The 115,343-nt window shown below is 65.2% G+C and carries 80 protein-coding genes and 2 pseudogenes (1 of these 82 running past the window's edge); 39 read left to right on the top strand and 43 right to left on the bottom strand.

The window, feature by feature from the left end; all coding sequences use genetic code 11:
* The 4 genes from WG901_RS20210 to WG901_RS20195 form a co-directional block, all read left to right on the top strand.
* Positions 1 to 255, top strand: the 3' portion of a protein-coding gene (locus WG901_RS20210; RefSeq protein WP_339588932.1) for a flagellin N-terminal helical domain-containing protein. 570 nt of this gene lie to the left of the window's left edge; the window shows 255 of its 825 coding nt (coding positions 571-825); the start codon falls outside the window, past its left edge; the stop codon is at positions 253 to 255.
* A 162-nt stretch (positions 256 to 417) separates the two neighbouring features.
* A complete protein-coding gene (locus WG901_RS20205; RefSeq protein WP_339588931.1) occupies positions 418 to 1,041 on the top strand; it encodes a class I SAM-dependent methyltransferase in 624 nt (207 codons plus the stop codon).
* A 121-nt stretch (positions 1,042 to 1,162) separates the two neighbouring features.
* Positions 1,163 to 2,365: a CaiB/BaiF CoA transferase family protein gene (locus WG901_RS20200; RefSeq protein WP_339588930.1), complete on the top strand. Its 1,203-nt coding sequence runs from the start codon at positions 1,163 to 1,165 to the stop codon at positions 2,363 to 2,365.
* 350 nt (positions 2,366 to 2,715) lie between these two features.
* Positions 2,716 to 2,889: a hypothetical protein gene (locus tag WG901_RS20195; protein ID WP_339588929.1), complete on the top strand. Its 174-nt coding sequence runs from the start codon at positions 2,716 to 2,718 to the stop codon at positions 2,887 to 2,889.
* 49 nt (positions 2,890 to 2,938) lie between these two features.
* Here the strand turns inward: WG901_RS20195 and WG901_RS20190 are convergent, their stop codons facing one another.
* The 6 genes from WG901_RS20190 to WG901_RS20165 all read right to left on the bottom strand — a co-directional run bounded on the left by WG901_RS20190 (position 2,939) and on the right by WG901_RS20165 (position 13,288).
* Complete coding sequence (locus WG901_RS20190) at positions 2,939 to 5,203, bottom strand: putative bifunctional diguanylate cyclase/phosphodiesterase (RefSeq protein WP_339588928.1); 2,265 nt, start codon at positions 5,201 to 5,203, stop codon at positions 2,939 to 2,941.
* A 483-nt stretch (positions 5,204 to 5,686) separates the two neighbouring features.
* Positions 5,687 to 7,606 (bottom strand): putative bifunctional diguanylate cyclase/phosphodiesterase, encoded by a 1,920-nt coding sequence (locus WG901_RS20185; RefSeq protein ID WP_339588927.1) that lies wholly within the window; start codon positions 7,604 to 7,606, stop codon positions 5,687 to 5,689.
* 113 nt (positions 7,607 to 7,719) lie between these two features.
* The gene (locus tag WG901_RS20180; protein ID WP_339588926.1) at positions 7,720 to 11,115 is read right to left on the bottom strand and encodes an acyl-[ACP]--phospholipid O-acyltransferase; all 3,396 of its coding nucleotides are present in this window, start codon (positions 11,113 to 11,115) and stop codon (positions 7,720 to 7,722) included.
* A gap of 45 nt (positions 11,116 to 11,160) precedes the next feature.
* Positions 11,161 to 12,087, bottom strand: coding sequence for a phosphatidate cytidylyltransferase (locus tag WG901_RS20175; protein WP_339588925.1), 927 nt, complete (start codon positions 12,085 to 12,087; stop codon positions 11,161 to 11,163).
* Positions 12,087 to 12,680 carry a lysophospholipid acyltransferase family protein gene (locus WG901_RS20170; protein ID WP_339588924.1) on the bottom strand — a complete coding sequence of 198 codons (594 nt, stop codon included), beginning with the start codon at positions 12,678 to 12,680 and terminating at the stop codon, positions 12,087 to 12,089. The genes WG901_RS20175 and WG901_RS20170 overlap by 1 nt, the downstream gene beginning before the upstream one ends.
* On the bottom strand, positions 12,677 to 13,288 hold the full coding sequence (locus tag WG901_RS20165) for a CDP-alcohol phosphatidyltransferase family protein (protein ID WP_339588923.1): 612 nt from the start codon (positions 13,286 to 13,288) through the stop codon (positions 12,677 to 12,679). Before WG901_RS20165 ends, WG901_RS20170 begins: the two co-directional genes overlap by 4 nt.
* Positions 13,289 to 13,402: 114 nt before the next feature.
* On the opposite strand from WG901_RS20165, the gene WG901_RS20160 reads away from it, so the two are divergent.
* Positions 13,403 to 13,996: a TetR/AcrR family transcriptional regulator gene (locus WG901_RS20160; RefSeq protein ID WP_339588922.1), complete on the top strand. Its 594-nt coding sequence runs from the start codon at positions 13,403 to 13,405 to the stop codon at positions 13,994 to 13,996.
* Here the strand turns inward: WG901_RS20160 and WG901_RS20155 are convergent, their stop codons facing one another.
* Positions 13,997 to 14,722: a helix-turn-helix domain-containing protein gene (locus tag WG901_RS20155; protein WP_339588921.1), complete on the bottom strand. Its 726-nt coding sequence runs from the start codon at positions 14,720 to 14,722 to the stop codon at positions 13,997 to 13,999. It abuts the gene before it with no gap.
* Between the two features lie 177 nt (positions 14,723 to 14,899).
* On the opposite strand from WG901_RS20155, the gene WG901_RS20150 reads away from it, so the two are divergent.
* The 5 genes from WG901_RS20150 (at position 14,900) to WG901_RS20130 (ending at position 23,462) form a co-directional block, all read left to right on the top strand.
* Complete coding sequence (locus WG901_RS20150) at positions 14,900 to 17,032, top strand: marine proteobacterial sortase target protein (protein WP_339588920.1); 2,133 nt, start codon at positions 14,900 to 14,902, stop codon at positions 17,030 to 17,032.
* On the top strand, positions 17,029 to 17,691 hold the full coding sequence (locus tag WG901_RS20145) for a class D sortase (RefSeq protein ID WP_339588919.1): 663 nt from the start codon (positions 17,029 to 17,031) through the stop codon (positions 17,689 to 17,691). The genes WG901_RS20150 and WG901_RS20145 overlap by 4 nt, the downstream gene beginning before the upstream one ends.
* Before the next feature lie 248 nt (positions 17,692 to 17,939).
* Positions 17,940 to 20,546 carry a TonB-dependent receptor gene (locus tag WG901_RS20140; protein WP_339588918.1) on the top strand — a complete coding sequence of 869 codons (2,607 nt, stop codon included), beginning with the start codon at positions 17,940 to 17,942 and terminating at the stop codon, positions 20,544 to 20,546.
* 88 nt (positions 20,547 to 20,634) lie between these two features.
* On the top strand, positions 20,635 to 20,892 hold the full coding sequence (locus tag WG901_RS20135; RefSeq protein WP_339588917.1) for a hypothetical protein: 258 nt from the start codon (positions 20,635 to 20,637) through the stop codon (positions 20,890 to 20,892).
* A gap of 95 nt (positions 20,893 to 20,987) precedes the next feature.
* Positions 20,988 to 23,462, top strand: coding sequence for a PAS domain S-box protein (locus WG901_RS20130; RefSeq protein ID WP_339588916.1), 2,475 nt, complete (start codon positions 20,988 to 20,990; stop codon positions 23,460 to 23,462).
* Between the two features lie 10 nt (positions 23,463 to 23,472).
* Here WG901_RS20130 and WG901_RS20125 read toward each other — a convergent pair whose 3' ends face one another.
* The 7 genes and pseudogenes from WG901_RS20125 to putA all read right to left on the bottom strand — a co-directional run.
* The gene (locus tag WG901_RS20125) at positions 23,473 to 23,811 is read right to left on the bottom strand and encodes a PilZ domain-containing protein (protein ID WP_339588915.1); all 339 of its coding nucleotides are present in this window, start codon (positions 23,809 to 23,811) and stop codon (positions 23,473 to 23,475) included.
* A gap of 14 nt (positions 23,812 to 23,825) precedes the next feature.
* Positions 23,826 to 24,350 carry a hypothetical protein gene (locus WG901_RS20120; protein ID WP_339588914.1) on the bottom strand — a complete coding sequence of 175 codons (525 nt, stop codon included), beginning with the start codon at positions 24,348 to 24,350 and terminating at the stop codon, positions 23,826 to 23,828.
* Positions 24,350 to 29,326 carry a hypothetical protein gene (locus tag WG901_RS20115; protein ID WP_339588913.1) on the bottom strand — a complete coding sequence of 1,659 codons (4,977 nt, stop codon included), beginning with the start codon at positions 29,324 to 29,326 and terminating at the stop codon, positions 24,350 to 24,352. The genes WG901_RS20120 and WG901_RS20115 overlap by 1 nt, the downstream gene beginning before the upstream one ends.
* 63 nt (positions 29,327 to 29,389) lie before the next feature.
* The gene (locus WG901_RS20110) at positions 29,390 to 30,505 is read right to left on the bottom strand and encodes a hypothetical protein (RefSeq protein ID WP_339588912.1); all 1,116 of its coding nucleotides are present in this window, start codon (positions 30,503 to 30,505) and stop codon (positions 29,390 to 29,392) included.
* Positions 30,506 to 30,547: 42 nt separating this feature from the next.
* Complete coding sequence (locus WG901_RS20105) at positions 30,548 to 31,015, bottom strand: hypothetical protein (RefSeq protein WP_339588911.1); 468 nt, start codon at positions 31,013 to 31,015, stop codon at positions 30,548 to 30,550.
* Positions 31,016 to 31,026: 11 nt separating this feature from the next.
* Complete coding sequence (locus WG901_RS20100) at positions 31,027 to 31,923, bottom strand: hypothetical protein (protein WP_339588910.1); 897 nt, start codon at positions 31,921 to 31,923, stop codon at positions 31,027 to 31,029.
* A 293-nt stretch (positions 31,924 to 32,216) separates the two neighbouring features.
* Positions 32,217 to 35,849: pseudogene (gene putA, locus WG901_RS20095) on the bottom strand (trifunctional transcriptional regulator/proline dehydrogenase/L-glutamate gamma-semialdehyde dehydrogenase); the annotation flags it as partial.
* Between the two features lie 242 nt (positions 35,850 to 36,091).
* Here putA and WG901_RS20090 point away from each other — a divergent pair.
* The 3 genes from WG901_RS20090 (at position 36,092) to WG901_RS20080 (ending at position 39,097) form a co-directional block, all read left to right on the top strand.
* Entirely contained in the window at positions 36,092 to 37,180 is a 1,089-nt protein-coding gene (locus WG901_RS20090; protein WP_339588909.1) for a hypothetical protein, read from the top strand.
* Positions 37,181 to 37,306: 126 nt separating this feature from the next.
* Positions 37,307 to 38,593 carry a cytochrome P450 gene (locus WG901_RS20085; protein WP_339588908.1) on the top strand — a complete coding sequence of 429 codons (1,287 nt, stop codon included), beginning with the start codon at positions 37,307 to 37,309 and terminating at the stop codon, positions 38,591 to 38,593.
* Between the two features lie 51 nt (positions 38,594 to 38,644).
* A complete protein-coding gene (locus WG901_RS20080) occupies positions 38,645 to 39,097 on the top strand; it encodes a nitroreductase family deazaflavin-dependent oxidoreductase (RefSeq protein ID WP_339588907.1) in 453 nt (150 codons plus the stop codon).
* Between the two features lie 86 nt (positions 39,098 to 39,183).
* Here the strand turns inward: WG901_RS20080 and WG901_RS20075 are convergent, their stop codons facing one another.
* Positions 39,184 to 40,092, bottom strand: a complete 909-nt coding sequence (locus tag WG901_RS20075; RefSeq protein WP_339588906.1) for a LysR family transcriptional regulator — start codon at positions 40,090 to 40,092, stop codon at positions 39,184 to 39,186.
* A gap of 99 nt (positions 40,093 to 40,191) precedes the next feature.
* Here WG901_RS20075 and WG901_RS20070 point away from each other — a divergent pair, with 99 nt between their 5' ends.
* Together WG901_RS20070 and WG901_RS20065 are read left to right on the top strand one after the other, a co-directional pair.
* The gene (locus WG901_RS20070) at positions 40,192 to 41,352 is read left to right on the top strand and encodes an acyl-CoA dehydrogenase family protein (protein ID WP_339588905.1); all 1,161 of its coding nucleotides are present in this window, start codon (positions 40,192 to 40,194) and stop codon (positions 41,350 to 41,352) included.
* Between the two features lie 13 nt (positions 41,353 to 41,365).
* Complete coding sequence (locus tag WG901_RS20065) at positions 41,366 to 42,136, top strand: thioesterase family protein (RefSeq protein ID WP_339588904.1); 771 nt, start codon at positions 41,366 to 41,368, stop codon at positions 42,134 to 42,136.
* 58 nt (positions 42,137 to 42,194) lie between these two features.
* Here the strand turns inward: WG901_RS20065 and WG901_RS20060 are convergent, their stop codons facing one another.
* From WG901_RS20060 to WG901_RS20050, 3 genes are all read right to left on the bottom strand, one after another.
* Complete coding sequence (locus WG901_RS20060) at positions 42,195 to 43,835, bottom strand: DUF4166 domain-containing protein (RefSeq protein WP_339588903.1); 1,641 nt, start codon at positions 43,833 to 43,835, stop codon at positions 42,195 to 42,197.
* Positions 43,832 to 45,061 (bottom strand): FAD-dependent oxidoreductase, encoded by a 1,230-nt coding sequence (locus WG901_RS20055; protein ID WP_339588902.1) that lies wholly within the window; start codon positions 45,059 to 45,061, stop codon positions 43,832 to 43,834. Before WG901_RS20055 ends, WG901_RS20060 begins: the two co-directional genes overlap by 4 nt.
* A gap of 147 nt (positions 45,062 to 45,208) precedes the next feature.
* Positions 45,209 to 45,373 carry a Flp family type IVb pilin gene (locus WG901_RS20050; RefSeq protein ID WP_339588901.1) on the bottom strand — a complete coding sequence of 55 codons (165 nt, stop codon included), beginning with the start codon at positions 45,371 to 45,373 and terminating at the stop codon, positions 45,209 to 45,211.
* 229 nt (positions 45,374 to 45,602) lie between these two features.
* Between WG901_RS20050 and WG901_RS20045 the strand changes: the two genes are divergently transcribed.
* Together WG901_RS20045 and WG901_RS20040 are read left to right on the top strand one after the other, a co-directional pair.
* Complete coding sequence (locus WG901_RS20045; protein WP_339588900.1) at positions 45,603 to 46,229, top strand: gluconate 2-dehydrogenase subunit 3 family protein; 627 nt, start codon at positions 45,603 to 45,605, stop codon at positions 46,227 to 46,229.
* Positions 46,230 to 46,242: 13 nt separating this feature from the next.
* A complete protein-coding gene (locus WG901_RS20040) occupies positions 46,243 to 47,892 on the top strand; it encodes a GMC family oxidoreductase (protein WP_339588899.1) in 1,650 nt (549 codons plus the stop codon).
* A 15-nt stretch (positions 47,893 to 47,907) separates the two neighbouring features.
* Here WG901_RS20040 and WG901_RS20035 read toward each other — a convergent pair whose 3' ends face one another.
* Together WG901_RS20035 and WG901_RS20030 are read right to left on the bottom strand one after the other, a co-directional pair.
* Positions 47,908 to 49,911, bottom strand: a complete 2,004-nt coding sequence (locus tag WG901_RS20035) for a transglycosylase domain-containing protein (protein ID WP_339588898.1) — start codon at positions 49,909 to 49,911, stop codon at positions 47,908 to 47,910.
* A gap of 245 nt (positions 49,912 to 50,156) precedes the next feature.
* On the bottom strand, positions 50,157 to 51,251 hold the full coding sequence (locus WG901_RS20030; RefSeq protein WP_339588897.1) for a 3-deoxy-7-phosphoheptulonate synthase: 1,095 nt from the start codon (positions 51,249 to 51,251) through the stop codon (positions 50,157 to 50,159).
* A 463-nt stretch (positions 51,252 to 51,714) separates the two neighbouring features.
* Between WG901_RS20030 and WG901_RS20025 the strand changes: the two genes are divergently transcribed.
* The 7 genes from WG901_RS20025 (at position 51,715) to WG901_RS19995 (ending at position 58,104) form a co-directional block, all read left to right on the top strand.
* Positions 51,715 to 52,374 carry a hydrolase gene (locus tag WG901_RS20025; RefSeq protein ID WP_339588896.1) on the top strand — a complete coding sequence of 220 codons (660 nt, stop codon included), beginning with the start codon at positions 51,715 to 51,717 and terminating at the stop codon, positions 52,372 to 52,374.
* An 84-nt stretch (positions 52,375 to 52,458) separates the two neighbouring features.
* On the top strand, positions 52,459 to 53,298 hold the full coding sequence (locus tag WG901_RS20020) for an alpha/beta fold hydrolase (RefSeq protein ID WP_339588895.1): 840 nt from the start codon (positions 52,459 to 52,461) through the stop codon (positions 53,296 to 53,298).
* A gap of 20 nt (positions 53,299 to 53,318) precedes the next feature.
* Complete coding sequence (locus WG901_RS20015) at positions 53,319 to 53,567, top strand: DUF1427 family protein (RefSeq protein ID WP_339588894.1); 249 nt, start codon at positions 53,319 to 53,321, stop codon at positions 53,565 to 53,567.
* The gene (locus tag WG901_RS20010) at positions 53,564 to 55,507 is read left to right on the top strand and encodes an amidohydrolase (protein WP_339588893.1); all 1,944 of its coding nucleotides are present in this window, start codon (positions 53,564 to 53,566) and stop codon (positions 55,505 to 55,507) included. The genes WG901_RS20015 and WG901_RS20010 overlap by 4 nt, the downstream gene beginning before the upstream one ends.
* Positions 55,508 to 55,532: 25 nt before the next feature.
* A complete protein-coding gene (locus tag WG901_RS20005) occupies positions 55,533 to 55,949 on the top strand; it encodes a DoxX family protein (RefSeq protein ID WP_339588892.1) in 417 nt (138 codons plus the stop codon).
* The gene (locus tag WG901_RS20000; RefSeq protein ID WP_339588891.1) at positions 55,942 to 57,300 is read left to right on the top strand and encodes an alginate export family protein; all 1,359 of its coding nucleotides are present in this window, start codon (positions 55,942 to 55,944) and stop codon (positions 57,298 to 57,300) included. The genes WG901_RS20005 and WG901_RS20000 overlap by 8 nt, the downstream gene beginning before the upstream one ends.
* 99 nt (positions 57,301 to 57,399) lie before the next feature.
* Entirely contained in the window at positions 57,400 to 58,104 is a 705-nt protein-coding gene (locus tag WG901_RS19995; RefSeq protein ID WP_339588890.1) for a YoaK family protein, read from the top strand.
* Here WG901_RS19995 and WG901_RS19990 read toward each other — a convergent pair whose 3' ends face one another.
* Positions 58,105 to 59,034: a LysR family transcriptional regulator gene (locus WG901_RS19990; protein WP_339588889.1), complete on the bottom strand. Its 930-nt coding sequence runs from the start codon at positions 59,032 to 59,034 to the stop codon at positions 58,105 to 58,107. It abuts the gene before it with no gap.
* Between the two features lie 112 nt (positions 59,035 to 59,146).
* Here WG901_RS19990 and WG901_RS19985 point away from each other — a divergent pair, with 112 nt between their 5' ends.
* Positions 59,147 to 59,845 carry a pirin family protein gene (locus WG901_RS19985; RefSeq protein WP_339588888.1) on the top strand — a complete coding sequence of 233 codons (699 nt, stop codon included), beginning with the start codon at positions 59,147 to 59,149 and terminating at the stop codon, positions 59,843 to 59,845.
* A gap of 56 nt (positions 59,846 to 59,901) precedes the next feature.
* Entirely contained in the window at positions 59,902 to 60,600 is a 699-nt protein-coding gene (locus WG901_RS19980; RefSeq protein WP_339588887.1) for a pirin family protein, read from the top strand.
* Between the two features lie 36 nt (positions 60,601 to 60,636).
* Here WG901_RS19980 and WG901_RS19975 read toward each other — a convergent pair whose 3' ends face one another.
* Entirely contained in the window at positions 60,637 to 62,082 is a 1,446-nt protein-coding gene (locus tag WG901_RS19975) for an alkaline phosphatase family protein (protein WP_339588886.1), read from the bottom strand.
* 14 nt (positions 62,083 to 62,096) lie between these two features.
* On the bottom strand, positions 62,097 to 64,742 hold the full coding sequence (locus WG901_RS19970) for a TonB-dependent receptor (RefSeq protein ID WP_339588885.1): 2,646 nt from the start codon (positions 64,740 to 64,742) through the stop codon (positions 62,097 to 62,099).
* A gap of 247 nt (positions 64,743 to 64,989) precedes the next feature.
* On the opposite strand from WG901_RS19970, the gene WG901_RS19965 reads away from it, so the two are divergent.
* Genes WG901_RS19965 through WG901_RS19955 form a run of 3 tightly spaced genes read left to right on the top strand, consistent with a single transcriptional unit; the run spans position 64,990 to position 69,566 of the window.
* A complete protein-coding gene (locus WG901_RS19965) occupies positions 64,990 to 65,523 on the top strand; it encodes an RNA polymerase sigma factor (protein ID WP_339588884.1) in 534 nt (177 codons plus the stop codon).
* Positions 65,520 to 66,464 carry a FecR family protein gene (locus WG901_RS19960; protein WP_339588883.1) on the top strand — a complete coding sequence of 315 codons (945 nt, stop codon included), beginning with the start codon at positions 65,520 to 65,522 and terminating at the stop codon, positions 66,462 to 66,464. The genes WG901_RS19965 and WG901_RS19960 overlap by 4 nt, the downstream gene beginning before the upstream one ends.
* Positions 66,465 to 66,488: 24 nt before the next feature.
* Positions 66,489 to 69,566 (top strand): TonB-dependent receptor, encoded by a 3,078-nt coding sequence (locus tag WG901_RS19955; protein WP_339588882.1) that lies wholly within the window; start codon positions 66,489 to 66,491, stop codon positions 69,564 to 69,566.
* 349 nt (positions 69,567 to 69,915) lie between these two features.
* On the opposite strand, the gene paoC is transcribed toward WG901_RS19955, so the two are convergent.
* Genes paoC through paoA form a run of 3 tightly spaced genes read right to left on the bottom strand, consistent with a single transcriptional unit; the run spans position 69,916 to position 73,715 of the window.
* Positions 69,916 to 72,126, bottom strand: a complete 2,211-nt coding sequence (paoC, locus tag WG901_RS19950) for an aldehyde oxidoreductase molybdenum-binding subunit PaoC (RefSeq protein ID WP_339588881.1) — start codon at positions 72,124 to 72,126, stop codon at positions 69,916 to 69,918.
* A 3-nt stretch (positions 72,127 to 72,129) separates the two neighbouring features.
* Entirely contained in the window at positions 72,130 to 73,080 is a 951-nt protein-coding gene (locus tag WG901_RS19945) for an FAD binding domain-containing protein (RefSeq protein WP_339588880.1), read from the bottom strand.
* Positions 73,077 to 73,715 carry an aldehyde dehydrogenase iron-sulfur subunit PaoA gene (gene paoA, locus WG901_RS19940; RefSeq protein ID WP_339588879.1) on the bottom strand — a complete coding sequence of 213 codons (639 nt, stop codon included), beginning with the start codon at positions 73,713 to 73,715 and terminating at the stop codon, positions 73,077 to 73,079. The genes WG901_RS19945 and paoA overlap by 4 nt, the downstream gene beginning before the upstream one ends.
* A 252-nt stretch (positions 73,716 to 73,967) precedes the next feature.
* On the opposite strand from paoA, the gene WG901_RS19935 reads away from it, so the two are divergent.
* Positions 73,968 to 74,861 carry a LysR family transcriptional regulator gene (locus WG901_RS19935; protein WP_339588878.1) on the top strand — a complete coding sequence of 298 codons (894 nt, stop codon included), beginning with the start codon at positions 73,968 to 73,970 and terminating at the stop codon, positions 74,859 to 74,861.
* A 59-nt stretch (positions 74,862 to 74,920) separates the two neighbouring features.
* Here WG901_RS19935 and WG901_RS19930 read toward each other — a convergent pair whose 3' ends face one another.
* From WG901_RS19930 to WG901_RS19905, 6 genes are all read right to left on the bottom strand, one after another.
* On the bottom strand, positions 74,921 to 77,161 hold the full coding sequence (locus tag WG901_RS19930; RefSeq protein WP_339588877.1) for a TonB-dependent receptor: 2,241 nt from the start codon (positions 77,159 to 77,161) through the stop codon (positions 74,921 to 74,923).
* Positions 77,162 to 77,458: 297 nt separating this feature from the next.
* Positions 77,459 to 79,759, bottom strand: a complete 2,301-nt coding sequence (locus WG901_RS19925) for a molybdopterin-dependent oxidoreductase (RefSeq protein ID WP_339588876.1) — start codon at positions 79,757 to 79,759, stop codon at positions 77,459 to 77,461.
* Positions 79,756 to 80,664: an ABC transporter substrate-binding protein gene (locus WG901_RS19920; RefSeq protein ID WP_339588875.1), complete on the bottom strand. Its 909-nt coding sequence runs from the start codon at positions 80,662 to 80,664 to the stop codon at positions 79,756 to 79,758. The genes WG901_RS19925 and WG901_RS19920 overlap by 4 nt, the downstream gene beginning before the upstream one ends.
* Before the next feature lie 232 nt (positions 80,665 to 80,896).
* Positions 80,897 to 83,248, bottom strand: a complete 2,352-nt coding sequence (locus WG901_RS19915) for an arylsulfatase (RefSeq protein ID WP_339588874.1) — start codon at positions 83,246 to 83,248, stop codon at positions 80,897 to 80,899.
* 40 nt (positions 83,249 to 83,288) lie between these two features.
* Positions 83,289 to 84,944, bottom strand: a complete 1,656-nt coding sequence (locus tag WG901_RS19910) for an arylsulfatase (protein WP_339588873.1) — start codon at positions 84,942 to 84,944, stop codon at positions 83,289 to 83,291.
* 111 nt (positions 84,945 to 85,055) lie between these two features.
* Entirely contained in the window at positions 85,056 to 87,479 is a 2,424-nt protein-coding gene (locus tag WG901_RS19905; protein WP_339588872.1) for a TonB-dependent receptor, read from the bottom strand.
* Between the two features lie 718 nt (positions 87,480 to 88,197).
* Here WG901_RS19905 and WG901_RS19900 point away from each other — a divergent pair.
* Both WG901_RS19900 and WG901_RS19895 read left to right on the top strand, forming a co-directional pair.
* Positions 88,198 to 90,321 (top strand): catalase, encoded by a 2,124-nt coding sequence (locus WG901_RS19900; protein WP_339588871.1) that lies wholly within the window; start codon positions 88,198 to 88,200, stop codon positions 90,319 to 90,321.
* 6 nt (positions 90,322 to 90,327) lie between these two features.
* Complete coding sequence (locus WG901_RS19895; protein ID WP_339588870.1) at positions 90,328 to 91,542, top strand: NAD(P)/FAD-dependent oxidoreductase; 1,215 nt, start codon at positions 90,328 to 90,330, stop codon at positions 91,540 to 91,542.
* Positions 91,543 to 91,613: 71 nt separating this feature from the next.
* On the opposite strand, the gene WG901_RS19890 is transcribed toward WG901_RS19895, so the two are convergent.
* From WG901_RS19890 to WG901_RS19875, 4 genes are read right to left on the bottom strand one after another with little or no spacing between them, the layout of a single operon-like run.
* Positions 91,614 to 91,883, bottom strand: coding sequence for a hypothetical protein (locus WG901_RS19890; protein WP_339588869.1), 270 nt, complete (start codon positions 91,881 to 91,883; stop codon positions 91,614 to 91,616).
* Positions 91,880 to 94,402, bottom strand: coding sequence for a cbb3-type cytochrome c oxidase subunit I (locus WG901_RS19885; protein WP_339588868.1), 2,523 nt, complete (start codon positions 94,400 to 94,402; stop codon positions 91,880 to 91,882). Before WG901_RS19885 ends, WG901_RS19890 begins: the two co-directional genes overlap by 4 nt.
* Positions 94,399 to 95,358 (bottom strand): cytochrome c oxidase subunit II, encoded by a 960-nt coding sequence (coxB, locus tag WG901_RS19880; protein ID WP_339588867.1) that lies wholly within the window; start codon positions 95,356 to 95,358, stop codon positions 94,399 to 94,401. Before coxB ends, WG901_RS19885 begins: the two co-directional genes overlap by 4 nt.
* Complete coding sequence (locus WG901_RS19875) at positions 95,348 to 95,713, bottom strand: c-type cytochrome (RefSeq protein WP_339588866.1); 366 nt, start codon at positions 95,711 to 95,713, stop codon at positions 95,348 to 95,350. Before WG901_RS19875 ends, coxB begins: the two co-directional genes overlap by 11 nt.
* Positions 95,714 to 95,769: 56 nt before the next feature.
* Between WG901_RS19875 and WG901_RS19870 the strand changes: the two genes are divergently transcribed.
* Positions 95,770 to 96,423, top strand: a complete 654-nt coding sequence (locus WG901_RS19870; RefSeq protein WP_339588865.1) for a c-type cytochrome — start codon at positions 95,770 to 95,772, stop codon at positions 96,421 to 96,423.
* Here the strand turns inward: WG901_RS19870 and WG901_RS19865 are convergent.
* The 4 genes from WG901_RS19865 to fdhD all read right to left on the bottom strand — a co-directional run bounded on the left by WG901_RS19865 (position 96,305) and on the right by fdhD (position 100,834).
* Positions 96,305 to 96,904 (bottom strand): cytochrome b, encoded by a 600-nt coding sequence (locus WG901_RS19865; protein ID WP_339588864.1) that lies wholly within the window; start codon positions 96,902 to 96,904, stop codon positions 96,305 to 96,307. The two genes, WG901_RS19870 and WG901_RS19865, sit on opposite strands and share 119 nt — an antisense overlap.
* An 80-nt stretch (positions 96,905 to 96,984) precedes the next feature.
* Positions 96,985 to 97,695, bottom strand: a complete 711-nt coding sequence (locus WG901_RS19860) for a cytochrome c oxidase assembly protein (RefSeq protein ID WP_339588863.1) — start codon at positions 97,693 to 97,695, stop codon at positions 96,985 to 96,987.
* Entirely contained in the window at positions 97,692 to 99,977 is a 2,286-nt protein-coding gene (locus tag WG901_RS19855; RefSeq protein ID WP_339588862.1) for an FdhF/YdeP family oxidoreductase, read from the bottom strand. Before WG901_RS19855 ends, WG901_RS19860 begins: the two co-directional genes overlap by 4 nt.
* Positions 99,974 to 100,834 carry a formate dehydrogenase accessory sulfurtransferase FdhD gene (fdhD, locus tag WG901_RS19850; RefSeq protein ID WP_339588861.1) on the bottom strand — a complete coding sequence of 287 codons (861 nt, stop codon included), beginning with the start codon at positions 100,832 to 100,834 and terminating at the stop codon, positions 99,974 to 99,976. The genes WG901_RS19855 and fdhD overlap by 4 nt, the downstream gene beginning before the upstream one ends.
* 83 nt (positions 100,835 to 100,917) lie before the next feature.
* Here fdhD and WG901_RS19845 point away from each other — a divergent pair, with 83 nt between their 5' ends.
* Complete coding sequence (locus WG901_RS19845) at positions 100,918 to 101,994, top strand: catalase family protein (RefSeq protein ID WP_339588860.1); 1,077 nt, start codon at positions 100,918 to 100,920, stop codon at positions 101,992 to 101,994.
* 140 nt (positions 101,995 to 102,134) lie between these two features.
* Here WG901_RS19845 and WG901_RS19840 read toward each other — a convergent pair whose 3' ends face one another.
* On the bottom strand, positions 102,135 to 102,302 hold the full coding sequence (locus WG901_RS19840) for a DUF1328 domain-containing protein (RefSeq protein WP_339588859.1): 168 nt from the start codon (positions 102,300 to 102,302) through the stop codon (positions 102,135 to 102,137).
* A gap of 401 nt (positions 102,303 to 102,703) precedes the next feature.
* Positions 102,704 to 105,244 (bottom strand): beta-glucosidase family protein, encoded by a 2,541-nt coding sequence (locus WG901_RS19835; RefSeq protein WP_339588858.1) that lies wholly within the window; start codon positions 105,242 to 105,244, stop codon positions 102,704 to 102,706.
* A gap of 170 nt (positions 105,245 to 105,414) precedes the next feature.
* Between WG901_RS19835 and WG901_RS19830 the strand changes: the two genes are divergently transcribed.
* The 5 genes and pseudogenes from WG901_RS19830 (at position 105,415) to WG901_RS19810 (ending at position 114,561) form a co-directional block, all read left to right on the top strand.
* Complete coding sequence (locus tag WG901_RS19830) at positions 105,415 to 105,912, top strand: hypothetical protein (RefSeq protein WP_339588857.1); 498 nt, start codon at positions 105,415 to 105,417, stop codon at positions 105,910 to 105,912.
* Between the two features lie 25 nt (positions 105,913 to 105,937).
* Complete coding sequence (locus WG901_RS19825) at positions 105,938 to 107,977, top strand: molybdopterin-containing oxidoreductase family protein (RefSeq protein WP_339588856.1); 2,040 nt, start codon at positions 105,938 to 105,940, stop codon at positions 107,975 to 107,977.
* Entirely contained in the window at positions 107,974 to 110,211 is a 2,238-nt protein-coding gene (locus tag WG901_RS19820; RefSeq protein ID WP_339588855.1) for a molybdopterin-containing oxidoreductase family protein, read from the top strand. The genes WG901_RS19825 and WG901_RS19820 overlap by 4 nt, the downstream gene beginning before the upstream one ends.
* Positions 110,212 to 110,439: 228 nt before the next feature.
* Positions 110,440 to 112,299: pseudogene (locus WG901_RS19815) on the top strand (ATP-binding protein).
* Between the two features lie 3 nt (positions 112,300 to 112,302).
* Positions 112,303 to 114,561: an nSTAND3 domain-containing NTPase gene (locus WG901_RS19810; RefSeq protein WP_339588854.1), complete on the top strand. Its 2,259-nt coding sequence runs from the start codon at positions 112,303 to 112,305 to the stop codon at positions 114,559 to 114,561.
* A 220-nt stretch (positions 114,562 to 114,781) separates the two neighbouring features.
* On the opposite strand, the gene WG901_RS19805 is transcribed toward WG901_RS19810, so the two are convergent.
* Positions 114,782 to 115,343 (bottom strand): HEPN domain-containing protein (locus WG901_RS19805; RefSeq protein WP_339588853.1); only part of this gene is annotated, 562 nt, incomplete at its 5' end.

The following is a 115,343-nucleotide window of genomic DNA, read 5'->3' as shown; positions in this document are numbered from 1 at the left end:
GTCGACTCGGCGCTGACCTCGATCAACACCACGCGCGCCGCGCTGGGTGCCGGCCAGAGCCGTCTGGAATCGGCCGTCAACAACCTGACGACCAACATGACGAACCTGTCGGAAGCCCGCTCGCGCATCGAGGACGCGGACTACTCTTCGGAGACGACCGCGCTGGCCAAGGCCCAGATCCTTGCCCAGGCCTCGACTGCGATGATCTCGCAGGCGAACCAGAGCCAGCAGAACGTCCTCTCGCTGCTCAAGTAAAACAGCCATAGGTAACGCCTGTCCCTTCCAGGCGAGCCCGACGGTCCTACTTGGACCGTCGGGCTAATACCGCATGCGTCGACGGCGCATGGCAAGGGAAACGATCCTCCTGGTGGACGCCGCAAGCGACTTGTGGTGATCTGATGCCGAAGAGGATCGAGGTTGAACGAAGCCGGCACCGACTTTCCGCCAGGCGCTTTCGACCGGATCGACGAGGGCGACGACAGCGCCTTCTACGCACCGTCTCGGCTTGTCACCCATATCGACGAGCGCGCGATCGCCGCGCTGACCGCGTGCTACCGCACCGAACTGTCTCCCGGCGACCAAGTGCTTGACCTGATGTCGAGCTGGGTCAGCCATCTCCCGCCAGAGCTCCAACTCGGCGAATGCGTCGGCCACGGCATGAACGCCGAAGAGCTGGCGGCCAATCCGCGTCTCGATGCCTGGTTCGTCCAGGATCTCAACCGGCATTTTGCGCTGCCGTTCGGTTCCGCGCGCTTCGATGCCGCGCTGTGCTGCGTCAGCGTGCAGTATCTGCAGAACCCCGTCGCGGTCTTTACCGAGGTGCGCCGCCTGCTGCGGCCAGGCGCGCCGTTCATCGTCAGCTTCTCCAACCGTTGCTTCCCGACCAAGGCTGTCGCGATCTGGCGCGCGCTCGATCTACCGCGCCATGCCGGCCTCGTCGGCGCCTACGCCGAACGCGCGGGTTTCGCCGCGGTCGAGGCCCGCCTGCTCGTCAACGGTGGCGCGGGCGATCCACTGGTGGCGGTGATCGCCCGCGCCTAGATCGCGGGCGCAACATAAGACGATTGCGAAGCAAGCGCTTGGTGATTTATCTCTGAAGCGAAGGCTGGGGGCGGATTCGCGCGAAGACGCGCGCCCCGATGGCCATAGAGGGAGAAGGGTGATGAGCGGAGTTTTTGCCGGCGTGCGCGTGATCGAACTGGCGCAGTACGTCTATGTCCCCGGTGCCGGCGTGATGCTGGCCGACCAGGGCGCCGAGGTGATCAAGATCGAGGCGATCGAAGGCGACCCCTACCGCACTTTGCGCATCGCGGGCGGCAGCCGTAATCTCGGCAAGGTCAACATCGCCATGGAACAGAACAACCGCAACAAGAAGAGCGTCGCGCTCGATCTCAAGAGCGAAGAGGGGCGCGAGGCTCTGCTCAAGCTGGTCGAGACCGCGGACGTCTTCCTCACCAGCCTGCGGCCCAAGGCCCTGCGCGGTCTGCGGCTCGAGGTCGAGGATCTGCGCGCGCGCAATCCCAGGCTCATCTATGCGCGCGGCAACGGCCTGGGCTTCCGCGGCGCCGAGGCGGACAGGCCGGGCTTCGACGCCTCGGCCTTCTGGGCGCGCGGCGGCGCCTGCTTCGCCTTCACGCGTCCCGGCCAGCAGCCGACCTCGCCGCGTCCGGCCTATGGCGATCATACGGGTTCCATGGCGATCGCATTCGGAATCGCCGGCGCCCTGTTCAAGCGCGCGCAGACCGGCGAGGCCCTGGTGGTCGAGAACTCCTTGCTGTCGACGGCGGCATGGGTGTTGTCGGGCGACATCACCGCGGCGCAGATTCCCGGCTATGTCACGCACCAGGCGACGCCGATCAAGGTGCCGCTCAAATATGCCTATGCCACGCGTGATGGTCGTATGGTCCAGTTCATGGTCCTGAATCCAGAGCCTGCCTGGCCGGGGTTCTGCGAGGCGATCGGGCTGCCGGAGATCGTCGACGATCCGCGTTTCGCGACCGAGGAAGCGCGCAATGCGAACGCCGACGTGCTGATTCCCTTGATCCAGGAGAAATTCGGCGCCCGCGACTATGCCGAATGGAAGCCGATCCTTTCGGGACTCGATGCGCCGTCGGAACTGATCAGTTCGATCGACGACGTGATCAACGATCCGCAGGTCCACGCCAATGCCATGATCCAGACGATGACTGTGGAGGATCGTGAGATCAACGTGGTCGCCGGACCGACCGCCTTCGACGGTGCCCCGGTCTCCGGACGGCTCGATCCCGCCCCCGCGCTCGGTGCTCATACCGAGGCCCTGCTGCGCGAGGTCGGCTATGGCGAGGCGGAGATCGCGGACCTGCGCGCAAGATCGGTGGCGCGCTGAGGGCTGCGGTAGTGATCGCACGCGCGAGCGTGCCGTTTCGGGACAGGCTTGCGATTGCAAGATGCTGTAATAATTCGTCAATTCCTAGATGCTAGAAAATATTGGCGGGCCCGGCTCCATTGGCTGCAGTCGGGTCCGCTACTCGATAGGCGCATCGCGCGAGCCGCCGAGACGGCTTTCCCTCCGACGCCGACCGATCCCTGCAAAGAGATTGCTGGTGTTATCCTGCGCAAGGCCGCATGATGCTCCTTCCGGCCCGCGAGTCCGGCATCTGATCTCAAGTCGCTTTTGCAGTTCTGCCCCCAGTGCCTAGCTGGGCTTTCCGGCCCATAGCGGAGGGAGATTTTTGAATGCGCACCAATTGGACCAAGGACTTTCTCGGCCGCCGGATCGACCGTTGCTATCTGATCGCCGCCTGGACTCGTATTGCCGAGAAGCGTGAAGCCTATCTCAAGCTGGCACGCTATTATCGTGGCATTCTGGCGAGCATGTCGAACAGGAATCTTGTGCCCGAAGGCGCCTGAGCGTCAGCGCGAACGACAGAATCGTCGCGAGACCTCCATCATGACAGCATCAGGCGCGGCGTCGTTCGAGCTGCGTATCGTATAGCTGGCTGATCGCTGCCGGAACCTTCGCTGCGGGAAGCGCGCGCGAATAGAGAAATCCTTGTCCGGTATCGCAACCCATGGCGCGGAGCAGGGCTTCCTGCGCCGGGGTCTCGACGCCTTCGGCGATGACCTCGAGCCCCAGGCAGCGGCCGAGATTGACCACGGTCGACGAGATCGCATCGGCATCGACGCTAGAGCCGATCTGCTGGATGAACGAACGGTCGATCTTGAGCAGGTCCACCGGGAACTGGTTCAAATGCGATAGCGACGCATAGCCCGTGCCGAAATCGTCGAGCGCAATGCGGATGCCCATGCCGCTGAGCTGCTGGAGCACGTGCTTCACCTCGTCGGCGCCCTGGCCGAGGAACACGTTCTCGGTCACTTCGATCTGGATGCAGCTCGGCAGGAGGTCTCGTTCGGCCAAGCGCGCGCAGATGGTCTCGACGAAGTCCTCGCGGCGGAAATCGGTGCTGGTGACGTTGATCGCGACGTGGCCGAAGTCGATCCCGGCGGTCGTCCAGATGCGGACGTCGTCAAGGACCCCTTCGAGCATGCGGTCGCTCAGCAGGGTGCCGAGCACTGGATCGTCGAAGGCCGCCTCCAGTGCGTCGGGGCCGCGGAGTTGCCCGTCGCGGTCGTGCCAGCGCAAGAGCGCCTCGAAACCGACGATCCGCGAAGTCCGCAGGCAGACCTTGGGCTGATAGTGCGGGACGATGGCGCTGCGCTGCAATGCGAGACGCGCCGAGGTGATCATGGTCTGGTGCCGTTCGACCTCGATCATCATGGCGCGCTCGAAGATCCGCAGCTGCGCACGGCCGCCGGCTTTGGCCGCATAGAGCGCGATATCGGCGGCCTTCATGATCTCCGAGCGATCTCGGCCGTCGCGCGGGATGAAGCTGGCCCCCATACTGGCACCGCATTCGAGCAGGCGGCCTGCATGCATGATGGGGCCGCGCAGGCCCTCGTAGATGCGCTCGGCGATCCGCTCGACATCGGCGTTCGACCGCGCTGCGACCAGGAGAGCGAATTCGTCGCCGCCGGTCCGCGCGACGAGATCGCCCTCCGGAAGGGCGGCCGCGAGGCGGCTGGCGATCTCGCAGAGCAGCGCGTCGCCGGCATCGTGTCCGAGCGAATCATTGATCGTCTTGAAGTTATCGACGTCGACGATGATCATCGCGGCGGAATCCGATTGGCCTGCCGTAGCGAGAAGGCTGTCGAGCCTGTCCTGCAGGAGCGCGCGGTTGGGCAGTCCGGTTAGCGCGTCGTGCTGGGCCATCCAGATCGCCTGTTCCTCGGACTTTTTCTGGTGGGTGATGTCGCGCGACACCACGATCAGGCGGCCCGAGGTGTCCGACGTGCGATTGATGACGTTGTCGAACCAGCGCTTTTCGTTCGACGAAGTCGAATGGCAGGTCATGAGATTCACGGGCTTGCCCGAACTGGCTTTCGCCAGCGCCGCCAAAGCGCTTTCCCGATCTTCGGGAGGCAGAAGGGTCAGCCAGTTCCGGCCGATCAATGAATCGCCGTCGTGCGCGTCTTTGCCGGGGCGCTTGCAGAAGGCGATGTTATGATCCTGATCGAGGATCAGCGTGTGGTCGGGGCTCGATTGCAGGATCGTCTCGTTCAGCGATCGGCTGCGTTCGAGTTCACCAATCGCCGTCATCCAGGAGACCATCATGCGATGGAGCCCGAACGAGGCCGAGAGGATCGTCAACATGAAGACCGGTAGCTGGACGCTGATGACCGGCATGATCGGCTCGGAGGTGAGCAGGCCAGCGGCGGCGCAGGGCAGCAGCGCGGCAACAACCATGACCGCCGCGAGACGCGGCGTGCCGAAATTGCGCAGGCACATGCCGCAGACCATTGCCGCGGCCGACAGGCAGGCGATCGTCGCGAGGACCCAATCACTGCTGGCGATGCAGATGAACGTTCCGAACCCGACCGAACCGGCCCAGACGCAGGACAGCCATGCCGCGAGCGCGCGAGGCGGAGTTCCACCGGCGGCAACTCGCTGACGTCCGTGCAGCAGCACGCCGAGGCGCACGATACCGAGCACGACTTCGAAAATCAGCCAGCCGATGAATGGCGCGGTGGCGTGGCGGAGCGCCGCGATCGCGGCCACCGCCGTCGTGTTGAGCACGCCGCCGAGGAAGATCGGAACCGATAGAAACAGGCCGTTCGCTAGGCGGGTGGCGATCGCAGCGGGCACGTCGGTGGGCGTTCCCAGCAACCAGGATGCCAGCTTTTCAGACTGTTCCCGAAACCCGACCATTACCCATTCAACCCGTGCGACTTGCGCCAAAGGCCTACAGACGATTGGTTAACAATCCGCGCGCTCCGAAGCCGGAATCGGCGAATTTCTGCGGTAATTGCATCTGATCATACGGTTGCCGAGCTGATCAAGGCGCTGGCCTTGGCGCTGCTGATATGGATGGGAGAGGGCGACGGCGCTGGCGACATTCGACGATGTCGGCCGTGTGCACGCGAATGTCTCTCTTGCTCGCATCGGCGCGCCTTGACGAGATCGGCACCCTTTTCGCCAATCATGATCGCCGCGGCCCCGCGGCCCCGCGGCGCCGCAGAGTGGGATCGACGACGGCGCACGCGTCGCTGCCGATCCGCGCCTTGCCCGCGATGTCCGATGTCTCGCGAGGGTGTCGCGTCCGCGGTCTCAGTCAAGCGCTTAGCCGGTGGGCTCGGCGGCCTTTGCGCGTCAGGCTGCGCGCTTGTGCTTCCCGAGGCTCTCGATGACGTCCTCGATCTTGCCGGGCCGGGCGAGATAATAGCCCTGCGCATAGTCGAAGCCTGCAAGCGTGGCTTCGACCAATTGCTGCTCGGTCTCGATCCCTTCCAGCACGCATTGCAGCGACAGCGTCTGCGCCAGGCCACGAATGGCGCTGACGAGGCGACGGCCGGTTTGGTCGTTGAGCCGCGCGGCGAAGCTGCGATCGATTTTGAGAATGTCGAAGGGCAGCTCGTGGAGGGTCGACAGGCTCGAGAAGCCCGTGCCGAAATCGTCCAGAGCAAGCTGCGCGCCCGTGTTCCGCAGTCTTTCGAGCGAGAGGCGCGCAGTACCGATATCGGTGATCAGCGAGTTCTCTGTGAGCTCGAACACGATCCGACGCGGTGCGACTCCCGAAGCAGCGAGCCGTTCGAGCAGGCACGTCACGGTCACTTCGTCGGCAATGTCGAGTGCCGACAGATTGAACGTCAGGCGAACGTTCTGTGGCAGCCGGGCCGCGCCTACGAGCGCCTTGTCGAACAGCGTCAGGGTGGTCCGGCGGGCCATGCCCACGCGCTCGGCGGCGGCGATCAGCTGTTCGGGCGAAACCGTGCCAATCTGTGGCGATTCCCATCGTGCCAGCGCCTCGACTGCGACGAGTTCGAGCTCGCGCGTCGCGAAGATCGGCTGGAACACGACCGAAAGTTCGCCATCGAGGTCCGCGGCCTGGAAGGCACTGTCGATCGCCTGTTCCGAACGGATCAGTTCTTCGAGCTCGCTCGAAAAGACGACGCAGGCGCCGCGCCTTTGCGCCTTGGCGTGATAGAGCGCGAAGTCGGCGCGGTCGAACAGGTCCTGCGCGGTCTGGCCGGCATCCGGATAGCTCGCCAGGCCCAACGAGCAGCCGACCACCACGGTCGCCTCGGGGAGTGGCACGGGCTCCTTGACGATGTCGCAGAACATCTGGCCTCGGGCCATGGCGTCACGCGCGTCGAGCCGCATGAGCACGCCGAATTCATCGCCGCCCAGGCGAGCGACCACCATCTCTCCGGCGCCCACATGGCGCAGGCGTTGCGAGATGATCTGGAGCAGCTGATCGCCCTGGGCGTGGCCATAGGTGTCGTTCACCGGCTTGAAGCCGTCGAGATCGAGCAAGGCGACGGTGAACGATTGCGCGCCATCGGCGAGCAGGCGATCGAGCTCGGCGAAGAAATACCGGCGGTTGGGCAGGGCGGTGAGCGGGTCGGTCTGTGCGAGCAGGGCGTTTTCCTCGCTGAGCTCCTGCGCTTCGGCGCGCTTCTGTTCGAGCGCTTGCTGCGACAATTCCAGGCTGAGGAATCCGGCGAACGAATCGCGCAGGACCTTCAGGATCACGCCGGTGACCAGCGCGATGTTGATCGCGATGGCGGAGATCACCTCGGAGCCCTTGGACAGGCAGTAGGCGAGGAAGGTGCCGATGACGATGGCGCAGACCAGGGCTGCGGCGTGCGGATGATAGCCAAGACAGAACACGCAGCCGAGCACGGTGACCGCAACGAACATTGCGACGTGCCCCTGCTCATAGGGGCCGCCATAATGGTCGAGCGCGATGGCCCAAGATACGAAGAGCACCGCCAGGATTCCGGCCATGATCAGCGTTCGCCGCAGCAGGCCGCGCGCTTCCGCCGGGGTGACCTGCCGGTCGGTTGGCATCATCATCCAGCGCACGGTGCGGACGATGCACGCGGTGATGAGCAGGGCCGGCAGAATCAGCGTCAATACGGTCGGCGCGACGTGGCGATGGGTGAAGGCGAGCGAGGCGGCGCTCAAGGAGAGAAGCGAATAGAGCGGGGCGATCTGGCGCTGCAGCTTGGAGACCTGTGCGACTTCGAAATCCGTCGCACCGGCCGCATAGCGGTACCGTTTCAGCAAGGAGAATCGTCCATCCATCCGACCCGGCGTAACGCGAAGTCGTTGACAGCTGGTCAAAATGGCTGGTTGTAACAACCGAATCGGATGTAGATCGCTCGGTAACGGGATGGAGGTCAGCTGGTGGCCCATTGGCCCAGGGTGACATAGTCCGTCTTGCCCGTACCCAGCACCGGAAGCGCCTCAATGGAGCGGATGTCGCGCGGCAGCATGAGCTCGGTCACGCCGTTCGCCCGCGCCCATTCCTGCAAGGCTTTGAGGTCGGGTGCCGCGGCCGTGGTGAACAGCACGAGCTGCTCGCCCTTCTTGGCGTCGGGCTTGGTGACGACGGCATGCTCGGCCTCGGGCCAGACTGCCATGGCATAGCCCTCGACCGCGGGCAGCGAGACCATCTCGCCGCCGATCTTGGCGAAGCGCTTGGCGCGGCCGCGGATCGTGACGAAGCCGGCCGCGTCGATCGTGACGATGTCGCCGGTGTCGTGCCAGCCCTCGGCCGGCGGCTGCAGCACGCCGGGTTCGCTCGCGAGGAAATAGCCGGCCATGACGTTGGGCCCGCGGATGTAGAGCCTTCCGCCCTCTGTAATCCCCGGCACGTCGTCGAGCCGCGCCTCGATTGCGGGCAGCAGCCGGCCGACGGTGCCAGCCTGGTAGTGCATCGGCGTGTTGACCGCGATCACCGGCGCCGCTTCGGTCGCGCCGTAGCCTTCGAGCACGCGCAGCCCGAACTTCTCGGCATAGACGCGCCGGGTCTCGTCGCGCACGCGCTCGGCGCCGGCGAAGATGTAGCGCACCGAATAGAAGTCGTAGCCGTGCGCCATCCGCGCATAGCCCGAGAGGAAGGTGTCGGTGCCGAACAGGATCGTCGCGTTGCAGTCGTAGGCCAGCGCGGGGACGATGCGGTAGTGCAGCGGGCTCGGATAGAGCACCGTGCGGATGCCGTTGAGCAGCGGCAGCAGGGTGCCCCCCGTCAGGCCGAACGAGTGGAACACGGGCAGCGCGTTGAGCACGACGTCGCTGGCGTTGAAATCGATCCGCGCGGCGAGCTGCGCCAGGTTCGACAGCAGGTTGCGGTGGGTCAGCACCACGCCCTTGGGCACGCCTTCGGAGCCCGAAGTGAACAGGATCACCGCGGGCGCATCGGGCGCGATGCCCAGCCTGCGGTGGCGGCCGGGAATCGCCAGCTTGCGGAAGGCGGTCCACAGCTTGGCGCCACTGCCGATGCTCGCGCCGACATCCTCGAGATAGACGATCCGCAAGCCGTCGCTCTCGAGCGCGGCCAGCGTCTCGTGCAGCTTGGCCTGGTCGACGAAGGCGCGCGCGGTGACCACGGTGCGGATCTCGGCCGTGGTGCAGGCCGAGCGCAGGTTGGCGAGGCCGACGGTGAAGTTGAGCATCGCCGCGACGCGGCCCTGCGCCTGGAGCCCGAAGAAGGCGACCGCGACGCCGCTGACATTGGGCAGCAGCAGGCCGACGGCTTCGCCCTGGCGGGTTTCCGCGGCCAGCTTGCCGCCGAGCAGGTGCGCGGCGATCAGCAGGCGGTCGTAGGACAGCGGCTCGCGCTTGACGTCCTCGACCACCAGCGCCTGGCCGCCGTGGACCGCGCGCGCCTCGCAGAGCGCGTCGAACAGCGTGCGGTTCGTGTCGGTCGTGTCGAAGATCATCGCGCTCATCTCGTCGTAGAGACGGCGGCCGGCGATCGCGCGGCGTTCGCGCGCGGACATCTCGCCTTCAATGGCGAAGCGGCGCGGCGGCAGGACGGTCAGCGAGACCTTGGGGAACCAGCGCTGGCGGACCTTGCCCTTGAGATAGGAAGCCGGCGTGTATTGCGGTCCGTCGAGCCGCAGCGGAATGATCGGCGCGTCGGCCTTGTCGGCGACCATGCCGGGGCCGTCGAACACCTTCATCAGCGCGCCGGTCACGGTGATGCGGCCCTCGGGGAAGATCACGAGCGTGCGACCCTCGCGCACGGCCTTGACCATCGCCTTGGCCGCCATCGGATTGGTCGGATCGACGGGGAAGGCCTCGAACAACCCGAGGAACGGCTTGACCCACCAGGCCTTGGCGATCTGCGTGTTGATCGCGAAGGTCGGCTTGCCGGGCAGGAAGGCGCCGAGCAGCACGCCGTCGAGCAGGCTCAGGTGGTTGACCACGACGACCGCGCGCTCGCCGGGCTTGGGCATATGTTCGATGCCGCTCACCTCGACGCGGTAGAGCAGGCGCAGGATCAGCTTGATCGCGGCCTTGAACAAGGTCTCGGGCAACAGCCAGATCGAGACGAAGGCCACCAGCAAGGTCGCGAGGCCCAGCGCGAGGATCAGGCCGGGCACGTCGACGCCCAGCGCCAGCAGGCCGGTGATCGCCAGCACGCAGACCACGGCGACGCCGGCGTTGATGACGTTGTTCGCGGCGATGATCCGCGAGCGTTCCTCGGGCGGGCTCTTGACCTGGAGGATCGCATAGAGCGGGACGATGAACATGCCGCCCGAGAAGGCGACCAGTCCGAGGTCGATCAGGATGCGGATCGCGCCCGGCGTGGCGAGGAACTGCTCGACCGAGGCACCGACGGTGCGGACTTCGAAATGGCTGGTCGAAAAGGCGAGGTCGATCAGGCCCAGCGCCAGCCCCAGCGCCGACACCGGCACGTAGCGCGCCGAAACCTCGCCGCCGAGCAGCTTGTTCACCGCCAGCGAACCGACCGCGATCGTCAGCGAGAAGACCACCAGGAACAGCGTGGCGACCTCCTGCCGCGCCGCAAGCGTGCCGCTGACCAGCGGCGCGAACTCGGAGACGAGCACCGCGCCCGCGGCGAAGAACCAGGAAATGCCCAGGATGCAGAGCCAGACGCCGCCACCGTGGCGCGCCGCGCCCATGATCTCGCACGTGCCGCGCCAGACGTTCCAGTCGATCGGGTGGTCGCCACGGAGGGGTGGCGCCGGCGGGATCGCCAGCGCGGCCAGATAGCCGAGCGCGGCAATGCCCATCGCCGTCAGCCCCGCTTCCCAGGCCGGAATGAACTGCGCGAGCAATTGCCCGCCGAGGATCGCCAGGAAGGTGCCTGCCTCGATCAGGCCGGTGCCGCCGGTGATCTCGTTCGCGCCCAGGTGCTGCGGCAGAATCGAATACTTGACCGGGCCGAACAGCGTCGAGTGCAGCCCCATCAGGAACAGCGCGGTCAGCAGCGCCGGGATCGACTCGAACCAGAAGCCCGCGAGCCCGATCGTCATGATCGCGACTTCGGCGAGCTTGATCCAGCGCACCAGCCGCGCCTTGTCGATGCGATCGGCCAGTTGTCCGGCGAGGGCCGAGAACAGGAAATAGGGCAGCATGAACAGCCCGGTCGCGATCACCGCGAGCATTTCGGCCCGGGCCGGCTCGGCCTTGTAGATCACGAAGTTCGCGAGGAAGAGCATCGCGAACTTGAGCAGGTTGTCGTTGAACGCACCCAGGAACTGGACGACGAACATCGGCGCAAAGCGGCGCTTGGTCAGAAGCGACAGGTCAGGTGCGGACACGATTATTCCCCCATTCGTCTTGGCGAATACCAGAAATTGTTAAAATCATGCCGCGAAGAAGTAGTTCACGAGGTGGAAGAACACCGGTGCGGCAAAGCTGACCGAATCCATCCGGTCGAGCGCGCCGCCGTGGCCCTCGATCATCGTCCCCCAGTCCTTGGCGCCGAGCGAGCGCTTGACGGCCGAGAGCACGAGCCCGCCGGCAAAGCCCGACAGCACGATCACCAGCGCCATGAGCGCGGCCTGCCACGGCGCGAAAGGCGTAATCCACCAGAGCCCGGCGCCGACCGCGGTCGCGGCAAGGCCGCCGCCGATCAGGCCTTCCCAGGTCTTCGCCGGGCTGACACGCGGCGCGACCTTGTGGCGCCCGAACAGCTTGCCGAAGACGTATTGCAGCACGTCGGAAAGCTGGACGACGGTGATCAGGAAGAACAGCAGCAGGAAGTTTTGCCCCGCAAAGCCCGGGATGCGGATGATCAGCAGGGCCGGCGCGTGGCTGATGCAGAACACACAGAGCATCAGCGCCCACTGGATGCGCGCGGTGCGCGCCATGAAGTCCTCGGTCTCGCCCTTGAGCACGGCAAGCACGGGCAGCAGCAGGAAGGCCCAGACCGGGATCAGGATCGCGAACAGGCTCTGCCAGCCAAGCCAGATCAGCCAATACTGGAGCGGGATGAACAGGTAGAAGGCGACCGCGACGGCGCGGTGGTCCTCGGGCCGGGTCGGGGTGATCGAGAGGAATTCGCGCAGGCACCAGAAGCTGGTCAGCGCGAACAGCGCGATGGTCAGCTCTTTGCCGACCACGAAGGCCACGGTGAAGACCGCGACCATTGCCCACCAGGCCTTTATGCGCGCGTTGAGGTTGGTGACGGTCTCGCTCGGCTTGCGGCGCGAGAGGACGAAGCCGACGGCCGAGGCCAGGGCGAGCAGTGCGAAGACGCCGCCGATCAGCAGGATCATCTTGTCGTTCATCACAGGTCTCCCAGCGCGCGGACCGCCTGGCGCGCGCGTTCGAGAAAGAGCGGCTTGGCCTCGTCGTCGGCGAGCGCGATCGGCGCGCCGAAGCTGACGGTGCAGACGATCGGCGCGGGCAGGATCGCGCCTTTCGGATAGGCGCGCGCGAGGTTGGTCAGGTGGACGGGGACGAGCTCGACGTGGCGGTAGTCGCGCGCGAGGTGGTGCAGGCCGCCCTTGAACGGACCCGGCTCGGGCGCCGAGCCACGCGTGCCTTCGGGGAACAGGATCAGCGAATGGCCGCGGTCGAGCGCGGCGCGCAAAGGGGCGAGCGGATCGTGGCGCGCGGTGCGGTCGACCAGCACTGCGTTGAGCACCTTGGTCGCGATATGGCGGCGCACGCGGCCTTTGCCCCAGTAGTCCTGCGCCGCGACGGGATGCGTCGTGGCGCGCAGGTCCTCGGGCAGCGCCGCCCAGAGAATTACCGTGTCGAGGTGGCTCGAGTGGTTGGCGAAGTAGATCCGCTGCGCGGGAGAGGGCGCGCAGCCCTGCCAGCGCGCGTGGCCGCCGACGAGGAAGCGCGTGGCGGCGAGAAGGACTTTGCCGATCATCGCGCGGCCTCGTTCAGCAGGCGCGCCTGGCGCGTGAGCCGGCGGAGGCAGGTCAGCGCCGCGCCGAAGCCGATCGCGCCGAGTACCCAGGGCAGGGCGGGGACGAAGAGGCTCGCCAGGGCGCCCGCGGTCAGCAGCGCCATGCGGTGCTGCTTGGCCATCGGCCCGCGGAAGTCCTGCGGCAGGCCCAGCGAACCGCCGAGCGCGCGGACATAGGCCGTGCCCATCGCGAGCAGGGCTGCGGCCCAGCCGAGCGTCGGCACGCCGGCGCCGTAACCCGCGGCGACGAGCAGGAGCGCGTCCTCGATGCGGTCGGGAAACTCGTTGAACAGCGCGCCGGTCGGCGATTGGCGCCCGCCTTCGACCGCGAGCAGGCCGTCCATCAGGTTGGCGAGCAAGCGCAGCTGGATGAACAGCGCGCCGCCGAGCCAGAGCAGCGGCTGCGTGCCCGCAAAGACGAAGCAGGCCGCGCCCGAAGCGGCGAAGCCGATGCCGGCGACCGATACGGCGTTCGGCGTCAGCGGCGTCTTCAACAGCACCTGTACGAGCCGCTTGGCCCAGCCGGTTTGGCGCGACCGGAGAGGTCTGCGGTTGGCGATCTCAACCATCGTTGTGTCTCCAAGACCGGCTCGAATCGCCGGCCAGGCATGAGATTGCATGATATTGATCACTGTTCAATTAAAATAATAGACAGTGTTCAATTGAAAAGGTAGCGTCCGGTTATGGGTCGAAGATCGGATCACTCCCGTGAGGAGCTGCGCGCGCTGATCGTCGCCGAGGGACATCGGCAGATGGTCGAAGTCGGCTTCGCCAAGTTCTCGGCGCGCGAGGTAGCAAAGGCGATCGGCTATTCGATCGGCACGATCTACAACGTGTTCGGCTCCTACGATCAGCTGATCCTGGCGATCAACGGCGAGACGCTCGATCGCTGGCTCGCCGATCTCGAAGCGCATCTCGAGGGGCGCGAGCAGGACCGGCTGCGCGCGGCGATCGACGCCTATTTCGATTTCGCCTTGGGCCAGCGCAACGCCTGGACCGCGCTCTACGATTTCCGCCTGCCGGAGAACGAGATCATGCCCGAGGACTACCGGATCAAGGTGACCGCGATCACCGAGGTCGTCGTGCGTGAGATCCGTAGCGAACTGCCGCCCAAACACGTCGCGCAGGCTCCCGCGCTAGCGCGCTCGCTGCTCGCGACGGTGCACGGACATTGCTACTTCGCGTTGAATGGGACCTTCGCGCTACTTGGCGAACAGAACCCGCTGGCCGCTGCGCTCGACAGGGTGGACGACGCGCTGGCGCGGTTCAGATCCTGATCAGCCGTACCAGCGGCAGAAGTCGCTGGTCGTGGCCTGACCGAGAAGCGCCCGATAGGCATCGTCATCGACCAGCCCGAATTCCACCACCTCGATCTGATCGAGCGGCACCAGGGCGATCGGGCAGGCGACGGGCACCAGTTGCGAGCCCGTGCCGACCTGCAGGGTCGAGAGCATTCCGAACATTCGCCGTTCGCGCGTGGCCCGGCCCAGCATGACAAGACGGTATTGGCCTTGCTCGCTGGTGACGAGATAGGTGTGCCCGGAGAGGTTGGGCATCGACACGAAACCCGCCTGGGTAAAGGCGCTGTCGGCACGCTCGCTCTCGGCGAAACGCAGGTGGCCGCTCGGCTCGTCCCAATAGATTTCCGTGCGATAGGCATAGACCGCGTCAGGCTGGCTGAAGGCTGGGCGCAAGGTCAGATAGGAGCCTTCGATCCAGCGCACCGCCGGCCGGCTGTAGGACCCCATCCCCTCGGGCGCGAATATCGCCTCAAGCCCTGGCGCCGCAGCCGCTTGCTGGCGCAGCGAGGCGCCGAGCACGTCCTCGATCCGCACCACCGTGGCGAGGGTGAAGGGCCGGGCGCCCGATAGCGCCTTTTCGAGCGTAGAAAGGCTAATCCGCGCCATGTCGGCGAGCGCCTGGCGCGAGATGCGTCGCCGCGCCAGTTCCTCGCGCAGCCGCGTGGCGATGGTCTCGTTCTCGGCGCTGCGCAGTTCGGTCATCGCCAACACCCTAGCCGAAACGCCGGACAAGTCCGCACATTTCCGCACATCGCGTCAAGCGCCTTGCACAGCGCCGTCCGAATGCGCCGCCGCCTGACGAAACTGGCGGACATTTCGCGTGGCTGTCCGGCGGTGCCAATGCCTAGTCGAGAGGCTCCACAGAACGGAGCCAAGCCCATGTTGCTGCATCCCCCCCTTCGCCCCATGTCGCACCGCGAGACCCGCAAGCGCCTGAGTGTCGGCACGATCACCCTGGTCGCGGTCGTGATCTCGTGCCTGGTCTCGACCCACGCCCGCGCGCAGGACGGGCAGGACCCCGCCGCCGGCGGCGCGCTGATGCTCCAGGGCAAGGGCCTCGCCTCGGCGCAGCCCGCGGTACGCCTCGGCACCGACATGGACGTCACCGTCTCGGGCCAAATCCTGCGCGTGCGCGTCACCCAGGCCTTCCGCAACACCAGCGACAAGTGGATGGAGGCGACCTACCTCTATCCGCTGCCCGACGACGGCGCGGTCGATACGCTCAAGATGGTCGTCGGCCAGCGTGTGATCCTCGGAAAGATCAAGCGTCGTCAGGAAGCGCGCGAGATTTACGATCAGGCCAAGGCCGAAGGCCGCAAGGCGGGCCTCGTCGAGAGCGACCGGCCCAACCTGTTCCGCAATTCGGTGGCCAACATCGGCCCGGGCGAGACCGTGCTGATTGCGATCGAGTATCAGGCGCCCGTCCGCCAGCTCGGCGGCGAGTTCGCGATGCGGCTGCCGCTCGTGGTCGGCCCGCGCTACGTGCCGCCGCACAGCCTGACCGACGGTGCCGCAACGGCCGACGCCGCGCGCGTAATCGCGCCGCTTGCCGATCCGGCGCTGGGGCGCTCGCTCAATCCGGTGTCGATCACCGTGCATCTGGCGCCGGGCTTCGTGCCTGCCAACGTCATCAGCCCCTACCACAAGATTTCGGTCGTCGAGGCCGGCCCGGCCGAGCGCACGGTCACCCTCGCCGCGGGTGAGGAGCCGGCTGACCGCGACTTCGAACTGCGCTGGCGCTCGGCCAGCGCCGATCCGACGATCGGCCTGTTCCGCCAGACGCTGGGCAACCAGCAATACGTGATGGCCACGATCACCCCGCAGGCCAAGGTCGAGCCGGGCCAGCTGGCGCCGCGTGAGATGATCTTCGTCATCGACAATTCGGGATCGATGAGCGGAGAATCGATGGCTGCGGCCAAGCAGAGCCTGCTGCACGCGCTCGGCACCCTGCGCCCCGAGGATCGCTTCAACGTGATCCGCTTCGACGACACGATGACCCAGCTGTTCGAGCATTCGACCCTCGCCAGCGCCGAGCAGATCGCCCTCGCGCGGCGCTTCACCGAAGGGCTCGAGGCTGCCGGCGGTACCGAGATGTTGCCCGCGCTCAAGGCCGCGCTGATCGACGATCACCCCGAGGATACGGGCCTGCGCCAGGTCATTTTCCTGACCGACGGCTCGATCTCCAACGAGAAGGAAATGATGGCCGAAATCGCTGCAAAGGCCGGCCGCAGCCGCGTGTTCATGGTCGGCATCGGTTCGGCCCCGAACAACTTCCTCATGCACCGCATGGCCGAGACCGGGCGTGGTACCTACACCAACATCGGCGACGGTGCCGAGGTCATGGCCAGGATGACCGCGCTGCTCAACCGCCTGACCGCCCCGGCGGTGCGCGAGTTGGCGGTGAGAGTCGAAGGTTCGGCGCTGTCGCTGACGCCGGAGCGTCTGCCCGATCTCTACGCCGGCGAGCCGCTGGTGCTGCTGGGCAGGGGTGACCGGATCGAGGGCAGGCTCGTGGTCACCGGCAAGATCGGCGACAAGCCATGGAGTCAGAGCGTCGATCTCGGCCGGTCGGTGGAAAGCCCCTCGGTCGCGCGGCTCTGGGCCAACCGCAAGATCGGCGATGTCGAGGCGCAGCGCTGGTCGGGACAGCTCGAGAGCGAGGCGGCCGATGCGGCGATCGCCGAACTGGGCCTGACCTACGAGATCGTCACTACCCAGACGAGCCTCGTCGCGGTCGACGAGACGCCGGCGCGGCCCGACGGCGCGCGGCTGAAGCAAGAAGAGTTGCCGTTGCTGCTGCCCAAGGGCTGGGATTTCGACGGGTTGCTCGGTCGCGACGCGCCCCTTCCGGCCGCCAGTGCCCCGCCGCCCGAGCAGGAGCAGATGATCAAACTGCCGCAGACCGCCACCGGTTTCCTCGGCGCCATCTATCGTGGACTGACCTTGCTCGGTTTGGGGCTCGTCGGCCTGATGACCCTGCGCCGTCGCCACGTCGTGGAGCTGCGCTCGTGAGCGCGGCAGGCTGGCACCGCGGCGCGCGGGGCGTGATTGCCGCCGCTTCGCTGGCGCTTTGCATCGCGGGTCTCGGTTCCGTGACGCAGGGTGTCGCGGTCCCGGTCCGCGCCGGGCTGGCCCAGGATGGGCTGGCGCGCGAGTTCACGCGCCGGCTCGAGTCCCATCGCACCACACTTGCGACGCAACAGGCGGCGCGCGGGCAGGCGATCCGTCGGATTCGTCCGGTCGGCGCACCCGCTGCGACAGCCCTGGCACTGCCGGCCAGCGGTCCGATCGCGCGGATCACAGTGGCCCGTCTCGGCGTCGAGGAGATCGTCTTGGCCGGCGCGGCGACGCACGAGCAACTCGCACGCGGGCCGGCCGTGCTCAAGCAGGGCGACGCGGCCAGTCCAGTCACCGTTCTCGCTGCACATCGCGACACACATTTCCTTTTTGTCCGCGATCTCCTCGAGGGCGACGAGATCACCCTGCAATATGTCACCGGGACCGAGGAGCGTTATCGCGTCGTGCGATTTGAGACCGTTCGCTGGGATACATTTTCTTACCCGCGCGACCCGGCTCGTCCCCTATTGGCTCTGGCCACCTGTTACCCTTTTGGGGGTGCGGAATACGGCGGGCCGTGGCGCAGGGTTGCATGGGCTGAACGAATCACGTGATTTTGATTGATGTTAGCGCAATCAGCGGCTTCGCAAGCCTTGCCAAGTTGATGAGTCGTGTCGGACCAATTGTGATTCAATCGAACGCTACGTTGCAGAATTGCCAGTATTTGACCCGAACTCGATGAATACATTGGATCGCGGTTGCGCTTGAAAAGAGAATGCGTCAGGTTTCGAGAACGCCGTTCCTGATTTGCCGGCAAAGGCAGGCGGGGATGCGCATTGGGAACAGGATGGGAGTGAGAGGCATGAGAGCATCGATCACGTGCGCCTTGGTGGCGACGACCGCGTTGACCTGGGTAGCACCGGCTATGGCGCAGGACGCGTCGGACAACGGCGCAGGAGCAGGCGACATCATCGTGACCGCCCGTCGTACCGAGGAACGTCTGCAGGACGTGCCGATCTCGATGACGGTGTTCAATCAAGAGCAGGTCACGGCGCGCAATATCGTTTCGGGCAACGACTTGGCCACCTATACGCCCTCGCTCTCGGCCAACTCGCGCTTCGGCGCCGAGACTGCCGCCTTCGCGATCCGCGGCTTCACCCAGGAGAACTTCACCTCGCCTTCGGTCGCGACCTATTTCGCCGACGTGATCGGCCCGCGCGCCAACGGCGGCACGGCCGGCGGCAACGGTGCCGGCGTCGGCCAGTTCTTCGACCTGCAGAACGTGCAGGTGCTCAAGGGGCCGCAGGGTACCTTGTTCGGGCGCAACACCACGGGCGGCGCGGTGCTGATCGTGCCGCAGAAGCCGACCGACGAACTCGGCGGCTATATCGAGGGCTCGATCGGCAACTTCGACATGTATCGGCTCCAGGGCGTGCTCAACGTGCCCCTGGCCGATACTTTCAAGGTCCGCCTGGGCTTCGAACGGCAGAAGCGCGACGGCTTCGTCCGCAACAGGTCGGGCATCGGACCCGCCGACTATGACGACGTCGACTACTGGGCGATCCGCGGCGCGATCGTGGCCGATTTGACGCCCGATCTCGAGAACTACCTGATCGCGCGCTATAGCGAATCGACCACCAACGGCACCTTCGGCAAGATCATCGCCGTCAACGCCGTCGGTTGCGATGCCGGTGTCGACCGCTCGCGCTATCCGCTGCCGGGCTCACCGCAGGTCAACCTGCCCGGACAGACTCTCGCGTCCACCGCCTCGTTCCTCGCGCCGCTCGCTTGTGCCGGCACCGTGGCGCGCCAGCGCGCGCGGGGCGATGGCTTCTGGGACGTGGAATCGGGCAACGCCGATCCCTTCCTCAAGATCAAGCAGTGGGGCGTGACCAACACCACGACGTGGCGCGTCAGCGACACGGTCACCCTGAAGAACATCGCCAGCTACCAGCAGTTCCGCCAGAAGCAGAGCCTGCTGATCGGCAACGACAATTACACTTTCCCGGCCAGCCCGAACCCGGCCTGGACGGGTCTGCCCTTCACCTGGGTCGGCGTCTATCCGGCGCAGGGTCTAGCCAACGTCGAGCAGGCGACCTTTACCGAGGAATTCCAGATTCAGGGCAAGTCGGGCGACGGCCGGCTCGACTACGTTCTGGGTGGCTATTACGAGCGTGCCGATCCGCTGAGCCCGTTCCAGGGTACCTATTCCAACATCAGCTACGTCAACTATTCGCCCGCGCCTGCAGGACTGGGCCTGCCGGCGGGGACATTGCTGCCGTTCCTCGCGACGCTGTCGTGCTCGAACGTCGGCCAATTGCAGTGCACGCCGATCAACACTTTCGGCTCGCCGCAGATTCCCAGCCTGCTGCAGAACTCGCTGACGCGCTACTGGTACGAGAACATCGGCTTCTTCGGCCAGGCGACCTACAAGCTGACCGATCAACTCTCCCTGACCGGTGGCCTTCGCTACACGATCGACAAGACGCGGGCGCAGGGCGGCACGCGCCAGCTCTTCTTCTTCGCGCCCAACCAGTACAATGCGGTTTGCGCCGCGAACAATGCCGTCCCGGCGCCCAGCGGCGAGTCCTGCGTCAGCGCGCTGCCGGCGTCGAGCGCAAGCCAGACGACCAAGAAGCCGACCTGGCTGATCAACCTGGACTACAAGCCGACCGACGACGTCATGCTCTATGCCAAGTATGCGCGCGGCTATCGTCAGGGCAACATCAACGCTTCGAACACGATCCCGCAGGGCTGGGGCCCCGAAAAGGTCGAAAGCTATGAAATCGGCGCGAAGCTCTCGTTCCGCGGCGACTTCAGCGGCTATTTCAACATTGCCGGCTTCTACAACGACTTCAGCGACCAGCAGCTCGCCGCCTCGCTGATTCCCTCGCCGGGGTCGACCGCCTCGCCGGCCCAGGCCATCGTCAACGCCGGCAAGTCGCGCATTCAGGGCTTCGAAATCGATGCCCTGGCCAGCTACTCGGCCTTCAGCCTCGGAGTGGGCTATACCTATCTCGATACCCAGCTGAAGAGCTTCATCCCGGTGAACTTCCCGGGCTATCTGCCGGCAACGCCGAACTCGGACCTCGGCGGGCCGCTGCCGCTCTCGCCCAAGCACAAACTCTCGCTCACACCGTCGATCCGACTGCCGCTCGACGAGAGCGTCGGCAAGGTCACGATCAGCGCGACCTACGTGCACACGTCGAGCCAGGTCACTTCGGCCTCGGCGGTAACGCCGTTCGGCACGGTTCCCGCCTTCGACCTGCTCAACCTCAACCTCGCGTGGAATGGCATTGCCGGCTCGCCGATCGATCTGGCCGCCTTTGTCACCAACGTGACCAACGAGAAATACTACACCTTCCTCGGCGGCGGCTGGCAGTCGACCGGCGTGGAATATGCGAGCCTCGGCATGCCGCGCATGTACGGGCTGCGGCTGAAGTTCCGCTTCGGCGCCATGGCCGACTGATGCTTAGGAGCCTTCGGCCTGCCTGTCGGCAGGTCGAAGGCTCCTAGCTGCAGGTGACGGACCGGTACTCTTCTGGCAGAGCGGTCCGATGTCAGACGAATACGCCCATGGCCGCCGCGACGGTCTACGCCTCGCCTTGGCTGTGCTCGCCGCCGAAGAAGCCAAATGGGCAGCCCTGCTTGGCGGGAGCCGTTCCTGGCGGACCAATGCCACGCGGGAGGTGCGGCACAAGACCCTGCAGGTCGCGCAGACGCGCGTCCAGACCGTGCTGAATCGACTGACTCCCAAGGACGAGGCGGCGATGAGCGCCGAACTCGCTGTGGCGCTCGACAAGATCGGGCTCTGATCACGCCGGACGGGTAACTACGCGCCAAGCTTGGCGATATTGCATCGAATCCGCCATCGATGCGTTGTAGAAGGTACCGGCAGCGCGGGGGTTGGATGTTTCGGTTCCTCGGTAACGACTTGGAAGACATCTTCCCCGGCAGTTCGGAGATGGCGCTGTCCATGCGCGCGCACGATTGGACCGCGACGCCGCTCGGTGATCCGCGATCCTGGCCGGACGGCCTCAAGATTCCGCTGCGCATGCTGCTCACCTCGCGCTTCGAGATGTGGCTGGGCTGGGGCGACGACCTGCATTTCTTCTACAACGACGCCTATATCCCCACGCTTGGGGTCAAGCATCCGCACGCGCTGGGTCGCCCGTTTCAAGAGGTCTGGGCGGAGGTCTACGACGACGTAGCCGATCAGGTCGGGCGTGTGCGTGCCGGAGAGTCGACCTGGAATCAGGCACTGATGCTGTTGCTCGAGCGCAGTGGCTATCAAGAAGAAACCTATCACAGCTTTTCCTACAGCCCGCTCTACGGCACCCAGGGTACGGTTCAGGGCATGCTCTGCGTGGTCAGCGAGGAGACAGAGCGGATCATCGGCGAGCGGCGGCTCGAGACTCTGCGCCAACTCGGAATGGGCTTGGTCGGAACCACCGACAGGGCCCAGGTTCGCCGCGCGGTCTGCGACGTGTTCGGGACGAACCGCCGCGACTTTCCGTTTGCCTTGATCGAACTCGCCCATGGCGAGAGCAGCGAAAGCTTCTCTTGCTGCGACGATGGCGCATCAGGCGCCGACCATGTCTGGCCCGAAGAGCCTCCGTCGTTGCGCGAAGGTGGTCTCGTCCGGCTCGATCCCGCGCATAGTTGGCCGACGGGGGCCTGGTCGATCGCTCCACGCGAGGCGCTGATCCTGCCGGTCCCCGGAACGGGCGATCAGCCGGTATTCGGCAGGCTGTTCCTCGGTCTCAACCCTTATCGTCGCGACGATCCCGATATCGCTGACTTCGGCCGACTGATCGCCGGGCAGATCAGCGGTGCCCTCGCCAATATCGCGGCTTTCGAAGCCGAGCGCCGACGCGCCGACCGCATCTGGGCGCACAGCCGTGACCTCATCGTCGTGGTCGATTCCACCGGCATTTTCCGAGCGGTAAGCCCTTCTTGGGAGACCGTCTTCGGCCACCGCGCCGACGAGGTCGTGGGCCATCCCTTTGCCGATTTCATCATGTCCGACGATCTCGAAAGCAGCACGGCGGCGCTCGCGACGGCCCTGGGTGAGGGCGATCTCACCGGTTACGAGAACCGTTTCCGCACGCGCGACGGCAGCTATCGCTGGGTATCGTGGCACACGGCGATGGAGGATGACCTCGTCTATGCCTATGGCCGGGACGTCACCGAACAGAAGGCTGGTGCGGCGGCGCTGTCGGCGGCCGAGGATGCGCTGCGTCAGGCGCAGAAGATGGAGGCCGTCGGTCAGCTTACCGGCGGGATCGCCCACGATTTCAACAATCTGCTGACCGGAATCGTCGGTTCGCTCGATCTCATGCAGCGCCGCATCGCGCAAGGCCGGTTCGATGGGCTCGAGCGCTATTCGCAGGCTGCGATCGAGTCCGCCCAGCGCGCGGCTGCGCTGACTCAGCGGCTGCTGGCCTTCTCCCGCCGCCAACCGCTCGATCCGCGTCTCGTCGAACCCGCGATGCTCATCGGCGGGATGACCGATCTGATCCATCAGTCGCTCGGCGAAGCCGTCAGCCTCGAACTGCGCTGCGACGACGAGGCGCTCGTTACCAAGTGCGATCCCAATCAGCTCGAGAACGCCGTGCTGAATCTGGTGATCAACGCGCGCGACGCGATGCCGCACGGGGGCAAGCTCGTCATCGAGACCGGGCTCCATGCGGTCGTCTCGGCGCAAGTCGCGCACGGCCAGTTCGCGCAGCCGGGAACCTATGTCGCGGTCACGGTGCGCGACGACGGCTGCGGCATGGCACCGGGCACGATCGAGAAAGTGTTCGAACCGTTCTTCACGACCAAACCCATCGGTTCGGGCACGGGCCTGGGTCTATCGATGGTCTATGGCTTCGCGCACCAGTCCGATGGGTTCGTCGAGATCGAAAGTGCGGTCGGCCGGGGCACGACGGTTCGCCTCTGCCTGCCCTGGGCCGAGGGCGATCTCGCGCCCGAATTGGTGCCGAGCCTGAAGCCGGAGGTGGTCCAGGCCGATCAGCAGCGCACGATCCTGGTGGTGGAGGACGAGCCGGCGGTGCGCATGCTGCTGGTCGACGTTCTCGAAGAGGCCGGGCACCGCGTGCTAGAGGCAGACAACGGCGCGGCAGGGCTGGAAATCCTGCGCGGCGGCGAGGCGATCGACCTGCTGATCACCGACGTCGGCCTGCCGGGGTTGAACGGAAGACAACTCGCCGATGCCGGGCGCGCGCTCGACGCCTCGCTCAAGATCATTTTCGTTACCGGCTATGCCCATGCGGCGACGGGCGACGACGACTGGCTTTCGCCGGGCATGCAGATCGTCACCAAGCCCTTCGACATTCAGGGCTTTCCCAAGCGCGTCGAGGAAATCCTCGACGAGACGTGATCCGCCGAAGCTAGGCCAAAGGTTTCGCCCGCCCTGCCAGCGCCAGGTGCACGTCCTGGCGCGCCTCGAAACGCAGTCCGCATCGGCCGTCGATGCGCCATATGGCCACAGCGGCCACGCGTGAAAGGCCCGGTATCTCGATGTGGACGCGCTGGCCAGGCTGAGGCAGGCCCGGGCCATCGGCGCGCAGGCCGTGCGGTGACAAGTTGCGAACGCGGCAGGCGTGCTCGTCGCCCGAGACGATCAGCATGCCCGATGCGGTAAGATTGGCGCGGCCCTCGCGTCTGCGCTCGCCGAAAGGAAGATCATCGCGGCCGGCGGAATGGGACGGGGCACTCGAATGGGTCATTTCTATCCTTGTTTTCAGCGAATCTTGACGCGGAAGCGCAGCTGGAACTGGGTGCCGGTGTTGAACGTGGAGGTGGTGCGGACGCGGATGCCGCGGACGTTGGCGTCGTAGCCGCTGGCATCGGGCTGCGGCGTGTAGGTCCAGGTGGTGCCGTTGTAGAAGTCGATCCCATCCGTGGTGCTGGCCAGGCTGGTGAAGGTATAGCTGAGCCCGCTGCCGCCAAGTCCGGTGCCAAGCAGGCTGCCGTCTAAGAATTCGACCGGGCCTTTGCCCGCGGTCGCGATGTCCGTCACGCGCAGGATCACGTTTGCCGGCAGCAGATCCTCGCTGACGATGTTGCGGACGGGCCAAAGCCAGTTCGCGTTCGGATTTACATAGAGAACCTTGTAATCGACGACGGCCCCCGGGAGCGAACGCGGCGTCGCGGTATAGCCGAGCGGGTCCGAGATCACCGTCGCCGTCTTGGTGATCGTTAGCGGGTCGGCCAGCGCCGGCGAGGTGCTGACGAGCGCGAGAAGAGGGAGGAGAAGGTGGCGCATCACCGGGCTTTCCCAAGCGCGCGACCGATCGAAGCCTGGTCGAACTTCAGCCGCATCGTCAGATAGGCGCCCTGGCGGGTGTAACGGTCATTCTCGAAGTCGCGGTCGCGATAGCCAGCGACGTTGTAGCCGGCGCTGACCCAGAGGTTGCCGCCCGGCGAGAAACCGGCCGAGGGGCCGAAGCTGAAAGCCTTGGCGCCGCGGTTCCAGGCGTGCTGCATCGATCCCTGTACGCCGATATCGAAGCGGCGGCCCAGATCCTTGCGCAGATCGAAGCCGATGACGTCGACATAGCCGGTGTAATCGTCGTCGGCGAAGCTGCCGCGCACCCACTTCGAGCCGTAGTATAGCGTGGCCTCGAAGCCGTGGCCGTCGCCTTCAGCGCCGCTGCGGTAGTTGACCGCGAGGTTGTTGACCACGCGCAGGGTCGACTGAAAGCCGCCGATGCCGGTCGAGATGCCGAGGACGTTGCCCGCAGTAATTCCGGCATCGGCCTTGTCGCTACGGAATTCGAGGCGTTCGAGCAGCGACCAGCGGCTGTCGAGCGGCCGCAGCGCCAGCGCCAGGTCGGCATTGAGCGACGAGCCGGTCGCGCCGTCGCGCTGGCGGAGCCGCGAATAGCGCAGGCCCGCCGCCAGGGTCTTGCCTTCGCCGAGCGAGCGCAGGACGCTGGTGGTCAGGTTCCAGCGATTGTCCTTGTCGCCGCGACGGTATTCGACGCGGCCGTTCCACGACCAGCGCGCCGCGCGATAGGTCGCGCCGAGCGTCACGGCGGTGAAATCGCCGGCATCGTTCTGGCCGGCAAACCCACTTCCGACGCCGATTGGCTGGAACGCGCCGATCGCGGCGTTCTTCGAGACCTTGCCGCTGACCGTGTTGCTGGCGTCGAGCGAGGCGTCGATCGTCCAGTGAGCGCCGAGCGGCAGCGACTGGCTGAGGCCGTACTGCGCGAAAGTGCGACGTCCGTCTTCGGCCACGGCCTGCTGATTGAGCGTCGAGGTAAGCTTGGCGCCTGTCCAGGGTGCGACATCGAAGCCAACGCGCGCGGTGTGCGCGGTATAGTCGTCGCCCTTGGCGATCTCGTAGCCGCCGAGCAGACGGATGCCGTCCTTGACGCGCCAGGCGGCGTTGATCTGGTGGCGGACGGGGAAGTCGGTGCTGGCCTTGTCGCCGCCGGGCGCGAACTGCGTCTGGCCCGAAATCTCGACCTTCCCGTCGAACAGCGCCTGGCTGCCGCCGATCGTGAGCAGTTTAGAATTGCGCTCCTTGCCATCCATGCCGCGATCGAGCGCGAGTTGGCCGCCGACAAAGATCGTGCCGCCCTGGCGACGGTATTCGAGGCGAGCGTCGGCGGCAGTGCGCGTGCCCGGTGCGTCGAGCTGCTGCTGATGCCACATCGCGCCGGTAAAGGTCAGCTTGTCGTTCAGGCGCCAGGAGCCGTCGGCGCCGACTTTGCGCGTACCGGCCTCGATCAGGTTCTGCTGGCCGAGGCCGAAGCCGCGGTCCTGCTGGCGGGCATAGACGAGCACGTCGAGCGACTGACCGTGATGCTCGGCCTCGGCCAGCCAGGCGCGGCCCGAATTGATGCCCTGACGACCGCCGGTTGCGATTTCTCCGCGCAGTTCGGTATTCTTCGTCGGTTTGGCTCTGATGTCGACGGCGGCGATCGTGCCGTTGCCTTCGCCAAGGCTTTCGTCGCGGATGGCGCTGGCGCCGAGCTCGATCTTGCCCTGGGCGAGGCTCGCCGCGGCGCGGCCGCCGGCGACGAGCTTCTTGCCCTGGCCGAAGGTCTCGTATTCGACGACGACGAAGATCGGGTTGAGCTGGGGGTCGCGGCTCAGCACGGGCTGGCGGAAGCGGATCGTGCCCGATGCCACGTCGAGGTCGTAGTCGATGTGACGCGTCAGCAGTTCGCTCGATACCACCAGTTCCGGGCGCAGGCGGTCGCGGGTTTCCACGCGCAGCTTGTCGCTGTTGGGGATGATGTCGCGGGCCGAGAGGCGATAGGGGCCGGACAGGCCGTTGCCCTGGAATTCGTCGCGGGCATAGCGCTCTTCGCTGTGCGCGGCGAAGCCGGTGAAGCTGACGGTCTTGCCCTGGTATTCGACCTTGGCGCCGTTGAGCGTGCGGCTGTAGCGACCGAGATGGGTGCGGGTCAGGCCGGTCTCGAAATCGCCGAACAGCGCGTAGAATTCGCGGCGCTCGAGGCGGACGTAGAGCTTGCGGCGCGTGGGTGCATCGTAGCCCTGGCGCGAACCGTCGCCATAGACCGTGTAGTAGCGGTTCGGGTCGATCGTGCCGAGCAGGCCGCGGTCGGGATCGAAGCTGCGGTCGCTGTCATAGGCCAGGGTCAGCAGCCAAGAGCCCTTGATCCGACCTTTGGCATAGAAGGCGAGCTGGCCGTCGGTGACGAGCTTGCCGCGTTCGCCGCGGGGCAGGGTGCTCGAGCGCGTCTTGAGCGTATCGTAGCCGATCGTGCCCGAACCGAAGCCGACGATCATCCAGTCTTTCTGTGCGGCCGCGAGCCAGGCGCGGATGTCGCCGGTCCGTGCAGCGTCGCGATCTCCGAGCGCAAGCGTGGCGTGGACTGCACCAGCCTGGGTTGTGGGTTCGAGCGCGATGAAGGCCAGGCCGTCGTCGCCGGTGACGCGGGCCGTGGCGTCGGCGCCGTCGGTACCGGCGAGCTGGCGCGCCTGCTGCAGTTCGACCTCGGCCGCCGCGACATAGGGCTGGTCGACGCGGAAGGCCACGGTCGTGCCGTCGCGAGCAGGCTTGCCCGCGCGGTCGGTCAGCCGCACCGCGATCAACGGGCGGGTCAGACCGTCGGCGACGAGCAGACTCTTCTCGGGCACGAAGGTGGCGGTCACGGCAGCGCCCGCGGCGTGGACCGTGCGGGTCAACGTCTCGACCAGCGTGCCGTCGGCGGCGAGCACGCGAGCTTCGAGCTGGTTGTCGCCTTCTTCGAGCGGCAGGCCGGTCCAGCGCGAGATCGCGACGTTGCGTGCGGCATCGGCGTCGGTCGTGTCGAAGGCGAGTGGATCGATCGGCTTGCCATTGAGGCGCAGTGCCACGCGCTGATCGGGATAGTGTTTGATCACGACGCGCAGCGTCGGAGCGCGCGGATTATGATCGACTTCCGGGAACAGCATGGCGATGCCGGGCTGCTCGAACGGCAGCCAATCGCGGCTACCGGCTGCGTGAGCGTCGGAAGCGACAACCGGAAGGCTGCTGACGATCTCGACCTGGCGACCGGTCGGACGAAGCTGGAAGTCGACGCGCTTGAGCAGGCCGCCGTCGCTCTCGACGAAGCGGGAAATGGCACTACCGGCTTGACGGGTATCGGCGTCGCAGGCGACGGGCTCGTGCGTTGCAGGCAGGCTGGCAGTGTCGAGTTGAAGGACGTGGCGCCCCGGGCGAATGCCCTCGACATGGTAGAGTCCGTCCTTGTCGGTGATGACGAAAGTGCCGTCCTCGAGCATCAGGCGGATGTTGGGGACGCCCTTGCGCTTGGCCGAGGGATCGCCGCAGCCGCCCTCGGTGACGCGCCCGATCAGAGTGAATCCGTCGGTGAACAGCAGGGCCTTGATACGGACGGGGGCTGCGGCCTCGTTGCCGGTCAGGCCCCCTTCGCCCGAGGCCAGGACGCGGTTCACCGCCTCGCCGCGCGGCGCGCCGGGGGCAACTGTGACGATATAGCTGAGATCGATCGAGGTGCCGGCGGCGATCGTCGGGATCAGGAAAGCCATTGAGCGGCCGTCGCTCGCGACTTGAGGCTCATCGGCACCGCGCGTCGAGCCGCGCTCGTAGCGCAGCCCCTGCGGCAGCAGATCGGTGACATGGACCGATCTCGCGGCGACTTCGCCGCGGTTGGCGACGGTCACGCGATACTGGACGAAGTCGCCGGGCGAAGCTTCGCGCACGGAGGCGGCCTTCGTCAGCAAGAGCTTGGTTTCGCCCTGCCGATCCATGGGGATGTCCGAATAGAAAGGATCATCGCTCTCGATGAGAAAGGTATTGCCGTAGGAGGCGTCGTTGAGGATGAAGGGCCGTCCGCGCGGATCCTTGAGCTTGGCCAACTCCTGGCGCGGTCGCGCGGAAGGCGCACTGTAGCCTGGCGGCGGCTTGACGCGGAGATGGTAGCGGCCTTTGCGCACCAGCGGGAAGCGGTAGTTGCCCTGCCCGAAACGATAGACGCGGCCGCTCGCGTCCGTCGTTGACCCCCCGCTGATGACCGTCGAGGGATAGCGGCTCTTGCCGTCGTCCCCAAAGACTTCGGCCAATTGTTCGTTCTCGTCGTAAAGTGAAATTTCGGCACCATCGATCATCGTGCCGGTCTGGGAATCGAATAGGTACCCAGCCGGATCGACAAGTTCGGAATAGGTGGAAGAATAGCTGAAGTCGTCCTCGGAGAAGTCGAGCTGGATCCAGGCGCCCCGTTCGAGGCGGGCGTCACAGGCTGCGAATTCGGGATGGGCGCCCCTTTCACGGATGCCTCCGGCGAAAACGCCGGTGTTCGGACCGGTTTCGAGCAGATCGACGACGAGCGAGACCTTGCCCGTGCTGACCTTCACCTGCGAGTGTTCGCGGATTAGCGGATCGTGGTTGCCGGCCTCGTTTTCGAGAACCATGATGACGGGCGCATCGACGTCTAGGACCTGGGCCGCTGGAGAACGTGCCAGCATCGCTTCTTCGATCGGTGCAGGCGTGAACTTCAGCGAGGGGGTGGTCTCGCAGGCTTCGCCATCGAACATGCTGCCGACGGGGGGCAGGTGGAAGTTGAGGCGCGTCGGTCGTTTGGTTCTGTTCACGCCGAGCGTGACGGTGTTCGACGAGACCGAACGCTGCGCGCCCGCTTCGCGGAAGCGCATGACCGCGGTGTTCGACACTTGCGCGACATCGCCCGCCGACGCCGGAACGGCGGCGATCAGCCAAATGGCCAGGGCGATGATACGCGCAAGATGCCGGAGAACGGACATGTCGGGGCCTGCCTGCCGCGCATGCGCGGCCGAGCGAGGGGCCTTCCTTTTGCTGCGCAGTCCTTAGTTGATCTTGACGTGGAACAGGGCGCCGACCGAGGCGCCGCCGGCCACGGTCGGAATGTTCATCGTCACCGTCTTCGAAGTGCCGTTGAACGAAGCGGTGTAGCCGTCGCTTTCGCCCGAATCGCTGTCGTCGTCGTCCTCTGTCGTGCCGGTGAGCAGGCAGGCGCCGAGAATACCGACCGGGCCAAGCGAGATCGAGCCTGGAACATATGTCGTGTTCGCCGGAATGACGTCGTTCAGCACCACCGAAGTTGCGGCCGTATTCGCAGTCGCGTTGTGCACGACGAAGCAATATTGCACTTCGGCGCCCGGCAGCGCCTTGGGAAGGAGCGCGTTGACTCCGTCCGAAATCACGGCCGCGGTCTTGGTCACGCTGAGCGAGACATTGTTCGCGGTGATCTGGATGCCGCCATAGGCGCGGCCCTGACCGTTGCGCGCGATGTCGCCCAGATAGGCGGCGTCGCTGTCGTCGTCGGCGAAGACGATGTCGATCGTGTTGTCGGCATTGGCGAGATTGAGATCGGTGGCGACCAGCGCGGAGCCCAGCGAGTTGGCCGTGCCGCCGGCGGCGATCGTCACGTGCATCGAGGTGAAGGCCAGGTTGATGCTCTGCGAGTTCGGCACGTTGCCGACCAGGAACACCGTCGCCGACGCGTCGGGCGCCAGTTCGTCGATATATTCGGCGGTGTCGACGCCGGGATCGTAGACTCCGTTGCCGTTCTTATCGACATAGGCCTTGAGCCCGGTCAGGTCGAAGTTGTCGGTGCCCGGCAGGATACCCAGCGAGATGTTCTGCTGATCGGGATCGAGGATGAAGTCCTGGGTGCCGTTCGTGGTGTTGGTCACCTTGAATTTCACGAAGACGTTCTGCTGGTTGACCGTACCCTGGGTGAAACCCGACTGGTCGAGGGTCACGGTGAAGTTCGCCTTGCGGTCGACCACGAAGCTCGACGTCGTCGAGTTCGTCGTCTGCGGCGTGCCGTTCACGGTATAGGACACCGACGCAGTGTTGCTGATAGTCGTACCTGCGGCGCTGCCGGTATCAGCATGTGCGGTGCCGGCGCTGGCGAGCAGCGCCGTGCCCGACAACAGGATTGCGCGTGTTCTGTGCATTTCTCTCTTGCCCCGTATGTTTACTGCAAAAATCTTGACGAATTACTTGAGGAGGCCCTCGAACGAGACCTGGCCTTGCGCGCCGGCGGCGATCGGCGAAGCGATCCGCCAGCGGACATGGGTGACGTCATCGGTCGTCGCGGCGCGTTGGCGGCCGTCGGCGGTCGTGACGCGCAGCGCGGCGAGGGGGCCGAAGGTTTGGCCGTCGACCGAAAGCTCGGGCGCCGCCGAACCCGCGGCTGGCGCGCGATAGGCGATACCCTTGGGCACGGGATTGCTCAGCACGACATTGCCGATCGCGGCGCTGCCAGTGTTGCGATAGGCAAGGCGCATCACGACCTTGTCGCCCGGAACGGCCTTGGCCGCGCGCACGAGGCTCACCGTGGTCGTGCCGTCCGCCGCGGCGCGCTTCTGCAGCGTGAGCATGCTGGATTCGACCGTCAGCGGGCCGTTCGCCAGGGCGGGGACAGCGATCGTGGCGGCCAGAGCCGCCGCTAAGTATCGAAGCATGAACGATTTCCTCATAGTATTCGGACCTTGAATGCGATGGTGCGGGTGCCGGGCGCGACCTCGCCCAGGCCGACGAGAATCGAGCCGTCGTCTGCCTGGCCGGGGTCGTCGTCGCCCGCGTCTGACAGCGTGGCGCCGTCGAGCGTGAGGCTGCCTGGGACGTAAGCGGTGCCCGCGGGTATCGGATCCTCGATCTCGACGCCGGTGGTCGCGCGCGGGAAGGCGGCGAGCAGGCGATAGGTGACGATCGCCCCCGCGTTCGCCGTGGCGCTGCCGTCGGACGTTTCGACGGTCTGCGATTTCGTCAGGCTGGGTTGGACCGACTTGGCGAGCAGCCGAAGGTTGGTGCCCGTGACCGTGCCGTTCGTGTCGGCGCCGGTCTTGCCGACGATCGCGTCGCCGCCGCCGTCGCCCTGGCCCGGGAAAACGGTGCCGGGCACGCCCGAGCCCGTCCGCGCCAGGGCGCGCAGCCGGATCGTGCCCGCTTTGGCGCAATCGCTGCCGATGACCGCGAAGACATGCGTCCTTGCGCCACTTCCGAGGGTAAGCTGCGAATTCGCCAAAGGCTTGTCGACCGCGGCGTCGTAGACTTGGCCGCCATCGGTATCGCCGGCGATGAACAGGACCGATGCGCCCTGTCCTTCGGCCTGGGCGGTCAGGTCGAAGGTTTCAGTGCCGCTGCCGTGGTTGACGACGACGAAGCCGACCGCACACTCTTCTCTCTCCGGTACGGGGCCGCTCGGCGCATCGGTTTCGACCGAAACGTCGAGCGTTTCGGCGAGGATCAGGCTTGCCGTGTTCGAGGACACAGTGTGACGGACGCCGGCGATGTCGAAGCTCAGCGTGGCCGTGTTGGAAATGACCGTACCTGCGGTCGACGCCAGGGCTTGGGCGCACGACAGGGCCATGGTCAGCGCGAAGGCGCACAGCCACACCGCCAGCTTTTTCGCTGCGGTCTGGAAGAGGCTCGCCCCGGAATATCGGGTTGCCAGAAGGGTTTCTGCGCCGTTCACGCAGCCCAGAAGCGGCCGACGCAGTTAACTCGGTCTTACTTCGGCTGCCAAACGGGGATTTCTGCGACCATGGTCTTAGCCCTACGACCAAAGTCGGAGGGGCAATTGACGGATGATCGGATCGGAATTGGGAAGATACTTTTGATATAACGCCTTATCGATGGGCAATCGCGGATGATCTTTAAAATCTACGAGAGCATCATCAGGCTGGCATTGCCACCCGCCGCCGTGGTGTTGATCGAGGTGGAAACCTCCTCCAGCAACCCATCGCAAGTATAGGCGAGCGCCTGGCCGGCCTCGGCCGCGTAGACCGTCACGATCGCGCCCGGCATCGCCGCGACCGTTTCGACCATAGCTGCGGCCTGCGTCGGGCTGCCTTCCACCAGCGCGGCGGCGAAGGGGGCCGAGCGACCGATGGCAAAGGCGGCCGCGACCGCAGGTGGCAGTCCCGTCGGAAGCGCCATGCTCTCGACGAAACCGCGATTGCCGGTGGCGAGCACCACGGCCATCTGTTCGATCAGGCCGTCGCGCGTCGCCGGTCGCATCAGGACCGGCCCACGCGGATGCAGCGCATAGAGATTGCGCTCGCCGACCGGCCCGGGCAGCACGAGTTCGATGCCGAGCGCCGATGCCTCGCCATAGCGCCGCGCGCGCGCTGCGCCGGGCGCGTCGCCCTCGCGCTCGAGCCAGTCGGCGAAGTCGTGCAGCGGCGTCGCCAGGTGTCCGGCGCGTTCGGCGAAAACCGGCGGGATCGTCACCAGCCGGCCGAGATATAGCGGACCGCCGGCCTTGGGGCCCGTGCCTGAAAGCCCACGTCCGCCGAAAGGCTGCACGCCGACGATCGCGCCGATGACGTTGCGGTTGACGTAAAGGTTGCCCGCCTTCACCCGCGCGGTGACGTGCGCCACAGTCTCGTCGAGCCGCGTGTGCAGGCCAAAGGTTAGCCCGTAGCCGGTGGCGTTGATCGTCTCGATCAGTTCGCCCAGCCGCTCGCGGCGATAGCGCACGACGTGCAGCACGGGGCCGAAGACTTCGTGCGTCAGCTCGGCCACGCTCGGAATCTCTATAATCGTCGGCGGCACGAAAGTGCCTTGCGCGGCCTCGGGTGGCAGGTCCTGCTGCTCGACCGCGAAGCCGCGCGCGCGCATCGTCTCGACATGCCGTTCGATGTTCGCCTGGGCCTCGGCGGTGATTACCGGGCCGATGTCGACCGCTAGTCGGTCGGTGCGGCCGAGGCGCAGTTCCTTAAGCGCGCCCTTGAGCATCGCCAGGGTGCGATCGGCGACCTCTTCCTGCAGGCACAGCACCCGCAGCGCCGAGCAGCGCTGGCCGGCGCTGTCGAAAGCCGACGCGATCACGTCGGCGACGACCTGTTCGGCGAGGGCAGAGCTGTCGACGATCATCGCGTTCTGTCCGCCCGTCTCGGCGATCAGCGGGATCGGCTTGCCGGCGGGCGAGAGCCGTGTCGCCAACTCGCGCTGGATAAGGCGCGCGACCTCGGTCGAGCCCGTGAAGATCACGCCCGCGGTCCCGGGGGCCGCCACCAGCGCCGCACCGATCGCGCCGTCGCCGGGTATGAGTTGTAGCGCGTCTTGCGGAACTCCCGCGCCATGCAGCACCCGCACGGCCTCTGCGGCGATCAGCGGCGTTTCCTCGGCCGGCTTGGCGAGCACCGAATTGCCCGCGACGAGTGCCGCGGCGATCTGGCCGGTGAAGATGGCGAGCGGGAAGTTCCACGGGCTGATGCAAACGACGGGGCCGAGCGGTGCCTGGCCAGGGCCGAAGGTCGCCCGCGCCTGAGCCGCATAGTAGCGCAAGAAGTCTATCGCCTCGCGCACTTCGGACACGGCGTTGGCGGCTGATTTCCCTGCCTCGCGAATGGCGAGGCTCATCAGTGCGGGCATGTTTGCCTGCATCGCGTCGGCCGCGCGTTCGAGGATCGCGGCACGCTCACCAACCGGGACCATGCTCCACGAGGCACCGGCCGCTCGCGCGACCGCGTCGGCGGCCTGTTCGGTCGAGACTTCGATGACCTCGCCGACGACATCGCGATGGTCGGCGGGATTGTGCACCGTGCGGACCGTACCTTCGCCGCTCTCGGCGGTGGCGGTCCAGGTGACCTCGGCGCTGGCGGCGAGGGCTCGGGCCAGGGTCGCGAGCGCCTGCTCGTCGCTGAGATCGATGCCGGCCGAATTGCGCCGGTCGGGATAGAGCTCGGCCGGCAGCGCGATCCGATCGTGCGGTGCACCCGGCTTCGGCATCGCGCGGACGAGATCGACGGGATCGGCGATCATCTCGTCCACCGACACCGCGGGATCGGCGATGCGATGGACGAAAGAGGAATTGGCACCGTTCTCCAGCAGGCGGCGCACGAGGTAGGCGAGCAACGTCTCGTGCGTGCCGACAGGGGCATAGATGCGGCAGGGGCGGTCGAGCTTCTGCTTGCCGACCACCTGCTCGTAGAGCGGCTCGCCCATGCCGTGGAGGCACTGGAACTCGTACTGCCCGATCGCGAAGTCCGGGCCGGCGAGATGATAGATCGTCGCGAGGGTCTGCGCGTTGTGCGTGGCGAACTGGGGGAATACCGCCTCGGGCGCGGCCAGCAGCTTCCTGGCACAGGCGATATAGGCGACGTCGGTGTGGAGCTTGCGCGTATAGACGGGAAAGTCGGCCAGGCCGTCGACCTGGGCACGCTTGATTTCGGCATCCCAATAGGCGCCTTTGACAAGGCGGACCATGATCCGGCGTCCGGCGCGACGCGCCAGATCGACGATCCAGTCGATCACGAAGGGGCAGCGCTTGCCGTAGCCCTGGATGACGAAGCCGAGCCCGTCCCAGCCGCCCAGTTCCTGGTCGAGCGCCAGGCTTTCGAGCAGGTCGAGCGACAGTTCGAGCCGGTCGGCCTCCTCGGCGTCGATGTTGAAGCCGATGTCATAGGCCTTGGCGAGAAGGGCCAGCGTCTTCACCCGCGGCAGCAGTTCGTGCATGACGCGATCGATCTGGGTGCGGCTGTAGCGCGGATGCAGCGCGGAGAGCTTGATCGAGATGCCAGGACCTGCGTAGACGCCGCGGCCGCGCGCGGCGAGGCCGATCGCGTGGATGGCGCGCTCGTAGTCGGCATAATAGCGCTCGGCATCGGCGGCCGTGGTCGCGGCTTCGCCCAGCATGTCGTAGCTGTAGCGGAAGCCCTTGGCCTCCTGCGCTTCGGCGCGCTCAAGCGCCTCGGCGATCGTCTCGCCGGTGACGAACTGTTCTCCCATCAGCCGCATTGCGAGATCGACGCCGCGACGGATCACCGGTTCGCCGGCGCGCGCGACGAGCCGGGCCAGCGCCGCGCCGAGCCCGCGGTCGTCGACGCTGCCGACGAGCTTGCCGGTGACGACGAGGCCCCAGGTGGCGGCGTTGACGAACAGCGACTTGCCGCCGCCGAGATGCGCGCCCCAGTCGCCATCGGCGATCTTGTCGCGGATCAGCGCGTCGCGCGTCGCGTCGTCGGGGATGCGCAGCAGCGCTTCGGCCAGGCACATCAGCGCGACGCCTTCCTCGCTCGACAGCGAGTATTCCTGAACCAGGCCCTCGACGCCGCTGCCACGCTTCTGCTTGCGCAGCGTGGTGACGAGCTGTCGCGCGGTTTCGCGTATCGCCGCGCCGATCGGCGCATCAACTTCGGCCGCCGCGATCAGCGGTGCGAGGCATTCGGCTTCGGCGCGGCGATAGGCGGAGGTGATTGCCCGGCGCAGCAGCGAGGGTGCGGCGATAGGCGGGGCGAAATGGGCGAAGGGGAGGGGAGCCATGATCCTTCTATAGACCATTTCGTGCCGGGAGTGATCCGTTGCCTTCGCGACGCATCCCGCGCTAGCGCGGGTGCATGACTGAAACCAAGATCATCGATTGGGCGCGGGGCGACATATTCGGTCTCGACTTTCCGGCCCATACAGAGGCGCTGAAGGCGGGCGGACCCGAATTCCTGACGCGTGCCTTCCGCGCGAGCGGCGCGCTCGCCGAGAGCAACAGCATCACCGCAATCACCGGTATCGACGAATGGACGCTGGGCGGCACCGGCGTGAAGGCGCTGCTCTCGGTCGCCTACGAACGCGAGGCGCCGGGGCTGTCGCGCGATCTGTTCGTGAAGTTCTCGCGGAATTTCCAGGATGCCGTGCGCGACGGTGGCCGTTATCACATGCCACCTGAAGTCCGGCTCGCAAACATGTCACGAGATCCCGGTTTTCCGATCTCGGTACCGCGCTGTTTCTATGCTGACATCGCGCACGACACCCTCACCGGCATAATTGTCACCGAACGTATTCCTTATGGCCAGGCGGCTGTAGAACCACATTATCCCAAATGTATGGATCATATTCTTCCCGATCCGATAGAGCATTATCGGGTATTGATCTCCAATCTCGCGCGATTGTCGGGCGCACACAAGGCGGGCCGCCTCGGCGACGCCGTCCAGCGGCACTTTCCGTTTGACATGGAGAGCCTGATCGCGCGTCGCGCTGGCCTGGAGGCAGAACTTCTCAGAAAGAGGATCAATCGTCTCGCAGAATTCATTCTGCAATATCCGCATTTGGTGCCCGCCCACCTCGCCGACCGCGACTTTCTCGAACGCTTCTGCGCCGAGGCGCCGCTGGCGGTCGAGCGGCAGGAGCAGGTCTGGCGGTTCCTCTATTCGCGGCCCGACATGATCGCGCTGTGCCATATGAACGCGAACATCGACAACGCCTGGTTCTGGCACGAACCGGATGGCAGGCTCGTCGCCGGCCTGATCGATTGGGGCAGTGTCGGGCAGATGTCCGTGGCGTCCTCGATATGGGGCTGCATCGGTGCGGCGGAGCCCGAAATTCACGATCGGCATCTGGACGAACTGCTCGATCTCTTCATAGCTGAATATGCGCGCGCGGGCGGGCCTCCGATCGATCGTGGCGACCTGGCGCAGCATCTCGAAATGCACGTTATGATGTCGGCGCTGCACATGACGACGGCGCCGCCGGCGATCCTGCGCGAAATACCAGATCCGCGTGTCGCCACAGACCGTTACGATCCGATCTTTACAGTGAACGAGACCGCGCGCGTGCAGTTGAAGATCACCGTTTCGCTGCTCAACATGTGGCAGCGGCGCGATCTCGGCCGATACCTGCGCGCGAATTGATCGGACGGCTAGCGGGAAGAATGTTCGCCCGGGCGTCGTCCCGACCGATTGACCACAAGGGGCAATCGCGGTTATTATGCTGAAATATTATTCGATATATGGAACGGATTGGGAGTCGGAGGGTTTATGACCGCTACAGTGGCGAGCGCGGCTCGGGACGACGATCTCTACGAAGCCCTCTACGACGTGCGCAAGGAAGCCGAGGAAATCGGCAACTACATCGACCACGATCCCTATCCGGCGATGAATGCGCTGCGCGAGCGCGGAGCCGTGCAGAAAGGCTTCATGCGCCAACTGATGGACCTGCCGCCGTTCCACCGGCACAAGGGTTCGCTCGAGCGCCAGGGCTACACCTGCTTCACCTTCGACGCGTGTGAAAAGGCGTTTCGCGACAACGTGAATCTGTCGAACAACGTCTATCACTTCGACGGAAGCCCGCCGAAGACGATGGGCATTCTCGAGATGGACAATCCCGAGCACCATGCATTTCGCCGCGCGGTGCAATCGCTGTTCATCAAGCCCAAGGCGCAGAAGTGGTGGCGCGAACATTTCATCGACAAGCTGGTCGACGACCTCGTGGTCGATCTGGAAAGTCGTGACCGCGCCGAACTGAACCTGCAGCTCTGCGCGCGCGTGCCGGTTCATACCATCACGCGTGCGGTCGGGCTCAACGGCGACGACGCGCTGCTGTTCCGCAATGCGCTGGTTGGCACTTCGGCCAGTCGTCACGGGATGGAAGTCCGCATGCAGTCGCACGCGACGGTGCAGCGGATGCTCATGGAGCAGATCGCCAAGCGCAAGGGCGATCCGGGCGAGGATATCATCTCGTGGCTGTTGGCGGCCGAGATCGACCCGCCGGGCGAAGAGCGCCGGCACCTCACTGACCAGGAGATCGTGATCTTCGCGCGGCTGATCCTCCTCGCTGGAGGCGGTACGACCTGGCGCCAGCTGGGCATCGTGCTGTTCGCGCTGCTCGACAACCGGGACTACTTCGAGGCCGCCAAGGCCGACCGCAAGCTGATAGACGCCGCGATCGAGGAATCGCTGCGCTGGAACCCGACCAATCCCACCTTCAGTCGCGTAGCACTGGTCGATACCGATCTGTGCGGCGTGACGATCCCGCAGGGCGCCGTGCTCGACATCTGCCTCGGCGCGGCCAACCGCGATCCCGAACGGTGGGAGAATCCCGACGTATTCGACCTTTACCGCCCCTTCCAGCAGCACCTGGGCACCGGCATCGGCGCGCATATGTGCCTGGGCCGCTTCGTCGCGCAGGCCGAGATGGGCGTCACGATCAACAAGCTGTTCGATCACTTCCCGAACATGCGGTTCGATCCCGACGCGGAAACGCCGCACATCACGGGCGGCCTGGAACAGCGCGGGGTTTCGGCTCTGCCGGTATTGCTGCGCTGAGCCGAGCCCGCAGCTTCAATCAACACGAAACGAGATCGAGAGGAGAACGCCATGAGCGATGGAGAAGCCACCCCGGTGCGCAGCAACCTGGGCACCGACATCACGCTGATCGGCGAGGAGCACGTGCGCCAGTATCGCGAGACCGACGGCGAGATCGGCTACATGTGGAACGGCGCCACGGCCTGCCTGTTGACCACGAAGGGCCGCAAGTCCGGCGAGGATCGCACGATTGCGATCATCTTCAAGCAGGTCGGCGATCGCTATGCGATCATTGCCTCGAAGGGGGGCGCACCGACGCATCCGGCCTGGTATCTCAACGTCGAAGCCGATCCGAGCGTCACGATGCAGATCAAGGGCGAGAAGTTCGCCGGCCGCGCGCGCACCGCCGAGGGCGCGGAACGCGACGAGCTGTGGGCCGCCTCGTTGGAGCAGTGGCCCAACTACGATGTCTATCAGTCGCGTACCGACCGCAAGATACCCGTCGTCGTGGTCGAGCCCGCCTGATCAGCCTCGACTGAGGACAAAGGGCGGTCGATCACTGCCAGCACCTGTTCGAGCCGTCACTTCCCGACGCCTGGGCGCAGCGTTTCTCAGGCCTCGATCACGATATGGTGCGTTTCGCTGACGATCCGCCCGATCCGGCTGAGCGAGGCGGACAATCGTTCGCGGATCGACGCCACTGCGCGCTTGAACGGTGCTTCCGTCTCGGCGAGCCAATCGGGCTCGGCGCGGAAACCGATGACTCGTCGCAGGTCATAGCCGGTCACGGCGATCGGCCGCGTTCCGGGGCCGCGCAGCGATAGGGGGGCCGTGGTCATGCCAAGCCCCGCGGCAACCATGCGGATGCAGCGCTCGTCGCTATCACTGCGCAAGGCGAAGCGTGGGCGAACGTCGTGACGGGTGAAGAAGCGGCTGGTTTCGTCGAGGCTTTCGCAGCCGCGCCGAAGGATCATGACTTCGGTAGCGAGATCCTCGGGTCGGACCGGGCTGGGGAGGTCGCGATCCTGCGGCACCAGCATGACGAAAGGTTCGTCGAACAGCGAGACCGCCTCGGGCGCGTCGCCGACCACGCCGAGCGCAAGGTGGATGCGTTTGCTGCCCAGCGCGGCGCGCAGTTCTGGATCGGTGCCCTCGATCAGCTCGATGGAGAATTCGCGCGACAGCTCGCCGATAATGGTTTCGAGGAGGCCCGCGGCGATCGAGCGGATCACTCCGAGCTTGAGCTGGGGCCAGTCGTCGGCTTCGCCACGGCCGAAAGAGTCGGCGAGGCGAAAACCGCGTTCGAGATCTCGCGCGATCGGCAGAAAATGGGTGCCGGCATCGGTCAACCCGATCCGCTTGCGCGTGCGCACGAACAGTTGCGCCTGGACCAGCCGCTCGAGCTCGGCGATTCCGAGCGACAGCGTCGGTTGGGTTACGCGGATGCGATGAGCAGCCTGGGTAAAGCTGCCCGTCTCGACCACCGCCAGGAAATGGCGAATGTGTGACCGCTTTATCATAGATTTTTTCTATACTGATGACGCCGTCGTTTCAATTTTCTTCGGATGCAGCAGACGCGTATGATCGCTGCGACCCGCGAGACAGCGAGAGGATGGCATATGCGCGCGACCCCCGATTTCGACTTCGGCCTGCCCGAAAGCGCCCAGATGATCCGCGAAGCCACCGCGCGCTTCGCCGACGAGAAAATCGCGCCGCTTGCCGCACGGATCGACGCCGAAGACTGGTTCCCGCGCGAGCTCTGGCCGGCGATGGGCGAACTGGGCCTTCACGGCATCACCGTCGAGGAGGGTCAGGGCGGGCTCGGGCTCGGCTATCTCGATCACGTCATCGCGGTCGAGGAGGTAAGTCGCGCCTCTGCCTCGGTCGGGCTCAGCTACGGCGCCCATTCGAACCTCTGCGTCAACCAGATCCGCCGCTGGGGCACGCCCGAGCAGAAGGCCAAGTATCTCCCCAAGCTGATCTCCGGCGAGCACGTTGGCAGCCTCGCCATGTCCGAAGCCGGCGCGGGATCGGACGTCGTTTCGATGAAACTCAAGGCCGAGGCGGTCGAGGGCGGTTTCCGGCTCAATGGTACCAAATTCTGGATCACCAACGGCACCTATGCCGATACCCTGGTGGTCTATGCCAAGACCGGTGAAGGCTCGAAGGGCATCACCGCCTTCCTCATCGAGAAGGACTTCGTCGGCTTCTCGATCGGCCAGAAGATCGACAAGCTGGGCATGCGTGGCTCGCCTACGGTCGAACTGGTGTTCGATGATTGCTTCGTGCCCGAGAGCCAGATCATGGGGCCGCTCAACGGCGGCGTTGGCGTGCTGATGAGCGGGCTCGACTACGAGCGTGTGGTGCTCGCCGGGCTCCAGCTCGGCATCATGCAGGCCTGCCTCGACACGGTCATTCCCTTCGTCCGCGAGCGGAAGCAGTTCGGCAAGGCGATCGGCACGTTTCAGTTGATGCAGGCCAAGGTCGCCGACATGTACGTCGCGCTGCAGTCGGCGCGGGCCTATACCTATGCCGTGGCGCGCTCTTGCGACGCGGGCCAGACGACGCGTTTCGATGCGGCGGGGGCTATTCTCCTGGCCAGCGAAAACGCCTTCCGCGTCGCCGGCGAGGCGGTCCAGGCGCTGGGCGGTGCGGGCTATACCAAGGACTGGCCGGTCGAGCGCTATCTGCGCGACGCCAAGCTGCTCGACATCGGTGCGGGCACCAACGAGATCCGCCGCATGCTGATCGGCCGTGTGCTGATCGGCGCGGGAGCCTAAGGACCGCAAAGCAATGTTCTATTTCGAGCGCCTGGGGCCGAGCAGCTTTCGCGCTTCCGAGCATGTCGGCGGCGCTTGGAACGCCGCCGAGCAGCACATCGCACCGGCGCTGGGGCTGATCGCCCATGTGATCGAATGCGATCATGCGGCGCGACGCGATGACCTGCTGCGGATCGCCCGGCTGTCTTACGATATCCTGGGCACGCTGCCGATCGACGTCGTCGAGGTCGAGGTGTCCGTGCTGCGGCCGGGACGGACGATCGAGCTGGTCGAGGCGCGTTTGGCTCACGATGGGCGTACCGCGGTCGTCGCGCGTGCCTGGCTGCTGAAGGCCTACGACACCACGGCAGTCGCGGGCACGGCATTTCCGGCTATCCCGCCGCTTGAGACGATGACGCCATGGCAAGTCGGCGAAACCTGGCCCGGCGGCTTCGTGCGCAGCGTCGACGTTCGCCGCGCCGCCCTGGCGAAAGGCCGTGCGATATCCTGGGTGCGCAGCGATCTCGCACTCGTCGCCGGCGAGGAGGTCAGCACGACCGCGCGTGCACTGGGCATCGTCGACATCGCCAACGGCCTTGCGACCCGCGAAGCGCCCAATGTCGTCGCATTTCCCAACGTCGACCTGACCGTGAACCTTTTCGCCGAACCGCAAGGCCCATGGCTGGGCTTCGATACCACCGTCTCGTTCGGCGCGAACGGCATCGGCTTGACGAGCAGCAGTCTGCACGATCACACCGGGCCGATCGGGACCGTGTCGCAATGCCTGACGATACGATCTCGCTAGGACCGAGGCTCGCTAGGACCGAGGCTCGCTAGGACCGAGGGCCCGCCGATTTGTGGGGTCAGTTGGGAACGAGCCATCCGCGATAGTGGACGATCCTGCCGATCAGCGGCAGGGCTATCGGCACGTCGAAGCAAAAGCGACCGTCGGCCTCCCATTCGCGCGCGCGCGACCGTGGTGCGAACAAGAGCGGCAGCGGGATGCGCCAGGCGGACCAAGCTCTCATCCGCATCTCGAGCCCTCGATGATCGCTAGGCAGGTCGAACCGGAAGCGTAGCGGCCCGAACCGTTCGACCAGGCAGCCGTTGTCCTCCTCCAGTGAACTGGCGAATGTCCGAGCGCCGAAGCGGCGCGTCCAGAGTTCGCGACCGTCGCGCTCGGTGAACGAGACGTGGAGCGGGTACCGTCCCGCAGGTGGGAAACGCATGATTCGGGCCACCAGCTTGCCCAGAAGGTTGGCGGCTCCGGTGACCTCGGCCTCGCCCGCAGCGCCGCCGTCATGGAGGATCGCGTGGACCTCGCGCAGCACCGGCGGAAGTTGCCCAAAGCGGCCGCCCATGATGCGGGCGTAGAGGGGTGGCTGAAGCGCTCGTTCGCTGCTCTCGTGCGCGATGGCGAGCCCGGCAAAGGCGTTCTGGAAATCGGCAAGCGCAAGGGCTTCTCCGGCGTCGCGGGCACCGGGCTGTTCCTCGCCCGCCAGGATGCGCGCAACAAGCGCCGGAACGGCGAGGGCCGGGATCTCGGGACCATCGCCCTGCTCGGCGATCAAGGTCCAACGTCGCGCCACCCGCCGGTCGCCGACGACGCCGAACAGGCGTAGGCTCATGGCCGACCTGTCGCTGCCCAGCCGTGCAGTCAACCGCTGCAGCGGTGCGAGCCAGGGGGTGAGCCCGGCCAGCGATTTCAGCCAGCCCCAGCGAACGGGCCAGCTCAGCAGTCCTAGCGCGATGTTCTGGAAATCGAGTTCGGTGCCGGCGCGGAAGATCACGCTCGGCGTTCCCGGTAGCCGATCGGGCATCAGCGCGACGTCGGGCACGTCGACGAGCGCCACGCGGCGGCGTCGGAGAGGGCGCAGGCCGGCCACTTCGAAATCGATGCGGATCGGTTCCTGCCAGCCATTCGTGATTTCCGTACGTCTGCCGCGCCGCAGGCGGAACGGCTTGCCGACCTGACTCAGGATCGCTGCTGCGACCGCCGGTCCCGCGGCGGCGCGGTTCGAAGCGCTGATGGCGATTTCGACGGCGGTCACGCGGTCGAGCCCTGCCGAAAGCTCTCTGACCACCGCGCCCGACAGCGCCGGCACACTCGAAGCCCCCGAGATCACGACGACGCCGCCTTGGCGCGCCGCGGTGTCGAGTTCCGGCACGGCGGCGACGAACCTGCGGCTATCTGCGATATCGCAATAGTGGACACCCTTTGCGATGCAGGCTCGCGGGATCGCCAGGTCCATGGCCTGGAACGGGCCGGAGGCATCCACGAGCAGATCGGGGGCGTGTTGCGACAGCTCCGCGACGATGTCCGATCGCTCCAGCCCGACGGGTATTAGGCGCGGATCGTCGCGGCAGAACGCCGCGGCCTTGGCAAACGACCGACCCGCGACGAGCACGTCGTGTCCCTGAGCTGCCAGGCGCCGGCAGATGCGCCCACCGAAGCCACCATAGCCGCCGAGGACGAGCACACGGCGCGCGGGCTTGGTCGTCATGCGGGTAAGGCCCGGGTTTCTGGAAAGGCGGAATATTCCTCGAGATCGAGCGTGCCGAGCGGATCACCGATCAACCCGCTGACCATCGACGCCTGAATGGCGGTGGCGGGCCAGAGCTTCGACAGGGGGCCGACCAAGCGGTCGCGCACGAAAGGAAGCAGAAGGCTGTCAGACTGGTAGACCGGTGTGAACAGCCAGGTCAGCGCCTGATAGAGTCCGACGTGGCGCCGGCGCAGCGCGATCGCCTCGGCCAGCGCTCGAGCGATGTCCCGGTGCTCCGAGAGGGCCTTCGCCAAGGCCCAGGCATCGAGCAGCGCCATGTTCGCACCCTGGCCCAACTGTGGGCTCGCCGAGTGCCAGGCGTCGCCGATGTGCACCAGCCTGTCTTCGAGGGGCCTGGGCAGCGTGCGGTGGGCGTAGCGGGCGAAAGTCAGCTGGTCGCGATCGACGATCTGATCGAGAAAAGGCGCACACTCGGGCCAGAGCGTCAGGACCTCGTGCTTCCAGGCGGCGAGTCCGACTGCATGCCAGTCCGGATAGTCCGTGCCTTTGAGCGACCAGAAGAAAGCCGCGCGAGGGCTTGCGCCGGCACCTGTTCCCAAAGGCAGCACGCCTGCCATGGTGCTCGACCGGCGATAGCGTTGGGACAGTGTGTGGGGATCGAGGGGGCTGCCGGCGGGCCAGTCGAGACTCGCCCAAAGCGCGCCATAGGCCAGTTCGTAGCCAACCGACGGTGCCAGAGCGGACCGCGTGCCGAGTCCATCGACGACGAGGTCGAAGCCTTCGCTCGCCTGGCCGTCGGCGAAAAGCAGCGACCTTCCATGGGCGCCGAGCTGCGAGCCGGCGACAGTGTGGCCCGTACGAATCTCGATGCCTTCAGCCACGACCGCGTCATGCAGGGCGGCGAACAGACTGGTGCGATGGATGCCGATGCCGAAGCGGTTCCCGCGCGACATCGCCGAATAGCTGACGTCGAGGACCACGCGATCGCCGGCTCTGCCTAACAGGCGGTCGATGCGGGCGCCTTCGCGTCGGATCCTGTCCGCCAGACCCAGTCTGGCAAGCACGGCGAGCCCGGTTGGCTGGATCATCAAGCCCGAGCCGATAGGTCGTGGCTTCTCGAACCGTTCGAACAGCACTACGTGATCGCCAGCGCGCGCCAGGAGGAGCCCCGTCGCCAGCCCGCCGATCCCGCATCCGGCAATCGCTATCGACCGTCGCTTCATGGCCCAGGGTCATAGCGGGCAAGAGTGACCAAAAACAAACCGTGCGAGCAGGCCCACCCGCATCCGTCGAAATCGGTCGGAGGCGGGCGGGCGAAAGGAGGCGAACGTCCTAACGCGCCCTTTCGCTTGCCGGTACGGCTGCGGTCGTCAGACCTTCATGCTTTGCGAGGTCTTGTTGAAAGTCGATTTGAGCTGGCTGCCAAGTCCCTGCATGGCCGAGATCGCCGCGACGGCGATCAGTGCGGCGATCAGACCATATTCGATGGCTGTGGCGCCGCGTTCGTTCCGAAGCAGTTTTCTAATCAGTTTCATGATGCTTCCCTTACTAATCCCATGAAACTGGCTGATAATTCCATTGATATAATAAAATGCTAACCACTTGCGTAAGACATAATTCGTTACAATGACGTGACTAGGGCCCATTCTCCCGACGCACGATCAGCTCCGGATGCGTCTCGTCCATGCGCCGTTTGCCGTATTCCCCGGACGATCGCCGAGGGCGCAAGAATCGGGAGCTTTCCAGCCAGATTCGGAGCGGCCCATGGCACAACCAATCCCCTCGCGTCGCCAGTTCCTCACCGCAGTCGGCAACCTGGCCAGCGCGGGCTGGATCGCTCTCAACTGGCCGCAAATCGCTAGCGCCGCCGAACATGCCGACCACGCTGCTCACGACACCGTGGCGCCGCCCCGGCACCTGACGACGCTCACCACGGCCGAGGCGGCAGAGATCGACGCGATCGCCAACCAGATCGTGCCCGGCGGGGTCACGCCGGGCGCGCGCGACGCGCGGGTGACCTACTTCATCGACAACGCGCTCGGCAGCTTCTTCGCGGCCCAATTGCCTTCGTTCCGCAAAGGGCTGGCCGAATTCCAGAGCGCCTATGCCGCGCGCCAAGGCGGTGGCGGCAAGGCATTCTCAGCGGCGCCCGAAGCAGAGCAGACCGCCTGGCTAAAGGAGGTCGACAAGACGCCCTTCTTCACGGCGGTCCGGCGTCTCACCGTGCTCGGACTCATCGCTCTGCCCAAATACGGCGGCAACCACGAGAACCTCGGCTGGAAGCTGATCGGGGTCGAAGACAACCACTATTGGGAGCCTCCCTTCGGTTACTACGACCGGGATTACGGGGGATTTGAACCCTATCCCGGCACCAAGCCCTACACCGCCTGACGGAGCCCGCCTCATGGATCGCAAGACATTCAAGACCGGCGAGACGGTCGATTTCATCGTCGTAGGTTCGGGCTCCTCGGGCGGCATCATGGCGCGCGAACTGGCGCGCGCCGGCAACAGCGTCGTCGTGATGGAACAAGGCCCGCGCATGGAGGCGCACGAGTTCGAGCACGACGAGCTCAAGTACCGGCAGCTTTCGGGCATCACCAACAACCCGGCGACCAATCCGCAGACCTTTCGCCGCGACGCGGACCAGAAGGCCGAACGTACCGCCGGCCGTAATCCGCTGACCTATGCGCGCGTCGTCGGCGGCAGTTCGACCCACTTCAACGCCAACTTCTGGCGGTTGCACGAGATCGATTTCATCGAGGGCAGCCGGTTCGGCTCGATCGAGGGCGCGAGCCTGGTCGACTGGCCGATCACCTATGCCGAGCTCGAGCCCTATTACACCAAGGTGGAATGGGAAGTCGGCGTCTCGGGGCTCGCGGGCGCAAGCCCCTTCGATCCCTGGCGCTCCAAGCCCTATCCGATGCCCCCGCTGCCGGTGAAGTCGTCGGGAGTGCTATTCGAGCGTGGCGCGCGCAAGCTCGGCCTGCATCCATTCCCGGCGCCGATGGCGATCAATTCGGTGACCTATCGCGACCGCCCGGCCTGCGCGCAGTGCGGTCTGTGCGGTGGTTTCGCCTGCGAGGTCATGGCCAAGTCGTCCTCGGTCTGGACCGTCATCCCCGAAGCCGAGGCCACCGGCCGCTGCGAGGTGCGGCCCGAGACCTACGTCTTCCGCATCGGCATGAACAAGGCGGGCCGCGCGACGGGCGTTTACTACTACGATGGCGACCGCAAGGAGCAGTTCCAGAACGCGCGCGCCGTGGTGGTCTGCGCCAACGGCGCCGAGACGCCGAAGCTCTTGCTCAACTCCGCGACCAACGGCTTCGAGCAGGGCCTGGCCAATTCGAGCGGGGCCGTGGGCCGCTACCTTATGTTCAACAAGGGCGGTGGCGCCCAAGCGCGGTTCGAGCATCCGCTCAACGAGTACAAGGGCGCTAACGTCACGCGCATCATGCACGATTTCTACGATTCCGATCCCAAGCGCGGCTTCTACGGCGGCGGCGGCTTCGACGCGCGCTCGGGCGGACCGCTGACCTGGGGCCAGAGCGTGCCCAACGGCACGCCGACCTGGGGGCCGGAGTTCAAGGAATACCTCGAATCCTACACCTACTGGATGAACTGCTCGGGCCACGGCACCTCGTTGGCTCAGGCGACCAACCGCGTCGACATCGATCCCGAGCTCAAGGACGACTGGGGCGTGCCGGCGATCCGCGTCACCTACAAGGACCATCCCGACGACGTGAAGCACGCTAAGTGGCAGGTGGAGCGCGCGGTCGAGATCATGGACGCGGCCGGCGCCAAGCAGATCGTTCCCGGCGAGATCGGCGAGGCCAGCGGCGGCGTGCACCTGCTCGGCACCTGCCGCATGGGCAACGATCCGGACACGTCGGTGATCGACAAGTACCACCGCGCTCACGATGTGAAGAACCTGTTCCTCTGCGACGGTTCGAGCATGGTCACCTCGGGCCGCGGCCAGCCCACCCAGACCATCGAGGCTCTGGCCTTCCGTGCTGCCGACCACATCGCCAAGTTCGCGCGCGCCGGGGAGATCTGATCGGGCGGAACTCGTCTAGTCCGCAGGAGATGTGGGTCTCGCTTGCGGCTGACCGCTCGTGGCGCCTGCCTGTTCCATCGCTCTTCGCGCCGCGTCGCCGGCCCTTTGCTGTTCGGTCCGCGCACGCTGCACGATCGTCTTGCCGTCCTGCGCGAGGCGGGCCAGTTCCTCCGCCAGTTTCGGATCGTCGACGTTTATCGTGATGTTGCCGATCTTTCCGCCGAGAACGCCCGCGCCATCCATCCAGATTGCGGCGCGATTGCCGGGCACCGCTTCGGCATCGGTGGGGGCATCCTGCGGTTGAACGGGACCACGGGGGTTGGCCCGGTGCGGCCGGTCGGCGCGCTTGCCCAAGGCCTGGGTCATGAAGTCTCGCCAGATCCGCGCCGGCAGGCCGCCGCCCGATACGCCCACGAGCGGTGTGTTGTCGTCTCTGCCAACCCAAACGCCCACGACGAGATCGCCGGCATAGCCAACGAAAAGCGCGTCCCGGCTTTCCTGGCTCGTCCCGGACTTGCCATAAGCCGGCACGCTCAGCGCAGCGGCGCGCCCGGTGCCTTGCGAGACCACACGGCGCAGCATCGCCTCGATGTCGTCGTGAACGTCGGACGAGAGCCTGTCCTGCCCGTCGAATAGCCGGGCGAGCCACCCCTTCGGCTCGACCTTGAACGGGCGGGGGACGACCGGAAAACGATTGGCGGCGATACCCGCATAAGCGGCCGTGAGTTCGAGCAGGGTCACGCTCGAAGTGCCGAGCGAAAGGCTCGGATCGCCGGCTGCCAGGGGAGAGACGATGCCCAAGGCATGCGCCGTGTCGATGACCGCGCGATCGCCGACCTTGTCGAACAGTCGCACCGCGGCGACGTTGCTCGACCGGGCGAAGGCGTCTTCGAGCGCGATCGTGTCCGAATAGACGCCGCCGAAATTCTTGGGCCGATAGCTGCCCGAGGTGATCGGCTGGTTGGAAATCCGATCGGACGGCTTCCATCCTTCCTGTAGCGCGGCAAGGTAGACGAACGGCTTGAACGTCGAGCCCGGCTGCCGGCGCGCCTGGGTCGCGCGGTTGAACGGCGAGGCCTGGTAATCGGTCCCGCCGACCATTGCCACGACCTCTCCGTTGGTGCGCATGGCGACGAGCGCGACCTGAGCCGTGCCGCGCACGCGGCTCGTGGCTCTGCGGGCGGCCGCCTGCAATCGCGCGTCGAGTGTGGTAGCGATCGTCTGCCGGGAATAGCCGACTTCGCTGAGCTTGCGGGCTTGAGGCAGCGCCCAATCGGCGAAATAGGTGCCGGTCGGCAGAACGCTCCGCCGACCGACCGCCAGCCTTGGTGGCGCAACCGCCCTGGCTTCCTCATCGGTCAGGTTGCCCACGGCAACCCGGGCCTTGAGGACAAGCTGCATGCGCTCCCGTGCCTTCCCGTAGTTGCTGGTGGGTGCAAGGCGCGAGGGCGCCTGGACGAGCCCGGCGAGCATCGCGGCCTGACCCGGCGACAGCTTTTCGGGCGCGCGCGAGAAATAGTGCAGCGACGCGGCGCGCAGGCCATAGGTGTTGTCGCCGAAATAGGCGTTCGAAAGATAGCGCTCGAGTATCTCGTCCTTCGTCAGCCAGATCTCGAGCCAGAACGCGATCAGCGCCTCGCGGGCCTTGCGCGTCAGGCTGCGCTCGGGCGTGAGAAAGGTGAACTTGGCGAGTTGCTGCGTGATCGTGCTGCCGCCCTGGGTACGGCCCGTGGTCAAGTTCGTCCAGGCCGCGCGCACCAAGCCGCGGGCATCGAGCCCCCAGTGGCTGTAGAAACGCCGGTCCTCGATCGCAAGGAACGACTGGACGACGTGATCGGGAAGCGCAGCGATCTTTACGGGCGCTTCGACGACGGCGCCGTTGCGCGCGATCGGCGTGCCGTCTGCCGCCAGCAGAGTGATCTGCGGTGGCGCGATAGGCTCGAGCGATTTCGATAGCGGCGCGGTAATTGCCAGCCACCCGACCAGCAACAGGACGGTAAGCGTAATCCCGGCTGCCATGCGGACGGCCCACCGCCGGAGCCGGCTGGGTCGCGATGGTGCCTGTTGTGGCGAGGGAGAGCCTGCCGTGACCGGTGAAGGTTCGTGCGAATCTCCCTCTGGGCTCGAATGGCGCGGGAAAGGGTGAGGCTCGTCGGTCACGTCGGCGAGCATAGACGGAAAACGCCGTGAATGCAGGCTTGCTGACCACGGGAAAATACGCCGAAGGGATCGCGACGGCGCTCGTCCGTCGCGATCCCGATTGCTCAGGCCGGCACTGCGTCCGCAATGGCCGGCTTGGCCGGCTGGAAGGCCCGACGCGCGTGCACGGCCTCGGCGAGGTCGTCGAGCAGCGCCACGGTCGTGCTCCAGTCGATGCAGCCGTCGGTGATGGATTGGCCATAGGTCAGCGGCTTCCCCGCGATCAGATCCTGACGCCCGGCCACGAGATTGCTCTCGATCATCACGCCCATGATGCGGGATTCGCCTCCGGCGAGTTGCGCGCAGACGTCGGCCACGACGCCCGGCTGGTTCTCGGGACGCTTGCCGCTGTTGGCGTGGCTGACGTCGATCATGACCTTCTGCTTGAGACCGCGCTTGTCGAGCGCCGCGCAGGTCGCGGCGACCGCGGCCGCGTCGTAGTTCGGCGTGGCGCCGCCGCGAAGGACGACGTGGCAATCCTCATTGCCCGTGGTCGTGGCGATGCTTGCGCGGCCGGCCTTGGTCACGGCGAGGAAATGATGCGGCTGCGAAGCGGCCATGATCGCGTCGATTGCGATCTGGATGTCACCCGCCGTGCCGTTCTTGAAGCCGATCGGGCACGAGAGCCCCGAGGCCATCTCGCGGTGGATCTGGCTTTCGGTCGTGCGCGCGCCGATCGCCCCCCAGGCGACGAGGTCGGCGATGTACTGTGGCGTGATCACGTCAAGGAACTCGGAGGCGGCCGGCAGCCCTTTGGCATTGACCGCGAGCAGCAGTTCGCGCGCGCGCCGCAGGCCTTCGTTGATGCGGAAGGTACCGTCGAGCGCCGGATCGTTGATCAGGCCCTTCCAGCCGACCGTCGTGCGCGGCTTCTCGAAGTAGACGCGCATCTGGATCTCGAGCTCGCCGCCGAGCCGCTGCCGCTGTTCGGCAAGCAGATCGGCATATTCGAGCGCGGCCTCGGGATCGTGGACCGAGCAGGGACCAACCACGACGAGCAAGCGGTCGTCGTCATCCGCGAGGATGGCATGGACTGCTGCGCGCGCGGCGGTGACCGTGGTGCCGATCGCTTCGGTGCGCACGAATTCGGCCATGATCTCGCCAGGCGTGCTGAGTTCCTGGATTTCGCGAATGCGAAGGTCGTCGGTGGACTGTGACATAACTTTCCCGTGGTAGAGCGGGCAGTCAGGCGACAAAAAAAAGCCGCCAAGACTGGCGGCTGGTTGGTATCGTTTTTGCCTAATGATCAGGCCAAGCCGAAACCCCCGTCCGCCAAAGGCGTCGGATAGCTAAAGTACCAAAAGAGGACCGGCTGGTTAGTCATTGCCCCGTGTGGCTAGCCGCATCGACCTTTGTTGGCAAGCTGAAGGTGCTGGCCCGCATCCAAGCACGCCGCCGTCCGCACGATAGGCCTATCTTCAGGCTTGAGAAGCACGCGCGTCGGTTAGGCGGTCGCCTCGTTCACGGACCCGACCTCCGTGCGTCGAGTGTCGAAGTACGATTGTTCTGAAAATTTGAACGTTCAAGACGGATTTATCCGACTGTTTAGCCAAGATGGGGCGACCTAAACCTCCAATCAGCCCGAGCGGATCGGGCTTCACAAGTTCAGGAAGGATCCACACGATGCCCATCACCGCCACCCCGACCCCCGCCAAGGACCTGCTCTCGCCGACGAACCACGCGCTCGTCCTCATCGACTTCCAATCGCAGATGGCCTTCGCCACCAAGTCGATCGCCCCCGAACTGCTGCGCAACAACGCCGCGCTCGTTTCGAACGCCGCGGCCGGTTTCGCGGTCCCGACCGTGCTTACGACGGTCGCCGAGAAGAGCTTCTCGGGTCCGATGTTCGCCGAAATCACCGACGCCTTTCCCGGTCAGCCGCTGCTCGATCGCACCTCGATGAACACCTGGGAAGACGCCGCGGTGATCGAGGAAGTGAACCGCATCGGCAGGGATCGCCTGGTCTTCGCCGGCCTGTGGACCTCGGTCTGCATCGTCGGTCCCGTGCTCTCGGCGATCGAGCAGGGTTTCGAGGCCTATGTCATCACCGACGCCAGCGGCGACATCTCCGAAGAAGCGCACGAGCGTGCGGTCGAGCGGATGATCCAGGCGGGTGCGCGGCCGATTACGTCGCTCCAGTACCTCCTCGAACTGCAACGCGACTGGGCGCGCGGCGAGACCTACGGCCTGACCACCGGCATCGCTGCCAAGTGGGGCGGCGCCTATGGTTTGGGTATCACATACGCAAAGATGATGTTCGGCGCCTCGGAAGGCGGCCACTAATCTCTTCCCATGCGGTCGGATCTTTTGCTCCCCCGCCGGTCCGGCCGCCGTTTTACTCTCCCCATGACCTCCAAGGAATTCCCCATGACCAACTTCGTCACCACGCAGGACGGCACCCAGATCTTCTTCAAGGACTGGGGTCCGAAGGACGCCCAGCCGATCGTCTTCCACCACGGCTGGCCGCTGTCCTCGGACGACTGGGACGCGCAGATGCTGTTCTTCCTGTCGAAGGGCTACCGCGTCGTCGCCCATGATCGCCGCGGTCACGGTCGCTCGGCCCAGGTCGATTTCGGCCATGACATGGATCACTATGCGGCCGATGCGGCAGCCGTCGTCGAACACCTCGACCTGCGCAATGCCGTGCACATCGGTCACTCGACGGGCGGCGGCGAAGTGGCGCGTTATGTCGCTCGCTACGGACAGCCGCAGGGGCGGGTCGCCAAGGCCGTACTCGTCAGCGCCGTGCCGCCGCTGATGGTCAAGACCGACGGCAATCCCGATGGCCTGCCGATGGAGGTCTTCGACGGCATCCGCGCCGGTATCGCCGCCAACCGCGCGCAACTGTTCCGCGACTTTCCCACCGGCCCGTTCTACGGCTTCAACCGCCCGGGCGCGACGGTTCTGCCCGGCGTGATCGACAACTGGTGGCGCCAGGGCATGATGGGCTCGACGCTGGCGCACTACGAGGGCGTCAAGGCCTTCTCCGAAACCGACCAGACCGAGGACCTCCAGGCGATCACCGTTCCCACGCTGGTGCTGCAGGGCGATGATGATCAGGTCGTTCCCTACAAGAACGCGGCGCTGCGCCAGGCCGAGCTTCTGCCGAACGCCACGCTCAAGGTCTACGAGGGCTTCTCGCACGGCATGTTGACGGTCAACGCCGAGGTGCTCAACGCCGACCTGCTGGCCTTCATCCAGGCCTGAGCGAAAAGGGGGAACGGACCGTGAAACCCTATCTTCTTTCGCTGGGGGCGGGCCTCCTGGTTGGAATCGCCTACAACCTGATGGGTGTCCGTTCTCCCGCTCCGCCGATCATCGCCCTGGTGGGGCTGGCGGGGATCCTGCTCGGCGAGCAGGCCCTGCCGATCGCCCGGCGCCTCGCGGACCGGATGGAACTGACCCGCTTCGTGCGCCCTGACGGCGCCACCGCCATCCCGGGCAGACCGCCCGCCAACGACGAGCGCGACGCATGACCCGCCACAGCCCCCGACTAACCCGGCGCGAGGCGCTCGCCAGCGCTGCCGGAACCGCCCTGCTTACCGCCACGGAGACCTTTGCCATGACCGCGCCCGACCTGATCGTCACCAACGCCAGGGTCACTACGCTCGATCGCGAGAACCCGGTGGCCGAGGCCGTGGCGATCCGGAACGGCACGTTCCTCGCGGTCGGCTCCGAGCAGGAGGTGCGCGATGCCGCCGGAGGCGATGCCAAGGTGATCGACGCCAAGGGGCGCCGGCTGATACCCGGCCTGATCGACAGCCATATCCACGTGATCCGCGGCGGGCTCAACTACAACATGGAACTGCGCTGGGAGGGCGTGCCGAGCCTGGCCGACGCCATGGCCATGCTCAAGAAGCAGGCACAGAACACCCCGCCGCCGCAATGGGTGCGCGTGGTTGGCGGCTTCACCGAGCACCAGTTCGCCGAGAAGCGCCTGCCGACGCTCGACGAGATCAACCAGGCCGCGCCCGAGACGCCGGTGTTCATCCTCCACCTCTACGACCGCGCGCTGCTCAACGCCGCGGCGCTGCGCGCCGTGGGCTACACCAAGGACACGCCGAACCCGCCGGGCGGCGAGATCATGCGCGATGCCCAGGGCAATCCCACGGGGCTGCTGCTGGCCCAGCCGAACGCGACGATCCTCTATGCGACGCTCGCCAAGGGGCCGAAGCTGCCGCCTGAATATCAGCTCAACTCGACCCGGCACTTCATGCGCGAACTCAATTCGCTCGGCGTCACCAGCGTGATCGACGCGGGCGGCGGCTCGCAGAACTATCCCGACGACTACGAGATCGTCGAGAAGTTGCACAAGGATGGCGAACTCACGCTGCGCATCGCCTACAACCTGTTCACCCAGAAGCCCAAGGAGGAGCTCAAGGACTTCGCCACCTGGTCCACCCAGGTGAAGCCGGGGCAGGGCGACGACACCTATCGCCACAACGGCGCGGGCGAGATGCTCGTCTATTCGGCCGCCGACTTCGAGGACTTCCGCGTCGCCCGCCCCGACATGCCGCCGAGCATGGAGGGCGATCTCGAGCCGGTGATCCGCCTCTTGGCCGAGCGCCGCTGGCCCTGGCGGCTCCACGCAACCTACGACCAGACGATCAGCCGCGCGCTTGACGTGTTCGAGAAGGTCAACCGCGACATTCCGCTGCAGGGGCTCAACTGGTTCTTCGACCACGCCGAGACGATCAGCGAGCGCAACATCGATCGCATCGCCGCGCTCGGCGGCGGCATCGCGGTGCAGCACCGCATGGCCTTCCAGGGCGAATACTTCGTCGATCGCTACGGCGCCAAGGCGGCCGAGGCGACGCCGCCGATCAAGCGGATGATGGCCGCGGGACTGCCCGTCGGCGCGGGCACCGACGCGACGCGCGTCGCCAGCTACAACCCCTGGGTCTCTCTATCCTGGTTGGTCACCTCGAAGACCGTGGGTGGGCTGACGCTCTACCCCGCGCGCAACCGGCTCGACCGCGAGACCGCGCTGCGGCTGTGGACCGAGAAGAACACCTGGTTCTCGAACGAGGTGGGCAAGAAGGGCCAGATCAAGAAGGGCCAGCTCGCGGACCTGGCGCTGCTGTCGGACGACTACTTCACCGTGCCCGAAAGCGAGATCGCGCATCTGCGCGCGGTGCTGACCGTGCTCGGCGGCAAGGTGGTGCACGGCGAGGGCGATTTCGGTCCGCTCGCCCCGGCGCTGCCCAAGGCGATGCCCGACTGGTCGCCAGTCGCGACCTTCGGCGGCCACTATCGCCGGCCCGAAGACGCGAAGAAGCTCGCCTCGGCCTGCGGCTGCGCTTCGTCGTGCAACGTCCACGGCCACGATCACGCCGCCGCACTCGGTGCCAGCGTCCCCGCGGCCGACGTCCAGTCGTTCTGGGGTGCGCTCGGCTGCGGCTGCTGGGCCGTCTGAGCCGTTCTGGACCGGGAGCGACGACATGACACCTCGCCCGATCGCCGCGCTGCTCGACTGGCCAGGGGCCTGGCTTCTCGCACGGCTGACCCTGACTAGTCCTTATCTCCTGGGCGGCTTGGTCAAACTGATCGATTGGCAGGGTGCAGTGGCCGAGCAGGCGCACTTCGGCCTGCAGCCTGCCGTGGTCTTCGCCGCCCTGACGATCGCGGTCGAACTGATCGGCCCGGCGCTGATCCTGGCCGACCGCCTCGCCTGGCTCGGCGCGGGGATGCTCGGTGTGTTCACCCTGCTTGCCGCGGTGGTGGCGAACGCCTTCTGGACGATGCCGGAGGGCGAGCGCTTCGCTGCGACCAACGCTTTCTTCGAGCATCTCGGTTTGGTCGGTGGTTTCATGCTGGTTGCCATGGTTTCGCTTCGGCGCACACAAGACCGTGCGTAGCTTGCTGCTTCTGCCCGCGCTGTTCGCCGCCGCGCCGGCGCTGGCACAGCCGGGAGAGGCTTGGCAGCCGCCAACCTTGACCAACACGCGCTACGACGAGGACTGGAGCCAGCTCGCCGATCCCGCCAACCGCACCGGGCGTTGGACCGAGGATTTCAAGTACGTTTCGCTCGACGCCGACGGCCAAGTCTGGCTGAGCACCGGCGGCGAATTGCGCGCGCGTGTCGAGAGCTTTCGCGACAATCTCTGGGGCGCCGCGCCGGCGCCTGATGACGCCTATCTATGGCTGCGCGCGACGCCCTATGTCGATCTCCACGCTGGTCCTCTGCGCGCCTTCGTCCAGCCCATCGCCGCCTATGCGGTCGGCGTCGCGCCGTCGTTGAGCCCCGTCGACCAGACACGCACCGACCTGCTCCAGGGTTTCGTCGAACTTGCGGCGGGCCCCGTAACAGTGCGCGCCGGCCGGCAGATGCTGTCGCTGGGCACTGAGCGGCTGGTCGGCACGCGCTATGGCCCCAACGTGCCGCTGGCCTTCGACGGTGTCAGAGCCGATCTGCAGCAGGGCGCGGCGAAGCTCAGCCTGTTCTACACCCAGCCGGTCCAGGCGCGCGCGGGCGGTTTCGACGACCGGTCCTCGCCGACCAAGGCGCTGTGGGGCGCCTATGCCGCGCTGCCGGGGCTCGATGTCTATTATCTCGGCTATCGCAATCGTACGGCGAGTTTCGGCGGCACTGACGGACGCGAGGAGCGGCACAGCCTGGGCCTGCGCAGTCACGGCGCAGCGGGCGACTGGCGCTGGAACGTCGAGGGCGTGGTCCAGTTCGGCAGCTTCGCCGGTCAGCGCATCCGCGCCTGGACGCTCGGCAGCGAAGTGTCGCACAGTTTCGCGCGAGCGCCGCTGAAGCCGCGCGCCACCCTGCGCTTCAACATGATCAGCGGCGACAAGCGCGCGGGCGACGGCACCTTGGGCACGTTCAACGCGCTGTTTCCCAAGGGCAAGTATTTCGGCGAACTCTCGCCGATCGGTCCCTACAACATCGTCAATCTGCACCCGAGCGTCAGTCTGACTTTGCGGCCCAACCTCTCGCTCGGCGTGGCCGGCATGGCCTATTGGCGCGCGAGCCGTGGGGACGGGATCTACGACATTCCTGGCAACCTGATCCGCGGCCCAGGCGGCTCGCAAGCGCGCTTCATCGGCAAGGAGATCGAGGCCTCGCTGTCCTGGCAGGTGGTGCCCGAGCTCGAGCTGTCGACCTCGCTCTCGGCCTTTGCTGCGGGGGCCTATCTGCGTGAGACCGGATCGGCGAAGACCATCACGATGCTCGGCCTCGAGGCGAATTTCCGGATCTGAGCTTTTCGGATCTTTCGAACGAACCGAAGGACTTTATTCGGATGGCTCGGCATCTTCGCGCGAACTAGACCCGGTCTGGCAATCAATCCGGAGACTATCATGACCGCTTCCGCACCGGCCAAGGCCCCGCCGATCCACTGGCTCCTGCTGCTGCTGTCGATTACCACCGGCCTCGTCGACGCGATCAGCGTGCTGGGTCTGGGCAAGGTCTTCACCGCCAACATGACCGGCAACGTCGTGTTCCTGGGCTTTGCCGCCGTGGGCACGCCGGGCTTCCGCGTCACGCCCTATCTCGTGGCCATGCTGACCTTCCTGATCGGCGCGCTGGTCGCCGGCCGGACGGGCAAGGCGCACGCAGGGCGGCCGCTGCACCGCTGGCTGATGACTGCGGCGGTGATCGAGGCGGCGCTGCTGTGGATCGCCGCTGCGGTGGCGATCGACTTCGATATCGCGAGCCAGACGCCGGGCAGCAGCCTCTACGCGGTGATCGCGCTGACAGGCCTGGCCATGGGCTTCCGCAACGCGACGATCCGTCAGCTCAAGGTTCCCGACCTGACGACGACGGTCCTGACCCTGACCCTGACCGGCATTGCCGCGGACTCCTCGCTGGCCGGCGGCAGCAATCCCAACTGGGCACGGCGCGTCGGCGCGGTGCTGGCGATCTTCCTCGGCGCGGCGGCAGGGGCCTGGCTGGTCACGCGGTTCGGTCTGACGCCGCCGCTGGTTCTCGCGGGCGCGCTGGTCCTGATCGGCACGCTGGCCTGCGCGCTACACCCGGCCTCGCGCGAGGCGTCTGCGGGCTGATCAGATGTCAGCCATGCCGGCCAGTTCGCGATCCTCCTCACCGAAGGCGACGAACTGGTCGAGCAGCCACGAAGCCGCGGGGCCCGGCGGGGTCGCGCGGCACCAGATTCCCGCGAAGCGATAGGTCCCGCCCAGATGGTCGGGCATGTAGAGCCGGACCAGGGTGCCGGCGACCAGATCGGCCTCGATCATCGGCAGCGGCATGTTGCCCCAGCCGATCCCCTCGCGCAGCAGTGCGTGCTTGGCGCCGAGGTCCGCGAGCCGCCAGGTCTTGGGGCTCATCACCGAGAAATCCTGGCCATCGGTAAAGCGCGAGCGGTCGGTCAGCACGAGCTGGATGTGATCGCGCCCGGCGCCCGGCGGAATTTCCGTCATGCGCCCGAGCGGATGATCGGGCGCGGCCACGGGCACCATCGGCACCGATCCTGCGAGCCGGCTCTCGATACCCGGAACGCCCGCCGAGAGTGGACCGGAAAGGCCGATGCCGGCCTGGCCGTCGAGCACCATCGCGGTTACTGCGCCCAGCGCCTCGACATGGAGACGCAATTGCACCGTCGGGAATTCGGCGGCGAAAGACCGCAGCACGCGGCCCAGCCGCTCGGCCGGCAGCATGACGTCGACGGCGAGGTCGACCTCGGCTTCGAGCCCGTCGAGCAGGCCTTTGACCTTGGCGCGCAGCCCGTCGATCACCAGCGCCGCGGCGCGCGCTTCGGCCAGGACCGCGCGGCCGGCGACCGTCAGCTTGGGCCGGCGCGTTCCCTCGCGATCGAACAAGGTCAGGCCGAGCTGGGCTTCGAGATTACCGATGCCATAGCTGATCGCCGAAACCGCGCGATTGAGCTTGCGCGCCGCAGCGGCGAAGCTGCCGGTGTCAACGATCGCCAGTAGGATGCTCAACTGGTCGAGCGTGGGAGTACCCGGATTGCTCACTTTTCTAAATCCTCGAACAAATGAAACGACTTTATCCATCTGATCAGGCAAGCGAGCAAGGGCTAGAACATCTCTCAAGACGCGGCGCTCCGTCGCGACAAGGAGATAGACGATGATCGAACTGCGCCCTTTCGACAGCCTCGGCGGTGAAAACCACGGCTGGCTCGATGCCAAGCACCACTTCTCGTTCGCCGGTTACCACGATCCCAAGCGCACCCAGTGGGGCAACCTGCGCGTGTGGAACGACGATACGATCGAGGCCGGCACCGGCTTCCCGCCGCACCCGCACCGCGACATGGAGATCATCACCTATGTCCGCGAAGGCGCGATCACCCACGAGGACAGCCTGGGCAACAAAGGGCGGACCGAGGCGGGCGACGTCCAGGTGATGTCGGCCGGGACGGGCATCCGCCACTCGGAATACAACCGCGAGGACGTCGCCACGCGGATCTTCCAGATCTGGATCCTGCCCACGCGTCAGGGCGATGCGCCCGCCTGGGGGGCCAAGCCTTTCCCCAAGGGCGATCGCTCGGGCAAGTTCGTCACCCTGGCCTCGGGCTACGAGAACGACAACGACGCCCTGCCGATCCGCACCGATGCCCGCGTCGTCGGCGCAACGCTGAAAGCGGGCGAGGTCGCCGAATATCCACTCGGCCGCGATCGCAAGGCCTATCTCGTTCCGGCGAGCGGCGCCGTGCAGATCGATGATCAGCGGATCAACGCACGCGATGGCGCCGCGATCAGCGATGTCGAAGTCCTGCGTGTCGTCGCGCTCGAAGACAGCGAGATCGTGCTGGTCGACGCGGCCTGATTGAATAGGGGAGCGCTGCCGTTCGGCGGCGCTCCCGCTCTGCGGAGGGAATGGCAATGATCACGTTCAGGGACCGCGGCGCGCGTGGCCGCTTGAAGGGCTCGACGCTCGACGCTTTCTATAGCTTCTCGTTCGGCGACTATCGCGACCCGAAGAACATGGGCTTTCGCGCATTGCGCGTGCTCAATGAGGATTTCGTGATCCCTGGGGCCGGATTCTCAGAGCATGGCCATGCGGACATGGAAATCGTCACGATCGTGCTCGACGGCGCAATCGCGCATCGCGATGACCTCGGCAACGAGGCGCTGATCCGCGCGGGCGACGTCCAGCGCATGAGTGCGGGCACCGGCATCCGACACAGCGAGATGAACCCGAGCCTCGATGAGCGCGCCCACGCCCTGCAACTCTGGATTGTGCCCGCAGAAGCCGGCGCCGCTCCGTCTTACGAGCAGAAGCACTTCCCCATGACCGCGGGCCGCAACGCTTGGCTGCTCGTCGCCAGCCCGGAAGGGCGGGACGGCTCTCTGACGCTGCGGCAGGACGCCCGTCTCGAACTCGCGAGGTTGGACGAGGGCATGGACCTGTCGCATGACCTGTCGTCCGAACGCGGTTATTGGGTGCAGGTGATCGGCGGGATCATCGGGTTGAACGGGACGGAGTTGCGGGAAGGCGACGGCGCGGCGCTGACTGGGGAGACCGCTCTGACGATCGAAGCCGAAACCCAGGCGGAGGTCCTGCTGATCGATCTACCATGATGCTGACATCTTGACGCCCGCCACGACGCCGTCCCGTCAGTCAATACGCCGACGTCGGCCGCTTGCCTGTGTCGGAGCTTGCTGTGCTCCGTTCGGCAGCGGCGGCACGGCGAGATGCTGCTTGGCATGGCGTCCGCGGTGGAACAGACCGGCGGTGCTCGGCAGTTGGGGGGCGCGCGCCGGCGCCTCGCCGAAGCGGAAGGCCGCGGTCAGATCGCCGAAGGTGCGCCGTCGCCAAGGCGAGATGTTCGGCTCCTGCACGCCGGTGACCCTTTCGAGGAACTGCAGGATCGAGGTGTGGTCGAACGGCTGACTGCAAACCCAGCCGCCCCTGGTCCAGGGCGAGACGATGATGCAGGGCACGCGGAAGCCCGCGCCGATCGGGACCCCGTCGACGAATTCGTGCGGCGTGCCGTCGGGCGCGACCGGCGGTGGCACGTGATCGAACAGGCCGTCGTTCTCGTCGTAATTGAGGATGAAGGCGGTCTTGGCCCAGACGTCGGGATTGGCGGCCAGAGCATCGAGCTTGGCCGCGATGAACTCGGCGCCGGCCGAGGGGATCGACTCGTGCGGGTGCTCGGACGCTTCGTGGGTCGGGCAGAGCCAGGTCACGGTCGGCAGGCGATCGTGCATGACATCCCATTCGAACTCGCCGTCCGACGCCGCAGGCATGCCCTTGAGCCGCAGCGGCGACTGCGGCCCAGAATCCATGAACCGGCTGAACAGCCGCAGCAGGTTGAAACCGGTGCCGTCGTCGGCATGTTGGTAGACCTTCCAGCTGACGCCGGCCTCTTCGAGCCGCTCGGCATAGGTCTTCCAGCGCAGCCCCTCGGGCGGGGTCTTCTGCGTGGTGTGCGGGCCACCGGCAAGGCCTTCGGGATCGATCGTGCCGCTCAGATAGTAGAGCCGGTTGGGCCGGGTCGAACTCATCACCGAGCAGTGATAGCCGTCGCAGATGGTGAAGGCGTCGGCCAGCGCGTGGTGGAAGGGGATATCCTCGCGCTTGAAATAGCCCATCGTATAGGGCCCGTGATCGCCGTCGGCAGCGCGGTGCGCGGGTAGCCAGTTGTCCATCCTGCCGCCGTTCCAGGCCGCGTGCTGGGTCGCCCAGGCATGGCTCGTCGAAGGGATGAATTCGGCGTGGTCGGCGGTGTCGAGATGGAACGGCAGCATATAACCGTCGGGGTTCAGCGGGTCGGGCTGGTGGAACACGTTCCGCCCGGTCGACAGCGTCAGCGCCTTGGGGTCGCCGAAACCGCGTACTCCCGGCAGGGTGCCGAAGTAGTGATCGAACGAGCGGTTCTCGAGCATCAGCATGACGACATGCTTGATGTCCTTGATCGAACCGGCGCGGCGCGGCGCCTGGGCCAGCGCCCGTTGCAGGTTCGGCGGCATCAGGGTGGCCCCCGCCGAAAAGGCGAGGGCCTGGGCCGTCCTGCGCAGCAGCCGGCGGCGGGTGACGTTTCCTGAGGTGGGGTTCACGGTGCCGCTCCCGATCAGTGCTTGAGCACGATTTCGAGGAAGAACTTGCGGTCCTGCGTCAGCGTGTAACGCTCCGAATAGTAGCCGTGCATCATCGAGTAGTCGTTGCCGAGCAGGTTGTTCGCCTCGAGCTTGACGATCAGGTTGGGCGTGATCGGCAGGCGCAGCGAGGCGTCCATCTGACCGCGCGCCTTGAGCACGTAGTCGGCGTAAGGCTGGGCGCTGACCGTGTTGAGGTTCTTGTCGGCCCAGCGATAGGCGAGCCGCACCTCGCCGTCGCCCGGCAGCTTGTAGAACATGCTGGCGTTGATCACCCAGTCCGGCTGGAACAGCAGGTTGTCGCGCTCGATCGTGTTGCCGGCCGATATGTAGCTCATGTGCGCCCACATGCGCGCGACGTTGAACGACACGCCGAGCTTGTCCTTGAAGGGATTGGGCAGCCAGGCGATCGCATTGTCCATCACCTGGAACTCGAGGCCCTTGAGCGAGGCGCTCGTGGCGTTGAGCGGCATGGTCACGTCGTAGACCACGCCGCCGCGATCCTGCTGGGTGCGCAGCTCGAAGATCTCGTCGTCGATCTTCTTGTAGAAGCCCGTGAGCGAGACGAGGCCGTTGCCGCCGTTGAAATACTGCTCGACCGCGAGATCGAAATTGTTCGCCTTGCGCGGCTTGAGATCGGGGTTGCCCTTGGTGATCGTCAGGCTCTCGTTGTTGACGAGCTCGGCCTGGGCGATGTCGCTGAAGGCCGGGCGGCCGAGTGACTTCGAATAGGCCGCGCGCAGGCGCAGTTCAGGCGACAGGTCGTAGGTCAGGCTGGCCGACGGCAGGGCATAGCGATAGCCGCCGTCATAGACCCCGAGCGTGCCATTGTAGACCGTGCCCACGCGCTGCGGCACCTTGGCGCGGAAGTCGACGTCCTCGAGACGCACGCCGCCGATCACGCGCAGGGTGTCGGTCGCGTACATGGCGCTGGCGTAACCGGCGAGGATCGTCTCGCGGTAGCCGTAGTCGCTGGCATAGGAGGCGCTGAGGCTCGTCGCGTTGTTGACCGTGAGGCCCGGCTTCACCTGACCGTTGAAGCCCGCGAGATCGACGTGGACCGTCGGATAGGGGAAGCCGAACGAGATGTTGTCGGGCACGAAGCCGAGCGCGCCCAGCTTGCCGGTCGGGGTGTTGTAGGTGATGTTCTTGATGTCGCGCACGGCATCGACCGTGCGTCCGTCGAAGCCGGCGGCGAAGCCGAAGCCCAGGCTGTCGCCGCTGTAGTTGTGGCGCAGGTCGGCGCGGCCTTCGAAGGACTCGAAATCGGTGTCGTTGTAGATGTCGATCGCCGAGAAGCCCGAAAAATTGGCGATGTTGATCATGTCGGCGGGGTTCGAGAAGGTGAAGGTCGGCCGCGACTGGGTCATGTCGAACGTCACGAAGTCGTTGGTCGGGCTGTAGGTGTAGCCGACGCCGAGATCGGCGTTGCGGAAGCGGCTGAGGCCATAGCCGCCGCGCACCTCGAAGGTGGTCGCCGCGTCGATGCCCCACTTGCCCTTGAGGATGCCGCCCCGGAATTGGGTGCTGAAGTGGTCGTAGTTCACGAAAGGCCGGATCACGCCGATCTTCATCCGCGCCACGGTCTTGCTCTCGTAGACCGGGCTGGCGATGCTATCGACGCGGTAGTCGTTGAGCGTCTGGTCCTCGACCTGCTTGTAGGCGAAGGCTGAGGCCGACAGCGTCAGGTTGGGCGCGGCGCGATATTCGAGGCCGAGATAGCCGCCGAACAGCCGCCGGAACTTGGTGTAGTTCAGCGTTCGGACGCGGTTCGGCATCGCGGCATTGCCGTTCCAATCCGACAGATCCTCGGCCGCGGTTCGGCCCGCGGCGTTCAAGTAGGTGCGAGCATTGATGTTGGGCTTCGACGCGCCCCATGATTCCTGCGTGAAGACCCCGCTGACGACCACGCCGAACTGGTCCTCGGCGCCGAACTTGCGAACGAGCAAGCCCTTGACCGTGCCGCCCCAGGGCGTGTCGACATAGTCGCCCAAGCTGTTGCCGGCATAGACGTCGGTCGAGCTCGGTCGGTACTGCGCGCGGACGCTGAGGTTCCACTGGTTCTCGCCGTCGAGCGCGCTGTAGGGCACGATGTTGGTCGCGCCGCCGATCACGCCGCCGTCGATGTCGGCGGTGAAGGTCTTGAACACCTGCGTGGTCTGCGCGACCTGCGTCGGGATCAGCGCAAGATCGACGCGGCGGCTGCCCGCGCCGTCGTTCGAGGCCGAGAACATACCGATGCCGTCGAACGAGACGAAGTTGAGATCGGGCGAAATGCCACGGATCGACATGTATTTCGCGGTCTGCTCGCCATAGAGCGTCTGCATGTCGTTGACGCCGGGCAGGCGGATCAGCGCCTCGGCCAGGGTCTCGTCGGCGAGATCGCCGGTGTCGTCCTGGCTGATCGAGTCGACCACGCCGAGGCCCTTGCGGCGCTCGTTGATCGTCTCCTTGCCGCGCAGTGCGCTGCCGGTGACGACGATGTCGCCGGGCGCGCTCTCGTCGGCCGCCGCGCTGTCCGCAGCGGCGGCGCCCTCTTCTGCGTGGGCGACGGCGGGATGTACCGCGGCCAAGGCCAGCGCGGTGACGGATGCGAAAGACGCGAAACGAACAAACTGCATGAAAGGGCCCCTATGTGCTCCACAGATAGCCCTGCGACGGAGGTGCCATTAATTTCCGTCATCAGAAATTAAATTTCACTTTTTGGTATTTTAAGTGACATTTTTATGAAGCTTGTTCGTGCGGCGCAGGTCGCCGAGGCAATGTTCGAGGCCTGTCATTCTGGCGTCACAGAACGCCGCTTAAGGCGGGCGCGCTTGCTTCATGGCGGAGAAAGCCCTGAGTCCTGGAACCGGCGGCAAGGTCCCGATGACCGCACCTCGCGAAAAGATCGCCCGTTGGGTGGCCGTCGAAATCCTGCCGCACGAGGCCTCGGTGCGCGGCTGGCTGAGCCGTCGCTGGGGCTCGGCGCTCGACGTCGATGACGTGGTGCAGGAAGCCTACTGCCGCATCGCTGCTCTGGGCTCGATCGAGCATATCGAAAACGGCCGCGCCTATTTCTTCACAACCGCGCGCTCGATCGCGATGGACACGTTCCGTCGCAGCAAGGTCGCCGGCGAGAAGGCCATGACGGAAATCGAGCTCTGGTCCGTCGAGGACGAATATCCCCGCGCCGATCGCGCGGCGGAAGCCACGCAGGAGTTGTTGCGCATCGACGGGTTGCTTTCCACGTTCTCGCTCACCTGCCGCCGCGTTATCGAACTGCGGCGCCTCCAGGGGCTGTCGCAAAAGGAAACCGCGAAGCAGTTGGGGATCAGCGAACACAGTGTGGAGAACCACGTGACGCGTGGAATCCGCCGGGTGCTAAAGATGTTGAAGGACCAGGAAGGCGGTCCCTCGTGACCGGCTTGGAAACCCGGGATCGCATCGACGAGCAGGCCGCCGTCTGGGCCGCGCGCAATGCGCTCGACGACATGGCCGCGGCCGATGCTTTCGAGGCTTGGCTGGCCGCCGATCGGCGGCACCAGGGGGCCTATCTGCGGGCCCAGGCGGCTTACTATGTGCTCGAAGAGGCCGTGCTCGCGAGCCCGGTTCCCACGCCGAGCAACGACGATGACAACGTGCCCGTCACCGTGCCGTCCCGCCGTCGCTGGCCGCCGGCCGCAGGAATGGCCGTGGCCGCCGGTCTCGCCCTGACGATCGTTGTCGGCGCGCCGGGCCTGCTCGATCGCCTATCGCCGAGCGCATCCCGCGCGCTGACGCTTGCCGACGGTTCGTCGGTGACGCTGGAAGCGGACGGCAAGATCGCCTCGACCATGGTCGGCCGCGTGCGCAGCGTTACGCTCGAGCACGGCGCGGCGACCTTCCACGTCGCCAAGGATCCGAGGCGTCCCTTCATCGTGCGTTCGGGCCAAGTCTACGCCGAAGCCACCGGCACTGTCTATTTGGTCCGTCGCGTCGGTGCGTCGGGCGGCGCGGTGAGCGTGTCCGAAGGCAGCGTTCGCGTCTGGGCCGACGGCGCGCGCCACAAGGCCGTGATACTCCATGCGGGCAATGCGCTGACGCTCGATCCGGCGAAGTTCGCCGCGGCCGCCGTCCGGGCAGAACCCGCGCGCGCGCCGACCGAGTTCTGGTTCGACAATACCTCGATCGGCGAGGCGGCGCAGCGCTTCAACCGGGTCGGCGGCAAGCAGATCATCATTGCCGATCGGGCGATCGGCGGCGTGGTGATCATGGGCGGGTTCCGCAGCGATCGGCCCGAGCAGTTCGCCAGGGCGGCCGCAACGATCGCCGGGGCCCGCGTCGTGGAGCACGCAGGGACGCTCGTCATCGAAAAGAAATGAGGGGGCCGCAAGGCTAGCGCCACGATGCCCCTCTATTCCCGCCGAGCGTCTCTGATCATCGCGGCCAGCGCCGCCTTCGTCGCGACTGCGCCTCCGGCCCAGGCGCGCGAGCGCGTTTTCGACATATCCGCGCAGCCCGCTGCAGACGGCATAAGGGTCTTTTCACGGCAGTCCGGTATCCAGGTGCTCGCCGCCGGGGCGGTCGTTCAGGGCAAGTCGACCGGGCCCGTGGAAGGGCGGCTCGAGGTTCGCGCCGCGCTCGACCGCCTGCTGGCCGGCTCGGGCATCACCGTGCTGTCCTTCGACGGATCCGTGGTCGTGCTCGCGGCGGATGACACTCCGGCGGGAACCGAGGCACCCAGCCCGATCGTCGTGACCGGCTCGCGCCTGCCGCAGGTCCAGGCGAAATCCGCCATGCCGGTGCGGCGGGTCGACATGGCCGAAGCCGCGCGGTTCGGCCGCAACTCGGCCTACGACGTGCTGATCGCCGAACCTTCGATCGCCGCCGGGATCGGACTGGGCAACGCTTTCGGCCAAGGGTGGGATGCGGGTGTCTCTTCGGTCTCGCTGCGTAATCTCGGGGCCAACCGCAGCCTGACGCTGATCGACGGCATGCGCCGCGTGTCGGGCTCGGCGCGGTCGTCCGCGGTCGACATCACCATGATCCCCGCGGCGATGATCGAGCGGATCGAGGTCATCACCGGCGGCGCCACCGCGATTTACGGCGCTGACGCGGTCACCGGCGCGATCAACATCGTCACGCGGCAGAAGCTCGACCGACTCGAGCTGTCCCTGTCGCAAGGCCTCGCGGAACGCGGCGATGCGCGCGAAAGCACGCTGTCGCTGGCGACGGGGACGAGCTTTGCCGATGGCCGCGGGTCCATCGCCATTGGCGGCACCTATTCGGACATCGCGCCGCTCGACTATGCGCAGCGCTATCGCACCTACCTGCGCAGCGTCGCCAATCCTGCCAATACCGGCGCCAACGACGGCATACCTGACCAGATCACCGCGCCCGACTTCCGGCAGATCTACTATGCCTATCAGCCCAGCTTCTTTTTCGATGGCCGCTCCTATCTCGTTGAGAACGGCACACCGCGCCCTGCGGCCTATGAGCAATCGCTCTATCCGGGCCAGTTCAGCTACGGCAACGGCGGCGACGGCCGTAACCTGCGCGATGCCGATCAATTGCGTGGCGGGCTCCGCTCACTCGCGGTGATTGGTCACGTCGAATATTCGCCCTCCGACCGCCTGACCTATCGTGCCTATGCCGATTTCGGCGTGTCCCAGAATCGCGGGACGGCCAGCTTTCCGCGACCGCGCGACGACAGCCGGCCGATCTGGTTCGACGGTGCCGGCGGCTCCACGGCCAGGCTCGACAATCCCTTTCTCCCCGCGGGTCTGCGCCGGTTCATGCTGGACAATGGCCTGACCACGCTCGCGATCGAGCGCACCTTCGGCAATTTCCCGATTATGCGCGAGTATCACCATCGGCACAGCCTCACGATCGGACAGTCGCTTGAGGGCGAACTCGGCGCCGGAATGCGCTGGAGCGCGTTCCAGCAGTTCGGGCGCACGACCGACGACGTGCGGACCACCGACATTCCGGTGATGTCGCACTGGCTCGCCGCGCGCGACGTTGTTGCCGATCCCGTGACCGGCCTGCCGGCCTGCCGCGACACGGTGGCGCGGCGCGCCGGCTGCGTTCCGTTGAACGTGTTCGGCGACGACCGTCCTTCGCCTGCGCTCGCCAGTTACGTGCTAGGGACCCGCAGGGAGCGGCGTGTCAATGGCCAGCAGATCTGGGGCATGAACGCGAGCGGGAGCCCGATCGCCCTGCCTGCTGGCCGGCTGGGGCTAGTGTTCGGTGCCGAGTACCGCCGCGAGACGCTGCAAACGCGCGACGATCCGCTCGCCCGGAGCGAATTCACCTACGGCGGCTCGGGCTACACGGTTCATCCCGATCTCGACGCCGAATTCGACGTCTGGGAGCTCTACGGCGAGGCCAAGGCGCCGCTGTTGCGCGGACGGCCTTTTGCAGAGAGCCTCGATCTCGAGGGCGCCTTTCGTCTGTCGAAATACACCGCCGTGGGGACCACGGGGACCTGGAAGCTCGGCGGCACTTGGTCGCCGGTGCGCGGCCTGCTGCTGCGTGCCATGCGCTCGCGCAGTGTCCGCGTGCCCAATTTCGGCGAACTCTACGAAGTTCCCGTTCAGAAGCAAGCGGGCTCGATCACGGACCCCTGCGAAGCTGCGGACTATTACCAGAGCGACACGCGTTCGGCGAACTGTCGGGCGCTGGGTATCCTGGTGCCGCTCGGCGACTTCAAGGTCGGTCCGATCATCACCACCCAGGGCAACCGCGATCTCCGCCCGGAAACCTCGAACAGCCTGACCCTGGGTGCTGTGCTGCGCCCGGCTTTCCTACCGGGGGCCGAACTGACGATCGACTATTGGGACATCGGCATCCGCGAGGCGGTCACGCAGTTCGACTATACGACCATACTCGATCTCTGCGTCGATCTGCCGACGATCGCCAACCTGTTCTGCGATGCCGTTTCGCGCGATCCCTCCGACGGCCGGGTGACGGCGATCTCGACCCAGCAGGTAAACGCGGCGAGGATGACGGCCCGCGGGATCGATCTCGGTCTGTCGGTTCAGCGAGGGCTGGGGCTTGGACGGCTCAAGCTCGACCTGCAGGGCACCTACCTGCTGCGGCACATGGTCCTGAGCATGCCGGGCTTCGGTGCGGGCAATGTCCGCTACGACGGCGACTGGGAGCATCCGCGCTTTCGCGGCAATGCGCAGATCGCCTGGAATGCCGGGCCTTTCGGCGCGGCGCTCAACCTGCGCTTCATCAGCGCCGGGCGCTATGCGATAAACGCGGAGTCCGACGAGGTCTACGACCGCAATAGGCTGCAGCCTTATCTCTATGCCGACATCTCCTTCTCGCACGAGATCGGCGAGGCACTCGTGGCCTCCTTCGGTGTGCGAAACCTGTCCGATCTCCGCCCACCGCAGGTCTATCCGGTCTACAAGGACACCACGTTGTACGATCAGGTCGGGCGATACCTCTTCACCACGATTGCGTTGCGCATTTAGGAGCGCCGCTGCGAAACAGAACGAAGAGCGTCCCCAAGCCGAGATTATGGCCGATTGAGGCCGACACCGCCGACAATGCGATCGCTCCAAGAAAAGTCCTCCGTGTGGAAGACCTTGCCAATCCAAGTGGTCGCCTGATCACATCGTCCCGACGGGTCTCCACGCTCCGCCCGTCGGCGGCACCGGTCATTTCGCCGCACTGCTCTATGTCTGGTCGTCCGTTGCTGCTGAGCGCACATGGTCCTTGGCCATTAGCGACCCGGGTCAAGGGCATCTAAGGTCCCCTCGCTACGCCCACCGATGTGGCGGGGGGATTTCGCCGACCAACCGGCGGATCGCGACCCTTTCGCTAGACGATCGCCGGCAGCTTCTCGAGATGCTTGTCGAGCGTGATCGGATAGTCGCGCACGCGCACGCCCGTAGCGTTGTAGACCGCATTGGCGATCGCCGCGCCGACGCCGCAGATCCCGAGTTCACCGACGCCCTTGGCCTTCATCGGCGAGGACTTGTCGTCGGGATAGTCGAGGAAGATCACCTCCTGGTGCGGTATGTCGGCGTGGACCGGCACCTCGTAGCTCGCGAGGTCGTGGTTGACGAAGAAGCCGAAACGCGTGTCGACGGCGAGCTCTTCCATCAGCGCCGCGCCCGCGCCCATCGTCATGGCGCCGATCACTTGGCTGCGTGCCGATTTCGGATTGATGATCCGGCCCGCGTCGCAGACCGCCAGCATCCGGCGGATGCGCGTTTCGCCTGTGTAAACGTCGACGCCGACCTCGACGAAGTGCCCCGCGAAGGTCGACTGCTGGTACTCCTTGTCGAGCGTGCCGTACTCGATGCCGTCCTCTGCCGTGAGCGGTCCAGCCTGCGCGAGCGGCAGTGAGCGGTTGCCGGCGCTGACCTTCCCATCGGCGAAGGTCACTTCGCCTGCGTTGAAGCCGAGCTTTTGGGCCACGGTCTCGCGAAGCTTGACGCAGGCCGCATAGAGCCCCGCGGTCGCATTGTTCGCGCCCCACTGGCCACCCGATCCGGCCGAGGCCGGAAAGTCGCTGTCGCCGAGCTTGACCGCGACGTCGCGGAGCGGAACCCCGAGCATCTCGGCTGCGGTCTGCGCGAGGATGGTGTAGGTGCCGGTGCCGATGTCGGTCATGTCGGTCTCGACCGTCAGCTTGCCGTCGCCGCCGAGCTTGATCCGCGCTGCCGACTTTTGCAGCAGGTTGTTGCGGAAGCCGACCGCCATGCCCAGGCCAACCAACCAGTCGCCGTCGCGCACTTGCGCAGGCTTGGCCTGGCGACGTGACCAGCCGAACCGGTCGGCGCCCGTGCGCAGGCATTCGACGAGGTGGCGCTGCGAGAAGCGACGCTCGGGCTTGGCCGGATCGACCAGGGTGTCGTTTACGATGCGCAACTCGACCGGATCCATGGCGAGCTTCTCGGCCAGTTCGTCCATCGCCATTTCGAGCGCCATCAGCCCCGGCGCCTCGCCCGGCGCGCGCATGGCATTGCCTTCGGGCAGGTCAGTGACCGCGAGCTTGAGCCAGTATTCGCGATTGGGCGCGGCGTAGACCAGCTTGGTCTGCTGGACCGCGACTTCGGGGCCGCCATCGGGCAGGTTGCTGCTCGTGCTCGAATGGTGGATCGCCGTCAGCCTGCCGTCGCGCGTGGCGCCGAGTTTGACGTGCTGGATCGTCGCGGGGCGATGGGTCGAATTGTTGATCATCAGCGGGCGCTGCATCGCGACCTTGACCGGGCGACCGGCCTTCTTGGCGCCGAGCGCCGCGAGGACGGCATCGGCGCGTACGAACAGCTTGCCGCCGAAGCCGCCGCCGATGAACGGAGAATCGATCCGCAGGTTCTCGGGCTTGATCGACAGGATCTTGGCCAGCGAGGCTTTCGACCAGGCGATCATCTGGTTCGAGGTCCAGACCGTCAGCTTCTCGCCTTCCCAGGCAGCGATCGTCGCGAAAGGCTCCATCATCGCATGGCTTTCGCCGGGCGTCTTATAGGTCTGGTCGACCGTGACCGGGGCCTTGGCGAAGGCGCCGGCGAAATCACCGACGCGTTCGATGTCCTGCGGGTTCGGCGCCTCGTCGTCGATCGGCTCGTAGGACGCCGTGAGCGCGGCCTTGGCCAGGTCGAACCGACCGTCCGAACGCGCATAGCTCGTGCGGATCAGGCTCGCCGCGGCGCGGGCCTGCTCGAAGCTTTCGGCCACCACAAGGGCGATCGCCTGGTGATAATGCGCCACCTCGCTACCGCCGAACAGATGCGCGACGTTCATCTTGCCGAGCGGCAGCGGCTTGGCATGTTCGAGCGTCGTCACGAGCGCGAGCACGCCCGGTGCTTGCTCGGCTTCGCGCGTATCCATGCTGGAAATGCGGCCCTTCGCGATCCCCGCGCCGACGATGTAGCCATAGGCCTGTTTGGGCACGACGTCGTGGCGCTCATAGGCGTAGGATGCGGTGCCGGTGGTCTTCAGCGGGCCGTCGATGCGATCTGTCGGCCGTCCCACGACCTTGAGTTGGTCGATCGGGTTGGTGCCTGCGGGCGTGTCGAATTTCATCGTTTAGGCTTTCGCTTGCGCAATCACCGCGGCGAGCGTGCGCTCGGCCAGCGGGATCTTGAACCGGTTGTCCTCGGTCGGACGGGCCTCGGCAAAAACGCGGGGGGCGACCGCCCGCGCACCGTCGGGAAGCGCGGCTTCGGCGGCTTCTATTCGCCAGGGTCTGGGCGCCACGCCGCCGAAAGCGACGCGGCCCGTGCCGTCACGCTGGATCACTGCGGCAACCGAGACGAGCGCGAAGGCATAGGAGGCGCGGTCCCGAACCTTGCGGTAGAGGTGCCGGCCGCCGAGCGGCTTGGGCAGGGTGACCGCGGTGATGAGTTCGCCGGCTTCAAGCGCGGTATCGCGCTGCGGATTGTCGCCGGGGAGTCGGTGGAAATCAGCGATCGGGATCGCACGCGTGCGGCCGTCGGCGGCCACGGTTTCGACCGTGGCGTCGAGCACGCGCAGGGCGACAGCCATATCGCCAGGGTAGGTCGCGATGCACTGGTCCGAGGTGCCGATGATCGCGAGCTGGCGCGAGTAGCCGCCGAGCGCCGCGCAGCCCGAACCTGGCTTGCGCTTGTTGCAGGCCTGGTTGGTGTCGTAGAAATAGGGGCAGCGCGTGCGCTGGAGCAGGTTTCCTGCCGTCGTCGCCTTGTTGCGCAGCTGGCCGCTGGCACCCGCGACGATCGCGCGGGTCAGGACAGCGTAATCGCGCCGTACCCGCGCGTCGGCAGCCAACGTCGTGTTGGTGACGAGCGCGCCGATCCGCAGGCCGCCGTTGTCGGTAGCAGCGATCGTGTCGAGCTTGAGATCCTGAACGTCGACGAGATGCTGGGGGGTCTCGATCTCGAGCTTCATCAGATCGAGCAGGTTGGTGCCGCCGGCGAGGAACTTGGCACCGGCCTGCCGTGCGACCGCCGCCGCGGCCTGGGCGGGCGAGGTGGCTCTTTCGTAAGTGAACGCTTTCATGCCTTGCTCCCCGCCACTTCGGTCATGGCCTCGAGAATGTTCGAATAGGCCCCGCAGCGGCACAGGTTGCCGCTCATCCGTTCGCGCATCTCGGCATTGGTGGCTTTGGGCTTGGCGCCGATGTCCGCCTGGACGTGGCTCGGAATCCCCGCTTCGATTTCCTGCAGCACGGCCACGGCCGAGCATATCTGGCCCGGCGTGCAATAGCCGCACTGATAGCCGTCGTGCTTGACGAAGGCGGCCTGCATTCGATGGAGCTTTCCGGGGTTTCCGAGGCCCTCGATCGTGGTGACCTCGTCGCCGACATGCTGAACCGCCAGCGACAGGCACGAATTGATCCGCGTGCCATTCACGAGCACCGTGCAAGCGCCGCACTGGCCGTGATCGCAGCCCTTCTTCGTACCCGTGAGCTTCAGGTGCTCACGCAACAGGTCGAGCAGGGTCGTGCGGGTATCGACCTCGAGATCGTGAGGCCGCTTGTTGACCGTCAACGAGACCTTTGCCATCGGAGGCGGCGCAGATGTCGCTCGCGTCCGAGCTTCCGCCGCAGCCGGAAGCGTAACGGCTGCCGCCGAAGTCATGCCGCCGACCAGCACTGTGCGGCGCGAGGTTGGAAAACCGTCATGGGCGTCCATAAAAGTCCTTTGAGGCTCCACCGCACTGCCGGGGCGTGCCCAGCGGATGCAGAGGTTGGCGTTCGCTGCCACGGATACAACGCACGGGCAGCGCTTTTGATCTCATGCCTGCGATGGCATGAAATCATGTAGTCCGTTCATGAATGTCTGAGTGCCTGGGGCTTGCATCGGTGGCGATGTGCCGAGCTACGCGATAATGATCGACGGGATTAGCCCATGGAAATCGCACGCGGCTATGTCTATCATTCATGAATGCACCGCGACGCGCTGAACGACCTGGCTGCTTTCATGGTCGTCGCCGAAGAGAAGAGCTTCACCCGTGCCGCCTCCAAACTCGGCACCTCGCAATCGACGCTGAGCCATACGATGCGGCGCCTCGAAAGCCGGCTCGGCGTGCGCTTGCTGATGCGAACGACCCGCAGCGTAGCGCCTACGGAGGCCGGCGAGCGCCTGCTCGGCACGCTGCGCCCCGCGCTCGACAGCATCGACGCCGAACTGACCGGGCTCAGCGAGTTCCGTGACAAGCCGGCGGGCACGATCCGGATCACGGCGACGCGTCACGCCATCAAGACCGTGCTGTGGCCGGTACTCGAGGACTTCCTGCCTCGCTATCCCGATATCCACGTCGAACTCGACGTCAACTCGGGCTTTGCCGACATCGTCAGCCAGCGCTTCGATGCCGGCATCCGTCTGGGCGAAGCGCTCGCCAAGGACATGATCGCGGTGCCGATCGGGCCCGGACTGCGCATGGCCGTCGTTGGTTCGCCGGGCTACTTCGCGGCGCACCCGCCGCCGCGAACGCCGCAGGATCTCGCTGCGCACAACTGCATCAACCTGCGCCTCAGCACGGCCGGCGGGTTCTATGCCTGGGAACTCGATCAGCCCGATCGCGGAATCCGGGTTCGGGTCGACGGACAACTCGCCTTCAACGACATCGAGATGGTCGCCGAGGCGGCCGAAGCCGGGCTCGGTCTAGGCTTCGTGATGGAAGACGCGGTTGCCGAGGCTATCGCGGACGGCAGGCTGGTGCGGGCGCTCGAAGACTGGTGCGCGCCGTTCGCCGGATACTACCTCTACTATGCGAGCCGGCGTCAGCCTTCAGCAGCGTTCAGGCTGCTCGTGGAAGCGCTTCGTCGACGAGCCTAGCTCCGCGGAGTGATCGGCATGCATCCCGCGACAGAGAGCGCATGCCGGAGATCACCATGTTATCGCGGTGCGTTGCCGAGCCGAGTGCGCAGCGTCACGCCGAACAGTCGGGGTTCGCCCAGCGAGACGAGCGTGACGCCGTACTCGCCGCTCACCGATGCGGTATTGAGAAAGTCCTTGTCGAAGAGGTTGCGGGCCCAGAGCGAGACGTCCCAGCGACCATCGGGATCCCGCAAGCCCAGATGCGCGCCGAACAGGGCGTAGCCCGGGATCTGCGCGAATGGATCGAGATTTACCGTCGCGTTGAACGTCGAGCGATAGCTCGCGTCAGCGCCCACATAGAACTCGGCGGAACCGACCGTTCGAACATATTCGGCCGAGCCTGACAGCGACCACTTGGGCGTGCCGGCGGCCCGCTGTCCCGAAAGGTCCACAACGGCGAGGTAGGAGTTCAGATATTGGGCCGGAGCATTGGTGTAGTTCTGGTATGTCGCATCGTTGAACGTGCCTGCGAAAGTCAGAGTCAGCCCTTCCGTGGGTGTCGCGCGAGCGTCGATCTCCACACCGCGTGAGCGCAGTCCGCCGACGTTCGCGATATAGGAGACGTTGGGTGTAACGGCCCGGTTGACGAAGTTGGCCTGGTAGTTGTCCACCTCGGTCCAGAACAGTGCCAGGTTGAATTCCGCAGCGCCGTCGAACAGGCGGCTCTTGAGGCCTAACTCGAAGGCATCGACCTTTTCCGGCCGGACGAAGATGTCGATGCCCGGTTGCTGACGGACGAGATTGATGCCCGGCGACTTGTAGCCGCGCGAGTAGCTCGCATAGGTGTGAACCGCGTCGGTCACGTCGTAGGCGAGCACGAAAGTACCCGAAACGTTGTCGACCTTGCGCTTAGCTGTGTAGCTTGAGGTCGGTGCCAGCGAATCCCGGCGTGCCGCGATCGCGGCCTGAAGCGCTGCCGGAAAGCTTTCGATCGGAGCGGCGTTGCCTCTCAGACTGGCGTCGTAGAGCCCGGTCTTGCTCTCATAGGTATAGCGCAGCCCGCCCGTGAGATGGAGCACCTGCGACAGGTTCCAGGTGGCCTGGCCGTAAGCGGCGTAGCTCTTGGTTGCCGGAACGACGTGGGCATAGGCCTCGAGCCCCGTCAGGGCGTTAGCGGGCAGGACGAGGCCGGCTCCGACGCCGCTGGTGATGCGGTTTGGCACGGCCGTCGGCGTATTGCCGGTGACTAGCCAGCCCACCGCGTCGCGGCCATAGACCTGGCGCGAGGCATCGTCGGCTTCCTGCCAGAAGTAGTAGAGACCGGCGGTGTAATCGATCGTGGCGCCGCCGGGCGACGCGAGCCGCAACTCCTGGCTGAACTGCTGCTGGTCGGTTTCGACCACGCTGTTGACCACGATGTTCGCCCCGAACTGGTCGCCGTCGTAGTTGGGGACCCATTTCCAGTTGCGATAGGCGGTGATCGAGGTGAGCGTGAATGGCCCCGCGTCCCAATCGGCCCGCGCCTGGAAGCCATAGCTCGGCATTTCGTCGTACTGCGAGGAATCTATGTCGGTCTGGCGATCGAACGGATCGACCGAGCCGGGCACATAGCCGACATCGGCTGCCCGGCGATAGAAGCCGCGTACTTCGGTGCCGTTGCCGAGCACCGTGGGCAGGACGTTGCCGATCGACTGGAAGCCGACATCGCCCTTCTGGATGCTGTAGTCGGCGATGAAGCGGAGCTTGAAGCGATCGTCGGGCTTCCACAGCAGGTCGAACCGCGCCGAGTGATTGTCGAGGTTGTCCCAGTCCTGATTGTACCGCGTGTTGCGGATGATGCCGCCGCGCGTGGTCCGCTGATAGGTCGCGCGAAAGGCCAGGTGATCGTTCAGCGCGGCGTTCAGGCTCAGGTTGCCGCGGAAATAGTCGCGGTTGCCATAGGTCGCTTCCCCGCGGACTTCCGTGGCGAAGATCGGCTCGCGCGTGCGGATGTCGATGGCGCCCGCAACGGTGTTCTTGCCGAACAGCGTACCTTGGGGCCCACGCAGGAGCTGGATACTCTCGATGTCGACGAGATCTGTGATGACGGAGCCCGTGCGCGGCCGGTAGACCCCGTCCACGTAGATACCGACGCCCTGCTCGAGACCGTCGTTGGTGCCGCCCGAATTGGTGCCGATGCCGCGGATGGTGATCGTCTGATTGCGTCCGCTGAAGCCCTGGATGTTGAGGCTGGGAAGCTGCTGCACGACCTGCTTGAGATTGAACGCGCCCTGCTGCGAAATCTGCTCGCCGGGCAGCGCGGTGATGGCGATCGGCACGCGTTGCGCGCTCTCGTTGCGATAACGGGCGGTGACTACGATATCGCCGACCGGAGCGCTATCGGCTGCGATTTCATTTGCCTCTGCGGCGAAGGCCGGGTGACTTGCGAGCGCTGTCGCAAGTGCAATCGAAGACGCCAGGATGCGCGGCGACGGTCCTAGAAATCGTGTGAAGATCATGAGTATGTCCAGATGAAAGCTGCCCGATATGGCTCTTTCGTTGGACATGCCGGCTCGAACAATCGAGTTGATCTTATAGCGACGCCAGTTCTTCAAACATTTACTTTGGAAATATATCTATTCAACCTTCAGCTGGAAGTGCGGGCGGTCGAACGCACCCACCGGCGGAGGCTCGCCCTCGAACCGCCGGATGCCCACCAAGCAGGTCTGCGCCGCGCAGCCTTGCGAAAGGCTTGATGCCGCCCGGTCGAGCGTCAGCGTGTTGGGGTTGCCGTGGCGATCGAGGTCTCCCTCCGGATCGAACCACGCGCCGGTCGCGAGCCGGGCCACGCCTGGCATGATAGCGTCGCTCAGCCGCGCTCCGGCCAGGCAGCGACCGCGATCGTTGAACAGTTCGACGACGTCACCATCGGCGATGCCAAGCTTTGCGGCATCCGTACGATTGAGATGGACAGGTTCGCGTCCGGCGATCTTGCCGGCACGGCTGTACGGCGTCGGATCGAGTTGACCGTGAAGTCGGCGTTCGGGTTGGTCCGACAGCAGGTGGAAAGGGTAGCGATCGGCTAGCTCGTGCCCCAGCCATTCGTAGGGTTCGAGCCAGACCGGATGGCCCGGACAATCGGGCAGTTGCCAGCCCGCGATGCGTTCCGAGAATATCTCGATCTTGCCCGACGGCGTGGCCAGTTGATGGGCGATCGGATCGCGGCGGAAATCGGCGTGCATGACGTGCGGCGCATCATGCGGCGACAGATCTATCAGGCCATCGTCCCAGAACCGTTCGAAGTCGGGCAGGTCGATCCCTTGGGCGGCCACCTTGCGGCGGCTTTCCTCGTAGATGCGAGCGAGCCAGCCACGCGGGTCGAGCCCTTCGGTAAAGTCCTCGTTGACCCCGAGCCGCTGGGCGAGATCGGCGAAGATCGCGAAATCGTCGCGCGCTTCGCCGATGGGCGGCATGGCTTGGCGCATGGCGATGTAGAGACCCTCGCGCGTGGCGAAGCCGATGTCGTCGCGTTCTAGGCTCGTCGTCGCCGGCAGGACGATGTCGGCATGCCGGGCGACCGGGTTCCAGTATTGCTCGTTGACGATGACCGTATCGGGCTTCGCCCAGGCCTTGCGCAGGCGCCCCAGGTCCTGGTGATGATGAAACGGATTGCCGCCCGCCCAGTGGACCAGCCGGATATCCGGATAGGTATGAACGCCGCCGTTGTAGCGGAACTCCTCTCCGGGATGGAGCAGCATGTCGGACAGGCGCGCGCAGGGAATGAAGGCGCGTACGGGGTTGGTACCCTGCGGCATGACCGGGCTGGGCAGGCGCGGATGGCTGCTGCCCATGACGTTCATCGCGCCGTAGCCGATGCCATAGCCGCCGCCGGGCAAGCCGATCTGCCCGACCATGGCCGCCAGCGCGACGAGCGCCCAGAACGGCTGCTCGCCATGGGCCGCGCGTTGCAGGGCCCAGGCGGCGTTGAGCATGGTGCGATACGAAAGCAGGTCGCTGCCCAGCGCGGCGATGCGTTCGGCGGGTACGGTCGTGATCTGCTCGGCCCAGGCGGGGGTCTTGGCGACGCCGTCGACCTTGCCCACGAGATAGGCCCGAAAGCGATCGAAGCCGACGGTGTGGCTGTCGAGGAACCCGCGATCGAAGCGGGGATCGTGGAGCACGACCCAGGCGAGCGCCAGGATCATCGCCGTATCGGTATTGGGCGGGATCGGGATCCACTCGCCGGCATCGCCATCGCCCAGGTTGTCGCCGACGGGCCCGATGTTGATGATCCGCGCGCCGGCCTCGCGCAGCCGACGCAGGCCGCCACGCGCGCGGTGCCGGCCAGCCCCGCTCGACGATACGCGCGTGTTCTTGAGCGGCACGCCGCCGAAGCCCACGAACAGCTCGGTATGCTTTTCAAGCACGTCCCAACTCGTGTGCGAGGCGTTGCTCTCGTCCATATTGGCGACGATGTGCGGCATCAGCACGCGTCCCGCGCCAAGGCTGTAGCTGTCGACGCTGCGCACATAGCCGCCGATGTGGTTGTAGAACCGATGCAATTGCCCGACGGCGTGATGGAAACGGCCGGCGCTGGCCCAGCCGTAGGAGCCGCCGAAGATGGCCTCGTTGCCGTGCTGATCACGCACACGCGCGATCTCGGACGCAGTGAGGTCTAGCGCCGTATCCCAATCGACCTCGACGAAAGGCTCTTCGCCGCGGCCTTCGTTGCGCCCAGGGCCATGGTCCAGCCAGCCGCGACGCACTGCGGGGCGGCGGACGCGCAGGCGCGTGACAGAGGGATCGAGCTGATCCAGCCCGATAGGATTGGGATCGGGATCCGAGGAAAGCGAGGTCAGCGAGGGTGCCTCTCCCACATGCGACGGCGTTACCTCGTAGACACCCCAATGCGCTGCGCTGAAATGGCTCTCGCTCATGCGAAGCTCCGGTCGAAGCCGGTGCTTACCTCGACCCGCTTGGCGAGGACGCCCGCGCGAAGATATCGATCGGCGGTTTGCTGTTCGGCGGCGATCACTGCATCGTCGATCGGCACGGGTTGCCGGTCCGAGCGGCCCGTTGTGATCGCCAGGATGTCGAGCGGCAGTCCCGTGTCGCGGTGCATGAGCTGGCGATAGCCGGGTTCGTTCTCGTGAGCCCATTGCCAGCCCGTGTAGAGCCGGTCGTGATAGTCCTTCAACAAGGCGCGCTTCTCGGCGATCGCGCCATCGCGCGCGAACATGAAGCTGTAACCGGGCACCAGGTCCTGCTTGCCTTTCAGAATGCGGGCGCCCTCCCTTTCGGCGAGCGCCGCGTTGGGGTCCCATATGGCCCAGGCGTCTACTGCTCCGCTATGCAGTGCGGCGCGCCCGTCAGACGGGGTGAGGAATGCGAAGCGGACCGCGTCGTAAGGCTGGTCGTAGGCCTCCAGCACCGCAAGAACGTGGTTGTGACTGATCGAGCCCCGCGGCGTGGCGATGGTCTTGCCGGCAAGGCCGCCAAGATCCCGGATCGGGGAATCCCCCCGCACCACGATGACGGGGCCGAGGCCTGTCGTTTCCTGCGCCCCGATCGCCTTGATCGTCGCGCCCGATCCGATCGCAAAGATGAACGCGGAATCGCCGCCGATGCCGGTGTCGATCGCGCCCGCGTTCAAGGCCTCGAGCAAGGGCGCGGCATTGGGAAACTGCGACCAGACGATCTCGTAAGGCGTGCCGGCAAGTTTGCCGGCCCCTTCCAGGACGATGCGCGATCCGCCGCGCTGATCCCCGGCGAACAGCTTGCCGGACCGGTCGCCGGAACTCGGACCCGCCTTGCCGCAGCTCGCGAGCGCCGCGCTTGCCATCAAAGCCAGCGCAGACCTTCGATCAAGAGACGGGAAGCCAGTCTTGCCATATGCCATTGGAACTCAGCCGCGATGTTTGATGGAACGCCTAGCTCCTAGGGCAGGGCCTGGGTGCAGTGGAAACGAGGGCTGCTCATAACGGCTTTGGCACTGGCGATAGGCCGGGCGAAACGACACATCGCCGATGTACTTGGACGGGCGGACGAGGCGCGTTGCCCCCTGGTCCGTATCGTCATTTGAGTTCGAGCCGTACTTCGCCGAGACTTCCCGAATAGGGGCGGCGGGCGGCTTCGTCCCCGCTGACGGGCGAGCCACGATCGCGTCCGATGTCGAAGCTTTCGGCGAAGGAACCGACGCTGGTCGGATATTGCTGGACCGCCACCGCGCCGACCTGCTTGCCATCGACGAACAGTCGTACCGTGCCCGCTGCCGGCTTGCTGAAGATCGGCAAACGCGGAACTCCGCCTGCTGCCGGCGTGAACTCGAAACCGACCTTGGCCGCGCCGGCGGGCAGGGCAACACTGGAAACGACGCGGTCGCGCTTCTGGCCGAAGGCATTGTTCTCGAACACCAGGCGCCCCTCGCTGGTATAGAGCACGAAACCGCCGAGCCGGCCGCCCTGCGCGATCAGGGCGCCGCTGCCGGTTGAGGCGCCGTCCTTGATGTCGACTTCGAAGCGGTGCGCCTGTCCGCCGAGATCGGGCAAGGCGGTGGCTTGCAACGGACCGATGTCCGGGCGGAACGTGAAGCTGCGCCGCGCGGTATCGACTATAGCCGGGGCGTTCAGCGGGATCGGCAGCAGCGGAAACACGCCGTTGCGCTGTCCTTCGCGGACGAATTCGGCCTTCAGCTCTTCGAGCTTCGCGGGATTCGTCTGAGCCAGGTCGTTGGCCTCGCTGAAGTCCTTGGCGACGTTGTAGAGTTCCCAGCGATCGGTCGCGGTGTCGTCGCCGAAGGCGCGGGGCAGGTTCTCGAGCAGTTGCCAGGGGGCGAACTTGCGCTTGGCCGCGGCGACCCAGCCGTCCTTGTAGATCGCGCGGTTTCCGAAGATCTCGAAATACTGCTCGGTGTGTTTCTCGGGTGCGGCCGGATTGGTGAAGCTCGCGACCAGGCTCTTGCCCTCGAAGGGCACCTGGCGAACGCCGTCGACTTCCTCGGGGAAGCCGATGCCGGCGGCGTCGAGGATGGTCGGGGCGATGTCGTTGACGTGGCCGAACTGCGAGCGGACCTTGCCGGGCTGTGCGGTGTGGCCGGGCCAGTTGACGATCAGCGGGTTACGCGTACCGCCGAAGTGCGAGGCGGCCTGTTTGACCCACTGGAACGGCGTGGTCGTCGTCCAGGCCCAGCCGGCCGAGAAGTGGTTGGACAGTTCAGGGCCACCGAACTTGTCGATATTGGCGAGCTGTGTCGCGACATCGTGTGGGGCGCCGCTGGCCGACCCACCTTCATTGGCGATCGAACCTTGCACACCGCCTTCGGCGCTGCCGCCGTTGTCACCGACGACGTAGAGCACGAGCAGGTTCTCGCCGCCCGGCCGCGCGCGCAGCGTCTCGACGAGTCGCCCGACTTCGGCATCGGTTTCCTCGAGGAAGGCCGAGAACACCTCCATCTGTCGCGCATAGAGCCGGCGCTCGTCGTCGGACAAGCTCGACCAGGCGGGCAGGCCCTCGGGGCGCGGGGTCAGCTTGGTATCGGCGGGGACGACGCCGAGCCGCTTCTGGCGGGCGAAGGCTTCCTCGCGGTACCGGTCCCAGCCGCCGTCGAAGCGGCCCTTGTTGCGCGCGATCCATTCCTGAGAGACGTGGTGCGGGGTGTGCGTCGCGCCGGGCGCGAAGTAGACGAAATAGGGCTTCTTCGCCGCGACGGCGGCGTGATCGTCGACCCAGGCGACGGTCTTGTCGACGAGGTCGGTGGTCAGGTGATAGCCCTGCTCGGGCGTCGCCGGCGGTTCGATCGGCGTGGTGTCGTTGTAGAGGTGCGGCTCCCACTGGTTGTCCTCGCCCCCCTGGAAACCATAGAAATGATCGAAGCCGAGCCGCGTCGGCCAGCGGTCGAACGGCCCCGCGGCGGTTACTTCCCAGCGCGGCGTATTGTGCCACTTGCCGATCGCCGCTGTCGAATAGCCGTTGAGCTGGAGGATGCGCGCGATCGAGGCGGTTTTGCGCTTCCAGTTCGAATTGTAGGCGGGGAAGCCCGCGGCGACGTCGGCCAGGTTGCCGAAGCCGACCTGGTGGTGGTTGCGCCCCGTCAGCAGCGCCGCGCGCGTCGGCGAACAGATCGCCGTGGTGTGGAAGCGGTTGTAGCGCAGACCGTTCGCCGCCAGCCCGTCGAGATGCGGCGTGCGCGCCCCGCCGCCGAAGGTCGAGGTCGCGGCGAAGCCGACGTCGTCGAGCAGGATCAGCAGGACGTTGGGCGCGGCCTTCGGCGCCTCGGGCGGCTTGGGAAAGGCCGGGATCGACTGCGCCATCGTCGGCCCGAGCTTGCCGGTGAAGCCTTCGACCCCGCCGGGGGCCTCCTGGGCGATCGAGGGAGTGGCGAGCGCCGAAGCACAGAGCAGCACCACGGCAAGTGACAGGCGAGTCATGGGGTATCTCCCGAGAGGGGCTTGGTGGGCAGTTGGTCGCTTATGGGCGGTATGAAGCACCGTCGGGGATGATCACGCCGACGCGCTGCGCATAGGCCTGCCAGCGCTCGGACAGCGCCTTGAGCCGCTGCGGGTCCTGGCTCGATAGGTCCTGCGTTTCGCCCGGATCGCGGGCGAGATCGAACAGGCGCCAGGTGCCGTCGCCGATGTCGGTGATCTTCCAGTCGCCCTGGCGCAGCGAGCGCGAGCCGAACAGCTCGGTGCCTAGGCTCTCGTCCGCGGCATAGACCGTAGGCGCCTTCGCTTCGAGATAGGGCCGCCAGCTGTGGCCGGTGATCGGCTTGAGCGCTTCGCCCGTGGCGCTCTTGGCGCGCGGGCTGACGCCGGCGAAGTCGAGGATCGTCGGCACCACGTCGGTGACGTGGGTGAAGGCGCCCGCGACCTGACCCTGCCGGGCAGCGCCCGGGGCGTTGATGAACGAGACCGTCCTTGTGCCGCCCTCGGTCGCATAGCCCTTGATCAGCCAGCGCGGGGCCGTGGCGGCCTGCGCCCAGCCGGGGCCATAGGTGACGTAGGAGCTCGCCGCGCCGCGGTTGTCAAAGCTGTTGTCGGCCTCGGCAATGCGCGCGCCGAGCAGCTGTTTGCCGGTCGTCTCGCCGTCGAGCCCTTCGGCACCGTTGTCGGCAAGGAACAGGACGATCGTGTTGTCGAGCTCGCCCGTCTTGCGCAGCGTCTCGATGACGCGGCCGACATTCTGGTCGAGGCGATCGACCATCGCGGCGTAGATCTCCATGTCGCGGCTGGCGTTTCGCTTCTGCTCGGCCGTCAGCGCATCCCAGCCGCCCGCAGGCGCCTTGACCGAATGGGCGAGTGTGCCCGGCGCGACCAGGCCGAGCTCTTCCTGCCGCTTGAGCCGGCGGGCGCGTAGCACGTCGAAGCCTTCGTCATAGCGGCCGCGATAGCGCGCGATGTCGGCCGCCGGTGCCTGCAGCGGCCAATGCGGGGCGGTGAAGGTCAGCAGTGCGAAAAAGGGTTTGCTGCTTTCCGACGGTTGCTTGGCCGTCTGAAGCTGGTCGATAAGCCGATCGGCGAAATAGTCGGACGAGTAGAAGGTCGCGGGCAGGCTCGAGATAACCTGGCCGTCCTGCGAATAGGTGTAGCCCTTGGCTGGATCGACCGAGAGGCCCAGGCCGAAATGGTTGTGGCCGCCGTGGAGCAGGGCGAAGCTTTGCCGGAAGCCGCGCGCGTGCGGATCCTGGTCGGGCTTGAGGCCGAGGTGCCACTTGCCCGAGAACAAGGTGCGATAGCCGCCAGTCGACAGTCGCTCGGCCACGGTTGCCACGTCGCTTCGCAGGTAGCCTTCGTGCCCGGGCTTGCCCCTCTGGTTGGCAGCCATGCCCTCGGCCATCGAGCCAAGGCCGGCGACGTGGCTGTCGCTGCCGGTGAGCAACATCGAGCGCGTCGGCGAGCAGGTTGGGGCCGTGTGGAAATCGGTCAGCCGCACGCCCTGCAACGCCAGCTTGTCGAGGTTGGGCGTCGCGATCTCACCGCCGAAAGCGCCGATGTCCGAGAAGCCGAGATCGTCGGCGACGATTACCAGGAAGTTGGGGCGCTTGGCAGCTTCGGCCAAGGCCGGGGCGCTGGTGCTCGCCAGGAGTGTGGCGGCCAGGACGGCGTTGCGGAGAACATGCTTCATCGGTCTGCTTTCGCGGAGAGCTGGGAAAGGCCGCGTCCCGGCTTGGGCGCCGGGACGCGGGAGTTTGTGAAGGGGCAGAAGGGACAGAAAATCAGCCTCTTCGCAGGACCATCAGAGCTTGGTGCGCAGCGTGACACCGAGCGTGCGTGGCTCGCCGACCTGGCCTGTGACGGCGCCGGTGTTGCCCGGCGAGAGGCTCAGGTAGTAGTCCTTGTCGAACAGGTTCTTCACCCAGAACGAGACGTCGATCAGCCCGTCATCGGTGCGCAGGCCGATGCGCGCGTTGGCCAGGCCGAAGGCCGGGATCTGCGCCCAAGCCGAATTGCTCGACGAGGTGTTGAACGACGAGCGGTGTGAATAGTCGGCATGGCCGTAGAGCGTGAGCTCACGTCCGCCGAGTTCGCCCAGCGGCAGGTTGGCGTCGGCACCCAGGGTGTAGGTGAACTTCGGCACGCCCGCGAGCGGCGCGCCCGAAAGGTCTTGGATCTGCGAGATGTTCAGCCGTTCGGGCGCCTGCGGTGCGTTCTTGAAATCGATGTACTTCGCATCGGCATAGGCGATCGAGGCGTTGAAGCTGAAGTACTCGACAGGCGCGACGTTCAGGTCGGCCTCGAACCCGCGCGAACGCACCTTGGGGATGTTGGTGATGTACTGACGGTAGTTGACCGTGTTGGCGATCTGTTCGGTGATCGAGGTCTGATAGTCGCTGATATCGGTCTGGTAGAGCGCGCCGTTGAAGGTCACGCGGTTGTCGAGGAACTGCGACTTGAAGCCGAGTTCGAAGGCGTCGACCTTCTCCGGGGCAACCCGGGCCTGTGCTGCGGTAAAGCCGGTGGGCAGGTTGGTCAGGTTGATGCCACCCGACTTGTTGCCGCGCGAGTAGCTGCCGTAGAGCAGAACCTGCGGCGCGATCTTCCAGCTCAACGAGACGAGGCCCGAGACGCTGTCGTCCGAGAAGGCGGTCGAATAGCTGACGATCGGGTTGAACTGGCTGCGGATCGCGGTCGCGGCGGCGGTCAACGCCGGCACGGACGCGAGATCGCGGCCCGTCACCCACCACTGATTGTAGGAGCCGTCCTTCTTCTCGTGCGTATAGCGCAGGCCGCCGGTCAGGGTCAGCGCCTCGGTGATCTTCCAGTCCAGCTGGCCGAAGGCGGCGAGCGACTTGGTCCGGGGATCAGAAGTCGAATTCGCCTCGAACCCGTCGAGCGCCAAGTCCCAGGCCGCGAGTGGTACCGCCGCGCCGGGCGCGCGGTTCCACAGGCCGGCGGCCGGGCCATAGGCCGACTTGCCGTAGCCGCGGATGATCTGCCAGAAATAGTAGCCGCCGACGACGTAGCTCAGCGGGCCGTCACCGTCCGAAGCGAGCCGAATTTCCTGGCTGAACTGGCGCTGGCGGTTCGACTGCTGCGCTTTGGTGATCACTGGGTGGAGCGTCGAATCGCCGTCGTTGGCGGGGTTCCAGTCCCACCAGCGATAGGCGGTGATCGCGGTCAGCTTGGAGCCGCCGAGATCCCAGTCGAGCTGGCCCGAAACGCCGTAGCCGTCCATGTTCGACTGGTAGTGGCCATCCGCCTGGCCGATCCGATCGAAGGCATTGAAGCTCGGCACGATCGAGTTGGAGAAGCGAGCGAGGCGGTCGAGCAGGTTGTTCGGAATGACCGCGCCGTTCTCGTAGGTCGTGTGGTTTTCGGTGAACAGGTTCATCACGAAGTTCTGGCGCTGCTTCGAATAGTCGCCGATGATCCGGACTTCGACGTCGCTGCTCGGCGTGAACAGCAATTGGCCGCGCACACTGGCGTTGTAGTAGTCCTGCGCGCGTTCCTTCTGGGTGATGTTGTAGAGGAAACCGCGCCGCTCGGTGAGCGCGCCGCTGACGCGCACCGCGAGCAGGTCCGAGATCAACGGCGCCGAGGCCGAGCCGCGGACCTGGTAGTAGCCATAGTCGCCGACCGAAGCCTCGGCCGAGAGTTCGGGATCGAAGCTGGGCTTGCGGCTGGTGATGTTGATCACGCCCGAAGTGGTGTTCTTGCCGAACAGCGTGCCCTGCGGGCCGCGCAGGACCTCGATCTGCTGGAGATCGACGAGGTCGAACTGCGAAAGGCCGACGCGGCCGTAATAGACGTTGTCGATGTAGAAACCGACGCCGTTCTCGAGCCCGTCGTTGGTCAGGGCGACGTTGCTGCCCAGGCCGCGGATGTTGATGTTGGTGTTGCGCGGATTGAAGCTGAACACCTGCAGGCTGGGCACCTGCTGCTGGATCTGGCCGAGCGTATAGTCGCCGCGCCGTTCGAGCGAGGCAGCGCTGACTACGCTGAGCGCGATCGGTACGTCCTGCGCCTTTTCTTCACGCCGGCGCGAACCGGTAACGACGATCGCTGCGCCGCCCGCGGCGTCGGCGGCCTCGTCGGCGATGGCGGTCGATGCCTCGTCTTCATGGGCCTCGGCCGCATTGGCGGTCAGGGCGGAAGCGAAGAGGGCAAGGCCGCTCGAGGCAAGGGCGAGATGGCGGAGCGTGCGTGACGAATAAGACAAGTGCGAAGTTCCTGAGCTGAAGAAAAAGGGCAAGCCTCTCAGGCCTGCGGAGGATGCCGCTCGGCCAACGGGCATGGGAAAACAGCGCGCTGGTGGCGCGCATCTTGCGAAGGGATAGGATTACGGGACGCGGCGCGTCGCGCGGACGGCCGCGGGGAACGGTGGAGGGCAAACCTGCAGGCCCGTTCGGCGCCAGCCTGGTCGCGCGCATCGCGCCGCGTCCCGCCCCCGTGCTATTTCATGCTGAAACACATGCGCATCGCATCACCTCTCATCGTGGAGGGAACACGAGGCCTGGCGTTGTCGCCCGAAGCATCGCGCGCTTTAGCTGTTGGTAACGCGGAGCAAGCTGCTTCCCGATCAAAAGCCGCGGACCAGGTACCGGAATTGCACGGCGGGCCTGGCCTCCCGATCCGTGCGGTGTAAAGTCTACTTATTGGGTTGACTATGGTTGGGTCAAGCCAAGGTTTTCTTTCGGAGGGGCAAGCGCCGATAGGCATGCGGTGCTTAGCATGCGAACAAAGCCGATGTTTGCGCATGGAAACAGCAAGCGGAGCTTGGCTGTATATCGCGCAGAAGCGGCGAAACAGCGGGCCTCCGAAGACTAACGGGATCGCTTGCCGACGAAAGCTGCTCAATTTCATTTGGATAGATCAGATCAGTGGGAACCGGTGGTCTTCCGGGGCTCTTCTATGCGGACTTCCCGAGGAGATGCCCCATGGCCAAGACGCCCAAGCCCCAATCCCAGCAAGCCCCTGCTGCGGCGCGCGACGCCAGCCTCGGCAACGGCGGCGAGACCCACCAGCATATTCCGCATGACGGCGGCCATCGCGATGCAGATGCGCACCTGACAACCAACCAGGGCATTCGTGTCAGCGACAACCAGAACAGCCTCAAGGCCGGTGCGCGCGGGCCGACCTTGCTCGAGGATTTCGTTCTGCGCGAGAAGATCTTCCACTTCGATCACGAGCGTATCCCCGAGCGTATCGTCCACGCGCGCGGTTCGGCTGCGCACGGCGTGTTCGAATGCACGAAGGCGATCCCAGAACTCACCAAGGCGGCACCGTTCCAGGAGATTGGCAAGCAGACTCCGCTGTTCACCCGCTTCTCGACTGTGGCGGGTGGAGCCGGTTCGGTCGATACGCCGCGCGACGTGCGCGGCTTCGCGGTCAAGTTCTACACCGAGGAAGGCAACTGGGATCTGGTCGGGAACAACATCCCGGTGTTCTTCATCCAGGATGCGATGAAGTTCCCCGATCTGGTTCACGCGGTGAAAATGGAGTCCGATCGCGGCTATCCGCAGGCGGCCTCGGCACACGATACCTTCTGGGACTTCGTCTCGCTGATGCCCGAGACCATGCACATGATCATGTGGGCCATGTCCGATCGCACGATCCCGCGTTCGCTGCGCACTATCGAGGGCTTCGGGGTCAACACCTTCCGGCTGATTAACGCCAAGGGCGAGCACAAGTTCGTCAAGTTTCACTGGAAGCCCGTGCTCGGTCTCCAATCGACCACTTGGGACGAGGCCGTGAAGATCGCCGGCGCCGATCCCGATTTCCATCGCCGCGACCTGTTCGAGGCGATCGCTGCGGGCGATTTTCCGGCTTGGGACCTTGGCTTGCAGGTCTTCGATGAGGCTTGGGCGGTGAAGCAGGACTTCGACGTGCTCGACGCGACCAAGCTGATCCCGGAGGAACTGATCCCGGTCGAGATCGTCGGTCGCATGACCTTGAACCGTAATCCCGACAACTTCTTTGCCGAGACCGAGCAGGTCGCCTTCTGTCCGGCCAATGTCGTGCCCGGCATCGACTTCTCGAACGACCCGCTGCTCCAGGGCCGACTGTTCTCCTATCTCGACACCCAGCTCAAGCGCCTGGGCAGCACCAATTTCCACCAGCTGCCGATCAACGCGCCCAAGTGCCCGATGCACAATTTCCAGCGCGACGGGCACATGCAGACGCAGGTGCCCAAGGGCCGCGCCAACTACGAGCCCAACAGCCTGTCCGAAATCGGCGAACCCGGTGGCCCGCGCGAATGCCCGGAGACCGGCTTTACCAGCCTCACGATCAATGACGAGCGCAACGACGGTGGCGACAAGCTGCGCATCCGGCCTGAACTCTTCGCGGACCACTACAGCCACGCGCGGCTGTTCTACCGCTCGCAGACCGAGATAGAGCAGGCACATATCGCCAGCGCCTTGACCTTCGAGCTGTCGAAGGTCGCGCTCGAACATGTCCGCACGCGCGTGCTTTCGCGCTTGCGCAATATCGACGAGGATCTTGCGCAGCGCGTCGCAGACGGGCTCGCGATGCCGCTGCCCAAGGCGGCGCCGGCGGCGAAGGGTCCGATCGATATGAAGCCGAGCCCGGCTTTGTCGATCGTCGGGCAAGGCCAGCCGCCGCTGACGGGTCGCAAGGTCGGGCTTCTCTTCGCCGAAGGTTCGGACAAGGCGATGATCGACAAGCTCAAGGGGGAGATCGAGAAGGCGGGCGGCACGGTGTTCCTGGTCGCGCCCAAGATCGGCGAGCTCAAGCTCAAGGGCGGCACGCTCAAGGCCGACGGCCAGCTCGCAGGATCGCCTTCGGTGTTGTTCGACGCGATCGCTTCGATCCTCATGCCTGACCAGGCCGAACAGCTCGCGCGCGATGGCGCGGCCGTGCAGTGGTTCATGGACGCCTTTGGTCATTGCAAGACGATCGGTCATTGCCCGGGCACGCAGGTCATCCTCGACAAGGCCGGGGTCGAACCGGACGAGGGTGTCGTGCCGATCGAGAGTTTCGCCAAGATCGCACCGGCACGACATTGGGATCGCGAACCCAAGGTGCGCATGCTGGCCTGATCCGGCATGCTGACCGAAAGGCTCGATCTGCGCACGGGAGACACGCCGTGGGATGACGCAACCTGGAACATGCCCGCCGCGGACGACCTGCCGCGGTCGGGCTGCGACGTGGCCATCGTCGGCAGCGGGATCACGGGTGCGATCCTGGCTGAGCGGCTGTCTGCCGATGGCCACTCGGTCGTCGTGCTCGATCGGCGGTCGCCCGGCCTCGGAAGTACCGCCGCTTCGACCGCGCAGATCATGTGGGCCATGGACGTTCCGCTATCCGAGCTGGCCGACCGTCTGGGCGAAGCGGAAGCGACGCGACGGTGGACACGCGTGCACGAGGCGGTCGCGCGCTTCGGCGAGCGGCTCGATCGCCTGCAAATCGACAGTGGACGGCTGGCATGTCCCACGGTCTATCTCGAGGGACCAGAACTCGACGCGGCGGGCCTCGAACGCGAGGCGGCGCTGCACGGTCGGAATGGCCTGCCAAGCCGTTTTCTCGACGCGCGGGCGACGGCCGAGCGTTTCGACATTGAACCCCGGGCTTCGATCGTGTCCGCCGATGGCTTCGCACTGGATCCGGTCAAGACCTGCCGCGGTCTTCTCGAACGCGCTCGCCAGCGCGGCGCGGTCCTCTGCTACCCGCAAAACGTGGCGAGTATCGCGCGGACGTCGGCGGGCGCCTGTGTGTCACTCGAAGGCGGAGCAGAGATCGTGGCGCGCCACGTCGTTCTGGCGACCGGCTACGAAAAGGCCGAGCTTTTCCTTCCTCCGGCATTCAAGCTGATCTCGACCTTCGTTATCGCGACGGCGCCCGGAGTGGCACCACTCTGGCGCGAAAACGCGATGATATGGGAAGCTGCCGATCCCTATCTCTATGTGCGGGCGGATGCGGATGGCCGCATCATCGCCGGTGGCGAGGACGAAGACCTTTGCGATCCGCTGCGTCGCGATGAACTACTCCCGACGAAGGCAGGGCTCATCACTGCCAAGCTTCAAGCCCTGCTCGGGGGGCACGAGATTACCGTCGACCGGACCTGGGCCGCGACTTTCGGCACGTCACCCGATGGCCTTCCCGCGATCGGCAAGGCAGCGAACATGGAAAATGTGTGGCTTGCCGCTGGCTTCGGCGGAAACGGAATCGCCTTTTCCGCCTTGGCATCTGAACTGCTTTCGGCCGCGCTGGGCGGCAAGCGCGACCCTGACGAGGCTTGTTTCGATCCCTATCGGTTCTGAGCCGGAGATAACACGGAGTTTCCTCGTGAAACCGCGCTCGGTCGCAGAGCAATTGCGCGCACCGCTGTTCTCTACGTCAGCGCCGGAAGCGCCTGCCATGTTACCGCCAGCAGACTGAGCAAGGCGCCGCCCGTGGCTACGGATCGACGCCAGACGGAAAAGGCATCGTCGCGGGGCAGGTGTCGAACGTAGTGTAGCAGCCACAGATCGGCGACCAGGCAGGCCAGGGTCAGCACCACAACGCGCCACGGTGCGGGCGCGATCTCGGCCAGCGCATAGAGCCCGAAGAAATGCGCTGTCCAGACGATCAGGCCGCCGAGCAGAATGAACCAGGTTGTCATGCGCCTATCGCGCGGGAGAAGATCGTGCCGACCAGGCCCTGCGCGCCCGTGTAGCCGACGAACAGGCAGGTGAGGTCGAGGGTGTTGTTACGCGTTGCGCTGATCAGCCCTTTCACTGCGCGCCAACCGAGATAGGCCGCCATCAGCATCGCGATTGCGCCGACCATCGCTTGCAGGCAGAGGATCGCGTTGACTGCGGCGCTCTGACCGCTGGTATCGGGAGGAAGAAGCGCGAACCACGCGCTCGCGTCGAGCCAGGTCAGCCCGAGTGTTGCGAGGGCGCCGAGCAGCACGGGGATCGACGCCCAGCTTTTTCCGCCGAGATGGAGGCGCCGCGTCGCCCAGGCCGCCAGCATGACGCCTGCGTAGCCTGCCACTATTCCCATGCCCTCGGTCAGCGGCAGAGGCTTGGTCCAGAAGCTCGGCTGATTTCCCCAAAGGAAGGCGAGACTGAACAGCGCCATGGCGAAGATCATGCCCATCACGATCATGAGGATCACCATAGCCCACCAGCCGTGGCTGCTCGGCCCGGTGACATAGGTCGGCACCCGGATGCCCGCGCCGATATCGACATGCGGCTGATCGACCGGCCGGTCGGTGTCCCACAGCCAGCGCAGGACGGCCACGGTCGCCAGTGCGCCGCTGACCCAAGCGAACATGTAGGCCTGAACCGTCAGCGCGAGGAAGAAGCCCGCGGTGAAGATCGCCGCGGCGAAAGGCCAGGGCGAGGGCCCCGGCATCATCTGCAGATATTGCGGTTCGGCCAGAAGCGGGCTGGTGACGATCGTCTCGCGCCGGCCGGTGGCCGAATTGGGCAGGAAGTAGCGGCCCTGCTCGACATCGTCCGACAGGTCGGGATTGTCCCACAGCGGTTCGCGGCTTTTCACCACGGGGATCGATCGCGTCGAGAACAGCTCGGTCGGCAACCATTCGAGCGTGCCGGCGCCATAGGTGTTGCCCGCGTTGCCGCCGCCCGGAGCGAGGCGGAACCGGCGCGCCATGTCGATCAGGAACAGCAGCACGCCCAGCGCCAGCATGAAGGCGCCGATCGTCGAGATCAGGTTGGGCAGGTCCCAGCCGCTGCCCGGCAGATAGGTGTAGACCCGCCGCGGCATGCCCATGAGGCCCGCCAGATGCATGGGCATGAAGGCGACGTTCATGCCCACGAACATCAGCCCGAACACCCATTTGCCCCACCGTTCCGACAGTGCGGAACGGCTGACCATCGGCGTCCAGTAGTACATTGCCGCGAACAGCGGGAAGACCATGCCGCCGATCAGGACGTAGTGGAGATGCGCGACGATGAAATAGGTGTCGTGGGCCTGCCAATCGAACGGCACGAGCGCGACCATGACGCCGGTCAGTCCGCCCGTGACGAAGATCACGACGCTGCCCATGGCGAAGAGCCCCGGCGTGTTGAACCGCGGTTTGCCGATCGCGAAGGTCGCGATCCACGAGAAGACCTGGATGCCCGCCGGCATCGAGACCGCCATCGATGCCGCCGAAAAGAAGCCGGAGGTCATCGGCGGCAGCCCGGTGGCGAACATGTGATGCGCCCAGACGCCGAAGCTGATGAACCCGGTGGCGATCATGGCGAGGACGATCAGCCGGTAGCCGACCAGTTCGGTGCGTGCGATCGTAGGAATGATCATGCTCATCATTCCCGCGGCGGGCAGGAAGATGATGTAGACCTCGGGATGGCCGAAGAACCAGAACAGGTGTTGCCACAGCAGCGGATCGCCGCCGCGCGTCGCGTCGAAGAACGGCCAGTTGAAGGCGCGCTCGATCTCGAGCAGCAGGGTCGCGAGGATCACGCTGGGAAAGGCGATGACGATCATCACCGCGAAGACCAGCATGGCCCAGGCGAAGATAGGCATCTTGTCGAGGCTCATTCCCGGCGCGCGCGTCCGCAGAACGCCGACGATGATCTCGATCGCGCCGGCAATCGCGCTGATCTCGATGAAGCCGATGCCCAGCAACCAGAAATCGGTGTTGATCCCGGGCGAATAGCTCTTCGAGGTCAGCGGCGGATACATGAACCAGCCGCCGTCGGGGGCGAGCCCGACGAACAGCGAGGCAAAGAAGGCGAGGCCGCCCACGGCGTAGGCCCAGAAGGCATAGGCCGACAGGCGCGGGAAGGGCAGATCGCGCGCAGCGAGCATCTGCGGCAGCAGCAGCACGCCCGCGGCCTCGACCATCGGCACGGCGAAGAGGAACATCATCACCGTGCCGTGCATGGTGAAGACCTGGTTGTAGGTCGCCTGTGGCAGCACGTCCATCAACGGTGCGGCGAGCTGGACGCGCATCACCAGCGCCAGCACGCCGGCGAGCAGGAAGAACAGGAAGGCCGTGCCGAGGTAGTAGATCCCGACGTAGTTGTTGTTGACGACGGTCAGGTATTCCCAGCCCTTGGGCGCGCACCAGATGCGCCGGAGCTGAGGCTCCTCGTGCTTCGGCCGTTCGCCCTGCGTCGGGAAGCGGTCGTAGAGCGCGGGGTCGAAGCCCGTCTCGGACCTCACTTCAAGCTTTCCATGTAGGTCGCGAGCGTGGCCAGTTCCTCGGGCGAAAGCTGCTTGTAGTTCGGCATGCGATTGCCCGGCTTGAGCGACTGGCTGTCGGCGATCCAGCCCATCAAGGTGCCGCGGTTGTTGGGCAGGATGCCCGCGCCCAGCGTACGGCGCGAACCGACATGGCTGAGATCGGGGCCGGCGAGACCGTTGGCCTCCGTCCCCGCGATCGTGTGGCATGCGGCGCACCCGCTCGATCGGAAGAGTTCCGCGCCCGGCTGCGTCTTGGGTGCGGGCGGAGCGCGTCGGCTCGCCTGCCAGCGTGCGAAGGTCTCGGGCGGGTGTGCGACGACCGCGAAGCCCATCAGCGCATGCGGGCCGCCGCAGTATTCGGCGCACTGGCCACCATAGGTGCCGGGCTTGTCCGCCTGGATGCGCAGCAGGTTGGTGCGGCCGGGAATCATGTCCATCTTGCCGGCGAGGTTTGGTATCCAGAAGCTGTGGATCACATCGGCGGAATCGAGTTCGAGCAGCACGCTTTGCCCGACCGGGACGTGCAGCTCGTTGGCGTCGCGGATCACCGTACGCCCTGCATCGTCGAGATAGGCCACGCGCCACCACCACATTTCGCCGGTGATGCGCACGCGCATCTCGCCAGCGCGCGGACCGGTCGCCTGGAGATCGTCGGTCAGCCGCAAACCCCAGATCAGCAGCGCGGTCAGCATCACTCCGGGAAAAGCGACGCCGCCGAGCCAGATCGCGCGGTCGCCGCCGAGCCGGCGGCGCAGCGACGGCTTGCCCCATAGCGCCACGGCGAGAGCCGCCAGGACGACGATCAGTACCACGGCTCCGCCGATCAGCAGCGCCCAGGCGAGCAGCGCCACGGGCTGGGCAAAGGGGCCGCCCGCGTCGAGCACGGGTGGCGGCCATCCGCTCAGCACGGAGGTCAGGCCGGCTTCAACGCGCATTTGCGGATTGCGGGGCAGAATGCAGAAAAGCGGCGATGTCCGCGGCGTCGCGCGCGCTCATCGGCTGGCGCGGCATGGCCGTTTCGGAGGGATCGAGCAGGAAATCGGCGAGGCGGTCGGGCCGATTGGCATAACGGCCGGCGATCGCGGCGCGATGGCGGAAGTTTTCGAGCGATGGTCCGCTGGTGCCCGCGGGCCAGATGCCCGGAATGACGTGGCAAGCGCCGCAACCGAGGCGCTCGGCCGCGACGCGTCCACGCGCGGCGGCTTCGGCACCGGCCGGATTAGGGGCTATGCCGACATTCTCGCAACCGGTTAGCAGCAATGCCGCGATAAAGGCGATACGCACCCCCATTTCTCTGTCGTGCCTCCGATCGTGGAACCGCCCGGCGCCGCAACTGTTCCGATGGCGTGCCCAAGTCCGCCTCCTTTCTGCTTTTGGCTGCGATCCTGGGCGGCTGCGCCGATGCCGGCGGCGGCAATCCGGCCTTTACCGCGAGCGGCGAAGTCATCGCGTTGAGCGGCGGCGACGGCGGTCCGACCCATGCCTGCGCGTCGTGTCATGGTCTGAAGGGCGAGGGCGACGGCAGGCTGGTTCCGCGCCTCGCCGGGCTCGACGCCGGCTACCTCCATCGCCAGCTCGACGACTATGCCAACGGTCGGCGAGAACATGCCGAGATGCGTGCGATTGTCCGCGGGCTCGACCTCGACGATCGCGGCAAGGTCTCCGCCTACTACGCGACGCTTCCCGCCACCGCTTCCGCTCTGCCACGGGTGTCGCCGCTCTATGCCGCGCGCTGTGCAGCATGCCATGGGCCTACCGGCGAGGGGCTTGGACCCGCGAACCCTCCGCTCGCAGGGCAGTCTGCCGCTTACGTCGAGGCGCAGCTTCTCGCCTGGCGCACGGGCAAGCGACGGGGTGACGGAATGGGACAGATGCTCGCCGTCAGCCGCGCGCTGGAGCCGGCCGAGGTGGAGAATCTGGCAGGGCTGCATCACGCAGGCCGGGCCGAGGCTTCCCCGGCTCATCCTCGTCATCGTCGAGCGCCGGCAGCATCCCGATGAGCGTATCGTGCTTGTCCCAAAAGTGGTGCTTGAGCGCGGCGCCGACATGCAGCGGTACCATGACGAGCAGGCACAGCACGAGCAGCGCGTGAATGCCTTCAGCCCAGTCGAGCACGGCCCACTGGATCGCGATCGGCACGTCGTGGAACGGCATCTCGGGCCAAGGTAGGCCCAGCAGATCGAGCGGTGGCGCGCCATCGAGCGCCGACCACATGGCCCAACCGGTCAACGGCAGGCCGAAGAAGCAGATGTAGAACAGCCCGTGCGTCAGATAGGCGAGTTGGGTCTGCCAGCCGAGTCGATCGGCGTCGTTGATCGGTCCCGGCACGATCATCCGCCATACCAAGCGCATGGCGGCCAGAACCAGCATCGCCAGTCCAATCTCGGAATGGATCGCATAGGCATCGAGCTTGTCGCCGCCCACCGGCAGGCGGCTCATGCGCCAGCCCCAGTAGATTTGGAAGACGATCAGCGCCGCCATGATCCAGTGAAACGCGATGCCGACCGGGGAGTATCGACCCTCGGCCGCATGCCGCGCGGCCCATCGGCGGATGGCCTGGATCACGCGCGTGCCGGGCGGGTTGGGTCGCCGATGAGCCGGCTCGCCACCTTGAGGGCCGTTGCGAGGTAGAGCGCGCCGCCGATCACCCACATGATCAGCCCCGCGAGTTGCTGGTCGGCCAGTTGCGAAATACCCCAGGCTTGCGTGGTCACGCTATGCCACGCGTAGAGCGGCGTCGTCGTAAAGGTGAGCAGCGCGCCGAGCAGGCCCATCTGTACCATCGTGGCAAGCAGGCCAGCGATTGCGAGCGGCGGTGCGGCACCGCGCACCGCGCGCCAGAACATCAGTGCCGATCCGAGCAGCGTCGCCTGCATCAGCCAGTAGACCGCGTCGCTCGCAAGCGCCTGAGCGTAGATCGGCGGCGCGTGCCAGAGCCAGAAGGCAAGGGCATGGACCGCCGCCCAGCGCGGCACCGATCCGCCCGCGCGCGGAAGCGCCAGCGCAAGCAATGGCGCAGCCACGCCCGCGAGGATCACGTGATGGGCCACACGCGCAGCGAAAAGCGCAGAGCCGAGCGCACAGAGCGGAGACACGAAGACCGCGGCCAGAATCGCGATTCCGGCCGCCCATGGCGTCATGCGCAGTCCCAGACTTCGCCCGACCCAGATCGCTACGATCAGGCCCGCGATCACGAGGGGATCGAGATTCCAGCGCTCCCAGAGCTCAGCTGGCAGTGGCGCCGCGCCGCAATAGGGGAGAGCAGCACTCACCCGCGCGCGATTCTGACGGGAACCGACTTGCCCGCGGGAACATGGCTCTCGTCGGCATGATGCTCGATCGGAATGAGGACGTTGGCCTCGGGATAATAGGCACCGAGGCAGCCGCGCGGAATGTCGTAGGGCGTCACGATCAGCCCTTCACGCCGTCGCCGCACGCCGTCGCCGGCGTCGCTCTCCAGCGCGACGATCTCGCCTTCGGTCAGATCTTCGGCGAGCATGTCCGCGACGTTCATGAACAGCACGTCGCGTGTGCCTTTCACGCCGCGAAAGCGGTCGTGATAGCCGTAGATCGTGGTGTTGAACTGGTCGTTCGAGCGCAGGGTGATGAGGCGGAAGCGCTTGTCGGCGTCCTCGAACCCGGCGGCGTTCAGCGACTTGGGCGTGAAGAACTCGGCCTTGCCGCTTTCCGTCAGCCAGATGCGCTCGGCCGCCTTGTTGCCTTTCCAGAAGCCGCCAGGGGTGAAGAGCCGCGCGTTGTAGTCGGGAAAGATCTCGGGATAGGTTTCTTCGATAGCTTCGCGGATCAGGCCGTAGTCGGCGGTCCAGGCATCCCAGTCGACCTTGGGATTGGCAGGAAGGAGCCTTTTGGCGAGCGCGGCGACGATCGCCGGTTCGGAGAGCAGGTGCTCGCTGGCGGGCGCGATCTTGCCGCGCGAGCCGTGGATGCAACTCGTCGAATCCTCGACCGACACGGCCTGCGGCCCACTGGCCTGCACGTCGCGCTCTATGCGGCCGAGGCAGGGGAGCAGGTAGGTCACCTTGCCGGGAAACAGATGATTGCGGTTGAGCTTGGTGGCGATCTGGACCGACACTTCAAGGTTCGGCCACGCCCTCTCCATCGCCTCGGTCTCGGGTACGGCGCGCAGGAAGTTGCCGCCGAGCCCGACAAAGGCCTTCACCGATCCGTCGATCACGCCGCGGCAGGTCTCGACCGTATCGAGCCCTTTCTCGCGCGGGGCGGAAAAACCGTACTGTTGCTCGAGCCTTTCGATCGGAACCAGTTCGGTCTTCTCGGTGATGCCGACGGTGCGTTGGCCCTGGACATTGGAATGGCCGCGGACGGGCATCGGCCCGGCGCCGGGCTTGCCGATGTTTCCGCGCAGCAGCAGCAGGTTCACCAGCATGCGGACGTTGTCGACGCCCTTGACGTGCTGGGTCAGGCCCATGCCGTAGATTGCCATGACCGCCTTGGCATCGGCATAGACCTGCGCGGCTTCCTCGATGGCGCTGCGCGACAAAGCGGATTCCTTCTCGATCGTCTTCCAGGTCGTCGAACGGACGAGCGCGACGAAATCCTCGAAACCCTTGGTGTGCTGGTCGATGAAATCGTGGTCGAGCACGGGTGGGGCACCGGCAGCCGAGGCCGCATCGTCCCATTCGATCAGGAATTTCGCCATGCCCATGATGGCAGCGATGTCACCCCCGGCCTTGAGCTGGTGATACTGGGTAGAGATGTCCGTCTCGCGCAGTGTCGTCATCTCGATCGGGTTCTGCGGGTCGGTGAAGCGTTCGAGGCCGCGCTCGCGCAGGGGGTTGAACGTTACGATCTCGACCCCTCGCTTGCGGCAGCTGCGCAGGTTGTGGAGCATTCGGGGCGCGTTGGAGCCGGTGTTGTGGCCGAAGAAGAACAGCGCGTCGGCGTGATCGAAGTCTTCGAGCCGGGTCGTTCCCACGGGCACGCCGATCGCCGCCTTTAGGCCGACCGACGTGGACTCATGGCACATGTTCGAGCTGTCGGGCAGATTCTGGTTGCCGAACATCCGCGCCATCAGCCCGTACATGTAGGAGGCCTCGAGGCTCGTTCGGCCCGACGAGTAGAAGGCCACTGCCTTCGGCGAAATCGGCCGCAGGGCTTCGCCGATCGCCGCAAAGGCCTCGTCCCAGGAGATGGCCTCGTATCGATCGGTCTCGCGATTGTAGCATAGCGGATGGGTCAGCCGCCCGTGCTGCTCGAGGTCGTAGTCGCTCCAGCCGCGCAGCGCTGTCAGCGTGTGCTCTTGGAAGAACGCGGGCGTGGTCCGCAGCGTCGTCAGCTCCCAGGCGGTCGCTTTCGCGCCTTCCTCGCAGAATTCGGCTGGATGCGCGTCTGCCGGCTTGGGCCAAGCGCAGCTCACGCAAGCGAAGCCTTCTGTCTTGTTCTGCCGTGCGAGCTGCGCCAGTGCCACGGGCCCGAGCCGTTCGCGCGGCAGAATGTCGGCGAGCGAGCGCACCGATCCCCAGCCCCCGGCGGGACCTTCGAATGGTTTGACCCGGCCCTTGCGCGGCGCGGTCATGCCGGGAAGACCGGCGAGAGCAGCGAATCGGACCGGGCCAGAACCCGTAGGTCGAGCCCGGCTTCGCGGGCCCGCGCCAGCGCCAGACTGGTTGGCGCGGAGATTGTCACGAGCATCGGGCACTGGCTGAGCACCGCCTTCTCGACCAGCTCGTAGGAACAGCGCGAGGAGAGCAGCGCGAAGCCGCCGTCCCAGTCGAGCCGCTCCCGCATCATCGCGCCGATCAGCTTGTCGAAGGCGTTGTGCCGGCCGATGTCCTCTCGCACCACGCGGATATGGCCTTCAGCATCGCAGAGAGCGGCAGCATGGACACCGCCGGTCATCCGGTTGAGCGGTTGATGGTCCGGCAATGCACCGAGCGCGCGAAACACGGCCAGGCTCGACGCGTCCGACGCCGCAGTCAGCCGAGGTAGTTCGCGCATTGCCTGCTCGAGATTCTCTACGCCGCACAGACCGCAACTGCTGTCCGAGGTGCGATGGCGCACGCGATCGGTCAGCCGCTCCGCAACGGCAGCGTCGACGGTGACCCGGGCGATATAGCCTGCTTCCAGCCGATAGCAGTCGATGGCGAAGATCTGTCGGGCCGTGGCGGCCAGACGCTCGGCGCGCAGAAAGCCGTAGATCAGGTCGTCTAGATCGAGCGGCGTCGCCATCAGCACGGCATAGCCGAACCCGTTGATCTCGATCGCGACGGGCACCTCCTGCGCGACGTCGCGGTCGAGCCCGGCGCGATCGGTCGAAGCGCTGATACGCTCGAACGCTATGGGCAGATGGCCTGGCACCGCCGCAAGCGGATCACGGGACGAAGTGACGAACGAATGGTCATGTCGCATTCCCGCTGAACGGGCCGCGGACATCTTTGTTTCTTCGAGGATTGGAGGAACCTGCGAGCACGCCCGCCGCTTCCTTTCGGAAACGCCATCGTTGCCGGAGTTCTGAAATGCTCACCCTCCCACCCGTTCCTTATATGCCCGACGTCGAGACCTACCGCGAGGACGAACAAGAGACGGTCGACCAACTCAACGCGACCTTCGATGAGATCCTGGCAAGGACTCACGAAGACTACGGCCACGCGGTCCGCGCAGTGCATGCCAAGGCGCATGCGATCCTCCAGGGCACGTTCACCGTGGAACCGGGTCTGGCGCCCGAGCTGGCGCAGGGGCTTTTCGCTCGACCCGGAGACCACGAAGCCTTTGTCCGGATCTCGACCAATCCTGGCGATATCCTCGACGATGCCATCGCGCTGCCACGTGGCCTTGCGCTGAAGGTGACCGGCGTCGACGGGGCGCGGCTACCGGGCGCCGAAGGCACGGCGCAGGATTTCGTGATGATCAACGGCCCGATCTTCCTTGTGCCGACGGCCAAGAAATTCGCTGGCAACCTCGCGCTGCTCGCCAAAACGACCGACAGGGCAGAAGGCATCAAGGTGGTCTTGTCGAAGGTGCTCCAGGCAGTGAACGGGGCGCTCGGCCTCGTCGGGCTTGACAGTCCGAAGCTTGGGAGCCTCGGCGGCGCGCCACAGGTCGATCCGCTTGGCGAGACGTATTTCAGCGTCACCCCGTTCCGCCACGGCGACTACATTGCCAAATATCGTCTGCGGCCGATCAGCGCATCTCTCACCGCCCTGACCGGTGAGACGATCGATACCACGAATCGCCGCGATGCGATCCGTGAGGATGTGCGCAAACAGATGGCGGTCATCGATGGCGAGTGGGCATTCGAAGCGCAGCTATGCCGCGACTTGGCCAAGCAGCCGGTCGAAGATCCCAGGGTGGAGTGGAAGGAGGACGATGCCCCCTTCGCCAGGATCGCGACACTGCGCATACCACGCCAGGACAGTTGGGATGCCGACGTGCTGCGACGCGTGAACGAAGAGATGCGCTTTAGCGTTTGGACGGGGATCGTTGCGCACCAGCCGTTGGGAGATATCAATCGCGCGCGAAAGGATACCTATCGCCACTCCGCGGCCTTCCGCGAGACGGCGAACCGTTGCCCGATTCATGAACCCTCAGGTTAGGAGAACCTGAAGTTCCTCGTCGATGATACTTAGCGAAAAACATCCACCGATTTATGCCGAACGGCGTAGCTGCGAGCTCGGCAGATTTCCGAGATCGCGACTACGCCGCCCGCTTTGACAGATTAGGTATCGATCGGTCTTTACGGGACTCTAGGACCACGTCCGAAGAGGAAGCCCAGCACGACAAGAACTACCGCAACCAATAGGAAGACCTTTGCGAAATCAGCAGAAAGGCCTGCGACGCCGCCGAAGCCAAGCAGCGCAGCGATCAAGGCGACAACGGCAAAGATAATGGCCCAGCGAAGCATAAGATATCTCCCTTGATGAAAGCTCCGTCATTGCGTTCGACGAGCACCTCAACTCAGAACCTGCCGGCGACCCAAATGTTCCATGACCCGTCACACGGATGCAGTTCCCCGGCGAGGATCGATAAGGTGACTTTGGAACTCGGGAGTCGATAGGGGAGGCCTAAGGCTTATGTTGGGGGCTCGCCGCGCTTGCCCGAGACGCCGGCCTTGAATTCGCTGCGCTTGGAATCGCATGTCATGCCAGGTGGGGCCGAAAATTCCTGCCGGCGCGTCCGTTCGATCCGGCAGCACCGGATGCCGGTCAACGCCAGTCCTCTGGCTCTGGCTCTGATGGTAATGTCCGATCGTTAGTTTCGGCGATTGTCTGAAGCCGTACGTGCGATGAATTTCTGTGCTGTGAGTCAGCGCGAAAGTGTTCCCGCCGTGGTCAGGTCTGCAGGGGACGATGAAGTGCCTAGCCAGACAGTATATTGCCCGGCGGGCGTGACCCATTTTTTCTCGGCTTCGTTCCACACTTCGAGCGGGTGATTGCTGGTTGCGGGATCGATCGTGATGGTCACGATCTTCGAAGTGCCGGGCTTCAATTCAACACGTTGAAAGCCGATCAGCCGCTTGGGAGGCTGCGCTGCGCCAAGCGCGCTCGCGCTCGCGGGCAACGAGATATAGGCCTGCACCACTTCCGCGCCCACGCGCTTGCCCGTGTTCGTTACCCGGGCTTGGGCGCGCCAAATCTTGCGCGCTCGATCGAACGAAAGCGCCTGCCGGCTGACGGTGAAGGTCGTGTAGGAAAGGCCGTGGCCGAAAGGGAAGGCAACACAGGGGTTGCGCCCCGCGCTCGCGGCGCAGTCGCCACTGACGTTCGCATCATACCACCGATAACCCATGGCGAGTTTCTCGGTATATTCGACGGTCGGGGTTTTTCCGTCCGCGCCCGGAATCCCGGGGAATTGCGATGGCGTGACCGTGTCGAGGAAACCCTTGCCCGAATAAGGGAATGTCGTCGGCAATTTGCCGGATGGGCTTCTCAAGCCGAACAGAAGATCGGCAACGATGTTGCCATCTTCTTGCCCCGGAAACCAGGCCTCGAGAATTGAAGGGCCATCCTTGCCGACCAGCGCCGGATCCATTGCGACGCTGGCGTTGTCCTTGAGCACAAGCACCGCCTTGCGCAGCATGTCGGTACCGGAAGTGGACCGCGTGCCAAGCACTGTCTTGATCATCGCAAGGGTCTGACTGTTCTTCGCGAGCACGGCTCTGGGATTCTTGCCGGGATCGACGACCGCGATCACGTCGGAGCGATCGGCATACCAGTCAAGTCCTTGACCTTCTGCGGCCTTGCCGGCGAGCACCTTGCCATCTGCCAGCTGGAACGTGGCGCGATCGGCACCTTCTTCGGAAATCGTTCCAGCCATCAGAACGACGGCATCTGCCTTGGCGGCTTCGGCGAGAACCGCATCGAAGCCCGCGCCGACGCCGTCGATCGTGGCCGTGCGGTTCTCGTCGTCGACGAGAACCAGTCTGACCGCCGCTTCGTCATTGCCCTTGGCCTTCAGCGCGTTGAGAATGCCCTGAACCGGTGTGACGGAATAGTGCGGCACGACGTCTGAACTGCCTCCGCCCGAACCCATAGGCTTACCGGTGAGCGCGCCGCCCGCGACGGCCTGCTGCGCATAGACCTGGCTCGCCTTGCCTATCACGATGATCGAGGCGAGGTCGGTCCGCAGCGGCAGTGTGCCATTGTTCTGCAGCAGCACGGCAGACCGAACGCCGATGTCGCGTGCTCTGGTACCGTGGCCCCGGACGTCCATGGGCTTTTGCACGAGGGGCCTGTCGAAAATACCGGCCTTGAACATCTGCGTGTATCGACGTTCGAGTGCCCGGTCGAAGTCCGCGGTCGCGAGATCGCCTGCGGCAAGCGCCGCGTTGAGGCGGGCGGGCGACCACTGAATAGGTTGGGGCATCTCGTGATCGAGCCCTGCCTTCATCGTGGCAACCGTGCTCTTCATCCCAAAGAAGTCGGGCTGGACGTAACCCGTGAATCCCCAGTCGCCGCGTAGGATGTCCGTTATCATCTCGCGGTTCTCGCAGGAGGATACGGTGTTCACATAGTTGTAGGCGCACATGATCGAGCCGGCCTTGGCATCCTTCACCGTCATTTCGAACGGCAAGAGATAAAGCTCGCGCAGGGTCTGCCGATCGACCGTGGTCCCGATGGTCTGGCGATTGGTCTCCTGTTCGTTGGCGACGAAGTGCTTAGGCATGACGATCAGCCCTCGCGCCTGGATTGCGCGCGTTTCGGCAGTTCCCATGACGCCTGTCAGATAGGGATCCTCGCCGAAATATTCGAAGTTTCGTCCCAAGATCGGCAATCGCGCCAGGTTAAGCCCGGGAGCCTCGAAGACATGAAGCGCAAGCGCGTTCATCTCATTGGCGATGACCTCCCCGTAAGCTGCAGCGATGGCCGGATCAAACGAGGCGGCGACGCCGATTGCCGCGGGGAGCGCGGTGGCCTTGGCCGAGGACGGATGCGTATAGGCGACCGCCATGTTCGCGCCGAAGATGCCCGCCGCTTTTGTGTCCACTACGCTGGGTGACACGCAGTCGTTCTGACCGACGCCGACCGGACCATTGGTGATCCGCAAGGTCGGAATGGAAAGCTCTGAAATGCCTCGTACGTGACGTGCGCCAAAGCAATTGGGAAGCTCGGGCACGATCTCGGGGCGGCTGCCCGTCAACTGCTGCAATTTCTGCTCGGGAGTGAGTGCTGCAACGAGAAGCTTCGCACGACGGTTCGCCAAAGCCTCTTTTGCCGTATCGGTTTTCTCCGCTTTCTGCTGATCGACTAGCTTCCGAGCCATCCACGGTTGCCGGCCGGCTTGGCCGGCACTGTTGGCAGTCGCAGGCAATGCGGTGCCCAGGGCGGCCACGGTGCTGACGGTCACCCCCAATTTCCAGCCTCGGCGCATTGCGACTACCACGAGAACTCTCTCCCAAATTGGCTAGTCCAATTTTTCTATAGGGCTACTGACTGGTGTCAAGCGGATGCGCCGCCCGATAGCGTTGATTCACCTGCCTCCAAAGGCCAGCCGCCTCTCCTTGTTGGCCAAGAAAGGTGAAGATTTTGGGTTGGCCGCTGTTCCTTTACTGGTATGACCAAATAAGATCGCAAAGAGATTTGTTCCGGCCTGCAAAAATGCTGGCGGCCATTGACGGACAACCCTGGGGAGGGCCTGAAATGTTCATGCATGCTACGCATAAGCGCGACGCTCGCGCACGCTGCGCCGGGTCGGCGATCACGATTGCCGTGTCTTTGACTTCGCTGGTGCCGCGGGTCTTCGCGCAGGATCGCGATGATTTGAAGTACCATCACGCAACTGTTGCAAACGGTGCCGCAGTTTGCGTCGTTCAACACGATGCAGGCGCCGTCGGCGGCTCGAACATCGCGCCAAGATTGCCGATGTTCAATGTCAACAAACTTGTCCGCAGAAGCTGCGTTCCGTTCAGCCTTATTTTCCTGCCGATTGAACCGAGCGTTGACCAGGCATCGGGTTGGATGCACCACTTTCGATGCAGCCCGGACGGCCACCAGATCGGTCCGCAGGGCGGATAGCCGGAAAACCGGCACGCTTGGGAGAATGTTGATGGTTGCGGAGCATCTGACGACGTGCCGATTGTGTCCGGCATTTTGCGGTATGACGGTCGAGGTCGACGGCACGACCGTGATCGGCGCGAAGGGCGATCCCGAGCATCCGATCTCTCGCGGATACCTGTGCCCCAAGGGGCGGGGCGTTGCAGCCTTTCACCATCATCCGCAGCGCCTCGATTACCCCAAGGTCGACGGTGGCCAGTCGAGTTGGGAAGCGACGCTCGACGATCTGGCTGCGCGCATGCAATCGATCATCGAGCGGGATGGGGCCGAGGCGATCGGCTACTACACCGCCAGCGGCGGTGCCTATGACAGCGCCGGCCGGCCCTCCATTGGTGCCTTTTTCCGCAAGCTGGGATCAAGCCAGCGCTACTCGGCCGTAACGGTCGATTGTGCGCCAGGGATCAGGGCACAGCAGATAGTTACCGGCGGCCATGCCGAGATCACGCCTGAATGGTTCCCTGACCATCAGGCGCCGAAGCTTGCCATAACGATCGGCAGCAATCCGGTCGTCTCGCATGCGCAGCTCGGGATGATGCTGTCGGATCCGGTCCGCTGGATACGCGACTATCAGGGACTGGGAGGCGAGCTTTGGGTGGTCGATCCGCGGCGTACCGAAACGGCGCGATTTGCCGATCATCATATGGCGATCCGGCCGGGCAGCGATGCGCTCTTGCTGGCCTATTTGTGTCGCGAGTTGCTGGAAGACGGCGTGGATCCGCGCGAACTCGAGCGCCATGTCGCGGCTGAAGACGTCGCCAGCCTGCGCCGTGCGCTAGCGCCGTTCGATCTGGAGATCGTTGCCGGACGCACGGGGATCGACGCGGTACAGATCACCAGTCTTCTTGACGCAATTCGCCGCGCCGGAAAGCTCGTAATCACGATCGGCACGGGCCTTAACTTCACGCCTGACGCCCTGACGACGCAACTGCTACGGTGGGTGATCCTGGTGCTCACGGGGTCGGTCGATCGCGAAGGCGGAATGTGGGTCAACGTCGGCTGGTACGACCAGCTGGAAAAGCGCGAGAATTGGTCAGCGACCCCACAAGGTGAAGTGCCCAGGACCCCGCGCAGCCGGCCGGACCTGCCGATGTGGCTCGGAGAAGTGCCCTGCGGCGCGATGGTCGACGAAATCGAAAGCGGCAACCTCAAGGCGCTGTTCATCAACGGTGGAAGCCCGCTGACGGCCTTTCCCGAACCCGATCGGCTGCGCGATGCCCTGCGCTCGCTCGAGCTGCTGGTGGTGATAGACGTTGTCGCTAACGAGCTCACGGACATGGCGACGCATGTGCTTCCGGCGGCCGCCATGCTCGAACGCAGCGATCTGCCGGGTGGCTGGTCGCAGCACATGGCCTACACGCCGCAGGTCGTGCCGCTGGGCGGCGATCGGCGCAAGACCTGGTGGATGTTCGCGGAGCTCGGTCGCCGGCTCGGCTTCGAGGTGATCGACGGGCTCGATCCGCAGACCGCGACCGACGACGAGGTTCTGACGGCATTTGCCGCATCGGGGCGCCGGCCCCCCGCCGAGCTGTTCGCGGCGGGCCCGCGCGGCATTGTCCTGCCGAGGATCTACGACTGGGTGCATGACCGCGTCCTGCCCGGCGGCAAATGGCAGATCGCCCCGTCCGCCCTGCTCGATCGGCTGCCCGATCTGCTGAGACCGGCTGAGCCGACAGCCAGTCTGGTACTCGTCAGCGGGCGCGAACTGCACAATCACAATCGCATGGCCTATGGTCGTTATGGCCACAAACGGTTCGACGCCGACCAGTTGCCGTGCATAGGCATCCATCCGGACGATGCAGCGCAGAACGGTGTCGGCGAGGGTGATACCGTCACGCTAAAAGGGGATTGCGGTAGCCTGTCTGGCACATTGCGCATCGACCGCGGCCTCCGTCCTGGAACGCTCCATCTCACGCATGGCTGGCTCGGGCGTAACGTGTGTCGTCTGGTCAGCAGCGAGATCGATCCGCAGACGGGCCAGCCGGTGATGATGTCCGCCATCCCCGTAGAAATCGCGGCTGCATCATGACGCAGGCTCATGCCGCGCGCGAGCAGACTGGCGCGGTGACGGTGCCGACCTTGTGCCGGCTTTGCCCAGCCCACTGCGGCGTTCTGGCGACGGTCGAGGATGGTCGGATCACAGAGGTCAGGGGCGATCCCGACAATCCTCTGTTCCAGGGCTACACTTGTCCCAAGGGGCGCGCCTTGCCCGAACTGCACAACAGCCCGCTGCGGCTGTTGGCGAGCCAGAAACGGCAGGCGGATGGTGCGTTCGCGCCCATCGGCGTAGATCAGGCGATGGACGAAATAGCTGCCCGACTTCGCGCAATCGTTGCGCAGTACGGCCCGCGCAGCGTCGCCATTTACACCGGTACTAGCGGCCAATCCTATCCCGGCGGCGCGAACATGGCTGCCGCGCTGTTACAGGCGATCGGATCGCCGATGTTCTTCACGCCCAATCCCATCGATTCTCCGGGCAAGCAGATAGCGGCTTCGGCCCATGGCAACTGGTTGGCGGGCGACCTACCGTTCGCCGGGGCAGATACCTGGCTCCTGGTGGGAATGAACCCCGTCATCTCCAAGGCCAACGGCGTACCGTTCAACAATCCCGCGCAGCGCCTGAAGGAAGAGGTGGCGCGCGGTATGAAGCTCATCGTCATCGACCCGCGCCGAACCGAGACCGCCAAGCGCGCCGCTATCCACCTGCAGCCCCGGCCCGGCGAGGATCCGACTATCCTGGCCGGGCTCATTCATGTCATCATCGCCGAAGGCCTCGTCGACCGGGAATTCATTGACGGTGAGGTCGACGGCTTCGATGCGCTAGCCGCGCAGGTCGCGGACTTCACGCCCGAATATGTCGCGCGTCGCGCAGAGGTTCCAGCCGATCAGGTGACCGCCGCAGCCCGTCTTTTCGCGACCCGTCGTGGCGGCATGGCCAACTGCGGCACCGGGCCGAATTTTTCGCAGCATGGCAATCTCACCGAGTACCTTGCGCTGTGCCTTGCCACCATTTGCGGTCGCTGGCCGCGCGCAGGCGACCCCGTCCACCGCCCCAATGCCCTCCTGCCGGCCTATACCGCTCGCGCGCAAGCCTCGGGCCCATTCCAGGGATGGGGCTATGGCACGAAGCTGCGCGTACGCGATCTGACCGACGCCGCTTGCGGCCTGCCAACCGCCGCGCTTGCCGACGAAATCCTGCTCGAAGGGGACGGTCAGGTGCGTGCGCTCATCTGCAACGGCTCCAACCCCATGGCGGCATGGCCCGATCAACGACGGACCCAGCAGGCGATGGAAAAGCTCGATCTGCTCGTCTGTCTCGACGTCGAGATGGCGCTCACCGCACGGCTCGCCGACTACGTCATCGCGACCAAGATGACGCTCGAAACTCCGGGAATGACCCAGCGCGTCGAGGCGCTCAAATACTACACCATCGGCATCGGCTATCCCAAGCCCTATGCGCAATATAGCCCGCGCATCGTCGCCCCGCCGCCCGATTCCGATCTCATCGAGGAATGGGAATTCTACAACGGTGTCGCCAAGCGTATGGGACTCGGCCTGACCATGGGCATCAAGTACGGCTTCGGACGGTTCGACGAGGCGCCGCCGACGATCATCGACATGGCGAAGAGCGACAATCTGACGACTGAGGGCCTGTACGAGAAGATCTGCGAGAAGGGACGGTTCACGCTAGATGAAGTGCGGCGCCATCCGCATGGCCACATCTTCGAGGTCAATGAGACGGTCGCGCCCAAGGATCCGGACTGCAGGGAAAGGTTGGACGTCGGAAACGCCCACATGATGGGAGAACTCGCCCAAGTGCGCGCCTTCGAGTTCCAGACCGAGCACGCAGATCAAGCCTATCCGTTTCGCTTGATCTCGCGCCGTTCGAACAATTTTCTGAACTCGGCGGGGCGCAGGCTTCCGGGAGAAAAGCTCACACGCGGCAAGGCGTATAATCCGCTCTTCATGCATCCACAGGATTTGACCGAACTCGGGCTACAAGCAGGTGACACGGTGACCATCACCTCGCGCCACGATCGCATCCCTAGCATCGTCGAACCCGACGAAACGATGCGGCGAAAGGTGATTGCGATGTATCATTGCTTTGGCGGCCTGGTGGAGGAGGACGACGGCTTCGAGACCCACGGTAGCAATGTCGGTCGATTGACGCCCGCAGACAGGCAATACGACGCCATCAGCGGCATTCCCCGCATGAGCAACATTGCCGTGTCTGTGTCGCGGGGGTGGAGCAAAGATGTTTGACAGCTATTGGTCGGGGAGCTGCCCTTGTGGCCGATTGTCGGGCCGGGGAAACTGCCGCGACATAGCTGTCGCTCGAACCATCAGATGCGTTCCCTGAAAACGCCACTCGTTCGGATATGCTTCAGGCGTAAAGCAATCCTCGCGCTCTTGTCCTGCTAATGGATGGGCGATGGCTAGACCGGCGCGCTGTTGCGCCTTAAGACCACAGGTGAACGCGAGGGGGCAATCGTGCGTCTGTTGTCTACGATTATAGAGAATTTTCGGTCCTACAGGGAACGTACCAAGCTGAATATCGGCGACTTCACAGCAATAATGGGGCGCAACGATGTTGGGAAAAGCACACTTCTTGAAGCGCTCGAAATATTTTTCAATAACCAGCTCGTAAAGATCGAGCAAAACGATACTTGTGTCCATAGTGAAGGGTCGGTGGTCGAAATTAGCTGCATTTTTGATGACCTGCCGGAAGAGCTGACACTCGATGCTCGCTAAGTTACATCGTTGGCGGCAGAGTGTCTTTTGAACGCTGACGGAAAGCTCGAAATCGTCAAGCGTTTCGATTGTCGCACCAAAACGCCTAAGGACGAAGTCTGCGCGCGAGCCAATTATCCAACTGCCGAGCCTCTCGCGGACCTTCTAAAACTTAAGAATAACGATTTGAAGGCCCGCGCACGCGATGTGGGCGTTGACTTGGAAGAAGTCGATCAACGCTCGAATGCCGCGCTTCGGACGGCCATTCGCGCTACTGTCGGTGATGGCAATCGCACCGAGCGCCTGATTTCGCTCTCGGAAGAAGACGGAAAGAAGGTCTGGGATCAGCTTCAGAAAAGTCTTCCTGCGTTTGCGCTTTTTCAAGCTGATCGCCCCAGCAAGGATGATGACCCGGAAGTTGCTGACCCGATGAAGATCGCTGTGGCCGCCGCCGTTCGCGAGGTCGAAGCCGATCTTGAGCTAATCAAGCAACGGGTTCAGCGCAGCGCAATGGAAGTCGCCGAGCGCACGCTGGCTAAGCTGCGCGAAATGGACCCCAACCTCGCCCAGCAACTCACGCCGTCATTCAAGGCCGAACCCAAATGGGACGGCTTCAAGCTCAGTCTGACGGGCGATGACCAGATTCCAATCAATAAGCGGGGCAGTGGCGTGCGCCGCCTTATCCTGCTCAATTTCTTTCGCGCCGAGGCCGAGCGGCGCCGGCAGGGTATCAACAGCCAACGCGTAATCTACGCTATCGAGGAGCCAGAAAGTTCCCAGCATCCTGACAATCAAATCATGTTGGTCCGGGCACTGCTGGCCCTGAGCGAAGATCCGAAAACGCAGGTGCTGATGACAACGCATGTGCCAGCCATTGCAGGCCTCGTGCCTGTGGAATGCATTCGATTTGTCAGCCGCAATGCCGAAGGCGCGCCGCAAGTTGAAGAGGGCAACGATGGTGTGCTCGAAGCCGTAGCGAAGGGCCTAGGCATCTATCCGGACAAACGCGCGCAGGTCGCGGTCTTCGTCGAGGGACCGCATGATGTCTCCTTCCTGTCATGCGCGTCGAAACTGTATTGCGAGAACGGTCATACCCTGGTGAATCTCGCTAGCGACCACCGCATCGCATTCGTCCCCACCGAGGGCGGCAATCTAAAGCACTGGGTTGACCGCCGATACATCCAGAACGCGGGAATGATTGAGGTTCACATCTACGATCGCGACACCCAAGCCAATCCGAAGTATGCCCGCCACGTCGATGCCGTGAATGATCGGGGGACGCACGACGTCGCGTTCCTGACGGCGCGGCGGGAGATGGAGAACTACCTTCATCCCGATTGCATAGCGGCGGAGTATCAGCCTGATTTTGACGTTGTGGTCGCAATCGACGATTGGTGCGATGTACCCGAGCTGGTCGCGGCGAGTGTTCACAATGCGAGTGGAGCACCTAATCCATGGAATCAGTTGCCCGAGGAAAAGCGCCAGGAAAAGGCGTCGAGAGCTAAAGCCAGGCTCAATGGCGGCGCGGCGGCCCGCATGACTATCGATCAACTCCGCCAGTCCGATCAAAACTCTGAAATACTCGGCTGGCTCAATGCCGTCGCTGAAAGGCTGCGCTGAGGGATGCTTCTCGATAGTATGCCGATATCCGCCCAAGGGACGCTGACCGATTACGCCTTGCATACACTCGGTTGGAAATCGTTCCAGGATTTGTGCGTCGCGGTCGCCCAGGAGTGCCTCAAACGTCCCATCGAATCGTTTCTTCCGTCGAGAGACGGGGGTCGGGATGGAGCCTTTTTAGGCCGGTGGCAGGACGGGTCGGCTACGGGAAAGTCGACGATCCAATGCAAATTTACCAGCAAGCCCAATGCCACGCTTTCGCTCGCCGCCGTAAAATCCGAACTGACTAAGGCCAAACGCCTTACGACGAAAGGTTTGGCAGAAGATTATGTGCTTCTGACGAATTGCGGTATCTCCGGTGACAGGGAGGCAGAGATTGCCGCAGCTTTCGAGGCTGTCGGTGTAAAAAAGTGCCTGCTGCTCGGGCGCGACTGGATCACCCAGCAAATCAGGGAATCCTCACGTCTGCGCGTGATGGTCCCGAGGGTCTACGGCCTCGGCGACCTATCTGAAATTCTAGATGAGCGCGCCTATTCGCAATCACGCGCACTGCTTAGCGCGTTGGGCGACGACCTTGCATGCTTCGTCGTGACCGACGCGCATCGGCAAAGCGTTGAGGCGCTGCTCAACCACAGCTTCGTGCTGCTCCTGGGCGATCCCGCGTCCGGGAAGTCCACCATTGCGGCCAGTCTTGCCTTGGGAGCGCTTGATCATTGGCGGGCTCCGACCATAAGGTTGACCAGTCCCGAAGACCTTCAACGCCATTGGAATCCACAAGCGCCGGAGCAGTTTTTTTGGGTCGATGACGCATTCGGCGCGACGCAATATCAGCGTCACATTGCCGACGCGTGGAATCGCCAACTACCATTGATGAGCGCAGCAGTTCGCAAGGGCGCGCGCTTTTTGCTTACGTCACGAACCTATATTTGGCGCGCTGCACATCGTGATCTAAAGACTAGCGCTTTTCCCCTGTTCGACAAATCGCAGGTGGTCATTAACGTTCAAGGATTGGAGATCGCCGAGAAGGCGCAGATTCTCTATAATCACATCAAACGGGGCGATCAGCCCACGTCCTTCAAAAAGGCCATCAAGCCTCATTTGGCGACACTGGCCGAGGATGAGGAGTTCTTGCCTGAGACGGCGCGACGCCTCGGATGGAGCTTTTTCACCGAGAACGTCATCCCCAGCCGAGAGGGATTGCTTGATTTTATCAGGCGCCCCGTCGATTTTCTGCGCGACGTGCTGCGCAACCTCGATCGTAGCGAAGCGGCGGCGGTCGCACTTGTGTTCATGCATGGCGGGCAACTTCCATCGCCCATTGACGTGGATGATCGCATCACCCTCATCACCGAACTTCTCGGAGTAGCCGCCGCCGATATCCGCATGGCCTTGGACTCGCTGCGCGGTAGCCTCGTGTTGCTGGTGGAAACGCCGGATGGGCCGAGATGGACCTTCAAACATCCGACGATTGGGGACGCTTACGCATCGCTGGTTGCTGATTCGCCGGAACTCACCGAAATCTACTTACGTGGTGCTAAGCTTGAACGTCTGCTGGAAGAGGTGGTGTGTGGTGATATCCGGCTCCGGGGAGCCAGTGTCCAGGTCGGACCTTCGCTCTATCCCGCCTTGCTGAAGCGGCTGCTTGTTCATCGGTTCGACTACCGTATCCGCTATTTCCTCGGTCAACGCAGCGATGACGCGTTTTTGAAGCTTTTTGCCGAGCAAAGGCCGGAAATCCTCGACATGAAGCCGGGAGTTTTCATGGCTTACTCCTCCGAGAACCGTGTGCTTGCCAAGTTACACTCCGCGGGATTGCTGCCCGAGGAAAAGCGGCTCGCCCTTGTCGCAGAGATTGTCGATAACACGGTCACGTATCAGGATGGCGGTGCATTTCGGGATGAGTCCTTGCGCTCATTGATGACTAAAGAGGAGTTCGCAGAGCTGCTTGGCCGGATCAGAGCAGAGGTTCTCAAAGGCTTTGACTCCCATGTTTCAGACTGGAAATCGAATTGCAGCGACGACGATCCAGACAGCCATTTCGATGAGCTGAAAAGCTTCCTGGACAGCGTAGAACGAGCTCTTCCGGAAGCCGATCCCGATCTCAAAAAAATTGAATCGGGCCGGCGTGCCATCAGTCGGGCTATCGACGATATTAACGAATCCCGAGACGCCGATGCTGATATGCGAGTTGAGACCCCGTTGGGCAAATCGGAGGGCATGAAGTCCGGGATCGCGACAATTTTTGACGACGTAGACGAATAGCGCGTTTCTGCGATTCGTTATGCGGACAATTGATCCCTCATTGCTCTATGTTCTGCTAAGCGCCATTTTACCTAGCTACGCCCCGCGCGGAAATCGTTGACGAAGGCCGAGCCGCCGGGGAAGCCACACCCGGTTTTCCGAACGGAAGGTACGCCGACCCGATCGAATGCCGGATATCCCGTTTCCGCATCCTCAAAGCTGCCGTTCCGGATCGTCCAACTTAGCGCCCTGCGATTTCGGCAATTCTTTCTTCGCAAACTTCGCCAACGATATCCCTCAAACGTTTCACGAACGTGTAGAGCGCGTCGAGGTCTTCCAGCGATATCTTATAATTGGGCGAGTAGCGCGCGTCGACGTAGGCCCGCTTCAAAAGTTCGAACCGCCTGCGGTCAAGCTTCGTATCGCGAGGCCAAGCCTCAGCTAGGCGCAGGTTCTTCCCCTCGGAAAGTGAGCGCAAGAATTTGATGTTGTGAGATTTCGGGAAGTAGAATGTGGATGTCAGCAGAAAACAGGCATAGATGGTCTCAGCTGCCTGATGAAGGCTAAAGGCCGCCTTATTGAGCCACTTTCCTTTGTCCCCTTTGGCCATGGCGTCTCGGGTCCATTCCAGCCACTCGGCAGATGACTCCCGATACTCTTGGTAGTAACGCTCGGCCATTCGCGCTGCGTCGAACTTTGACAGCGGCTTTGGAGCTGCCAGAGGGTGGTGAGGGAGCTCGTAGAGCACGATGCCGTCGCGCACTATGTCGGCCCAGAAGTACTCGCCGCGCTGGAGCGCCTGA

It is taken from the genome of Novosphingobium anseongense (genome assembly GCF_037482895.1).
GTDB lineage: Bacteria > Pseudomonadota > Alphaproteobacteria > Sphingomonadales > Sphingomonadaceae > Novosphingobium > Novosphingobium anseongense.
This window is presented reverse-complemented; position numbering and strand designations above follow the sequence as displayed.

What these genes read in the sequence shown, in the direction of transcription:
- WG901_RS20085 (WP_339588908.1), top strand. Translation starts at nt 37,307, where the DNA reads ATGACCGCTACAGTGGCGAGCGCGGCTCGGGACGACGATCTCTACGAA.
- WG901_RS20065 (WP_339588904.1), top strand. Translation starts at nt 41,366, where the DNA reads ATGTTCTATTTCGAGCGCCTGGGGCCGAGCAGCTTTCGCGCTTCCGAG.
- WG901_RS19915 (WP_339588874.1), bottom strand. Translation starts at nt 83,248, where the DNA reads ATGACTCGCCTGTCACTTGCCGTGGTGCTGCTCTGTGCTTCGGCGCTC.
- WG901_RS19845 (WP_339588860.1), top strand. Translation starts at nt 100,918, where the DNA reads ATGCTCACCCTCCCACCCGTTCCTTATATGCCCGACGTCGAGACCTAC.
- WG901_RS20080 (WP_339588907.1), top strand. Translation starts at nt 38,645, where the DNA reads ATGAGCGATGGAGAAGCCACCCCGGTGCGCAGCAACCTGGGCACCGAC.
- WG901_RS20040 (WP_339588899.1), top strand. Translation starts at nt 46,243, where the DNA reads ATGGATCGCAAGACATTCAAGACCGGCGAGACGGTCGATTTCATCGTC.
- WG901_RS20050 (WP_339588901.1), bottom strand. Translation starts at nt 45,373, where the DNA reads ATGAAACTGATTAGAAAACTGCTTCGGAACGAACGCGGCGCCACAGCC.
- WG901_RS20020 (WP_339588895.1), top strand. Translation starts at nt 52,459, where the DNA reads ATGACCAACTTCGTCACCACGCAGGACGGCACCCAGATCTTCTTCAAG.
- WG901_RS20025 (WP_339588896.1), top strand. Translation starts at nt 51,715, where the DNA reads ATGCCCATCACCGCCACCCCGACCCCCGCCAAGGACCTGCTCTCGCCG.
- WG901_RS20005 (WP_339588892.1), top strand. Translation starts at nt 55,533, where the DNA reads ATGACACCTCGCCCGATCGCCGCGCTGCTCGACTGGCCAGGGGCCTGG.
- WG901_RS19865 (WP_339588864.1), bottom strand. Translation starts at nt 96,904, where the DNA reads ATGGCGGCGCTGATCGTCTTCCAAATCTACTGGGGCTGGCGCATGAGC.
- WG901_RS19825 (WP_339588856.1), top strand. Translation starts at nt 105,938, where the DNA reads ATGTTGATGGTTGCGGAGCATCTGACGACGTGCCGATTGTGTCCGGCA.
- WG901_RS19995 (WP_339588890.1), top strand. Translation starts at nt 57,400, where the DNA reads ATGACCGCTTCCGCACCGGCCAAGGCCCCGCCGATCCACTGGCTCCTG.
- WG901_RS20055 (WP_339588902.1), bottom strand. Translation starts at nt 45,061, where the DNA reads ATGAAGCGACGGTCGATAGCGATTGCCGGATGCGGGATCGGCGGGCTG.
- WG901_RS20115 (WP_339588913.1), bottom strand. Translation starts at nt 29,326, where the DNA reads ATGTCCGTTCTCCGGCATCTTGCGCGTATCATCGCCCTGGCCATTTGG.
- WG901_RS20165 (WP_339588923.1), bottom strand. Translation starts at nt 13,288, where the DNA reads ATGGTTGAGATCGCCAACCGCAGACCTCTCCGGTCGCGCCAAACCGGC.
- WG901_RS20160 (WP_339588922.1), top strand. Translation starts at nt 13,403, where the DNA reads ATGGGTCGAAGATCGGATCACTCCCGTGAGGAGCTGCGCGCGCTGATC.
- WG901_RS20010 (WP_339588893.1), top strand. Translation starts at nt 53,564, where the DNA reads ATGACCCGCCACAGCCCCCGACTAACCCGGCGCGAGGCGCTCGCCAGC.
- WG901_RS20175 (WP_339588925.1), bottom strand. Translation starts at nt 12,087, where the DNA reads ATGAACGACAAGATGATCCTGCTGATCGGCGGCGTCTTCGCACTGCTC.
- WG901_RS20105 (WP_339588911.1), bottom strand. Translation starts at nt 31,015, where the DNA reads ATGCTTCGATACTTAGCGGCGGCTCTGGCCGCCACGATCGCTGTCCCC.
- WG901_RS20200 (WP_339588930.1), top strand. Translation starts at nt 1,163, where the DNA reads ATGAGCGGAGTTTTTGCCGGCGTGCGCGTGATCGAACTGGCGCAGTAC.
- WG901_RS20120 (WP_339588914.1), bottom strand. Translation starts at nt 24,350, where the DNA reads ATGCGCCACCTTCTCCTCCCTCTTCTCGCGCTCGTCAGCACCTCGCCG.
- WG901_RS20195 (WP_339588929.1), top strand. Translation starts at nt 2,716, where the DNA reads ATGCGCACCAATTGGACCAAGGACTTTCTCGGCCGCCGGATCGACCGT.
- WG901_RS19810 (WP_339588854.1), top strand. Translation starts at nt 112,303, where the DNA reads ATGCTTCTCGATAGTATGCCGATATCCGCCCAAGGGACGCTGACCGAT.
- WG901_RS19935 (WP_339588878.1), top strand. Translation starts at nt 73,968, where the DNA reads ATGCACCGCGACGCGCTGAACGACCTGGCTGCTTTCATGGTCGTCGCC.
- WG901_RS19980 (WP_339588887.1), top strand. Translation starts at nt 59,902, where the DNA reads ATGATCACGTTCAGGGACCGCGGCGCGCGTGGCCGCTTGAAGGGCTCG.
- WG901_RS19855 (WP_339588862.1), bottom strand. Translation starts at nt 99,977, where the DNA reads ATGACCGCGCCGCGCAAGGGCCGGGTCAAACCATTCGAAGGTCCCGCC.
- WG901_RS20100 (WP_339588910.1), bottom strand. Translation starts at nt 31,923, where the DNA reads ATGGCCCTGTCGTGCGCCCAAGCCCTGGCGTCGACCGCAGGTACGGTC.
- WG901_RS20140 (WP_339588918.1), top strand. Translation starts at nt 17,940, where the DNA reads ATGAGAGCATCGATCACGTGCGCCTTGGTGGCGACGACCGCGTTGACC.
- WG901_RS19910 (WP_339588873.1), bottom strand. Translation starts at nt 84,944, where the DNA reads ATGAAGCATGTTCTCCGCAACGCCGTCCTGGCCGCCACACTCCTGGCG.
- WG901_RS19820 (WP_339588855.1), top strand. Translation starts at nt 107,974, where the DNA reads ATGACGCAGGCTCATGCCGCGCGCGAGCAGACTGGCGCGGTGACGGTG.
- WG901_RS19945 (WP_339588880.1), bottom strand. Translation starts at nt 73,080, where the DNA reads ATGAAAGCGTTCACTTACGAAAGAGCCACCTCGCCCGCCCAGGCCGCG.
- fdhD (WP_339588861.1), bottom strand. Translation starts at nt 100,834, where the DNA reads ATGTCCGCGGCCCGTTCAGCGGGAATGCGACATGACCATTCGTTCGTC.
- paoC (WP_339588881.1), bottom strand. Translation starts at nt 72,126, where the DNA reads ATGAAATTCGACACGCCCGCAGGCACCAACCCGATCGACCAACTCAAG.
- paoA (WP_339588879.1), bottom strand. Translation starts at nt 73,715, where the DNA reads ATGGACGCCCATGACGGTTTTCCAACCTCGCGCCGCACAGTGCTGGTC.
- WG901_RS19955 (WP_339588882.1), top strand. Translation starts at nt 66,489, where the DNA reads ATGCCCCTCTATTCCCGCCGAGCGTCTCTGATCATCGCGGCCAGCGCC.
- WG901_RS20125 (WP_339588915.1), bottom strand. Translation starts at nt 23,811, where the DNA reads ATGACCCATTCGAGTGCCCCGTCCCATTCCGCCGGCCGCGATGATCTT.
- coxB (WP_339588867.1), bottom strand. Translation starts at nt 95,358, where the DNA reads ATGCGCGTTGAAGCCGGCCTGACCTCCGTGCTGAGCGGATGGCCGCCA.
- WG901_RS19840 (WP_339588859.1), bottom strand. Translation starts at nt 102,302, where the DNA reads ATGCTTCGCTGGGCCATTATCTTTGCCGTTGTCGCCTTGATCGCTGCG.
- WG901_RS19900 (WP_339588871.1), top strand. Translation starts at nt 88,198, where the DNA reads ATGGCCAAGACGCCCAAGCCCCAATCCCAGCAAGCCCCTGCTGCGGCG.
- WG901_RS19920 (WP_339588875.1), bottom strand. Translation starts at nt 80,664, where the DNA reads ATGGCAAGCGCGGCGCTCGCGAGCTGCGGCAAGGCGGGTCCGAGTTCC.
- WG901_RS19965 (WP_339588884.1), top strand. Translation starts at nt 64,990, where the DNA reads ATGACCGCACCTCGCGAAAAGATCGCCCGTTGGGTGGCCGTCGAAATC.
- WG901_RS19895 (WP_339588870.1), top strand. Translation starts at nt 90,328, where the DNA reads ATGCTGACCGAAAGGCTCGATCTGCGCACGGGAGACACGCCGTGGGAT.
- WG901_RS19925 (WP_339588876.1), bottom strand. Translation starts at nt 79,759, where the DNA reads ATGAGCGAGAGCCATTTCAGCGCAGCGCATTGGGGTGTCTACGAGGTA.
- WG901_RS20030 (WP_339588897.1), bottom strand. Translation starts at nt 51,251, where the DNA reads ATGTCACAGTCCACCGACGACCTTCGCATTCGCGAAATCCAGGAACTC.
- WG901_RS19875 (WP_339588866.1), bottom strand. Translation starts at nt 95,713, where the DNA reads ATGGGGGTGCGTATCGCCTTTATCGCGGCATTGCTGCTAACCGGTTGC.
- WG901_RS20150 (WP_339588920.1), top strand. Translation starts at nt 14,900, where the DNA reads ATGTTGCTGCATCCCCCCCTTCGCCCCATGTCGCACCGCGAGACCCGC.
- WG901_RS20155 (WP_339588921.1), bottom strand. Translation starts at nt 14,722, where the DNA reads ATGACCGAACTGCGCAGCGCCGAGAACGAGACCATCGCCACGCGGCTG.
- WG901_RS20075 (WP_339588906.1), bottom strand. Translation starts at nt 40,092, where the DNA reads ATGATAAAGCGGTCACACATTCGCCATTTCCTGGCGGTGGTCGAGACG.
- WG901_RS19970 (WP_339588885.1), bottom strand. Translation starts at nt 64,742, where the DNA reads ATGCAGTTTGTTCGTTTCGCGTCTTTCGCATCCGTCACCGCGCTGGCC.
- WG901_RS20035 (WP_339588898.1), bottom strand. Translation starts at nt 49,911, where the DNA reads ATGGCAGCCGGGATTACGCTTACCGTCCTGTTGCTGGTCGGGTGGCTG.
- WG901_RS20170 (WP_339588924.1), bottom strand. Translation starts at nt 12,680, where the DNA reads ATGATCGGCAAAGTCCTTCTCGCCGCCACGCGCTTCCTCGTCGGCGGC.
- WG901_RS19890 (WP_339588869.1), bottom strand. Translation starts at nt 91,883, where the DNA reads ATGACAACCTGGTTCATTCTGCTCGGCGGCCTGATCGTCTGGACAGCG.
- WG901_RS20110 (WP_339588912.1), bottom strand. Translation starts at nt 30,505, where the DNA reads ATGCACAGAACACGCGCAATCCTGTTGTCGGGCACGGCGCTGCTCGCC.
- WG901_RS20060 (WP_339588903.1), bottom strand. Translation starts at nt 43,835, where the DNA reads ATGACGACCAAGCCCGCGCGCCGTGTGCTCGTCCTCGGCGGCTATGGT.
- WG901_RS20045 (WP_339588900.1), top strand. Translation starts at nt 45,603, where the DNA reads ATGGCACAACCAATCCCCTCGCGTCGCCAGTTCCTCACCGCAGTCGGC.
- WG901_RS20130 (WP_339588916.1), top strand. Translation starts at nt 20,988, where the DNA reads ATGTTTCGGTTCCTCGGTAACGACTTGGAAGACATCTTCCCCGGCAGT.
- WG901_RS19985 (WP_339588888.1), top strand. Translation starts at nt 59,147, where the DNA reads ATGATCGAACTGCGCCCTTTCGACAGCCTCGGCGGTGAAAACCACGGC.
- WG901_RS20135 (WP_339588917.1), top strand. Translation starts at nt 20,635, where the DNA reads ATGTCAGACGAATACGCCCATGGCCGCCGCGACGGTCTACGCCTCGCC.
- WG901_RS20070 (WP_339588905.1), top strand. Translation starts at nt 40,192, where the DNA reads ATGCGCGCGACCCCCGATTTCGACTTCGGCCTGCCCGAAAGCGCCCAG.